General features: G+C 70.8%; 111 protein-coding genes, 1 tRNA gene and 1 pseudogene (1 of these 113 only partly in view). 60 read left to right on the forward strand and 53 right to left on the reverse strand.

What is annotated here, in order from left to right:
* From AB0I79_RS20235 to AB0I79_RS20270, 8 genes are all read left to right on the forward strand, one after another.
* Window positions 1–899, forward strand: the 3' portion of a protein-coding gene (locus AB0I79_RS20235) for a glycoside hydrolase family 16 protein (protein ID WP_357875023.1). Its footprint begins 1 nt before the window's first position; 899 of the gene's 900 nt are visible here — the last part of the coding sequence; its start codon straddles the left edge of the window (only 2 of its three bases are visible, at window positions 1–2); it ends in the stop codon at window positions 897–899.
* A 155-nt stretch (window positions 900–1,054) separates the two neighbouring features.
* Complete coding sequence (locus tag AB0I79_RS20240; protein ID WP_357875026.1) at window positions 1,055–1,519, forward strand: hypothetical protein; 465 nt, start codon at window positions 1,055–1,057, stop codon at window positions 1,517–1,519.
* Between the two features lie 4 nt (window positions 1,520–1,523).
* Window positions 1,524–2,699: a glycosyltransferase gene (locus tag AB0I79_RS20245; RefSeq protein WP_357875029.1), complete on the forward strand. Its 1,176-nt coding sequence runs from the start codon at window positions 1,524–1,526 to the stop codon at window positions 2,697–2,699.
* Window positions 2,696–3,949: a glycosyltransferase gene (locus AB0I79_RS20250; protein ID WP_357875032.1), complete on the forward strand. Its 1,254-nt coding sequence runs from the start codon at window positions 2,696–2,698 to the stop codon at window positions 3,947–3,949. The genes AB0I79_RS20245 and AB0I79_RS20250 overlap by 4 nt, the downstream gene beginning before the upstream one ends.
* The gene (locus AB0I79_RS20255) at window positions 3,939–4,982 is read left to right on the forward strand and encodes a glycosyltransferase (protein WP_357875035.1); all 1,044 of its coding nucleotides are present in this window, start codon (window positions 3,939–3,941) and stop codon (window positions 4,980–4,982) included. Before AB0I79_RS20250 ends, AB0I79_RS20255 begins: the two co-directional genes overlap by 11 nt.
* Window positions 4,979–7,255, forward strand: coding sequence for a hypothetical protein (locus tag AB0I79_RS20260; RefSeq protein WP_357875038.1), 2,277 nt, complete (start codon window positions 4,979–4,981; stop codon window positions 7,253–7,255). Before AB0I79_RS20255 ends, AB0I79_RS20260 begins: the two co-directional genes overlap by 4 nt.
* Window positions 7,252–8,145 carry a glycosyltransferase gene (locus AB0I79_RS20265; protein WP_357875041.1) on the forward strand — a complete coding sequence of 298 codons (894 nt, stop codon included), beginning with the start codon at window positions 7,252–7,254 and terminating at the stop codon, window positions 8,143–8,145. Before AB0I79_RS20260 ends, AB0I79_RS20265 begins: the two co-directional genes overlap by 4 nt.
* Window positions 8,142–10,481 carry a glycosyltransferase gene (locus tag AB0I79_RS20270; protein WP_357875044.1) on the forward strand — a complete coding sequence of 780 codons (2,340 nt, stop codon included), beginning with the start codon at window positions 8,142–8,144 and terminating at the stop codon, window positions 10,479–10,481. The genes AB0I79_RS20265 and AB0I79_RS20270 overlap by 4 nt, the downstream gene beginning before the upstream one ends.
* Here the strand turns inward: AB0I79_RS20270 and AB0I79_RS20275 are convergent.
* From AB0I79_RS20275 to AB0I79_RS20305, 7 genes are all read right to left on the reverse strand, one after another.
* Window positions 10,459–11,307 carry a glycoside hydrolase family 16 protein gene (locus AB0I79_RS20275; RefSeq protein ID WP_357875047.1) on the reverse strand — a complete coding sequence of 283 codons (849 nt, stop codon included), beginning with the start codon at window positions 11,305–11,307 and terminating at the stop codon, window positions 10,459–10,461. The genes AB0I79_RS20270 and AB0I79_RS20275 overlap by 23 nt on opposite strands.
* Before the next feature lie 357 nt (window positions 11,308–11,664).
* Window positions 11,665–12,873 carry a cytochrome P450 gene (locus AB0I79_RS20280; RefSeq protein ID WP_357875050.1) on the reverse strand — a complete coding sequence of 403 codons (1,209 nt, stop codon included), beginning with the start codon at window positions 12,871–12,873 and terminating at the stop codon, window positions 11,665–11,667.
* Between the two features lie 11 nt (window positions 12,874–12,884).
* Window positions 12,885–13,649, reverse strand: coding sequence for an ABC transporter permease (locus tag AB0I79_RS20285; protein WP_357875053.1), 765 nt, complete (start codon window positions 13,647–13,649; stop codon window positions 12,885–12,887).
* Between the two features lie 10 nt (window positions 13,650–13,659).
* Entirely contained in the window at window positions 13,660–14,424 is a 765-nt protein-coding gene (locus tag AB0I79_RS20290; protein WP_357875056.1) for an ATP-binding cassette domain-containing protein, read from the reverse strand.
* The gene (locus AB0I79_RS20295; RefSeq protein WP_357875059.1) at window positions 14,424–14,813 is read right to left on the reverse strand and encodes a DUF1048 domain-containing protein; all 390 of its coding nucleotides are present in this window, start codon (window positions 14,811–14,813) and stop codon (window positions 14,424–14,426) included. The genes AB0I79_RS20290 and AB0I79_RS20295 overlap by 1 nt, the downstream gene beginning before the upstream one ends.
* Window positions 14,814–14,815: 2 nt before the next feature.
* The gene (locus tag AB0I79_RS20300) at window positions 14,816–15,145 is read right to left on the reverse strand and encodes a PadR family transcriptional regulator (protein WP_357875062.1); all 330 of its coding nucleotides are present in this window, start codon (window positions 15,143–15,145) and stop codon (window positions 14,816–14,818) included.
* 316 nt (window positions 15,146–15,461) lie between these two features.
* On the reverse strand, window positions 15,462–15,773 hold the full coding sequence (locus tag AB0I79_RS20305; RefSeq protein ID WP_357875065.1) for a hypothetical protein: 312 nt from the start codon (window positions 15,771–15,773) through the stop codon (window positions 15,462–15,464).
* 294 nt (window positions 15,774–16,067) lie between these two features.
* Here AB0I79_RS20305 and AB0I79_RS20310 point away from each other — a divergent pair, with 294 nt between their 5' ends.
* The 3 genes from AB0I79_RS20310 to AB0I79_RS20320 all read left to right on the forward strand — a co-directional run bounded on the left by AB0I79_RS20310 (window position 16,068) and on the right by AB0I79_RS20320 (window position 17,585).
* Window positions 16,068–16,418 (forward strand): hypothetical protein, encoded by a 351-nt coding sequence (locus AB0I79_RS20310; protein WP_357875068.1) that lies wholly within the window; start codon window positions 16,068–16,070, stop codon window positions 16,416–16,418.
* A gap of 175 nt (window positions 16,419–16,593) precedes the next feature.
* Complete coding sequence (locus AB0I79_RS20315) at window positions 16,594–17,148, forward strand: hypothetical protein (protein ID WP_357875071.1); 555 nt, start codon at window positions 16,594–16,596, stop codon at window positions 17,146–17,148.
* Window positions 17,139–17,585, forward strand: a complete 447-nt coding sequence (locus tag AB0I79_RS20320) for a tail fiber domain-containing protein (RefSeq protein ID WP_357875074.1) — start codon at window positions 17,139–17,141, stop codon at window positions 17,583–17,585. Before AB0I79_RS20315 ends, AB0I79_RS20320 begins: the two co-directional genes overlap by 10 nt.
* Before the next feature lie 219 nt (window positions 17,586–17,804).
* Here the strand turns inward: AB0I79_RS20320 and AB0I79_RS20325 are convergent, their stop codons facing one another.
* Window positions 17,805–18,227: a VOC family protein gene (locus tag AB0I79_RS20325; RefSeq protein ID WP_357875077.1), complete on the reverse strand. Its 423-nt coding sequence runs from the start codon at window positions 18,225–18,227 to the stop codon at window positions 17,805–17,807.
* 234 nt (window positions 18,228–18,461) lie between these two features.
* Window positions 18,462–19,619, reverse strand: a complete 1,158-nt coding sequence (locus AB0I79_RS20330) for a hypothetical protein (protein WP_357875080.1) — start codon at window positions 19,617–19,619, stop codon at window positions 18,462–18,464.
* Between the two features lie 238 nt (window positions 19,620–19,857).
* On the opposite strand from AB0I79_RS20330, the gene AB0I79_RS20335 reads away from it, so the two are divergent.
* Window positions 19,858–20,826, forward strand: a complete 969-nt coding sequence (locus AB0I79_RS20335) for a GntR family transcriptional regulator (protein ID WP_357875083.1) — start codon at window positions 19,858–19,860, stop codon at window positions 20,824–20,826.
* Window positions 20,827–20,954: 128 nt separating this feature from the next.
* Here AB0I79_RS20335 and AB0I79_RS20340 read toward each other — a convergent pair.
* Window positions 20,955–21,028: transfer RNA gene (locus tag AB0I79_RS20340), tRNA-Pro, on the reverse strand.
* Between the two features lie 66 nt (window positions 21,029–21,094).
* On the reverse strand, window positions 21,095–21,958 hold the full coding sequence (locus AB0I79_RS20345; protein ID WP_357875325.1) for a metallophosphoesterase: 864 nt from the start codon (window positions 21,956–21,958) through the stop codon (window positions 21,095–21,097).
* 143 nt (window positions 21,959–22,101) lie between these two features.
* Between AB0I79_RS20345 and AB0I79_RS20350 the strand changes: the two genes are divergently transcribed.
* On the forward strand, window positions 22,102–22,557 hold the full coding sequence (locus AB0I79_RS20350) for a GatB/YqeY domain-containing protein (protein WP_357875086.1): 456 nt from the start codon (window positions 22,102–22,104) through the stop codon (window positions 22,555–22,557).
* A gap of 180 nt (window positions 22,558–22,737) precedes the next feature.
* On the opposite strand, the gene AB0I79_RS20355 is transcribed toward AB0I79_RS20350, so the two are convergent.
* Entirely contained in the window at window positions 22,738–25,002 is a 2,265-nt protein-coding gene (locus AB0I79_RS20355) for a transglycosylase domain-containing protein (protein WP_357875089.1), read from the reverse strand.
* A 243-nt stretch (window positions 25,003–25,245) separates the two neighbouring features.
* Here AB0I79_RS20355 and AB0I79_RS20360 point away from each other — a divergent pair, with 243 nt between their 5' ends.
* Window positions 25,246–25,542: a WhiB family transcriptional regulator gene (locus tag AB0I79_RS20360; RefSeq protein ID WP_020542548.1), complete on the forward strand. Its 297-nt coding sequence runs from the start codon at window positions 25,246–25,248 to the stop codon at window positions 25,540–25,542.
* Window positions 25,543–25,590: 48 nt separating this feature from the next.
* On the opposite strand, the gene AB0I79_RS20365 is transcribed toward AB0I79_RS20360, so the two are convergent.
* On the reverse strand, window positions 25,591–26,718 hold the full coding sequence (locus AB0I79_RS20365) for an ArsA family ATPase (RefSeq protein WP_357875092.1): 1,128 nt from the start codon (window positions 26,716–26,718) through the stop codon (window positions 25,591–25,593).
* Window positions 26,715–27,716, reverse strand: coding sequence for an ArsA-related P-loop ATPase (locus tag AB0I79_RS20370; protein WP_357875095.1), 1,002 nt, complete (start codon window positions 27,714–27,716; stop codon window positions 26,715–26,717). Before AB0I79_RS20370 ends, AB0I79_RS20365 begins: the two co-directional genes overlap by 4 nt.
* Window positions 27,717–27,793: 77 nt before the next feature.
* Between AB0I79_RS20370 and AB0I79_RS20375 the strand changes: the two genes are divergently transcribed.
* From AB0I79_RS20375 to AB0I79_RS20390, 4 genes are read left to right on the forward strand one after another with little or no spacing between them, the layout of a single operon-like run.
* On the forward strand, window positions 27,794–27,949 hold the full coding sequence (locus tag AB0I79_RS20375) for a DUF4177 domain-containing protein (protein ID WP_148438127.1): 156 nt from the start codon (window positions 27,794–27,796) through the stop codon (window positions 27,947–27,949).
* Window positions 27,946–28,407 (forward strand): RidA family protein, encoded by a 462-nt coding sequence (locus AB0I79_RS20380; RefSeq protein WP_357875098.1) that lies wholly within the window; start codon window positions 27,946–27,948, stop codon window positions 28,405–28,407. Before AB0I79_RS20375 ends, AB0I79_RS20380 begins: the two co-directional genes overlap by 4 nt.
* Window positions 28,408–28,464: 57 nt before the next feature.
* Window positions 28,465–29,247 carry an NUDIX hydrolase gene (locus AB0I79_RS20385; protein WP_357875327.1) on the forward strand — a complete coding sequence of 261 codons (783 nt, stop codon included), beginning with the start codon at window positions 28,465–28,467 and terminating at the stop codon, window positions 29,245–29,247.
* The gene (locus AB0I79_RS20390) at window positions 29,244–30,035 is read left to right on the forward strand and encodes an MBL fold metallo-hydrolase (RefSeq protein ID WP_357875101.1); all 792 of its coding nucleotides are present in this window, start codon (window positions 29,244–29,246) and stop codon (window positions 30,033–30,035) included. Before AB0I79_RS20385 ends, AB0I79_RS20390 begins: the two co-directional genes overlap by 4 nt.
* A 10-nt stretch (window positions 30,036–30,045) precedes the next feature.
* On the opposite strand, the gene AB0I79_RS20395 is transcribed toward AB0I79_RS20390, so the two are convergent.
* From AB0I79_RS20395 to AB0I79_RS20405, 3 genes are all read right to left on the reverse strand, one after another.
* Complete coding sequence (locus AB0I79_RS20395; protein WP_225275898.1) at window positions 30,046–30,681, reverse strand: Crp/Fnr family transcriptional regulator; 636 nt, start codon at window positions 30,679–30,681, stop codon at window positions 30,046–30,048.
* A gap of 190 nt (window positions 30,682–30,871) precedes the next feature.
* Complete coding sequence (locus AB0I79_RS20400; protein ID WP_357875104.1) at window positions 30,872–31,426, reverse strand: zeta toxin family protein; 555 nt, start codon at window positions 31,424–31,426, stop codon at window positions 30,872–30,874.
* Complete coding sequence (locus AB0I79_RS20405) at window positions 31,423–31,878, reverse strand: hypothetical protein (RefSeq protein WP_357875106.1); 456 nt, start codon at window positions 31,876–31,878, stop codon at window positions 31,423–31,425. Before AB0I79_RS20405 ends, AB0I79_RS20400 begins: the two co-directional genes overlap by 4 nt.
* Before the next feature lie 87 nt (window positions 31,879–31,965).
* On the opposite strand from AB0I79_RS20405, the gene nth reads away from it, so the two are divergent.
* Together nth and AB0I79_RS20415 are read left to right on the forward strand one after the other, a co-directional pair.
* Window positions 31,966–32,688: an endonuclease III gene (gene nth / locus AB0I79_RS20410; RefSeq protein WP_357875109.1), complete on the forward strand. Its 723-nt coding sequence runs from the start codon at window positions 31,966–31,968 to the stop codon at window positions 32,686–32,688.
* A gap of 40 nt (window positions 32,689–32,728) precedes the next feature.
* Complete coding sequence (locus tag AB0I79_RS20415; protein ID WP_357875112.1) at window positions 32,729–33,379, forward strand: CoA pyrophosphatase; 651 nt, start codon at window positions 32,729–32,731, stop codon at window positions 33,377–33,379.
* Here AB0I79_RS20415 and AB0I79_RS20420 read toward each other — a convergent pair.
* The gene (locus AB0I79_RS20420; protein WP_357875115.1) at window positions 33,376–33,888 is read right to left on the reverse strand and encodes a HEAT repeat domain-containing protein; all 513 of its coding nucleotides are present in this window, start codon (window positions 33,886–33,888) and stop codon (window positions 33,376–33,378) included. The genes AB0I79_RS20415 and AB0I79_RS20420 overlap by 4 nt on opposite strands.
* An 82-nt stretch (window positions 33,889–33,970) precedes the next feature.
* Between AB0I79_RS20420 and AB0I79_RS20425 the strand changes: the two genes are divergently transcribed.
* The 3 genes from AB0I79_RS20425 to AB0I79_RS20435 all read left to right on the forward strand — a co-directional run bounded on the left by AB0I79_RS20425 (window position 33,971) and on the right by AB0I79_RS20435 (window position 36,811).
* Window positions 33,971–35,161 carry a MarP family serine protease gene (locus AB0I79_RS20425; RefSeq protein ID WP_357875118.1) on the forward strand — a complete coding sequence of 397 codons (1,191 nt, stop codon included), beginning with the start codon at window positions 33,971–33,973 and terminating at the stop codon, window positions 35,159–35,161.
* A 74-nt stretch (window positions 35,162–35,235) separates the two neighbouring features.
* Complete coding sequence (locus AB0I79_RS20430; protein WP_357875121.1) at window positions 35,236–36,201, forward strand: aldo/keto reductase; 966 nt, start codon at window positions 35,236–35,238, stop codon at window positions 36,199–36,201.
* Window positions 36,202–36,205: 4 nt separating this feature from the next.
* Complete coding sequence (locus AB0I79_RS20435) at window positions 36,206–36,811, forward strand: TetR/AcrR family transcriptional regulator (protein WP_357875123.1); 606 nt, start codon at window positions 36,206–36,208, stop codon at window positions 36,809–36,811.
* Here AB0I79_RS20435 and AB0I79_RS20440 read toward each other — a convergent pair.
* The 5 genes from AB0I79_RS20440 to acs form a co-directional block, all read right to left on the reverse strand.
* The gene (locus tag AB0I79_RS20440; RefSeq protein ID WP_357875125.1) at window positions 36,808–37,251 is read right to left on the reverse strand and encodes a DUF309 domain-containing protein; all 444 of its coding nucleotides are present in this window, start codon (window positions 37,249–37,251) and stop codon (window positions 36,808–36,810) included. The genes AB0I79_RS20435 and AB0I79_RS20440 overlap by 4 nt on opposite strands.
* The gene (locus AB0I79_RS20445; RefSeq protein ID WP_357875127.1) at window positions 37,248–38,168 is read right to left on the reverse strand and encodes an alpha/beta hydrolase; all 921 of its coding nucleotides are present in this window, start codon (window positions 38,166–38,168) and stop codon (window positions 37,248–37,250) included. Before AB0I79_RS20445 ends, AB0I79_RS20440 begins: the two co-directional genes overlap by 4 nt.
* Window positions 38,158–38,598, reverse strand: a complete 441-nt coding sequence (locus tag AB0I79_RS20450; protein ID WP_357875129.1) for a phage holin family protein — start codon at window positions 38,596–38,598, stop codon at window positions 38,158–38,160. Before AB0I79_RS20450 ends, AB0I79_RS20445 begins: the two co-directional genes overlap by 11 nt.
* A 31-nt stretch (window positions 38,599–38,629) precedes the next feature.
* The gene (gene nhaA, locus AB0I79_RS20455; protein WP_357875131.1) at window positions 38,630–39,832 is read right to left on the reverse strand and encodes a Na+/H+ antiporter NhaA; all 1,203 of its coding nucleotides are present in this window, start codon (window positions 39,830–39,832) and stop codon (window positions 38,630–38,632) included.
* A gap of 149 nt (window positions 39,833–39,981) precedes the next feature.
* A complete protein-coding gene (acs, locus tag AB0I79_RS20460) occupies window positions 39,982–41,955 on the reverse strand; it encodes an acetate--CoA ligase (protein WP_357875133.1) in 1,974 nt (657 codons plus the stop codon).
* A 370-nt stretch (window positions 41,956–42,325) separates the two neighbouring features.
* Here acs and AB0I79_RS20465 point away from each other — a divergent pair, with 370 nt between their 5' ends.
* Window positions 42,326–43,111 carry an oxidoreductase gene (locus AB0I79_RS20465; RefSeq protein ID WP_357875135.1) on the forward strand — a complete coding sequence of 262 codons (786 nt, stop codon included), beginning with the start codon at window positions 42,326–42,328 and terminating at the stop codon, window positions 43,109–43,111.
* 827 nt (window positions 43,112–43,938) lie between these two features.
* On the opposite strand, the gene AB0I79_RS20470 is transcribed toward AB0I79_RS20465, so the two are convergent.
* Window positions 43,939–44,505 carry a hypothetical protein gene (locus tag AB0I79_RS20470; protein WP_357875137.1) on the reverse strand — a complete coding sequence of 189 codons (567 nt, stop codon included), beginning with the start codon at window positions 44,503–44,505 and terminating at the stop codon, window positions 43,939–43,941.
* 183 nt (window positions 44,506–44,688) lie between these two features.
* Between AB0I79_RS20470 and ssd the strand changes: the two genes are divergently transcribed.
* The 8 genes from ssd (at window position 44,689) to AB0I79_RS20510 (ending at window position 54,149) form a co-directional block, all read left to right on the forward strand.
* Complete coding sequence (ssd, locus tag AB0I79_RS20475) at window positions 44,689–45,732, forward strand: septum site-determining protein Ssd (protein ID WP_357875139.1); 1,044 nt, start codon at window positions 44,689–44,691, stop codon at window positions 45,730–45,732.
* Window positions 45,733–45,983: 251 nt separating this feature from the next.
* The gene (locus AB0I79_RS20480) at window positions 45,984–47,117 is read left to right on the forward strand and encodes a TadA family conjugal transfer-associated ATPase (protein ID WP_357875141.1); all 1,134 of its coding nucleotides are present in this window, start codon (window positions 45,984–45,986) and stop codon (window positions 47,115–47,117) included.
* Window positions 47,118–47,260: 143 nt separating this feature from the next.
* A complete protein-coding gene (locus tag AB0I79_RS20485) occupies window positions 47,261–47,983 on the forward strand; it encodes a type II secretion system F family protein (protein ID WP_357875143.1) in 723 nt (240 codons plus the stop codon).
* Between the two features lie 309 nt (window positions 47,984–48,292).
* Window positions 48,293–48,814: a type II secretion system F family protein gene (locus AB0I79_RS20490; protein ID WP_357875145.1), complete on the forward strand. Its 522-nt coding sequence runs from the start codon at window positions 48,293–48,295 to the stop codon at window positions 48,812–48,814.
* Window positions 48,815–49,546: 732 nt separating this feature from the next.
* Window positions 49,547–50,125, forward strand: coding sequence for a DUF4244 domain-containing protein (locus tag AB0I79_RS20495; protein WP_357875147.1), 579 nt, complete (start codon window positions 49,547–49,549; stop codon window positions 50,123–50,125).
* On the forward strand, window positions 50,122–50,502 hold the full coding sequence (locus tag AB0I79_RS20500) for a TadE family type IV pilus minor pilin (protein WP_357875149.1): 381 nt from the start codon (window positions 50,122–50,124) through the stop codon (window positions 50,500–50,502). Before AB0I79_RS20495 ends, AB0I79_RS20500 begins: the two co-directional genes overlap by 4 nt.
* Window positions 50,408–50,926 carry an Rv3654c family TadE-like protein gene (locus tag AB0I79_RS20505; RefSeq protein ID WP_357875151.1) on the forward strand — a complete coding sequence of 173 codons (519 nt, stop codon included), beginning with the start codon at window positions 50,408–50,410 and terminating at the stop codon, window positions 50,924–50,926. Before AB0I79_RS20500 ends, AB0I79_RS20505 begins: the two co-directional genes overlap by 95 nt.
* A gap of 814 nt (window positions 50,927–51,740) precedes the next feature.
* Window positions 51,741–54,149, forward strand: coding sequence for a hypothetical protein (locus AB0I79_RS20510; RefSeq protein ID WP_357875153.1), 2,409 nt, complete (start codon window positions 51,741–51,743; stop codon window positions 54,147–54,149).
* A gap of 522 nt (window positions 54,150–54,671) precedes the next feature.
* Here the strand turns inward: AB0I79_RS20510 and AB0I79_RS20515 are convergent.
* Window positions 54,672–57,236, reverse strand: coding sequence for a DEAD/DEAH box helicase (locus AB0I79_RS20515; RefSeq protein WP_357875155.1), 2,565 nt, complete (start codon window positions 57,234–57,236; stop codon window positions 54,672–54,674).
* A 409-nt stretch (window positions 57,237–57,645) separates the two neighbouring features.
* Between AB0I79_RS20515 and AB0I79_RS20520 the strand changes: the two genes are divergently transcribed.
* The 4 genes from AB0I79_RS20520 to AB0I79_RS20535 all read left to right on the forward strand — a co-directional run bounded on the left by AB0I79_RS20520 (window position 57,646) and on the right by AB0I79_RS20535 (window position 62,725).
* Window positions 57,646–57,996 carry an STAS domain-containing protein gene (locus tag AB0I79_RS20520; protein ID WP_043629845.1) on the forward strand — a complete coding sequence of 117 codons (351 nt, stop codon included), beginning with the start codon at window positions 57,646–57,648 and terminating at the stop codon, window positions 57,994–57,996.
* Between the two features lies 1 nt (window position 57,997).
* A complete protein-coding gene (locus tag AB0I79_RS20525) occupies window positions 57,998–58,417 on the forward strand; it encodes an ATP-binding protein (protein WP_103956794.1) in 420 nt (139 codons plus the stop codon).
* A gap of 1,188 nt (window positions 58,418–59,605) precedes the next feature.
* Window positions 59,606–61,936: a sodium-translocating pyrophosphatase gene (locus AB0I79_RS20530; protein ID WP_357875157.1), complete on the forward strand. Its 2,331-nt coding sequence runs from the start codon at window positions 59,606–59,608 to the stop codon at window positions 61,934–61,936.
* Between the two features lie 318 nt (window positions 61,937–62,254).
* Window positions 62,255–62,725, forward strand: a complete 471-nt coding sequence (locus tag AB0I79_RS20535) for a histidine phosphatase family protein (protein ID WP_357875159.1) — start codon at window positions 62,255–62,257, stop codon at window positions 62,723–62,725.
* A gap of 25 nt (window positions 62,726–62,750) precedes the next feature.
* Here the strand turns inward: AB0I79_RS20535 and serB are convergent, their stop codons facing one another.
* The 4 genes from serB to AB0I79_RS20555 all read right to left on the reverse strand — a co-directional run bounded on the left by serB (window position 62,751) and on the right by AB0I79_RS20555 (window position 66,362).
* A complete protein-coding gene (serB, locus tag AB0I79_RS20540; protein ID WP_357875161.1) occupies window positions 62,751–63,971 on the reverse strand; it encodes a phosphoserine phosphatase SerB in 1,221 nt (406 codons plus the stop codon).
* Window positions 63,972–64,050: 79 nt separating this feature from the next.
* A complete protein-coding gene (locus tag AB0I79_RS20545; RefSeq protein ID WP_357875163.1) occupies window positions 64,051–64,602 on the reverse strand; it encodes a hypothetical protein in 552 nt (183 codons plus the stop codon).
* Between the two features lie 99 nt (window positions 64,603–64,701).
* Window positions 64,702–65,709: an S-adenosylmethionine:tRNA ribosyltransferase-isomerase gene (locus AB0I79_RS20550; RefSeq protein WP_357875165.1), complete on the reverse strand. Its 1,008-nt coding sequence runs from the start codon at window positions 65,707–65,709 to the stop codon at window positions 64,702–64,704.
* On the reverse strand, window positions 65,706–66,362 hold the full coding sequence (locus AB0I79_RS20555) for an SDR family oxidoreductase (RefSeq protein WP_357875167.1): 657 nt from the start codon (window positions 66,360–66,362) through the stop codon (window positions 65,706–65,708). The genes AB0I79_RS20550 and AB0I79_RS20555 overlap by 4 nt, the downstream gene beginning before the upstream one ends.
* A 94-nt stretch (window positions 66,363–66,456) precedes the next feature.
* Between AB0I79_RS20555 and AB0I79_RS20560 the strand changes: the two genes are divergently transcribed.
* The 3 genes from AB0I79_RS20560 to AB0I79_RS20570 are packed head-to-tail and all read left to right on the forward strand — an operon-like array spanning window position 66,457 to window position 68,445.
* Window positions 66,457–67,572 (forward strand): GAF domain-containing sensor histidine kinase, encoded by a 1,116-nt coding sequence (locus tag AB0I79_RS20560; protein WP_357875169.1) that lies wholly within the window; start codon window positions 66,457–66,459, stop codon window positions 67,570–67,572.
* The gene (locus tag AB0I79_RS20565) at window positions 67,569–68,189 is read left to right on the forward strand and encodes a response regulator transcription factor (RefSeq protein WP_357875171.1); all 621 of its coding nucleotides are present in this window, start codon (window positions 67,569–67,571) and stop codon (window positions 68,187–68,189) included. Before AB0I79_RS20560 ends, AB0I79_RS20565 begins: the two co-directional genes overlap by 4 nt.
* Window positions 68,190–68,199: 10 nt before the next feature.
* Window positions 68,200–68,445 carry a hypothetical protein gene (locus AB0I79_RS20570; RefSeq protein WP_357875173.1) on the forward strand — a complete coding sequence of 82 codons (246 nt, stop codon included), beginning with the start codon at window positions 68,200–68,202 and terminating at the stop codon, window positions 68,443–68,445.
* Here AB0I79_RS20570 and AB0I79_RS20575 read toward each other — a convergent pair.
* Window positions 68,432–69,148 (reverse strand): hypothetical protein, encoded by a 717-nt coding sequence (locus AB0I79_RS20575; RefSeq protein ID WP_357875175.1) that lies wholly within the window; start codon window positions 69,146–69,148, stop codon window positions 68,432–68,434. The genes AB0I79_RS20570 and AB0I79_RS20575 overlap by 14 nt on opposite strands.
* Before the next feature lie 68 nt (window positions 69,149–69,216).
* Here AB0I79_RS20575 and AB0I79_RS20580 point away from each other — a divergent pair, with 68 nt between their 5' ends.
* The 4 genes from AB0I79_RS20580 to AB0I79_RS20595 all read left to right on the forward strand — a co-directional run bounded on the left by AB0I79_RS20580 (window position 69,217) and on the right by AB0I79_RS20595 (window position 72,101).
* Entirely contained in the window at window positions 69,217–70,005 is a 789-nt protein-coding gene (locus AB0I79_RS20580) for an ABC transporter ATP-binding protein (protein ID WP_357875177.1), read from the forward strand.
* A gap of 85 nt (window positions 70,006–70,090) precedes the next feature.
* A complete protein-coding gene (locus tag AB0I79_RS20585; RefSeq protein ID WP_357875179.1) occupies window positions 70,091–71,014 on the forward strand; it encodes an SPFH domain-containing protein in 924 nt (307 codons plus the stop codon).
* A 56-nt stretch (window positions 71,015–71,070) separates the two neighbouring features.
* The gene (locus AB0I79_RS20590; protein ID WP_357875181.1) at window positions 71,071–71,826 is read left to right on the forward strand and encodes a sulfite exporter TauE/SafE family protein; all 756 of its coding nucleotides are present in this window, start codon (window positions 71,071–71,073) and stop codon (window positions 71,824–71,826) included.
* Between the two features lie 23 nt (window positions 71,827–71,849).
* Complete coding sequence (locus tag AB0I79_RS20595) at window positions 71,850–72,101, forward strand: hypothetical protein (RefSeq protein WP_357875183.1); 252 nt, start codon at window positions 71,850–71,852, stop codon at window positions 72,099–72,101.
* Window positions 72,102–72,135: 34 nt separating this feature from the next.
* Here AB0I79_RS20595 and AB0I79_RS20600 read toward each other — a convergent pair whose 3' ends face one another.
* The 6 genes from AB0I79_RS20600 to AB0I79_RS20625 all read right to left on the reverse strand — a co-directional run bounded on the left by AB0I79_RS20600 (window position 72,136) and on the right by AB0I79_RS20625 (window position 77,701).
* Entirely contained in the window at window positions 72,136–72,960 is an 825-nt protein-coding gene (locus AB0I79_RS20600) for an NAD(P)H-binding protein (protein ID WP_357875185.1), read from the reverse strand.
* 28 nt (window positions 72,961–72,988) lie between these two features.
* On the reverse strand, window positions 72,989–73,810 hold the full coding sequence (locus tag AB0I79_RS20605) for a Rieske 2Fe-2S domain-containing protein (RefSeq protein ID WP_357875187.1): 822 nt from the start codon (window positions 73,808–73,810) through the stop codon (window positions 72,989–72,991).
* A 120-nt stretch (window positions 73,811–73,930) separates the two neighbouring features.
* Complete coding sequence (locus AB0I79_RS20610) at window positions 73,931–74,542, reverse strand: HD domain-containing protein (RefSeq protein WP_357875189.1); 612 nt, start codon at window positions 74,540–74,542, stop codon at window positions 73,931–73,933.
* Window position 74,543: 1 nt separating this feature from the next.
* A complete protein-coding gene (locus AB0I79_RS20615) occupies window positions 74,544–76,724 on the reverse strand; it encodes a molybdopterin-dependent oxidoreductase (RefSeq protein ID WP_357875191.1) in 2,181 nt (726 codons plus the stop codon).
* A gap of 121 nt (window positions 76,725–76,845) precedes the next feature.
* Window positions 76,846–77,484 carry a hypothetical protein gene (locus AB0I79_RS20620; protein ID WP_357875192.1) on the reverse strand — a complete coding sequence of 213 codons (639 nt, stop codon included), beginning with the start codon at window positions 77,482–77,484 and terminating at the stop codon, window positions 76,846–76,848.
* A gap of 1 nt (window position 77,485) precedes the next feature.
* Window positions 77,486–77,701, reverse strand: coding sequence for a hypothetical protein (locus tag AB0I79_RS20625; protein WP_357875194.1), 216 nt, complete (start codon window positions 77,699–77,701; stop codon window positions 77,486–77,488).
* A 650-nt stretch (window positions 77,702–78,351) separates the two neighbouring features.
* Between AB0I79_RS20625 and AB0I79_RS20630 the strand changes: the two genes are divergently transcribed.
* From AB0I79_RS20630 to AB0I79_RS20640, 3 genes are all read left to right on the forward strand, one after another.
* A complete protein-coding gene (locus tag AB0I79_RS20630) occupies window positions 78,352–79,215 on the forward strand; it encodes a helix-turn-helix transcriptional regulator (RefSeq protein WP_357875196.1) in 864 nt (287 codons plus the stop codon).
* 46 nt (window positions 79,216–79,261) lie between these two features.
* A complete protein-coding gene (locus AB0I79_RS20635) occupies window positions 79,262–79,486 on the forward strand; it encodes a DUF397 domain-containing protein (protein ID WP_357875198.1) in 225 nt (74 codons plus the stop codon).
* 308 nt (window positions 79,487–79,794) lie between these two features.
* A complete protein-coding gene (locus tag AB0I79_RS20640; protein WP_357875200.1) occupies window positions 79,795–80,160 on the forward strand; it encodes a hypothetical protein in 366 nt (121 codons plus the stop codon).
* A 57-nt stretch (window positions 80,161–80,217) separates the two neighbouring features.
* Here AB0I79_RS20640 and AB0I79_RS20645 read toward each other — a convergent pair whose 3' ends face one another.
* The 3 genes from AB0I79_RS20645 to AB0I79_RS20655 are packed head-to-tail and all read right to left on the reverse strand — an operon-like array spanning window position 80,218 to window position 83,531.
* Entirely contained in the window at window positions 80,218–81,657 is a 1,440-nt protein-coding gene (locus AB0I79_RS20645) for a catalase (protein WP_357875202.1), read from the reverse strand.
* A 19-nt stretch (window positions 81,658–81,676) separates the two neighbouring features.
* On the reverse strand, window positions 81,677–82,084 hold the full coding sequence (locus AB0I79_RS20650) for a Fur family transcriptional regulator (RefSeq protein ID WP_357875204.1): 408 nt from the start codon (window positions 82,082–82,084) through the stop codon (window positions 81,677–81,679).
* A gap of 55 nt (window positions 82,085–82,139) precedes the next feature.
* A complete protein-coding gene (locus tag AB0I79_RS20655) occupies window positions 82,140–83,531 on the reverse strand; it encodes an MFS transporter (RefSeq protein WP_357875206.1) in 1,392 nt (463 codons plus the stop codon).
* A 132-nt stretch (window positions 83,532–83,663) separates the two neighbouring features.
* On the opposite strand from AB0I79_RS20655, the gene AB0I79_RS20660 reads away from it, so the two are divergent.
* The 4 genes from AB0I79_RS20660 (at window position 83,664) to AB0I79_RS20675 (ending at window position 88,053) form a co-directional block, all read left to right on the forward strand.
* Window positions 83,664–84,500, forward strand: a complete 837-nt coding sequence (locus AB0I79_RS20660; RefSeq protein WP_357875208.1) for a helix-turn-helix transcriptional regulator — start codon at window positions 83,664–83,666, stop codon at window positions 84,498–84,500.
* Window positions 84,501–84,584: 84 nt separating this feature from the next.
* Window positions 84,585–85,640: a CapA family protein gene (locus AB0I79_RS20665; RefSeq protein ID WP_357875210.1), complete on the forward strand. Its 1,056-nt coding sequence runs from the start codon at window positions 84,585–84,587 to the stop codon at window positions 85,638–85,640.
* 42 nt (window positions 85,641–85,682) lie between these two features.
* Window positions 85,683–87,392, forward strand: a complete 1,710-nt coding sequence (locus tag AB0I79_RS20670; protein ID WP_357875212.1) for an SDR family oxidoreductase — start codon at window positions 85,683–85,685, stop codon at window positions 87,390–87,392.
* 19 nt (window positions 87,393–87,411) lie between these two features.
* Entirely contained in the window at window positions 87,412–88,053 is a 642-nt protein-coding gene (locus AB0I79_RS20675; RefSeq protein ID WP_357875329.1) for a TetR family transcriptional regulator, read from the forward strand.
* Here the strand turns inward: AB0I79_RS20675 and AB0I79_RS20680 are convergent.
* The 3 genes from AB0I79_RS20680 to AB0I79_RS20690 form a co-directional block, all read right to left on the reverse strand.
* Window positions 88,050–89,093 carry a hypothetical protein gene (locus AB0I79_RS20680; protein ID WP_357875214.1) on the reverse strand — a complete coding sequence of 348 codons (1,044 nt, stop codon included), beginning with the start codon at window positions 89,091–89,093 and terminating at the stop codon, window positions 88,050–88,052. The genes AB0I79_RS20675 and AB0I79_RS20680 overlap by 4 nt on opposite strands.
* 4 nt (window positions 89,094–89,097) lie before the next feature.
* On the reverse strand, window positions 89,098–89,601 hold the full coding sequence (locus AB0I79_RS20685) for a SigE family RNA polymerase sigma factor (RefSeq protein ID WP_357875216.1): 504 nt from the start codon (window positions 89,599–89,601) through the stop codon (window positions 89,098–89,100).
* 66 nt (window positions 89,602–89,667) lie between these two features.
* The gene (locus AB0I79_RS20690) at window positions 89,668–89,979 is read right to left on the reverse strand and encodes a hypothetical protein (protein ID WP_357875218.1); all 312 of its coding nucleotides are present in this window, start codon (window positions 89,977–89,979) and stop codon (window positions 89,668–89,670) included.
* Between the two features lie 172 nt (window positions 89,980–90,151).
* Here AB0I79_RS20690 and AB0I79_RS20695 point away from each other — a divergent pair, with 172 nt between their 5' ends.
* Window positions 90,152–90,682, forward strand: coding sequence for a tetratricopeptide repeat protein (locus AB0I79_RS20695; RefSeq protein WP_253753840.1), 531 nt, complete (start codon window positions 90,152–90,154; stop codon window positions 90,680–90,682).
* Window positions 90,683–90,889: 207 nt separating this feature from the next.
* Here AB0I79_RS20695 and AB0I79_RS20700 read toward each other — a convergent pair whose 3' ends face one another.
* The 6 genes and pseudogenes from AB0I79_RS20700 to dnaK all read right to left on the reverse strand — a co-directional run bounded on the left by AB0I79_RS20700 (window position 90,890) and on the right by dnaK (window position 98,392).
* On the reverse strand, window positions 90,890–91,597 hold the full coding sequence (locus tag AB0I79_RS20700) for a hypothetical protein (RefSeq protein ID WP_357875220.1): 708 nt from the start codon (window positions 91,595–91,597) through the stop codon (window positions 90,890–90,892).
* A gap of 184 nt (window positions 91,598–91,781) precedes the next feature.
* Entirely contained in the window at window positions 91,782–94,355 is a 2,574-nt protein-coding gene (gene clpB / locus AB0I79_RS20705; protein ID WP_357875222.1) for an ATP-dependent chaperone ClpB, read from the reverse strand.
* A gap of 75 nt (window positions 94,356–94,430) precedes the next feature.
* Window positions 94,431–94,712: pseudogene (locus AB0I79_RS20710) on the reverse strand (helix-turn-helix transcriptional regulator); the annotation flags it as partial.
* Window positions 94,713–94,716: 4 nt separating this feature from the next.
* Entirely contained in the window at window positions 94,717–95,898 is a 1,182-nt protein-coding gene (dnaJ, locus tag AB0I79_RS20715; RefSeq protein WP_357875224.1) for a molecular chaperone DnaJ, read from the reverse strand.
* A gap of 23 nt (window positions 95,899–95,921) precedes the next feature.
* Window positions 95,922–96,518: a nucleotide exchange factor GrpE gene (gene grpE / locus AB0I79_RS20720; protein ID WP_357875226.1), complete on the reverse strand. Its 597-nt coding sequence runs from the start codon at window positions 96,516–96,518 to the stop codon at window positions 95,922–95,924.
* The gene (gene dnaK, locus AB0I79_RS20725; RefSeq protein WP_357875228.1) at window positions 96,518–98,392 is read right to left on the reverse strand and encodes a molecular chaperone DnaK; all 1,875 of its coding nucleotides are present in this window, start codon (window positions 98,390–98,392) and stop codon (window positions 96,518–96,520) included. The genes grpE and dnaK overlap by 1 nt, the downstream gene beginning before the upstream one ends.
* Window positions 98,393–98,530: 138 nt before the next feature.
* Between dnaK and AB0I79_RS20730 the strand changes: the two genes are divergently transcribed.
* Both AB0I79_RS20730 and AB0I79_RS20735 read left to right on the forward strand, forming a co-directional pair.
* Complete coding sequence (locus AB0I79_RS20730; RefSeq protein ID WP_357875230.1) at window positions 98,531–99,094, forward strand: RNA polymerase sigma factor; 564 nt, start codon at window positions 98,531–98,533, stop codon at window positions 99,092–99,094.
* Complete coding sequence (locus tag AB0I79_RS20735) at window positions 99,087–100,226, forward strand: CU044_5270 family protein (protein ID WP_357875232.1); 1,140 nt, start codon at window positions 99,087–99,089, stop codon at window positions 100,224–100,226. Before AB0I79_RS20730 ends, AB0I79_RS20735 begins: the two co-directional genes overlap by 8 nt.
* 255 nt (window positions 100,227–100,481) lie before the next feature.
* Here the strand turns inward: AB0I79_RS20735 and AB0I79_RS20740 are convergent, their stop codons facing one another.
* Window positions 100,482–100,946: a hypothetical protein gene (locus AB0I79_RS20740; protein ID WP_357875233.1), complete on the reverse strand. Its 465-nt coding sequence runs from the start codon at window positions 100,944–100,946 to the stop codon at window positions 100,482–100,484.
* Between the two features lie 62 nt (window positions 100,947–101,008).
* Here AB0I79_RS20740 and AB0I79_RS20745 point away from each other — a divergent pair, with 62 nt between their 5' ends.
* From AB0I79_RS20745 to AB0I79_RS20765, 5 genes are all read left to right on the forward strand, one after another.
* On the forward strand, window positions 101,009–101,890 hold the full coding sequence (locus AB0I79_RS20745; RefSeq protein ID WP_357875235.1) for a proline dehydrogenase family protein: 882 nt from the start codon (window positions 101,009–101,011) through the stop codon (window positions 101,888–101,890).
* Window positions 101,891–101,990: 100 nt separating this feature from the next.
* Complete coding sequence (gene proC, locus AB0I79_RS20750) at window positions 101,991–102,785, forward strand: pyrroline-5-carboxylate reductase (RefSeq protein WP_225270901.1); 795 nt, start codon at window positions 101,991–101,993, stop codon at window positions 102,783–102,785.
* Between the two features lie 241 nt (window positions 102,786–103,026).
* Complete coding sequence (locus AB0I79_RS20755) at window positions 103,027–104,382, forward strand: HlyD family efflux transporter periplasmic adaptor subunit (protein WP_357875237.1); 1,356 nt, start codon at window positions 103,027–103,029, stop codon at window positions 104,380–104,382.
* The gene (locus AB0I79_RS20760) at window positions 104,379–105,143 is read left to right on the forward strand and encodes an ABC transporter ATP-binding protein (protein WP_357875239.1); all 765 of its coding nucleotides are present in this window, start codon (window positions 104,379–104,381) and stop codon (window positions 105,141–105,143) included. Before AB0I79_RS20755 ends, AB0I79_RS20760 begins: the two co-directional genes overlap by 4 nt.
* A 78-nt stretch (window positions 105,144–105,221) precedes the next feature.
* On the forward strand, window positions 105,222–106,406 hold the full coding sequence (locus AB0I79_RS20765) for an ABC transporter permease (RefSeq protein WP_357875241.1): 1,185 nt from the start codon (window positions 105,222–105,224) through the stop codon (window positions 106,404–106,406).
* Between the two features lie 47 nt (window positions 106,407–106,453).
* Here the strand turns inward: AB0I79_RS20765 and AB0I79_RS20770 are convergent, their stop codons facing one another.
* The 4 genes from AB0I79_RS20770 to AB0I79_RS20785 form a co-directional block, all read right to left on the reverse strand.
* Window positions 106,454–107,194 carry an ABC transporter permease subunit gene (locus AB0I79_RS20770; RefSeq protein WP_357875243.1) on the reverse strand — a complete coding sequence of 247 codons (741 nt, stop codon included), beginning with the start codon at window positions 107,192–107,194 and terminating at the stop codon, window positions 106,454–106,456.
* On the reverse strand, window positions 107,191–108,081 hold the full coding sequence (locus AB0I79_RS20775) for an ABC transporter ATP-binding protein (protein ID WP_357875245.1): 891 nt from the start codon (window positions 108,079–108,081) through the stop codon (window positions 107,191–107,193). The genes AB0I79_RS20770 and AB0I79_RS20775 overlap by 4 nt, the downstream gene beginning before the upstream one ends.
* An 80-nt stretch (window positions 108,082–108,161) precedes the next feature.
* A complete protein-coding gene (locus AB0I79_RS20780; RefSeq protein WP_357875247.1) occupies window positions 108,162–108,815 on the reverse strand; it encodes a response regulator transcription factor in 654 nt (217 codons plus the stop codon).
* Window positions 108,812–109,918, reverse strand: coding sequence for a histidine kinase (locus tag AB0I79_RS20785; RefSeq protein WP_357875249.1), 1,107 nt, complete (start codon window positions 109,916–109,918; stop codon window positions 108,812–108,814). Before AB0I79_RS20785 ends, AB0I79_RS20780 begins: the two co-directional genes overlap by 4 nt.
* A gap of 148 nt (window positions 109,919–110,066) precedes the next feature.
* Here AB0I79_RS20785 and AB0I79_RS20790 point away from each other — a divergent pair, with 148 nt between their 5' ends.
* Both AB0I79_RS20790 and AB0I79_RS20795 read left to right on the forward strand, forming a co-directional pair.
* Window positions 110,067–111,230 (forward strand): acetoin utilization protein AcuC, encoded by a 1,164-nt coding sequence (locus AB0I79_RS20790; protein ID WP_357875251.1) that lies wholly within the window; start codon window positions 110,067–110,069, stop codon window positions 111,228–111,230.
* A 45-nt stretch (window positions 111,231–111,275) separates the two neighbouring features.
* On the forward strand, window positions 111,276–112,058 hold the full coding sequence (locus tag AB0I79_RS20795) for a phosphatase (RefSeq protein WP_357875253.1): 783 nt from the start codon (window positions 111,276–111,278) through the stop codon (window positions 112,056–112,058).
* Window positions 112,059–112,198: the final 140 nt, after the last annotated feature.

Here is a 112,198-nt window from a genome sequence, read left to right on the forward strand (position 1 = left end):
TGACGGCGGCTGACGGCCCGGCCCGTTCCCGCACCTGGATCCTCGCCGCGGCGATCTGCGCCGCCGTGGTCGCGGCCAGCGCGGCAGGGGTGCGCACCATCGGCGAGACGCCCGCTGACGTGGCCGGGAACGGCAAGGCGACACCACCGCCCGCACAGTCGATCGAGCCTCCGCCGCTGGCGCTGCCCGAGGCCTCCTGGAAGCTGAGCTGGTCCGACGAGTTCAACGGGCGGGGCCGCCCCGCCAAGTGGACCGCCCTGTCCGGCACGAGCTGGTCGAACCGCAAGGCGCTGCACTACTACACCCCGGCCAACGCGGTGCAGGACGGCTCCGGCCACCTGGTCATCTCCGCCCAGCGGACGCGGGCCGCGGACGGCACGGCCTGCTGGTACGGCCCGTGCGACTACAGCTCCGCCCGGCTGGAGACCAGGGGCGCCTTCGACCAGGCGTACGGGCGGTTCAGCGCGCGGATCAAGCTGCCGCTCGGCAAGGGGCTGTGGCCGGCGTTCTGGCTCAAGCGCACCGGCGCGGGCAGCTCCGGCTCCGCGACGTACGGCGAGATCGACATCATGGAGAACCGCGGCCACGAGACCCATCTCGTCAGGGCCTACACCCACTCCAAGGGCCGCAAGGGCGGCGGCCAGATCAGGCTGCCGGAGCGCCTGGACGCAGGTTTCCACGTGTACGGCGTGGACTGGACGCCCCAGAGCATCACCTGGTGGGTGGACGGCAAGCCGTACGCCCAGTACCCGCGCTATCCCGGCTGGCCGTTCGACAAGCCCTTCTACCTGATCCTCAACCTGCAGGTCGGCGGCACCTGGGTGGGAAATCCGAGCACCGGGACCCGCTTCCCGGCGCGGATGGTCGTGGACTGGGTGCGGGTGTACCGCCAGCGCTGAGTCGTGGCCCTTTGTCGGGAAGTCTGCTGAAACATCCGCTTGGAGCGGTCCTAAATAACGTTTATGCCGCCGTAGCCATCAAATTGGGGCACCAGCCCCTTCCGGGACAATAGGATCAACCGTCCCATCAGCATCGTGGTGAAGTCACGCCGTAAATGACGCGATCATTTCCCCGTTCCCCTTCTGTTACGACAGCCGCCCTCCTCGGCGCGGTCGTCGTGGCCGCGCTCGGCGCGCAGACCGAGCAGGGACGCCACCTTCTGCTCACGGCCGGGCTGGCCGGCGCGCCGGTCGGGTACACCGAGCTGGCCTTCGCCGCGCCCAGGGCGCTGCCGGAACGCGTGCCCGCCACGTCGTACCTGGTCCCGCCCGCCTTCACCATCCGCAACGTCACCGGGCGGCAGCACGAGTACGCCTGGTCGGTCCACCTGACCGAGTCCGGCAGGACCCGTACCGTCGCCAGCGGCCGGGTGAGCCTGGCCGACGGCCAGCCGGTGACCATCACGCCGCCCACGAAGGCGCTGTGCGAGCCCGGCCCGATCACTCTCGGGGTCCAGCTGGAAGGCGGCGAGGCCATCGCGTTCCGCGCCGCCTGCTCCGCGAACATCGACGAGGGGTAGGCGCGTGCCCAGACGGCCCGTGGTGGCGCTGGTCACCGATGCCATCCACCCGTACAGCTTCGGCGGCAGGGAGATCCGTTACTACGAGCTGTACGCGCACCTCGCGGCGCAGGCCGACGTCCACGTGTTCACCATGCGCTGGTGGCCCGGCCCCCGGGTGCGCACCGAGGGCGGCGTCACGTTCCACGCGATCTCCCCGCTGCTGCCGATGTACCGCAACGGCGTCCGCTCGACCTGGCAGGCGCTGGTCTTCGCGGTGGCCTGCCTGCGGTTGCTGCGGCACCGGTTCGACGTGCTCAACGTCGACCAGATCCCGTTCCTGCACCTGTTACCGCTGCGCCTGGTCGCCACGCTGCGCCGCAAACCGCTGATCGCGACCTGGCACGAGGTGTGGGGCCCGGAGTACTGGCGCTACAGCATGCCCACCGGCTGGCGGCCGGCGTGGTGGATCGAGCGGCTGGCGATGCGGGCGCCCGACCGCATCATCGCCGTCTCCCCGGAGACGGCCCGGCGCCTGCGGGCCGAGCTCGGCGAGCGGACCTCGATCACGATCGCGCCCAACGGGGTCGATCTCGACGGGGTCGGCCAGGCCGTGCCGCACGAGCAGCGCACCGACCTGGTCGTGGTCAGCAGGCTGATGCGGCACAAGGGCCTGGACCTGCTGCTCGCCGCCATCGCCCGGCTGCGGGAGGGCGGACGCGCGGTCACCTGCCGGATCATCGGCGACGGCCCGGAACGCGACGCGCTGCGCGAGGAGGCGGAGCGGCTCGGCATCGCGCACGCCGTGGAGTTCCGGCACGACGTCAGCGAGCAGAAGGACGTGTACTCGCTGGTCAAGGCGGGCCGGGTGTTCGCCTTCCCGTCCACCAGGGAAGGCTTCGGCATCGCCGTGCTGGAGGCGATCGCCTGCGGCGTACCGGTGGTGACCACCTCCGCCAGGGACAACCTGGCCCAGCACCTGGTGCGGCGCAGCCGGCGGGGGATCGTCTGCGCCCCCACCCTGGACGCGTTCGCCGCGGCCCTGGCCACCGCCCTCGACGACCCCGCGGACGGCCCACTCGACGAGCCGGCGGGCGGCGCCCTGGCCGGGCCGTGGGTCGGCGCCCCGGTCGAGGCGTGGGTCGGCGAGTACGCCCTGGACACGATCGCCTCCCACGTGGTGAAGGCGATGCTGCCGTGAGGATCCTCTACGTCAGCCCCTACCCGCCGGCCCGCGACGGCATCGGCACCTACACGCACGTGCTCGCCCGCGCCGTACGCGAGCGCGGCCACGAGATCGCCGTGGTCGCCGCCCGCCCGGATCCCGCCGCGCCCGCTGAGGTCGTCGGCGCGCTGGGCGGCGGCGGGGCGGCGTCGCTGCGTGCGGCCGTGGCCCGGTTCCGGCCCGACGTGGTGCACGTGCAGTTCGCGGTGCCCGCGTTCGGCGCCCGTAGCCTGGCCGTGGCGCGCTGGCTGGCCGCCCCCGGGGTCCCTGCGGTGGCCACGCTGCACGAGGTCAGCCGCGACACGGCGCTGCTGCGCGGGCCGGGCAGGGCGCTCTACCGGCGCCTCGCCCGGGGCTGCGGCCGCCTCATCGTGCACACCCGGGCCGCCCGCGACACCCTCGGCGCCCTCGGGCTGGACGGCAAGGCCACGGTGATCCCGCACTTCTCCGCGCCGCCGCCGCCCGCGACCGGCACCGCCGCCGCCCTGCGGGCCCGCTTCGGGCTGGGGGACGCCCGCGTGCTGCTGGCCTTCGGCCACATCCACGTCAGCAAGGGGCTCGACGACCTGGTGCGGGCGATGGCGACGCTGCCGTCCGCGACGCTGGACGACGTGCGGGTCGTGGTCGCCGGCGCGGTACGGCGGCGGCACGGCCCGTTCCGGGTGTTCGAGGCCCGCGACCACCTGCACGAGGCGACGGTGCGCCGCCTGGCACGCCGGTACGGGCTGCGGGACCGGCTGGTGTTCACCGGGTACGTCCCGGACGGCGACATCGCGGCCTGGTTCGCCGCGGCGGAGGCCGTCGTGCTGCCCTACCGGGACGCCGAGCAGAGCGGGGTGGCCAACCTGGCCCGCGCCTTCGGCGTACCGGTGATCGCGACCACCGCGGGCGGGCTGGCCGAGCTGTTCGAGGGCTCCCCGTGGGCGGTCCCCCCTGGCGCCCCCGACCGGCTGGCCGCGGCGATCATCGACCTTCTCGCCACCGCTCCACACGCAGGCGACGCGAACCGCGCGCCGGGCGCCGACCCCGCCTCGGTCACGACCGGCACCCCGGACGCCGACCCGGCCGCGGCCACAGCCTGCGCGCCGGACGCTGACCCGGCTGCGGTCACGACCCGCACGCCGGACACCGGCCTGGCCACGGTCACGGCGCGGACGATCGCCGTGTACGAGGCCGTCCGCGGCCCCCTCGCCCGCACCCCCGGGAACCGTCCCGATGCCCCCTAGCCTGTCCGTCGTCATCTGCTCCTACAACGGCGCGGCCCGGCTCGGCCGGACCCTCGACGCGCTGCGGCCCCACCCGGACCTGGAGATCATCGTCGTGGACGACGCGTCCCAGGACGGCACCGGGGACGTCGCGCGCGACCACGGCGCCACGGTCATCCGCCACGAGACGAACCGCGGCGCGGCGGCGGCCCGCGACACCGGCCTGCGGGCCGCGAAGGGGCGGGTCGTGGCCTTCCTCGACGACGACTGCGAGCCGTCCCCCCGCTGGGCCGAGCTGCTGCTCGACGGCTACGCGGAAGAGGGCGTCGCCGGGGTGGGCGGCCCGATCGTCCCGGTGACCGGGGACGGTTTCCTGCCGCGCTTCCTCGAACGCAACAACCGGCACGAGCCGCTGGAGCTGGAGCTCACCGTCAGCGCCGCGCTGCCGTACCGGTTGTGGTTGTACCTGAGGCGGCAGTGGGGGACGGCCGGGCCGGCGCGCGGGCGGCGCGACGTCCACGCCTTCAGCGGCGGCAACATGTCGTTCGAGCGGGAGCGGCTGCTGGCCGCCGGCGGTTTCGACACCAGGTTCCGGTACGCGGCCGAGGAGGAGGACCTGTCCCGCAGGCTGCGGCGGGACGGGCCGGGACGGCTGGTCTTCGTCCCCGACGCGCCGGTCGGGCACCGGTACACGCCCACGGTGCGCGGGATGCTGCGCCGCAGCCTCGCGTACGGGCGGGGCGCCGCCATGCAGTACCTGAAGTGGCCGGGGGTGCGGCCGACGCTGTTCCCGTGGCCGGTGCTCGTCGCGGGCCTCGCCCTGGCGGCCTTCCGGTGGCCGGCGCTCGCGGTGGTGGCCGTGCTGCTGCCCCTGCCGCTCTACCCGGTGGGGCTGCGGAACGCGCTGGCGGGCAGGATCGAGGCGCTCGCCGACCCGTACCTCCGGCTCGCCCAGGAAGCGTGCGAGAATGTCGGCTTCCTGCACGGTCTGTGGGCCTTCCGCCGCATGTTCGCCGGGGACAGGGCCGGCCGGGGTGGAGGGCAGAGCACGTGACCGTCCGCGAGCAGGACAGGCGGATGGTGCTGTACGGCGCGGCCCTCGTCCTGATCGTCGGCCTGACCCAGGTGCGCCACCTCTGGGCGGCCCAGCTGCTGCTCGTGCCGCTCCTGCTGGTCGTGCCCGGTTGCCTGCTGCTGCGCGCGTTGCGGGTGCCGGGCCACCGGGTGGCGGCGTTCCCGCTGTACGTGCCGGCCGCGTCGCTGGTCGTGCTCATGGTGTCCGGCCTCGCGGTCACCCTGCTCGTGCCGCTGGCCGACGGCGCCGTCCTCGACGCGGTGTTCGGCCCCGGCGCGGACCCGGGGACGCCGCTGCGGGCCGGGCCGCTGCTCGCCGGGCTCATGCTGTTCTGCCTGGGTTTGTTCCTGGCCGGGGCGAAGGCGCCGCAGGAGACGGCGGTCCCGTGGCGGTCCCTGCCTTCCGCCGGGTGGCTGTCGCTGCCGTTGCTGCTGCCGCTGCTCGCCGCGGCGGGCGCGCTGCGGCTCAACCACGGGTACGGCCCCGAGGTGGCGATCGCGGCCGTCGCCGGCTGCGTGCTCGTGCTGGCCTTCGGGATCGTCAGGGCCGGGCGGCTCGGGGACGGCCGGCCCGCCGTGCTGCTGTACGCGGTCTCGCTGGCCATGATGTGGTCGTACGCGCTGCGCGGCGAGCTGGTCTACGGGTTCGACATCGCCTCCGAGTACGCCGTCGCCCAGGAGACGGCGACCTCGGGGATCTGGGTGACGGGGCCGCACCCCGACGCGTACGGGGCGATGCTCAGCATCACCGTCCTGCCCGCCCAGCTGCACGCCCTGACGGGGCTGCCGGTCCTGCTGGTGCTCAAGGTCGTCTACCCGGCGATCTTCGCGATGTTCCCCGTCGCGATCTTCCACCTCGCCAGGCGCTTCCTGCCGGGGCAGTGGGCGTTCGCCGCCGCCGCGTTCGTGACGGCGCAGGGCGCGCTGTCGCAGCAGTTCCCCGCGCTGGCCCGGCAGGAGATCGCCATGCTGCTGTTCGCGGCGCTGTGCGGGGCCCTGCTCGACGCCCGGCTGCGGCACCTGCCCAAGGCGGTGTTGCTGGGCCTGTTCGGGGCGGGCATCGTGGTCTCGCACTACACGACCGCGTACTTCACGGCCGTGATGCTCGGCGGGGCGCTGGTCCTGCAGGGCGTGCTGTGGGCCCTGCGGCGGCCGAGGATCGCGCCGCGCGCGGTCGCGGCGGCGCTGCTGCCGGGGCTGCTCGCCGGCGTGCTCTGGTACGTCCCGATCACCCGGTCGACGGCCAACATCGGCGAGTTCCGCACCGTGCTGAACTCCGAGGGCCTGCGGCTGCTGCCCGGCGCCGAGACCGCCGGCACGCTGCTGTCCGCCTACCTGCGGGGCACCGACGTGACCCGCATCCCGACGTACCTGTACGCCAAGCGGGTGGTGCCCAAGTACCGCCCGCCCAAGGCCGCCGTGACGCCCGCCGCCGACGCGGACGATCCCCGCTGGGCACTCGGGGACGCGGGCGTGCCCGTCCCCTCGAAGGTGGCACCCGAGGTGAGCGCGTCGCTCGACCTCGGCGTGCTGCTGATCCAGCAGCTGGCGAACCTGCTCGCCCTGATCGGCGCCATCGTCATGGCCGTGCGCCGCCACTCCTCGTGGCTGGTCCGCCGGATCGGCGTGCTGGCCGTTCCGATGCTGGGCGCCCTGGTGCTGCTGCGCGTCTCCGGCACCCTCGCCGCCTCCTACAACCAGAGCCGCGCCCATCTGCAGGCGCTGACGCTCCTCACCATCGCCATGTTCTGGCTGCTGCACCGCGTCTCGGCGGCCAAGCTCCCCCTCGTGCTCCGCCGCACGACGTACGGGCTGGCCGGAGCGGCGGTCGTGGCTACCTTCACGACCGGCAGCGGCCTGGACAACGTGCTGCTCGGCGGGGAGCGGGCGACCAACCTCTCGACGCGCGGTGAGGACTGCGAGCGGTACTGCATGTACGAGGCCGAGCTGGCGGGGGCGCGCTGGCTGGAGGAGGCGGCCCGCGGCTCTCCCGACCGCCTCTACGCCGACCGGTACGCGCAGCTGCGCCTGTTCGCCGAGCACGGCCCCGGGCGGCGGATCCAGACCGACATCACCCCCCTGACCCTGGACCGGCGGGCCTGGGTGTACGCGAGCTGGGCCAACACCGAGGTCGGCCGCGCCAGGTCGCTGTTCGACAACCAGCTCGCCCTGTACGCGTTCCCGACCGGCTTCATCGAGGCGCACTACGATCTCGTCTACACGAGCGGAGTCACGAAGGTCTTCCACCGATGATCTCTATCGTCATCATCAGCAAGGACGAGCCCGCGCTCGACGGCACCCTCGGCGGCGTCACCCGCGCGGCCGGGGCCGCCGGCCTGCCGTACGAGATCATCGTCGTGGACGCCTCGGAAGGCCGGCTCGACGCCGTCGCCGCCGCCCACCCGCACGTGCGGTGGACGGCCTTCACCCCGCCGCCCGGCGCCCGCGTCACCATCCCGCACCAGCGCAACGCCGGCGTGCGCGCCGCCGGCGGGGAGATCGTCGTGTTCACCGACGCGGGCTGCCTCCCCCGGGACGGCTGGCTGCGCGCCCTCGTCACGCCGCTGCTCGACGAGGGCGAGAGCGTCGTGTCGGGGCTGGTCACCGGCCCCGAGGGGCACGACAGCCTGTACGACGCCGACGCCCGCCGCCGGGCCACCGCCCGCTACCTCTCCGAGTGCGGCACCGGCAACCTGGCCGTCCGCCGGGAGGTCCTCGACGAGGTCGCCGGCTTCGACGAGACGTTCGGGTACGGCTCCGACGTCGACTTCAGCTGGCGGGTCCAGGACGCCGGGCACCGCATCCGCAGCGCCGGGGACGCGGTCGTCACCCACGACTGGGGAGACCGCCGCCGGCAGCTCCGCCGCTCCTACGTCTACGGCAAGGCCCGCGCCCGGCTCTACCTCAAGCACCGCGGCCGCCGGTCGGACCTGCTGCGCCGGGAGCCGATGGTCCTGGTCTACCCCCTCTTCCTGCTCGGCCTGCCGCTGACCCTGTGGTTCCCGTACTATCCGGCGCTGCTGCTGGTGCCGGCCTGGCGCAACCGGCACAACGGCCCGGTGCGGGTGCTGGCCGACCACCTGGTGTACGGCGCGGGCGTGCTCGCCGAACTCCTCGCCCCCCGCGGTTGCGCCCGCCGATGAAGGTGCTGGTCTTCCCCCGTGACAGCAACCCGTACCAGGAGCTGCTGCACGCCGGGTTACGCGAGAGCGGCGTCAGCGTCCGCTACCTGGGCGAGCTGACCCCCTCCCACACGCTCAACCTCCTGCTGCTGCCCGCCGAGCTGGCCGCCCGGCGGCTGGCCGGAGCCCGGATCGTGCACCTGCACTGGGTGTGGAAGTTCGCGCTGCCGGGCGGGGCCCGGACGCGGCGGGCGGCCCAGCTCTGGTTCGCCGCCGTCCTCGGCCTGGTGCGGCTGCTCGGCCTGCGGCTGGTGTGGACCGCGCACAACGTGCTGCCGCACCGGCCCGTCTTCGCCGACGACGCGGCCGCCCGGCGCACCCTGGTACGGCGCTGCGACCTCGTGATCGCCCACCACTCGACGGCGCTGGACCGGCTGGCGGCCCTGGGGGCGGCGCCGTCCAGGGCCGTGGTGATCCCGCACGGGCCCTTCCCGGCTCCGCCGATGCCGCCGCCGGGCCGGCCGGGCGGGCCCCGCACGTTCCTGTTCTTCGGGCGGATCGAGCCGTACAAGGGGGTCGAGGACCTGCTCGCCGCCTTCACGGCGCTGCCCGGCGGGCTGGACGTGCGCCTCGTCGTCGCCGGATCGTGCCCGGACCCGGCGCTCGCCGCCCGGCTGGAGGCGTCGGCCGCCGCCGACGACCGGGTGGAGCTGCGGCTCGGACGGGTGCGCGACGAGGACATCGCCGGGTTGTTCGCGGTGGGTGACGTCGTCGTGCTGCCGTTCCGCGAGATCACCACCAGCGGCAGCGCGCTGCTCGCGCTCGCCCACGGCCGGCCGCTGATCGTCCCGGAGCTGCCCGCCCTGGCGGGGCTGCCGCCCGCCGCCCTTGCCTGCTACCGCGGCGGCGTCGTCGGGCTCACCGCAGTTCTGCGGGAGGCGGCGGGCTGGGACGCGGCGGCGCTGGCGGGGATGTCGCGGGCGGCGCTGGAGCACGTGAACGGCACCGGCTGGCCCGAGATCGCCCACGCGACCCGCAACGGCTACGCCACCGTCCTGCCCCCCGATCTGGCAGGCGGCCGGATGGAGGAGCGTGTCCGCTCGTTCTTCCGTGACGTCCTGGTGCGTGGCACCTTCCTGCTGCTGGTGAACACGGTGCTGCTCGCGGCGGGCGGCTTCGCGTTCTTCACGCTGGCGGCGCGCAACTACCCGGTCGAGGCCGTCGGCTGGCTGACCGCCGTGACCGCGAGCGTCAACCTGCTCTCCACCGTCGCCTCCCTCGGCCTGCCCACCACGCTGCTGCGCCATCTCGTCAAGGCAGACGACCCGCGCCGCCTGGCGGCGATCGCCGTGACCGCGGTCGGCGCGATCGGCGGCGTGCTCGCCCTGCTGTCACTGCTGCTCCTGGCGCCGCTGCTGCCGGACGGCCCGGAGCTGATCCGGCAGCCCGGAACGATCGTGCTGGTCACGGCCCTGGTGATGGTCACCGCCGTGGGCGGGACGCTGGACGCGGGCTTGGTGGCGGTCCGGGGCACCGGGGCCCTGCTGGCCAAGAACACGGCCGGCACCGTGCTGAAGGTCGGCGCGCTGCTGCCGCTGGTACCGCTCGGGTTCACCGGCCTGGTCCTCGCCTACGGCGGCGGCACCCTGCTCGCCTGCCTGCTCGGCGGGGTGGCGCTGTGGCGGAGGCTGCGCCGCCCCACCGTGGACCGCGCCCGGCCGGTCGAGCTGCTGCGGCGGTACCTGCCGTTCTCGGCCGCCGGCTACGTGGCGACCGCGCTCGGCATGTTGCCGAGCACCGTGGTGCCGCTGGAGGTGCTGGCCATCCAGGGGCCGCAGGCGGCGGCGTACTTCGCGATCGCCTTCCAGGTGGCGGCGTTCCTCAACTTCATCCCGTCGACGAGCGCGCAGGTGCTGTTCGCCGAGGCGCAGCGGATCTCGCTGCGCCGGTACCTGCGCAAGGCCGTGGCGGGCATCTACGGCCTGCTCGTGCCGGCCGTCGCGGTGATCGTGGCCGGCGCGCCGCACATCCTGCGGGTGTTCGGGGAGGGCTACTCGGCGCAGGCGGCGCAGACGCTCCGGGTCCTGGCCCTGGCGGCGCTGGTCGGCGCGGGGAACTACCTGGTGGACACGATCCTGATCAGCCGGGACCGCACGGGCGCGTACGTCTTCATGAACGGCGCCAACGCGGCCCTGGTGCTGGGGCTGGTGGCGGCGCTGCTCCCGTACGGGCTGACGGCGGCGGCATTCGGCTGGACGCTCGCGCAGGGCCTGTCCCTGCTGCTGGGAGCCGGCGTGCTGATCGCCAGCTTCACCGCCGGACGGCGTGCCGGGGTCAGCGCGGCGGATCGCTCGTAGCGGCGTACACGCGGACGTGGTCCACGATCATCTGCTGCGGGAAGCGGGTCGTCGAGTCGGGCGGGCCCGGCCAGTCGCCGCCCACGGCAAGGTTGAGCAGCAGGTAGTACGGCACGTCGAAGTCCCAGCCGCCGGGCGGCGCGTCCGCCTTGTGCTCGGTGGCGTAGACCTGCCCGTCGACCAGGAAGGAGATGCGGTCGGGATACCAGTCGGCGGCGAAGACGTGGAAGTCGTCGGCGAACCTGCCTCCGCCGGGCAGCCGGTAGGTGTTCTGCTCGTCGTAGCCCTGCTCCCCGTGCAGGCTGCCGTGGACGGTGTCCGGTTCGCGCCCGAGATGCTCCATGATGTCGATCTCCCCGCGCCCGCTGCCCTGCGGGGAGCGCCGCGCCCAGAAGGCCGGCCACATGCCCTGACCCTCGGGTACCTTGATGCGGGCCTCGATGCGCCCGTAGCGCTGGACGAACTTGCCCGCCGTGAACAACCGCGCCGAGGTGGCCGCGCACACGCGGGGGCTGCAGTCGTGGCCGCCCGCGTCGTCGGACCTGGCGGTGATGACCAGCCGCCCCTGACCGTCCACGACCGCGTTGCGCGGCGTGTAGTACTCCAGCTCGTTGTTGTAGCCGAGATGGTCGTCCACCAGGTTCCACTTCGCCGGGTCCGGCGGGCCGGCGGGCCCGTCGAACTCGTCGGCCCAGACCAGCCGCCACCCCGCCGGCACCTGCTCCGGCGCCTGCGCCGCCGGCATCGGTGCGGGCTCGCGCGGGGTCACCGTGTAGAGCGTGGCCGCGACCGCGAGGGTGAACGTGAGGACCAGCGCCCCGGCCACCCACCAGCCCGTCCGATCGCGTCCGGAGGCAGCCCTGGCAGTGTGGGGTGAACGGCTCGCACCTCGGCGGGGATCCCGGTGCCATGCGCGGTCATCGGACACGGACCTCTACCCTCCCGACGGCATGATGTGCCATCGTACGGCCCTTCCCCGGCGAGCCCGAGTCCCACGGCCGTTTCGAGCCGGGGCCAGTCGATCTTTCACGCGCACCCGCGTCTGATCCCGCGCAGGACAGGCGACGTCAAGAACCCGCGCGGCGGCGTACGCGCTGCCGTCCCGTCACGCCGCGAACACCCGCCGACCGTGGCGGCGTCGTGGAGACGACATCCGCTCAGGCCCGTGGGCCTGAGCGGGGGGTTACGCGTCCCAGGTGACCGGGAGGCTCTTGACGCCGTAGATGTCGGCGAGCTCCGGGCGCAGGGCGACCTGTTCGGCGGGTACGGCCAGGCGCAGCGTGGGGAAGCGGTTGAGCAGTGCGGGGAAGGCGACGCGCATCTCGACGCGGGCGAGCTGCTGGCCCAGGCACTGGTGGATGCCGTGGCTGAAGGCCAGGTGGCCGCCGTCCTGCCGGTGGATGTCGAGGGTGTGGGGGTCGGTGAAGCGTTCGGGGTCGCGGTTGGCGGTGTTGAGGGCCAGGATGACCGTCGTGCCGGCGGTGATGGTGTGGCCGGCCAGCTCGACGTCCTCCAGCGCGACCCGGAAGAACTGCTTGGCGACGGTCAGGTAGCGCAGCAGTTCTTCGACGGCCTGGTCGGTGAGGGTGGGGTCGGCGCGCAGCGCGGCGAGCTGGTCGGGGTTCTGCAGCAGGGCGAAGGTGCCCAGCGCGAGCATGTTGGCGGTGGTGTCGAAGCCGGCCGACAGCAGGATCAGGGCCATGCCCTGCAGCTCCTCGTCGGTCAGGTCGCTGTCGGTCAGGTCGCTGAGCACGTCGTCGGTGGGGTTGGCGCGCTTGGCGGCGACCAGTTCGGCGAGGTATTGCTGGACCGCGATGTAGGCGGCGCCCAGTTCCTCGTCGCTGGCTTCGCCGCCGAGGAAGGTGTCGATGTTCTGCTGGAAGCGACCCCGGTCTTCGTAGGGGACGCCGAGCAGCTCGCAGATGACGATGGCGGGGATGGGCTTGGCGAACGCGGTCACCAGGTCGGCCGTCGGCCCGGCCTTCTCCATGGCGTCCAGGTGCTCGGCGGTGATCTGCTCGACCCGCTCGGTGAGCAGCCGCATCCGCCGGACGGTGAACTTGCCGACCAGCGGCTTGCGGTAGCGGCCGTGCTGTGGCTCGTCCATCAGCAGGAACTCGCCGGGCGGCGCCGGGGGGACCTCGATGTCGCCGTAGTTGATGATCGGGTGGTGTTTCATGAGCTCGCGGCGGGAGCTGAAGCGCGGGTCGGCCAGGATCTGCCGGGTCAGGTCGAAGCCGGTGACGATCCAGCCCTGGTGGCCGTCGGGGAAGGGGAAGCGGCTGATCGGGCCGTGCTCGCGAGCCTCGGTCAGCTCCTGGGGCGGGTCGAAGGGGCAGCCGGGCCGGCGCTCGGTCGGCATCGTCGCGAGGGTGTGGAGGGAGTCAGTCATGATCTTTCCTTCTAGGAGATCTTGCGGCGGTAGGTGTTCATGGCGAAGGCGTAGGCCGCGACGAGGATGCCGGCGCACCAGGCCAGGGCGATCCAGATGTCGTTGCCGACCGGCTGCTCGGCGAACAGGGCGCGGACGGCGTTGACGATGGAGGTCACCGGCTGGTTCTCGGCGAAGACGCGCAGCGGGCCGGGCATGGTGTCGGTGGGCACGAAGGCCGAGCTGAGGAAGGGCAGGAAGATGAGCGGGTAGGAGAACGCGCTCGCCCCTTCCATGGTCTTGGCCGACAGGCCGGGGATGACGGCGATCCAGGTCAGCGCCAGGGTGAACAGGACCAGGATGCCCGCCACCGACAGCCACGCCAGCACTCCCGCCCCCGAGCGGAAGCCCATGAGCAGGGCCACGAGCATCACCACCACGAGCGAGACCAGGTTGGCGACCAGCGAGGTCAGCACGTGTGCCCACAGCACCGACGACCGCGCGGTCGGCATGGACTGGAAGCGCTCGAAGATGCCGCCCTGCATGTCCATGAACAGCCGGTAGGCGGTGTAGGCGATGCCCGAGGCGACCGTGATGAGCAGGATGCCGGGCAGCATGTAGTTCACGTACGACGAACCCGACCCGGTGCTGATGGCGCCGCCGAACACGTAGACGAACATCAGCATCATGGCGATCGGCATGATCGCGGTCGTGATGATGGTGTCGGGGCTGCGGGTGATGTGGCGCAGGGACCGTCCCAGCAGGACGGTGGTGTCGCCGAGGAAATGCTTGCTCATGGGGGGTCCTTCAGGCTTTCGGGCCGACGAGGGAGAGGAAGACGTCCTCGAGGGTCGGCTGCTTCTCGATGTATTCGACCTTCGCGGGCGGGAGCAGCTGCTTGAGCTCGTCCAGGGTGCCGTTGACGAGGATGCGGCCCTCGTGCAGGATCGCGATCCGGTCGGCGAGCTGTTCGGCCTCGTCCAGGTACTGGGTGGTGAGCAGCACCGTGGTGCCGCCCGCGGCGAGGTCCTTGACGGCCTGCCAGACCTCGATGCGGGCCTGGGGGTCGAGGCCGGTGGTGGGCTCGTCGAGGAAGATGACCGGTGGGTTGCCGATCAGGCTCATCGCGATGTCGAGGCGGCGGCGCATGCCACCGGAGTACGTCGAGACCTTCCGCCCGCCCGCCTCCGTCAGCGAGAACCGGCGCAGCAGATCATCGGCGATCTTGCCCGGATCCTTCAGGTGCCGCAGGCGGGCGACCAGCACGAGGTTCTCCCGCCCGCTGAGGATCTCGTCCACGGCGGCGAACTGCCCGGTGAGGCTGATCGACTCGCGCACGTCCGCGGCCTGCGTGGCCACGTCGAAGCCGTTGACGCGGGCGGTGCCGGCGTCCGGCTTGAGCAGCGTGGACAGGATCTTCACGGCGGTGGTCTTGCCCGCTCCGTTGGAGCCGAGCAGGGCGAAGATGCTGCCGCGGGCCACCTCGAAGGTCACGCCGCGCAGCACGCGCAGCTCCTTGTAGGACTTCTCCAGGCCGTGCACCTGGATGGCGGGGGCTTGCTGGGTCGTCATCACGTGGTCCTGTCGTGTCCTGCGGCGCGGTCGATGGCGCTGGTGAAGCGCTCGCGCTCGCGTCTCCTGTATTGGCCGAGCGGGTAGTTGGCCATGAACGCCTCGACGAACTCCACGGGGTCGTCGCCGAACAGGTCGCGGATCGGCGTTCGGTCCGCCGCGCTCTGCTCGAACAGCTCGGCCAGGTCCTCCCACATCGTCATCGCGCCGGCGCCGTCGGCCGGCCCGAAGTGCATCAGGTAGCGCTCCAGCGCTTCGACCGCGATGCGGTAGTTCTCGGGCAGCCGCTTGACGCGCGCCTTGTACTGCCGCCAGCGCTTCTTCTCCTCCAGAGAGCCGGTGACGATCTCCAGGTAGTGCAGGTAGCGGCTCTTCGGCTCGTCGGCCACGTCTACTCGCCTCCTTCGCGAAGCTGTTCGAGTCGTTCGGCGAGGAAGCTCCAGGTCCTCCAGAACTCCTCCAGGTACTCCCGCCCCTGGGCGTTGAGGGAGTACACCTTGCGCGGCGGCCCCTTCTCCGAGGGGACCTTCCGCACGTCGACCAGGCCACGCTGCTCGATCCTGACCAGCAGGGCGTAGATGGTGCCCTCGGCGATGTCGGAGAAGCCCTGGTCACGCAGCCAGGCGGTGATCTCGTAGCCGTAGGCGGGCCGGCCGGCCAGGATCGCCAGGACGATGCCCTCCAGCGTTCCCTTGAGCATCTCCGTCACGAGCTTGCCCATGGAACACCCCCCTTCCAGCTACTCGGTATTGCTGACTACCGGTACAAAGTAACACCGACTACTGGTACCTAGCAACACCGAATAGTGAGGATGTGGCGGGAAGGGGCGCAGGCGTGTGCGCGGGCGACCATCGCTGACCTGTTCATGGCGCCCACCATCGCCGGGCGCGCTGACACCGGGCCGTTGTCACGCTGACACGGCACTACGGGATCACATCCGGCCCTCCGATTCGGACAGGGCCTCCTGCGGCGATCTCGCCCCGGCGCACCCGGCCGACGACCTCGCCCCGCGCGTGGCCGGCGGCGGGGCCGGGCTGTCAGGAGGAGGAGAGCCAGACCTGCTCATCGGCGGAAACGCAACGCGCGTCACCGGTGGAATCCTTGTCGCAACTCCAGGCGACGCCGTCGGCTTCGACGGTGAACGGCACCTTGCTGTCGAGCAGGTCGACTTCCGTGCTGTAGGCGTCGGAGACCTTCGCCGCCGTGGCGCAGGCCTCACCCTTCTCCCGGGTGGTCGCGATGGTCAGGTTCCGGGTGCTGGAGCCGTCCTCGCAGGAGATGAACCGCTGTGGCACGGGATCGGCGCCGGCCGGGGCGGCCGGGATCAGCCCGGTGATCGTCGCGGCCACCAGGGCCAGACCGGTTCGGAACATCACCATCACCCCCGAGGGTCGTGGTCTCCTCTGCCACCAGCATGGGCCGGACAACGGTCATCGCAGGGCAACGCCCCGACGAAGAACGACTCTGCCGTTCCGGCCGGGCACCCCGCCCCTACGCACTCCAGACGGCCGGTGAGGTTTGGATCGCCGTGCCGGGAGCGGGCTTTCCCAGGGCCGGGCACAGTCCTCGGCCCGCCATGACCCGCCGCGGGAGCGTGCTGGGCGACCCTGGAGGTGTCCGGACCACGCGGCAGGGGAGGACACATGGTTGCGATCATCAGGCAAGGCGTCGCGGTGCTGGTCGCGGCGGGAACGCTCACCGCCGGCCCGGCGGCTCAGGCGGAGCACGACTGCGGCCGCTCCCCGGACGGGGCGATCGTCGAGGCCGCCATGGACGGCGAACGAGCCGAAGCCTGCGAGACCGCCATGGACGTGGCGGTCGCCTACCAGAACAACTTCCCGTCGACCGGAGCCCTGGCGGACGACCCCGTGGACTTCACCGTGCAGGTGGACGGTGCTCCGTGGGAGTGCATGGTGGTGGAGACCGTGCGGGACGTCAAACCTCGCGGCCAATGCGTCCACCCCTCCGGTGACACCGTCAACCTCTACGGCTGACGCCGACCGTCCCCGGCACGACTCGGTGCAGCGACGGTTTGTCGGGACAGGATCGTCTATCTCGTGGTTCTGCCGACTTGCCCTCTCTGGCTAGTTTCACCTTCCATGCAAGGTGAAACTACATTAAGTAGTCAATCAACAACACAAAGTAATCATTCGAAGGGAGCGCTCGTTCGTGAGCCCTGACCCCCGCAACAGCAACCAAGCGATCACCACCATCTCCGTCCGCATCAAGACCGGCGAAGACGGCGCCAGCGAAGGAGCCTCGGGCGGCGTAGACCACTACAGGACCGACGTCTACCTCGGCATCACCGGACGAGAGTTCTTCCTCGCCCGCTCCGACATCGACGACTTCCAGGTCGGCTCCGGCGACATCTACGTCCTCGGCGACGGCGCCAACGTCATCCGTCCGCAGGAGAACGACCCGCGCAAGCCCCAGCGCCGGTTCGGCGACCTCTGGCACGAGCCCGTCTACCTGCGTTTCCGCCCCTCCGCCGAAACACCCCTCGACCTGTGGCACGTGGCGAGCGTCGAGGCGACGGTGACCGGCGCCGACGGCTCCACGCTCACCTACTCCGCGGACATCGGTGCGGACGGGATCTGGCTCGGCCGGCAGGCCGGACAGATCATCCACCTCTCGCTCGGCAGCGCGTCAACGCCGGACGCCTCGCAGGCCCGCCCGTCCGACCGCAACCTCAAGACCGCGATCACCCCCGTCACATGGCACTGAACTGGCCCCTGCGACTGCGCGCCCGCACGGCGCGCAGCGCCGCCGCCCCCACCCGCCCGCCCGCCGCTTGTGCCTCCCCGCACGGTGCGACGGCGCACGACGGCAGCGCGGTCAACGGCCACGACGTACTGGCCAAGGTCGCCGCCCTGCCCATCAGCACGTGGCGCTACCGCAGCGACCGCGACCAGGTGTGGCACCTGGGCCCGATGGCGCAGGACTGGTGGGCGACGTTCGGGCTGGGCGGCACCGACAAGGCGATCCACTGCGTCGACGCCAACGGCGTCGCGCTGGTCGCGATCCAAGCCCTGCACCGCGAGCTGGAGTCGTTGCGGGCAGAGCTGCGGCGACTTCGCGACGCGCCACCCGGCCGGCACGAACCACACCCGGCCGAGCAGGAACGCCGGCCGGCGGACGCCGGCGACGCCGAGCCGGGCTGACCGTCCTGCCCCCCCGGCAACCACGTCCCCACCCGCTCAAGGCCCGTCCGTCCAAGCGCCTGGCACCTCCGGCGTCCCTGGTGACAGCCCCGCAGGCGCCGGACCCACAGGCGGCGGCGCGACAGGCGCACGCGCGGCCCGGCGAATCGCCGGGCCGCTGCGGGTCGGCATCGTCAGGAATGCCGGCGCTCGCACCGGAGAAGGCGCCGGCGAAGTGCATCATCGGCCCAGCATCTCCAGGTAGTGCGGGTTGTACATGATGCCCAGCACGTTCCCGAACGGGTCGACCACTGAAGCCGTCACGAACTCCGCAGTCATCGCGGACTCCGACCCCCTCGAAGTGATCGGCTGGTATTCCTTGGCGCCCATCGACAGCAGCTTCTGGAATGTCGCTTCGATGTCGTCGACGTGCCAGTACATGACGACGCCGCCGGGCCCGGGCGCCGCGCCCGCCGGCGCGTACCGGCGGTCCTTCAGCCCCAGCTCGGCCTGGCTGTCGCCGACGCGGAACTCGACGTAGGCCGGCGGTCCCTCGATCGGGCGCACGAAGTACGGCTCGACCTCCAGCAGTTCGGCGTACCACCGCGTCGCCGCCTCCATGTCGTCTGCCCAGTAGGTGATCGTGGCGAATCCTCGCAACATTGCCGGTTCCTTCCTTCGATCGGCGACAATGACCATCCTCCCTACTGAAGTGCTCATCAACTGAGCACTTTTATGGGTGGGGTTGGGGACATGCGCGCCGCGGCGGCGGCTGGGCCGAAGGATGCCGGCGCGTGCCCGACCTGCGCTGTTGAGCACCTGCGTGCCTTGGGCTCGCACGATCGTTCACCGTGGATGTCGCGTGCGTGAGACCACACGCGGAGGATCGGAACGGGGTCAGCCCGCACAGGTCGGTGTTGAGCCAGAAGAACGGGCCGGGGTGCTCGCCGCGCTGCGGTGCGGGCCGGTTCCCGGGGAGCCGGCGGGTGCCGTCGTCACGCCGTGCGCGAGCTCCTTGCGGTGCGCCGCCTTCCTGCGGCGGACCAGCTCGCTTCGGCTCACCGCCTCGGCGCGGCGGGCCAGCTCGTTGCGGTGGGCCGCCGTGACGGCCAGGACCGCCGGCAGCGCGGTCATGACGGCCGTCGCCGCGAGCGCGGTCCAGGTGGCCGCGTCGGGGTGGATCAGCGACTGGCCGCGCAGCGCCTGCCAGGCGGTGATGGTGAACAGCGAGCTGTAGCCCAGGATGACGACCCCGGTGAGCTGGGCGCGTACGCGTTCGTGGCGTAGCAGGCCGATCCGGGACGCGAGGGCGGTGAGAACCAGCACCGCGATCACGAACACCTGGATGGAGTGCAGGCCGATGAAGTGTGGGACGCGCAGGTCGCCGCCTGTGGTGCTCCAGTTCGTGATCGGCATGCCGCCGCCGTCCGGTGCCCCGACCCCGTGTCCGCCCACCAGCGGGACCGGGCTGCCGTAGGCGTCCTCGACCGTGCGGGGCCCGGCCGACGAGGTCCACCCGGTGATGAAGGACGCCAGCGCCATGCCGAGGACGGCCAGCCCGATCCCGGCACGCAGGGCCCAGGTGAGTGCCGCATCACCGATGCGCTGGAACAGCAGCATGACGGCAACGATCAGGCTCGCCCCGAACAGCCCGAACACGCCGGTGGAGAAGATCTGCTGCCCGATCTGGTTGAACGTGTCGGTGCCGGCGTTGAAGTGGCTGAAGGTGCCGCGGGCGGCCTGCACCGCGATGAAACCGACGTCGATCAGCCCGGCGACGGCGAAGACCGTTCCGGCGATCCACATCGTGCGCCGCGCCCGGCGCAGTTTCGGTATCAGCCAGGCGAGCGTCGCGCCGTACATGACGAACGACACCCCGAACTTCAGCGGCTTGGCCCAGATCGACTCTTGAAGAAGCTCGCGACCGTCGGCGAAGAGAGCGACGCTCGCGACGACGACCAGCGCGGACATGGCCGCCACCATGATCGTGAGCGGCCGATGCCACGACCGTACCTCGGCATACGAGAGGGACAACCGGCTCCCCAACTGGTTCATGCGGTCTCCGCCGACCATGCCGAGGCCCCTGCGCAACGCCCTCGCCAAGCTGTTACCTTCGCTCGCCGCATGTGTGCGTACGACGTATCGGATGTCATGCGTACATCGTACGAGCGCGCCTCGCCCGATTCGTAGAGTTACTGCTTATCGGCGATATAAAGTGTACTAGTGTGCTGAATAATGAACTAGTACATTGAAGGCAAGCGCACGACAACCGTCAACGGATGGGAAGGCACTCATGACCTCGGCCACGCAACGTCCGGATCCGCCCTACCGGCGCATCGTCGCGGAGTTCCGCACCCGGATTCTGGCCGGCGACCTGCGGCCAGGCGACCGCGTGCCCTCCATCCGGCAGATCGCCCAGCGATGGGGTGTCGCGGTCGCGACCGCGACCAAGGTTGTGGCGGCCCTGCGTGAGGAGGGGCTGGTCGAGGCCAAGGTCGGCGCCGGTACGGTGGTCAGCGCACGCGCGAGCCGAAAACAGCGGCCGGCCGGTCCCGCTGTGCTGCCGACGGCGCGCCAGGCCGGCACCCCCAAGGGCTCGCTGAACCGCAAGCACGTCCTGCGCACCGCCATCGCGATCGCCGACGCCGAAGGGCTCGGCGCGGTGTCCATGCGGCGGCTCGCGGCCGAGCTCGGCGCTGGGCCGATGTCGCTGTATCGGCACGTGACGGGCAAGGACGAACTGGTGACGCAGATGGCCGACGAGGTCTTCGGCGAAGCGGAGCTGCCCGTCCCGGGGCCGGAAGGGTGGCGGGCCAAGCTCGAGCTGATCGCCCACCGGCAATGGGAGCTGTCCCGGCGACACCTCTGGCTGCCCAGGGCCGTCTCGTTCACCCGCCCCTTGCTGGCGCCCAACATGATGGCCCACACCGAGTGGACCCTGCGCGCACTCGACGACCTCGAGTTGCCCATGGAGACCCGGATCCGCGAGGCGCTCACGCTGCCCGCGCTGGTCCACACCGTGGCGCTGTCCATGGCAGAGGAGGCCGAAGCCGAGCAGGAGACCGGCGTGACGCACGACGGGTGGCGGCTACTCCAGCGCAAGCGGGCCGACGAACTCCTCAGCACTGGACAATTCCCGCTCCTGGCCATGCTCTCCGAGGAGACGGTGTCGGACCTGGACGGGATGTTCGACTACATCCTGGCACGCCATCTCGACGGGTTCGCCGTCATGTTGAGCAGGGGTGCGGATCGTCCGCGGTGATTGGTCGGCCTGGGGTTCGAGTCTCCTCCGACGCGGCGACGGACCCGCCATCGATCCGGCAGTCACTCAGGAGACAAGAAAGGCCGCTTCCGATCCTCGGAAGCGGCCTTCTACCTGCGGCGATACTGTCGGGGTGGCGGGATTTGAACCCACGACCTCTTCGTCCCGAACGAAGCGCGCTGCCAAGCTGCGCTACACCCCGGTGCACACACCCGTCGTGTGCGTGCTTGGAAAGTCTAGCGGACTTCCAAGGTGCTTGTGACCGCCTTTATCTCCGCGGCACCAGCGTCAGCAGAGTAGCCTCCGGGAAGCAGGCGAAGCGGACCGGTGCGTACGGGGAGGTGCCGAGCCCGGCGGAGACGTGCAGCCAGGCCGAGTCGTGGCGGCTGAGGCCCTTGACGCGGGCGCGGTCGATGCCGCAGTTGGTGACCAGGGCGCCGTAGAACGGGACGCAGAGCTGGCCGCCGTGGGTGTGGCCGGCCAGCAGGAGCTGGTAGCCGTCGGCGGCGAAGCGCGTCATGTTGCGGGGCTCGGGCGAGTGCATGACGCCCAGGCGGAGGTCGGCGTCCGCCGGGGCCGGGCCGGCCACCAGGTCGTAGCGGTCGCGGGAGATGTGGGAGTCGTGGATGCCCGCCACGGCCACGTCGAGGTCGCCGACCTTGATGCGGGCCGTGGTGTTGTTCATGTCGAGCCAGCCCTCGGACGCCATTCCGGCCCCCAGCTCTTCCCACGGCAGGGAGGGCACGTGCTGGCGGTGGTCGTTCCTGGAGGTGCGCCACAGGTAGCGGGCCGGGTTCTTCGGCACGGGGGCGTAGAGGTCGTTGGAGCCGTAGACGAACAGGCCGGGGCGCGACAGCAGGGGCTCCAGGGCGTGCAGGAGCGAGGGGACGGCCTCGGGGTGGGCGATCGAGTCGCCGGTGTTGACCACGAGGTCGGGCTCCAGGGCGCCGAGGGAGCGGACCCAGTTGATCAGCATCGTCCGGCGTGGCGTCAGGTGCAGGTCCGACAGGTGGAGGACGCGCACGGGACGCTGGCCGCGCTCGAGCACGGGCACGTCGAAGCGGCGCAGGCGGAACCAGTTGCGCTCCACCACGGAGGCGTAGCCCAGCCCGGCCAGGCCGAGACCGAGCATGGACAGGGGTATCGCGACGGCTTTCCTCACCTCTTCATGATGCCCGAGATCCGGCGCGACATCGGCCGGACTGGGCCGAGACGGGGACGGGAGACAGGCGGGACGGCGACGGGAGGGTCCGCGCAGGCGGCAAGATGGACCGCATGAGCGCATTGAAGGACAAGCTGAAGGCCGACTTGACGGCCTCGCTGAAGAGCAAGGACGAGGTACGTCTCAGGACGGTCCGCATGGCACTGGCCGCGATCAACGTCGAGGAGGTCGCGGGCAAGCAGGCCAGGGAGCTGTCCGACGACGAGGTCATCAAGGTCCTCACCAAGGAGGCCAAGAAGCGGCGCGAGGCGGCCGAGGCGTTCGCCAACGCGGGGCGCAAGGAGCAGTCCGAGGCGGAGCTGGCCGAGCAGGCGGTGCTGGAGGAGTACCTGCCCGCGCAGCTCTCCGACGAGGAGCTGGCCGAGCTGGTGGAGGCCGCCGTCGCCGAGACCGGCGCCGCCGGGCCGCAGGCCATGGGGCAGGTCATGAAGGCGGTCAACCCGAAGGTCGCGGGGCGGGCCGAGGGCGGCCGGGTGGCCGCCGCCGTCAAGGCCCGTCTGGCCAAGTAGGCCTTCGAGCGCTTTCTCTGCGCCCCTGAGCCTCCGCGTGCTTCTCCCGCGCCCTGAGAGACCGAGAGACCGAGAGACCCTGAGAAACTCTCAAGAGCTCTCAGGGGCCCTCAGAAGCCGTCAGGAGCCCCGGGAGACGAGGCCTCCTTCCACGGATGTGGGCGGAGGCCTCAGCGCCTCTCAGCGGCCCGGTGTGATGATCGGCCCGGCGTCGCCGCCGCCTCGGCCGCCACGGCCGCCGCCCGGCCCGTCACCGCCGCGCCCGTCCGGCGGCCCATCGTCGTTGCCCGGGCCGAAGATGTCGAACGGGTCGTCCGGCCCTTCCTCGCCCTTCTTGTCCTTCTTCGGCTTGGGCGCGCAGTTGTCGGTGCAGCCGCCGAACCGCGAGTTGTCGACCGGGTGGAAGTCGACCGGCTCGACCCCCTTGAGCGCCTGGATCATGGAGTCCTTCCAGATCCGCCCCGAGATCGACGCGCCGTACACGTACGGGTAGTAGCGCCCGCCGATGGTGATCCCGATCAGCTTGTGCGCCGAGGTGCCGCGCGGGTCGCCCAGGCTGACGGCGGAGGCCATGTTCGGCGTGTAACCGGCGAACCAGGCCGACATGTAGTTGTCGGTCGTGCCCGTCTTGCCGGCCGCGTCACGCCCGATGCCGCCGACCTCCGTCATCGTGCCCTTGGTGAACACCCCGGACAGGATGCCGCTGACCGCGTCGGCGACCTCCTCCTCCAGCACCTGGGAGCACTTCGGCTTGTACTGCTTGGCCTTGCCGAAGCGGTCCTTGATCTCGGTGATGGCCAGCGGCTTGCAGTACTGGCCGCGTGAGGCGAAGACGGCGTAGGAGCTGGCGATCGTGACGGGGTCGACCTCGTTGACCCCCAGCGTGAACGTCTCGACCTCCGACAGCTTCTGCCCGTCGGCCCGCTTGACGCCGAGCTTCTTGGCCATCTTGACCGTGTCGCAGAGCCCGACCTTCTCCTGCAGCTTGATGAAGAACGTGTTCACCGAGCCCCAGGTGCCGCTCTCCAGGGTCTTGAAGCCGCCGCCGCCCTCGCTGGAGTTGCGCACGGTGTGGCTGGGGTCGCCGACGTTCTGGTTCTTGCAGTTCTTGAACGAGCTGTAGCCGCTGGCCTGGTAACCCGCGGGGGAGGGGAAGCCGTCGTCGTACTTGAGGCCCTCCTCCAGCGCGGCGGCCAGCGTGTAGACCTTGGCGGTCGAGCCCTGCTGGAACCCGCGGCCGCCGCCGTGCGCCGCGTCGGCCACGATGTTGTAGCTCATCTCGTTCTTCTTCTTGCTGCCGCCGAACTTGCGCGAGGCGGCCATCGCCTTGATCTCGCCGGTGCCGGGCACCACCATGGCCTGCGAGGCCACGGGCTTGTCCTTGGTGCTGACGTACTTCTTGATCGCCTTCTCGGCGGCTTCCTGCATCTTGGGGTCGAGCGTGGTCTTGATCCGGAGGCCGCCGCGCTGGAGCAGCTTCCTGCGCTCGTCCTGGTTCTTGCCGAAGTCCTCGTTGTTGAGGATCTCGTACTGGACGTAGAGGCAGAAGTACGGATATTTGCTGGCCTCGCAGCCGCCGGGCACCTTGACGTCCTTGAAGCCCAGCTTCTTCTCCTTGGCGGCCGCGGCCTCCTCGGCGGTGATCTTCTTCAGCTCGGCCATCCGGTCGAGCACGATGTTGCGCCGCTCCAGCAGCCGCTGGCGGGACTCGGGGCCGACGTTGGGGTCGGTCCTGGCCGGGTTCTGCACGGCGCCGGCGAGCGTGGCGGCCTCGACGAGGTTGAGCTCGGAGGCCGGCTTGTCGAAGAAGCGCTTGGCCGCCGCCTGGACGCCGTGGGCGCCCGCGCCGAAGTAGGCGATGTTGAGATATTTCTCGAGAATCTCGTTCTTCGAGTACTTCTTCTCGATCGCCATGGCGTAGCGCAGCTCGGACAGCTTGCGCGAGACCGTCGGCGCGATGGCGGCCGCCTGCTCCTCCGGCGTCTCGGCCTTGTTGACCAGCACCTGCTTGACGTACTGCTGGGTGATCGACGAACCGCCCTGCATCACGCCGCCGCTGCTGACATTCTTCAGCAGCGCTCTGACCGTTCCCTCCACATCGATCGGCCCGTGCTGGTAGAAACGGAAGTCCTCGATCGCGATCAGCGCCGTCTGCATGATCGGGGCGACCTTGTCGAGGGTCACGGACTGCCGGTTCTCGAAGTAGAACTGGGCGATCTTCTTGCCGTCGGCATCGGTGATCTCGGTGCGTTCGGACAGAGGAGGTTCGTCGAGCTCTTCGGGCTTGAGGTTGAGTGCTTCCACCGCGCTCCTGGTGGACATGCCCGCCCCGCCGACCGCCGGCAAGGCCACGGCGGCCGCGAGCACCCCCGCGGCCGCGCCTGCGATGACGAGCCGCAGGACGTTGAGCACGGGGTTGGAGCGATCTTTGCGCTGGGCTTGCACGCTACCAAGAGTACGCGGAAAGACTGACCGAATCGGTAGCACGACACCATTTCGCCTTGACTGACGGGGGTGACTAGTCATTCCCGGTCAAGACGGCCGCGAGAAATTGGTCCTCTGGGGTCTGTCGGCCCGAACGGGTAGTTGCGTACGTTCTCCTCTGCGGCAACTGAATACGGAGGCTCGGCGCCCGCGCCCGTCGGCCCCAAATGACGACTGACCACCTAAGGGGAGTGGGGTCGAAAAATGTGGATCACGGATTGGACCTCCCGTGCCGCCTGTAAGGGTGCGGATCCGGATGCCCTGTTCGTGCAGGGCGCCGCGCAGAACAGGGCCAAGCTCATCTGCCGTGGCTGCCCGGTCCGTACTGAATGCCTCGCCGATGCGCTGGACAACCGCATCGAGTTCGGGGTGTGGGGCGGTATGACTGAACGGGAACGACGTGCGCTGCTTCGACGGCGGCCCGACGTGGACTCGTGGCGAGAGCTGCTCGAGTCGGCCAAGGAAGAGTACGAACGAACCAACGAGCTGATCGCGGGCTGATCCCAGCCCGGCGACCGCGTACGGCCGGCGCCGCCGCCGGCCGTACTTCTATGCGGTGGCCAGCAGGTTTCCGATCTCCCGCAACCCGGTGAGATCGTGGACGTCCTCGGACATGGCGCGGACCTGCACCACGGGCACCGTGGGGTGGGCCGAGACGAAATGCTCCTGCTCGCGGCTCTCGCGAGCGGCGAGCTGCATCCGCCCGGCGTGCAGCCGCAGCACGGCGGCGGTGAGCTCGTGCTCGCCCCTCGACTCCAAGTCCTCCGCGGCGGCGGCGCTGCGGGCGGCGGAGAGCCCCGAGGCGGGCACCTCGTGCACGCGATTGACGACGAGGCCGGCCAGGGGCATGCGCTCCTCGGCCAGGCGCTCGACGAAGTAGGACGCCTCGCGCATCGCGTCGCGCTCCGGCGCGGCCACCACCAGGAAGGCCGTGCCCGGCGCCTGCAGCAGCCGGTACGTCATCTCGGCCCGCTGCCTGAACCCGCCGAACACGGCGTCGAGCGCCGACACGAACGTCTGCAGATCCTTGATCACCTGGGCGCCCAGCAGCTTGGTCATCGCCCCTGCCATCAGCCCGAACCCGGCGTTGAGCAGCCGGAACGCGCTGCGACCTCCCGCCTTGGCGGGGGCCGTCAGCAGCTTGATGAACCGGCCGTCGAGGAAGCGCCCGAGCCGCTCCGGCGCGTCGAGGAAGTCGAGCGCCGAGCGCGAGGGCGGCGTGTCCACGATGATCAGGTCCCACTCGTCGGAGCGGCGGAGCTGGCCCAGCTTCTCCATGGCCATGTACTCCTGCGTGCCGGAGAAGCTGGACGACAGGGACTGGTAGAAGGGGTTCGAGAGGATCTGGCGGGCCCGTACGGGATCGGCGTGCGCCTCGATGATCTCGTCGAACGTGCGCTTCATGTCGAGCATCATCGCGTAGAGCTGGCCACCGCCCTCGGGCGAGCTGATCAGGCGCGGGGTGTTGTCCAGCTCGGTCAGGCCCATCGACTGGGCCAGCCGCCTGGCGGGGTCGACGGTCAGCACGACCGCGCACCTGCCGCGCTCGGCGGCCCGCAGGCCGAGCGCCGCCGCGGTCGTGGTCTTGCCCACGCCGCCGGCGCCGCAGCAGACGATGATCCTGGTGCCCTTGTCGTCGAGGATGGCGTCGATGTCGAGCCTGGCGGGCTTCTTCACGCTGCTCCCTGGGTGCGCATGCTCTCTGCCAGCTCGTACAGGCCGGCCAGGTCCACGCCGTCGGCCAGCAGCGGCAGCTCGTACCTCGTCAGCCCGGCCCCGGCCAGCGTCTCCCGCTCGGCGCGCTCCAGCTCGGTGCGGTGGGCGTGCTCCACGACCTCCTCGGCGAGCGCCCCGGCCAGCGCCGTGGCCTGCGAGCCGTCGGTCACGCCCGCCGCCTTGAGGCCCAGCGCCAGCTCCTCGGCGTCGAAGCGGCCCTTGACAGCCGTGTCAAGAGCGGCCTGTGGCAGCAGGGACTGGCGCACCATGTTGATGAACACGCCACCGGCGGGCAGGCCGGCCGCGCGCAATTCGGAAATGCCGTCGAGGGTCTCCTGCACCGGCATCTCCTCCAGCAGCGTGACGAAGTGCACAGCCGTCTCGGGGGACTTCACGACGCCGCTGACGAGCTCGGAGTGGTTCTTGATGGGGCCGACCCTGGCCAGGCCGGCCACCTCCTTGGTGACGTTCAGGAAGCGCGTGATGCGGCCGGTGGGCGGCGCGTCGAGCACGACGGCGTCGTAGATGCGGCGGCCGTTCTTCCCGCGCCGGCGCACGGCCTCGGTGGTCTTGCCGGTGACGAGCACGTCGCGGAAGCCGGGGGCCACGGTGGTGGCGAAGTCGACGATGCCCATCTTGGTCAGCGCCCTGCCCGCCCTGCGCATCCCGTAGAACATCTCCATGTACTCGAGCATGGCCTCCTCGGGATCGATGGCCAGCGCGTACACGTCGCCGCCGGACGGCGCGACCGCGATCCTGCGCTCCTCGTACGGCAGCGGTGGCAGGTCGAAGATCTGCGCGATGCCCTGCCTGCCCTCCACCTCCACCAGCAGCACCTTGCGGCCGCCCGAGGCCAGGGCGAGAGCGAGAGCGGCGGCGACGGTCGTCTTGCCGGTGCCGCCCTTGCCGGTGACGACATGCAGCCGTACGTCGGCCCAATCCGTGTCCGGAGAGTCCACGCCTCCACGCTACCGAACGGTCACTTGTCGTCTGCCTGCGACCATCCTTTGAGATTGCTCACACTACGCTGATCCCCATGAAGAAATGGGAGTACCTCACGGCACCCGTGCTGATCCACAACACCAAGATGATCCTCGACAACTTCGGCGCCGACGGCTGGGAGCTGGTCCAGATCGTCCAGGGCGCCACGCCCGAGCAGCTCGTCGCCTACTTCAAGAGGGAGAAGCAGTGACGACGCCCGAGCAGCGAGTCGAGGAGCTGGGGTTCACCCTGCCGCCGCCCGTCACGCCGGTGGGCTCGTACGTGCCCACCGCCCGCACCGGCGACCTGGTCTACACCTCGGGCCAGGTGCCGATGCTCGAGGGCAAGCTGCACCAGACCGGCAAGCTCGGCGTCGACCTGGGCGTCGACGAGGGCAAGGCGCAGGCCCGCATCTGCGTGCTCAACGCGCTCGCCGCGCTGAAGGCGGAGCTGGGCGAGCTGTCCAGGGTGCGGCGGATCGTCAAGGTCGTGGTCTTCGTCGCCAGCGCTCCCGACTTCACCGAGCAGCCGCAGGTGGCCAACGGCGCCAGCGACCTGCTCGCCGAGGTGTTCGGGGACCAGGGCAGGCACGCGCGCAGCGCCGTGGGCGTGACCGCCCTGCCGCTGGACGCGCCCGTCGAGGTGGAGCTGATCGCCGAAGTCGGCTGAAGCGGGCATATGTCACCATGACCGAGTGATGTTCTAGGAGGAGGTCATGTGACCGGATTGCCGCTTCCTGCCGAGCTCGCCGACCGGGCGCGGGACGTCCTGGCCGGCAGGGTCCAGCCGGTGCCGGCGCGGGACGCCGCCACGGTGGTGCTCCTGCGCCCGGGGCCGGAGGTCTACCTGCTGCGGCGCAAGGCGACGATGGCCTTCGCCGCAGGCGCGTACGTCTTCCCCGGCGGTTCCGTGGACGTGCGCGACACCGACCAGGCCGTCGCCTGGGCCGGGCCGTCCCCGGCGGAGTGGGGCGAGGTCTTCAAGGCCGACGAGCGGCTGGCGCGCGGGCTGGTGTGCGCGGCCGTGCGCGAGACGTTCGAGGAGTCCGGCGTGCTCCTGGCCGGCCCCGGGCCCGGCTCGGTGGTGGCCGACACGACAGGGGACGACTGGGAGTCCGACAGGCTGGCGCTCATCGACCGCAGCCTCGGCTTCGCCGACTTCCTCGCCAGGCGCGGCCTGGTGCTCCGCGCCGACCTGCTCAAGCCCTGGGCCCACTGGATCACGCCGGAGATCGAGCACAGGCGCTTCGACACCCGGTTCTTCGTCGCCGTGCTGCCCGAGGGGCAGCGCACGCGCGACGTGGGCGGGGAGGCCGACCGGGTGGTGTGGCGACGCCCCGGCGAGGCGCTGAACAGCGGGTTCTTCCTGATGCCGCCCACCCAGCACACGCTGACCGAGCTGAGCGCGTACGACAGCGTGGCCGACGTCCTGGCCGCGCCCCGGGAGATCGAGACGATCATGCCCAGGGCCGTGGAGATCGAGGGGGAGATGCGGTTGGTGACGCGATGAGCGGCCTGCACATCCCGATCGGCACGCCCGACGGTTCCCGTACGGAACACGCCGAGAACCTGCTCGCCCCCAACCCCTCGGCGATGACCCTAGACGGCACCAACACGTGGGTGATCGGAGCCGGCGAGGAGGTGGTGGTCGTCGATCCGGGCCCGGACGACCAGGCGCACCTGAGCCGCGTACGCGACCATCTCGGCGAGCGCCGCGTCACCGAGATCCTGCTCACCCACGGCCACTTCGACCACAGCGGCGGCGCGCGCGCCTTCGCCGGCATGGTCGACGCGCCCGTGCGCGCCCTGGACCCGCGCCACAGGCTGGGCGAGGAGGGGCTCGGCGACGGCGACGTGGTGACCGTGGGCGGCCTGGAGATCCACGTGTACGGCACGCCGGGCCACTCGTTCGACTCGCTGTGCTTCTGGCTGCCCGCCGACCGGGCGATGCTGACCGGCGACACCGTGCTCGGCAGGGGCACCACGATCATCGCCCGCGACGGCGGCCTGGCCGACTACCTGCGCAGCCTCGACCGGCTCAGGGCGGCGGCCGAGGGCCTGGAGGCGCGGGCCCTGCTGCCCGGTCACGGGCCGGTGCTGCCCGACCCGATCGGCGCGCTCGACGCCTACATCGCGCACCGGCGGCAGCGGCTCGACCAGATCAGGGCGGCGCGCGCGCAGGGCGCCCGCACGCCACGCCAGATCGTCAAGATCGTGTACGCCGACGTCGACCGCTCGCTCTGGCCGGCCGCCGAGATGTCGGTCGCGGCGCAGCTCGACTACCTGGACTCACCGTAGCGAGCCCGGATCACCTCGACCGGTTGTAGAGCCGGTCCATGTCGAGGATGACCACGGCCTTGGCCTCGATCCGCAGCCAGCCGCGCTGCGCGAAGTCGGCCAGCGCCTTGTTGACCGTCTCCCGCGAGGCGCCGACGAGCTGCGCCAGCTCCTCCTGGGTCAGGTCGTGGTGCACCCGCAGGCCGTCGTCGGTCTTGGTGCCGAACCGCTCGGCCAGATCGAGCAGCTGCTTGGCCACCCGTCCGGGCACGTCGGTGAAGACCAGGTCGGCCAGCACGTCGTTGGTACGGCGCAGCCGCTGCGCCAGCGCGCGCAGCAGGTGCAGCGCGACTTCGGGCCGGCCGGTCAGCCAGGGCCGCAGGTCGTCGTGCCCGAGACCGGCCAGCCGCACCTCGGTCAGCGCCGTCGCCGTGGCCGTGCGCGGCCGCGGGTCGAACAGCGACAGCTCGCCGAACATCTCGCTCGGCCCCAGCACGCTCAGCAGGTTCTCCCGCCCGTCCGGGGAGGTGCGGGAAAGCTTGATCTTGCCTTCCAGCACGACGTAGAGCCGGTCGCCCGTCTCGTTCTCGTGGAAGAGCGTCTGCCCCTTCGACAGCTGGACCTCGGTGATGCTCGTGCGCAGCGCCGCGGCGCTCTCGCGGTCCAGCGCGGCGAACAGGGGGGCCTTGCCCAGCACATCTTCGGTGTTCACTCTGCCTCCTCTGCTGCCATTGTGACTCACCCCACTCCGGGCAGCACACACAGGTTATGGGAATGCCGGAGTGTTCTGGGCTTGCCCGGGTGCGTGGAAGCCCGGGGGAAAGGTACCCGACGGCCGTTTCCGTACTGTGACCGGACTACCCGGAACCTTCCTCTTGCGCCCGCATCGAGTCGATGGCGGCGTCGGCCAGGTAGTCGTACTCCTCGGCGGACAGGTGGCCACGGGCGTAGGCGAGGTTGAGGTCGTCGACGGATCCCGGGACGTCGGGCGGCGGATCGTGCAGTTGTCTGGCCATCAGATCGTCTACCGGGAACGTGCCGGGTTCCTCCCAGTGGCGCGCGACGCTCATCTCCACCGGGATGTCCACGAAGACCGCGTCGACTTGGCGGTACCCGGCCGCGCGCAGGGCGTCGACGCGGCTCTCCACCGAGGACGGTGAGGCCATGGTGATGTCCCACAGGACGTCCTTGCCCTCTTCCAGCGCGCGCCCTGCGATCTGCTTGGCGACGTGCGAGGACTCCTCGTGGACCAGGCCGCTGGCCTCCATGGGCGACAGCCCGGAGACCTCGGCCAGCCGAGCCTGCTCGAAGCAGCCGGTCGGCGAGCAGCCGGACCTGGCCGGGATCTCCGGGAGCCGGGTCGTCCGCGAGCCCCAGAACGCTCCAACCAGTGGGCGTGCCCACGACGTCATCCGGCCTGCCGGGACAGCAGGTCGTCCACCGAGGCGACCGCCGCCGCCATGGACCGGCTGAGCAGGACGCGGAGCACGTCCACCGACTTCGGGCGCGCCGCGGGGTCGGGCAGGCGGCACTGCTGGACCGCGATGCGCAGTGCCGGCGTCAGCACGCGGAGGTCGCCGTCCTCGGCGCCGGTCGCCGCGAACACGACCAGGTCGGCCCAGGCCCGTATGTCCTCCGCCTCCGGCAGGTCGCCGGGAGCGGAGGAGGTCTGCCAGCCGATGAGCACCTGCCCCCGCGCGCCGAGCGCCACACTCTCCTTGCCTGGCCGGATCCCGGCGGTGCCGCGCGCGTGCAGCTTGGCCATGGCCGCCACGCAGCTCACGGCCAGCCGGTGCAGCGCCTGGCCGCGCAGCGGCCCTGCCTGCCTGACGAACTCCGCCAGCGTCGCACCCTGATCACCCATGTCACGACCCCCTTCCGAGGCGCCAGGTTGTACGCGGTCGGGCCCGTCCTGGGTTCAACAGTTCGCGGGAGCTTCTACTCTTGCGGCATGGCGACGAACGCGGCGGGGCGCAAGCCGGAGAGCCAGCTCGCACTGGTCCGGCGGGCGCGCAAGATGAACCGCATCCTCGCGGAGACCTACCCTGACGCCCACTGCGAGCTCGACTTCCGCAACCCGTTGGAGCTGCTGGTCGCGACCATCCTCTCCGCGCAGTGCACGGACAAGCGGGTCAACATGGTCACCCCCATCCTCTTCGCGAAATATCCGACGGTGGAGGACTATGCCGCCGCGGACCGGGAGGAGATGGAGGAGATCATCCGCTCCACCGGCTTCTTCCGCGCGAAGACCAACAGCATCATCGGCATGGCGCAGACGGTCTGCGAGCGGTACGGCGGTGAGGTGCCCGCCAAGCTGAAAGACCTGGTCACGCTGCCCGGCGTGGGCCGCAAGACGGCCAACGTGGTGCTGGGCAACGCCTTCGGCGTGCCGGGCCTGACCGTGGACACCCACTTCCAGCGCCTCGTACGCCGCTTCGGCTGGACCGAGGAGACCGACCCCGTCAAGATCGAGCACGTGGTGGCCGAGCTGCTGCCCAAGCGCGAGTGGACGATCTTCTCCCACCGGGTGATCTGGCACGGCCGCCGCATCTGCCACGCCCGCCGGCCCGCGTGCGGCGTGTGCCCGCTGGCGGCGCTGTGCCCCTCGTACGGCACCGGCCCCACCGGCCAGGCAGAGGCCCGGAAGCTCGTCAGATCCGGCCCTTTCTCCTGATGCGGGGAAGTCATCGGCGCCACGGCGTGTTGGAGGATGCGTGACCCAAGTGCCCGACTGGCTGGAGAGACTGGCGGCGCAAGCGCAGCGGACCCGAGTTCCCGTCCCCCTCCGGCCACCCGACGGGCGCGGGCGCAAGGCCGCGGTGCTGATGTTGTTCGGCGAGGGGCCGCACGGCCCTGACGTGCTGCTCATCCAGCGCAGCACGCGCGGGCGCAGGCACGCGGGCCAGCCGGCCTTCCCGGGCGGCGGCGTGGACCCCGAGGACGCCGGGCCGATCGAGGCCGCGTTGCGGGAGGCCGAGGAGGAGACCGGTGCCGACCCGCGCGGGGTGCACGTGATCTGCACGATGCCCGAGCTCTACCTCCCCTACAGCGACAACCGCGTCACCCCGGTGATCGCCTGGTGGCGCGAGCCGTCCGCGGTGCACGCGGCCTCGCCCGACGAGGTCGACTCGGTCGAGCGGGTGCCGATCGCCGAGCTGGTCGATCCGGGCAACCGGGTGATGCTGCGGCATCCGCGCGGCACGGCCGGGCCCGCGTTCCGGGTGCGCGGGATGCTGGTGTGGGGGTTCACGGCGATGGTGCTGGACACCGTGCTGCGCGAGGGCGGCCTCGAACGGCCGTGGGACCCCACGCGCATGGAGGACCTGCCGCCCGACGTGGTGCGGCTCGCCTCGCGTACCGGCTAGTGCGCCGATCGCAGCGCGACCCCGAGCGAGGCCCACCCGGCCACGTCGGCGTCGCTGTCGGCCGCCAGCGTGCGCAGCGTCTCCAGTCCCGCCCGGTCGGGCGGGTCCCCGAGTACGTGCTGCAGCGCGTACGCCGCCCCGTACCTCACCCTGGGATCGACGTGACCGGCCAGGTCGATCACGGACGGCAGCGACCGCGGATCGGCCAGATGGCCGAAGGCGATCAGCACCGAGTACAGCACCATGGCGTCGTCCTCGCTGGCGGCCAGGTAACGCAGCACCGGCAGCGTCCGGTCCACGAACGGCCGTAGCATCCCCATGATGTCCACGCCGAGCAACCGCTCGGCCACGGTGTCGGCGGCGCACAACCGCCTGGCCTCGATGAACGACTCCAGGTCACCTCGCTGGCGCAGCAACGAGATCACGTGCCAGCGCAGGGGCCCGTCAGGATCGGTGTCGCGCAGCGCAGCCTGGATGAGTTCGCGCACTGTTCCCTCGTCCGGCGGCATACCGCTCAAGATAGCCAGGTGAGTGACGCCGTCCTGATCGAAGACGTGCACACTTGACCGTATCGCTGGTTACCTTTGAAGCGTGCGCGGTGATCTGCTTGACCTCATCTTGATCGGCCTCGTGATCGCCTTCGGCATCTCGGGTTACCGGCAGGGTTTCATCATCGGGGCGATGAGCTTCGTGGGGTTCGTGGGCGGTGCCGTGCTGGGCGTTTTCATCGCGCCTCCCATCTCCAAGGCGGTCGTCGACGGTGACACGCCGCAGGCGCTGCTGGCCATCGTGATCGTGTTCCTGTCGGCCACCATCGGGCAGTTCGCCTCCTCGACGCTCGGCGCCGTGGTGCGCAGCCACGTCACGTGGGAGCCGGCCAAGATGGCCGACGCCATCGGCGGCACGTTCGCCAGCGCGCTGTCGGTGCTGGTCATCGCCTGGCTGATCGGCTCGCTGATCGTCTCCACGGCGTTCACCCCGCTCGTCGACCAGGTGAAGAACTCCGCGTTGCTCACCACGGTCGACGACGCGATCCCGCAGGCGGCGCGCAACTGGCAGCAGCCGTTCAAGAAGTTCATCGACCGCTCGGAGTTCCCGCCCGTCTTCGACGCGATCGGGGCGGGCACGCTGATCGACGTGCAGCCGCCCGACCAGAGCGTGCTGCAGGGCGCCAAGCTGGGCCGGGCCCGCCAGGCGATCGTGAAGGTCCAGGGCAACGCCGAGAGCTGCAACAAGCACATCGAGGGCACCGGCTTCGTCTACGCGCGCGGCCGGATCATGACCAACGCGCACGTGGTCGCCGGCGTCACCCGCGACCTCCAGGTGATCGACTACAACGGCGACCGCCACACGGCCACGGTCGTGCGCTACAACCCGCGCCGCGACATCGCGGTCCTCGCCGTGCCGGGGCTCGACCTGCCGCAACTCGCCTTCGACGGCGACGGGAGCCGCGGCGACAACGCGATCATCGCGGGCTTCCCGAAGGGCAAGGGCTTCACCGCCGAGCCGGCCAGGATCGGCGGCCAGCTCGAGGCCGAGGGCCCCGACATCTACCGCGAGAACACGGTCAGGCGGAAGGTGTACGCCATCCGCGGCCAGGTGCTGCCGGGCAACTCCGGCGGGCCGCTGCTCACGGTGGACGGCCAGGTCTACGGCGTGATCTTCGCCGCCGCGATCAACGAGGAGCAGACCGGTTACGTGCTGACGGCCGAGGAGGTCGCCCCGGACGCCTCGGCGGGCCGCAACGACACCACGCCGGCCAGCACGCTGGAGTGCGACTGATCCCCTGAGCCGAGAGGGCTCCTTCATCCGCGCGCCGCGATGTGATAGCTTCTCACAATGTGAAAAGGCATCACATGGTGAGGACGCTCGGAAAGACCGGCATCGAGATCACCCCCATCGGCCTGGGCTGCATGCAGTTCGCCGGCACCGCGAACATGGCGCGCTGGATGGTCAGGCCCATCGACCAGGAGACGGCCACCGCCGTCGTGCGGGCGGCGCTCGACGGCGGGGTCGACTGGTTCGACACGGCCGAGATGTACGGCAACGGCCACTCGGAGCAGCTGCTCGCCGCCGCGCTCAAGACGTGCGCGATCGCGCCGGGGGAGGTGACGGTGGCCACGAAGTGGGCGCCGCTGGGCCGTACGGCCGCCAGCATCACCCGCACGATCGGCGACCGCCTGCGCCACCTCGGCGGCTTCCCCGTGGACCTGCACCAGATCCACATGCCGACCGGCTCGCTGTCGAGCATCCCGGCCCAGCTCAAGGCCATGGCGGGGCTGCTGAAGGCCGGCCGGATCCGCTCGGTCGGGGTGAGCAACTTCTCCGCCCGCCAGCTCGAGCTCGCCCACCGCGTGCTCGCCGCCGAGGGCATCACGCTGGCCTCGAACCAGGTGCGGATCAACCTGGTGCACAGGAACGTCGAGCGCGACGGCGTGCTGGACACCGCCCGCCGGCTGGGCGTGACGCTGATCGCGTACTCGCCGCTGGAGGGCGGGCTGCTCACCGGCCGCTTCCACGACGATCCCGCGCTGGCCAGGTCCGCGCCGGTGATGCGCAGGCTCTTCGGCCGCCGCGAGCTGAGCGCCCAGGGGCTCGCCCGTACCAGGCCGCTGATCGACGAGATGCGCGCGATCGGCAAGGCGTACGGCGCCACGATCTCGCAGGTGGCCATCAACTGGGTCATCAACCGGTACGGCGACACGGTCGTGGCCATTCCCGGCGCCTCCAAGCCGCGTCAGGCGGCCGAGGCGGCGGCCGCCATGGACTTCCGGCTCACCGAGACCGAGATCGGCAGGCTGAACGCGCTGTCGCTAACCTGATGCGGTGCCCAGGACGACCAAACGAGACCGCTACCACCACGGCGACCTGCGTGCCGCGCTCATCGACACCGCGATGGAGCTGATCGCCGAGCAGGGGGTGCAGGGGTTCTCGCTGGCGGAGGCGAGCAGGCGGCTCGGCGTCGCGGTCAGCGCCCCCTACCGGCACTTCGCCGACCGCGACGAGCTGCTGGTCGAGGTGGGGGTGCGCACCGGGGAGCTGCTGGTCGCGGCCGTGACGGCCGAACGCGGCGGCGACTCGCCCGAGGAGCGGCTGGTGGCGGTCGTCCGCGGGTACGTGCGCTTCGCCGCCGGGCACCGGGCCCTGTTCGAGGCGCTGCTGGGGACGCTCACCCCGGCAGGGGAGCCGGAGCTGGACAGGGCCATGCGACCGGTGAAGGCGGCCTTCCACGACGCCGCGATGGCCCTGTCGGGGGGCGACCCGGCGGCGGCGGAGGCGCTGGGGATGGCCGTCATCGCGATCGCGCAGGGGCACGCGGGGCTGCTGCACCTGGGGACGTTCGGCGCGGGCGAGGGGGCCGTGGAGACGGCGGTCCAGCGGGCGGCGGCGGCCACCCGGGCGCTGATCGCCGGCCGCGCCGCGCTCGCCTAACGGGGCAGCTTGTCCAGGATCAGGGCGATGGCCTCGTCCGGCTCGGTGTCCTGCGTCAGCGCCGAGGCCGCCTTGCCGACGGGGTCGTACGCGCCGCCGTACGACTGCGCCTTGGCCGCGCCCCTGCTGAACAGCGTCACCGCCCCGCGCCCGTTGCCCCGCTGCAGGTGCGTCAGCCCGACGCAGATCTGCGCCAGCCCCTGCCACAGCTCCCGCTCCTCCTCGGGAGCGCACTTCCACCGCCCCTCGAACACCTCGTGCGCGTTGAACGGCAGCCCCTCCTCCAGGAAGCGCCGCCCGTCGGCCAGTGCCTGCTCGGAGGTGGGCGCGTAGTCGTCGGGCACCCTGGGCATCCCGGTGGACCCGTAAGGCAGCGGCCGGCCGTAGGCGTCGCGCGGCCGGGCGTTGCGGGGCCTGCCCCCGGGGTCGCGGTCTCTCATCGGTCGGGCTCCGGATCGGACAGCCAGCCGAGCAGCTCGGTGTCGAACACGTCGGGAATCTCCTCATGGGGGAAGTGGCCGGCTCCCTCGAACAGCCGCCACCGATAAGGCGCCGCCACGTAGCGGCTCGAACCCTGTGCCGTACGCGGCAGGACGCTCGGGTCGAGCGCCCCGTGCAGGTGCAGCGTGGGCGCCTCGACCTCGGTACGCATGGCGCGGGCGTACCGCCGCCCGTCGGGCCGGAGCTGTGAGCGGCCGAACCAGCGGTGGTACTCCAGCGCGCAGTGCGCCACGGTCGGGATCAGGAACGCCTCGCGGTACGTACGCGACTCCGCCGGCTCCGGCCACCCCGGGCGCGACCGCTCCTCCAGCAGCCGCCCCACCAGCGCCGCGTCGTGCCGGGTGAGCCGGCGCTCGGGCAGCAGCGGGAGCTGGAAGCCGAACGTCCTGCGGCTGGCCCTGAGCTGCCCGAAGGGGTCGGTCAGCAGCGCGTTGCGCAGCCGCAGCGGGTGGGGGGCGGACACGGCCACGAGCCGGTGCACGCACTTGGGGTCGAGCACGGCCATCGTCCAGGCCAGCAGCCCGCCCCAGTCGTGGCCCACCACGATCGCCCCGGTCTCGCCCAGCGCCCTGATCAGCCCGGTCGCGTCGGCGGCCAGCGTGGGCAGGTCGTAGCCGCGCGGCGGCTTGTCGCTGCCGCCGTAGCCGCGCAGGTCGGCCGCCACGGCCCGGTAGCCGGCCCCGGCCAGCGAGACGAGCTGGTGCCGCCAGGTCCACCAGAACTGCGGGAACCCGTGCAGCAGCAGGACCAGCGGCCCCTCGCCCGCCTCGACGACATGGAAGCGGGTGCCGCCCGCGTGCACCGCGCGGTGCGTCCAGGGCCCCTCGATGTGGACGGCCGACTCGTCAGGCGCCATCTCGGGTCACCGGCTCGCGATCCGGGTTGAGCGCGGGCAGTGCCTGCTCCTCGGGTGTGGCGATCTCCCTGAGATCCTTGATCGAGCGGGCCGTCCGCTTCATCCCGGCCAGCCCCTTGAGCCGGCGGACCCCGATGAACACCAGCAGACCCGCGGCCAGCAGGTAGACCACGGTGACGATGAGGAAGGCCAGCCAGTGGGGCATCACCTGGGCCAGCGCGTACGCGATGGCGAACGAGGCGAGGATCAGGCACAGGTGTGCCATGAAGGCGGCGGCGGCGAACAATCCGGCCGCCATGCCGACCCGCTTGGCGTCGAACCTGAACTCGGCCTTGGCCAGCTCGATCTCCGAGCGGATCAGGGACGAGATGTGACTGCTGGCCTGGGCGACCAGCGAGCCCAGGGATTCTTCCTCGGGAGTCTGCGGCATGAACGTCTCCTATCGAGGCCTGGTGGCCGTGTCAAACATCATCCAGCGCAATGCGACGCTTGCGTACCCGTATGTTGAGCAGCACCGCCGCCAGGATCGACGCGATGATGCTGGCCGCGAGGATCCCGGTGGTGACGGCCTCGGCGCGCTGCGGGTCGTCGCCGTACGCCAGGTCGCCGACCAGCAGTGACACCGTGAACCCGATCCCGGCCAGCAACGACACCGCCGCCATGTCCCGCCAATGGAGCTCCTCCGACAGTCTCGCCAGGCCGAGCCGCACTGACAGCCAGGCACCGCCGAACACGCCGAGGAACTTACCGAGCACGAGTCCCGCCATCACTCCCAGAACTACCCGATCGGACAAGATAGCGCCGAGGCTTGATCCATCGAGCTTCACCCCCGCCGACACGAACGCGAAGGCGGGCACGGCCAGACCCGCGGAAATCGGGCGGAAGTAGTGATCGGCCGCCTCGGCGGGGGAGCGTTGCTCGTGTTCCGCCGTGGTGACCCTGGTCATCAGGCCGAGGGCGACACCCGCGACGGTGGCGTGCACGCCGCTGGTCTCGACGGCGTACCAGGCGGCCACGGCGAGCGGGACGAGCACCCACGGGTTGGTGACGAGGCGGCGCTGGAGCAGCCCGTACGCGGCCACGAGGGCGGCGCCGAGCAGGAGCATGGGGACGTTCACGTGGTCGGTGTAGAAGACGGCGATGACCGTGATGGCGCCCAGGTCGTCCACGACGGCGCAGGTCAGCAGGAACGCGCGCAGTGCCGCGGGCATCGAGCTCGCGATGACGGCCAGCACGGCCAGGGCGAAGGCGATGTCGGTGGCGGTCGGGATCGCCCACCCCCTCGCGGCGTCCTGCGCCCCCCAGCTCACCAGCAGGAACACGACCGCGGGCAGCACCATGCCCGCCACGGAGGCGATGATGGGGAGGGCGGCCTTGCGCGGGTTCGCCAGCTCGCCGTGGATGAACTCCTCCTTCACCTCCAGCCCCGCCACGAAGAAGAAGATCGTCAGCAGGCCGTGCTGGACCCACTGGTACAGCTCCATGGGGCCGAGGTGGGCGTGGCGCAGCGCCTCGTAGCTGTCGATGGAGACGTTCGCCCAGATCAGGGCGATGACGGCGGCGGCCAGCATGATGACGCCGCCGATCGTCTCCATGCGCAGCGCCTCGGCGAGGGCTCGGGCATAGCGGGCACCGGCGGGAAAAGGCCACTTCTCGGTACGCAAGGAACTCCCTCGGTCGGGTCGGCATGCTGTCGCACGCGCTCGTCGCTCTGACTCGCCGACCAGACTTCCCGGCACACCTTGCGATACAGCGTACCCATATGAGACCGCATGCCCCGATTTGTCCGGGACATGCGGTCACAGGGGCGCTTCTAGTCCTCTGCCTTGGCGCTGGGGAGCTTCTCCGAGATCAGGTTCATCACCGTGCTGTCGGCCAGCGTGGTGACGTCGCCGATGCTGCGGTTCTCGGCCACGTCGCGCAGGAGGCGGCGCATGATCTTGCCCGAGCGGGTCTTGGGCAGCTCGGGCACCACCAGGATCTGGCGCGGCTTGGCGATCGGCCCGAGCGTCTTGGCCACGTGGTTGCGCAGCTCGGCCGCGATGTCCGCGCCCTCCTCCGCCGTGCCGCGCAGGATCACGAACGACACGATGGCCTGGCCGGTCACCGGGTCGGTCGCGCCCACGACGGCCGCCTCGGCCACCTTCGGGTGGCTGACCAGCGCGCTCTCCACCTCGGTGGTGGAGATGTTGTGGCCGGAGACCAGCATGACGTCGTCCACGCGGCCGAGCAGCCACAGGTCGCCGTCCTCGTCCTTCTTGGCGCCGTCGCCGGGGAAGTACATGCCCTCGAAGCGGCTCCAGTAGGTGTCGATGTAGCGCTGGTCGTCGCCCCAGATGGTGCGCAGCATGGACGGCCACGGCTCGCGTACGGCGAGGAAGCCGCCCCCGCCGTTCGGGACGCTGTTGCCCTGGTCGTCCACCACGTCGGCGACGATGCCGGGCAGCGGGCGCATGGCGGCGCCCGGCTTGGCCGCGGTCACGCCGGGCAGCGGGCTGATCATGATGGCGCCGGTCTCGGTCTGCCACCAGGTGTCCACGACGGGGCAGCGCGCGCCGCCGATGTGCTCGCGGTACCAGACGTACGCCTCGGGGTTGATCGGCTCGCCGACGGAGCCCAGGATGCGCAGGCTGGACATGTCGTACTTGGCGGGGATGTCGTCGCCCCACTTCATGAACGTCCGGATCGCCGTCGGGGCGGTGTAGAGGATCGTGATCTTGTACTTCTGCACGATCTCCCAGAACCGGCCGCGGTGCGGGGTGTCCGGGGTGCCCTCGTAGATGACGCTGGTGGCGCCGTTGGCGAGGGGGCCGTACACGATGTAGGAGTGGCCCGTCACCCAGCCGATGTCGGCCGTGCACCAGTAGATGTCGGTCTCGGGCTTGAGGTCGAAGACGGCGTGGTGGGTCCAGGCCGTCTGCGTCAGGTAGCCGCCGGTGGTGTGCAGGATGCCCTTGGGCTTACCGGTGGTGCCGCTGGTGTAGAGGATGTACAGCGGGTCCTCGGCGCCGTGCGGCTCGGCGGTGTGCTGGTCGCTCTGGCGCTCGACCACGTCGTGCCACCAGACGTCCTTGCCGTTCGTGGCGACGTCCTGGCCGGTACGGCGTACGACGAGGACGTGCTCGACCTGCGGGCACTCGGCGACGGCCTCGTCCACCGTCGGCTTGAGCGCCGACGGCTTGCCCCTGCGGTAGCCGCCGTCAGCGGTGATGACCAGCTTGGCGTCGGCGTCGTCGATCCGGCTCTTCAGCGCGCCGGCCGAGAACCCGCCGAACACCACCGAGTGGATCGCCCCGATGCGGGCGCAGGCCAGCATCGCGATCGGCAGCTCGGGGATCATCGGCATGTAGATGGCGACCCGGTCGCCCTTGCCCACGCCCAGCTCCTGCAGGGCGTTGGCGGCCTTGCTGACCTCGCGCTTCAGGTCGTCGTAGGTGAGGGTGCGGGTGTCGCCCTCGGGCTCACCCTCCCAGTGGTAGGCGACCTTGTCGCCGCGCCCCTCCTCGACGTGACGGTCGACGCAGTTGTAGGCGACGTTGAGCTCGCCGCCCACGAACCACTTGGCGAACGGCGCCTTCCACTCCAGCGTCGTGTCCCACCGCTTGGCCCAGGTCAGCCGCTCGGCCGCGCGCTCCCAGAAGGCCAGGCGGTCCGCGGCGGCCTCGTTGTATGCGGCTTCGGTCACGTTCGCGGCCGCCGCCAGGTCAGCCGGCGGTTCGAACCGGCGGTTCTCCTTCAGCAGGTTGGACAACGCCTGGGTCTCGTTACCAGCGGTCTCCGGGGCCACCTCGTGCTCCTTCTATGGCCAGATTGGTCAGGTTCGTGTCCCACTTCACCAGCTCATGACCGTCGTACACAAGAGGTCTAGACAGGTCTGTACCGAGTCCGTGGGAGCGGGTGAGGTTTATCCGTGCGCATTACAAACGCTATTGAAATGTTGTCATCCTGAAATCCGGAGAATATGCGAACCGGGGATGGAGGCGGGTTTATGGGCCCCCTGGCGGCGGATTTATCGACGTACCCGGGCGTGCCGGGCCTGCGCGCGCACGACGTGATGCTCACTTTCCGCCACCTGCCACCCACCAAGCGTCAGCTCGGTCGTCGTGGGGCTCGGGGCTCGTCGGGCGCCCGTGGGCGCGCGGGTAAGGTCGGTTCCTGTGAGTGACCCAGACCCGTTGGCCGTCATCGCCCAGCTCCCCGGCGTCCCCGAGGCGGTGGACGAGGCCCGGCAGGCCGTCGACAGGCTCTACCGGCACCGAGTCCTGCGCCGGGCCAGCCCCGCGGTGTCCACCGAGTCGTCCCTGCGCGGCGCGCGCGCGTCGGCCGCCATCGAGGGCGTGGACGTGCCGCTGGACGCCCTGCGCCGGGACGCGGTGCACGACCCGCTCGTCCAGGGCGCGCTGCGCGCGTCGGCGGAGCTGGGCAGGCTGGGCTCGACCTGGCGAAAGGCGCCCAGGCAGGTGCTGGCCCGGCTGCACGCCGTCGCCGCCGCCGGCCTCGCGCCGCAGGAGACGCTGGGCCGCCCCCGGACCTCCGGCGAGGCTCCCGACCCGCTCGCCCTGGGCCCGGCTCCGGGCGCCGCCGACACCGCGGCCCGCATGGAGGGGCTGTTCGAGCTGCTGGAACGGCCCACGAAGGCGCCCGCGATCGTGCTGGCCGCCGTGGTGCACGCGGAACTGGCGGTGCTGCGGCCGTTCGGCACGGCCGATGGGGTCGTGGCGCGGTCGGCCGGGCGGCTGACGCTCGTCGAGTACGGACTGGATCCGAAGTCGCTGGTGGCGGTGGAGGTGGGGCACCTGGAGCTGCCGTATGGGGAGGCGCTGCGGGCGTACCTGGAGGGGTCGCCGGAGGGCGTGGCCGCCTGGGTACAGCACTGTGCCTCTGCAGTAAGCCTGGGGGTGCGGGAGACGACCGCGATCTGTGAGGCCATGCAGCGGGGCTGACCTGAGCGGTGCCCGCAGAGCGCTCACCGGGGAAGTCAGGGTGCTCGCGGGAAACTGACATAGCTGACGGCGTCTCAGTCACGAGACGCCGTCCGCCGGTGCATCACACCGGGTTACCAAGCGTGCACCTCAATCCGTCGGAGCGGGACAAGCCCGTCACGACGCGCCTCCCGCGGCTGGTCGCGCGTGGGTACCCGGGTGGTGCACCCGGACAAGAGGTCCGTGACACCTTTCTACGACGGATCCGCCCTGATGGGAACCCCTCGGACCAAGACCTTTACTCGACCTTGGACCGGCGCTTCGGGCATGTGTGGCGGCCGGGCCCGCCGACTCGGTTACCAACCTGTGACGATCACTCTCTGTGATCAGCTTTATGTGATCGTTATCAGGTGGGGAAAAAACTTGGCGAAAATGCGAGATTGCTGCTCGACGAAACTCGCGTCGATCGGGCAGCATACGGGGGTATCGCCCGAAACTGGAGCGCCCTTGCACGGGATAGCTTTGCAAGTCCCTTGCCAGGCTCCGGTCTAGTGATGAAAGCTTTCTTCTGAAACGGGACCGGCTCTACCCCCCCGGAGCCGGACCGATCAGGCGACCCCCGCTCTCCCCCCCGGCGGGGGTCGCCCCTTTTCCGGCCATCCCGCCTCCCGTCTGGCCGACCCGGTCATAGGACGCAAGGCGTCCCGCTGCGCGCGCCGTCCCACGCCGCCCGCGTCACGCCGCCCGCGCCCTCCGCGTCCACGCGCTCGCGCCTCCATACCGTTCCGCGCCACGCGCCCGCGCCCCCGCGCTCTCCCCCGCGCGCCTGCGCCCCCGCGCTCGTCTTTTCACACGCGGGCGTTCCACCCGCGCCTGCTCCACGCGCGCCCGCTCTGCCCGCGCTTCCACGCTCCTCCGCGCTCGCGCCGCCAATCTCTCCGAACCCCGCCCGCGTCGTGGGCGTCTCCCCGCCGCGCGCTCACCCTCCGTACTCCGCCCGCGCAGCCGGCGATGCCCCCGCACCCGTGTCCCGCCCGCGCCTGGCCTGTGCCGCGCGCTTGCCCCGGCCGCACCACGCCCGCCCGCCCGTGCCCTGAGCCCGAGCCCCGCCCCGCCCCGCTCCTGCGTTCTTCACCCGCACCAGACCGCACCGGCACTGGCACCCGCACCGGCACCCGCACCCGCACCCGCACCCGCACCCGCACCCGCACCGGCACCCGCACCGGCACCGGCACCGGCACCCGCACCGGCACCGGCACCCGCACCGGCACCGGCACCCGCACCGGCACCGGCACCGGCACCGGCACCGGCACCGGCACCGGCACCGGCACCCGCACCGGCACCGGCACCCGCACCGGCACCGGCACCCGCACCGGCACCGGCACCCGCACCCGCACCGGCACCGGCACCGGCATCCGCACTGGCCTCAGCCCCACAGCCCTCAGCAAGACGCGTTATCCACAGCCCCAGCTGCCCGCGCCCACCCTTATCCCCAGAACCCCATTCGGCTCAACCTCTCGATCACCACTTCCAGCAAGCTCGACCTCCCACCCCCGCCTCGCGCAGGACACCACAACATCCCTCACAGGGAGGCCGACATGCCCCGCCCCTTGGTCATCACCGAGGACCCAGCCCTGCTCGACGACCTCGTCCGCATAGCAGCCGCCGCAGGTGCCCAGCTCGACGTGGCCCAGACCCCCACCCACGCCCGCCCCTTCTGGAACCTCGCCCCGCTCATCGCCATAGGCGCCGACCAAGCAGATCCCGTGGCAGCCACTTCACCCCCACCCCGAGACCAGGTCCTCCTCGTAACCCGCGACACCGAAGACCCCGACACCTGGCGAAAATGCGTAGCAGTAGGGGCCCAATCCGTCATGACCCTGCCCAACGACGAGCGCGACCTGGTGGACAGATTCGCCGACGCCATGGACCCCGACCCCCGCTCAGGCGCCGTGATCTGCCTGATAGGCGGCCGAGGCGGCGCCGGCGCGAGCGTGCTCGCCGCCTGCCTGGCCCTGCGAGCCTCGACCGACCACCTCCGCACCCTCCTCGTGGACGCCGACCCGCTGGGCGGAGGCATAGACGCCTTGCTGGGCCACGAGGAGGCAACAGGCGCCCGCTGGGCAGATCTGGTGGCCAGAGAAGGCAGGATCAACTCCGGCGCGTTGCAGGCCGCTCTCCCGGCGTTCGGAGACCTGGCAGTCCTCTCCTTCCACAGAGGCGAGGTCGACGCGATCCCGCCCCAGGCCATGCGCTCAGTCCTCGAAGCAGGCAGTCGCGGCTTCGACCTGGTGGTCGTCGACCTCCCCAGGCACCTCGACCCGTCAGCGATAGAAGCCCTGACCAGAGCTAGTTCCACCCTGCTGGTCGCCACCGCCGACGTGCGCGGCATCCTCTCCGCCGTCCAGGTCCTCGCCGAGCTGCGAGACCACACCGCCGACATCCGCGCGATCCTCCGCCCCGGCATCCTGGACGACGACACGGCCATGGCAGCCCTGGGCATCCCCTCCGCCGGCACCCTCCCCGACCAGCCCAGACTCACCGCCACCCTCAACCGGGGCGAGCTCCCCAGACTCGGCCCCCGCACCGTACTGGGCGCCCTGTGCACATCCCTCCTCCGAGACCTCCTCCCAGCTGCATGATCCCCAACCCCACCACCCCACTCCGGTCCCAGAACCCGCTCCCCAGATCCGGCGAGACGCCGCGAACCGGGTTGCCCCGGGACTCGCCGTCCCCCCGAACCCAGCCGAGCCCTCGGCGTGACCGGGAGGCGTACCACCAGCCTCACTTGGCCCGCCACTCGCGACCACGGAGAGAACCCCCACAGCCGCCGGACCTCGAACCGCCCGCCCCCTCCCCGAATCCGCCGGCCGCTCCGGTCTCACCAGAGCTCGTGGAGGCGGTGCGCGTCCGCCTGGCCAGAACAGGCGTCGAACCCACCGCCGCCCAAGTAGCTCTGGCCCTGAGAGCGGAGAAGTCCGTCTACGGCGACGCGGAAATCCTCGCCATAGCCCGGGCCCTCTGCGCCGACCTCATCGGCGCGGGCCCGCTGGAGCCCCTCCTGGCCCGCCCGGACGTAACAGACGTCCTGGTCAACGGCCCGCGCGAGGTCTGGATCGACGACGGCACCGGCCTACGCCGCACCCCGATCACCTTCACCGACGACGGATCCGTCCGCAGACTGGCCCAGCGCCTGGCAACCGCCGCAGGCCGGCGCCTCGACGACGCGTCCCCGTACGTGGACGCCCGCCTCCCCGGCGGAGTCCGACTCCACGCCGTACTCCCCCCGATAGCGTCCGGCGGCACCTGCATCTCCCTGCGCCTCCCACCCCGCCGCGCCTTCACCCTGCAGGACCTCGTCACGGCAGGCACGATCGCCCAACCAGCGATCCCGGTGCTGACCGCCATGGTCACCGCCAGACTCGCCTTCCTCGTCACAGGCGGCACAGGCACGGGCAAGACCACCCTCCTGTCAGCCCTCCTCTCCCTGGCGGACCCCGGCGACCGCCTTCTGCTGGTGGAGGACTCAGCCGAGCTCCGCCCCCTCCACCCTCATGTGGTCCGCCTGGAAACCCGCCCGGCCAACCTGGAGGGCGCCGGTGGAGTGGGTCTGCGCGACCTGGTACGGCAGGCGCTGAGAATGCGTCCGGACCGCCTGGTGGTCGGAGAGGTACGCGGAGCCGAAGTAGTCGACCTCCTGGCCGCCCTGAACACGGGTCATGAGGGCGGCTGCGGCACCTTGCACGCGAACACGGCGGCCGACGTCCCCCCACGCCTGGAGGCCCTCGGCTGCGCGGCGGGCTTGACCAGAGAGGCCGTCCACAGCCAACTGGCGGCGGCCCTCGACGCGGTCATCCATCTGACGCGAGGCCGCCCGGACGGCCGAAGACGCGTAGCCGAAATCTGCCTGCTCTCCAGAACGCCAACCGGCTTCGTCGAGTCGGTCCCCGCACTGACCTTCGACGCCCAAGGCCGCACCCACGCCGGCCCCGGCTACGAAGCCCTGGCCCAACGAGCCCGCCCATAGCAAACCCACCCCGAGCAGCTGCCGCAGGCAGGCCCAACCACAGGACCAATGAGCCACCGCAGCTCCAAGCCGTGCGCCAGACGAACCACCGCAAGCCCCACCAAACGCCTAGCGAGCCACGCAACCTGGGACGAAAGAGCACGATGACCAGCACCCTCATAGCGGCGTTGTCCACAGCCTGCGCCGTTTGGCTGTGGACAGGCCCCAACACAGCCACAACCCGCCTGAACAAGCTGCTGACCTCAGCCAGCCCCACCCCTCAGTGGAAATCCCTGCTCAAGCTCCTCACCCACCCCACAGCCACTCCCACCCCCGCCCGCCGCGCAGAGGCCTGGCGACGTGCGTCGATCGAGCTGTGCCAGTCCCTCGCGGCGGAGCTCTCCGCCGGCCGCACCCCAAGCGACGCCCTGACCAGAGCCATCACAGCAGTGGACCTCCCAGACCCGGCTCTCCTGCGCCCGGTCATCGCGGCCGCACGGGACGGCGGCGACGTCTCAGCGGCCCTGACCTCATCGGCCCCCCAAGAAGGAGGCGAGGGCCTACGCCGGCTGGCAGCCTGCTGGGAGGTCAGCACCACGGCAGGCGCGGGCCTGGCCTCCTTGGTGGACCGGGTGGCGCACACGCTACGAGCCGCCCAGGCCCATCGCCAAAACGTCGCAGCACAACTGGCGGGACCACGCACCACAGCCCGAATGCTCGCCGCACTCCCGGCCCTCGGCCTCCTCATGGCCGCAGCCCTGAACATGCACCCGCTGTCCTTCCTCTTCGGCACCCTCCCCGGCCTCATGTGCCTGATGGCCGGCATCACCCTGGACGTCTGCGGCCTGTGGTGGACCACCCGCATGGCCACCCGAGCCCAAGCCTGACCCGGATCGGACCCTCCGATGCTTCAGCTCCTCTCCGCCCTTTGCGCCGCGTTGTCGGCCTGGCTGTGGCTCTCACCACGAACACCCGCAGACCGCCTGACCCGCCTACGCCCAGGGATGACACCTCCCCGAGAGCCCAAAAACCGCCAGCCATCCCCCTTCCCGACCGGCCCCGTCCCCCTCCCGCCCTGGCCGTCCCAAGACCCTCATCACCCCAACCGCCCCAACCGTCTCACCCGCAGAACAACACTCATCGCCTCCGGCGCAGGACTCCTCTCCGCACTCCTGATCGGTGGCATCCCAGGAGCCATGACAGGAATCCTCGTCACCCCCGCAACAGCCCTGTTCCTCCACAAGAGAGAACTCCGGCAACCCCCTGTCGACCGCCGCCGCATAGCCGCCGACCTGCCCTTCGCCGCCGACCTGATGACCGCCTGCCTGCATGCGGGCAAACCCGTGAGCGCCGCCACCGAAATCGCCGCCAACGCGGTAGGCGGCCCCGTAGGCGAACGCCTGGCATGGGTGAGCACCCAACTACGCCTGGGCGCCGACCCCGACCCCACCTGGGCATCCCTCGCCAAAGACCCCGCCATGGGCCAACTGTCCCGAGCCATGAGCCGAGCAGCCCAGAGCGGCGCCCCCGTCGCCGAGGTGCTGACACGCTTGGCCGACGACGCCCGGGAGGCATCCAGAGCCGCATCGGTCGCCGCGGCGAGAAGCGTCGGCGTGAAGGCGGTCGCCCCCTTGGGCCTGTGCTTCCTCCCAGCCTTCGTCCTACTCGGCATCATCCCGGTAGTAGCGGGCCTGGCCTCAGCCATCGTCATCCCATGAACCACCCGCCGGCACGAACAACGGGCCCCGGAATCACCGCCACACCCACACCCGGATGAGCACGCAACCCACGCACCACCGTGCCCCAACACACCGCCGCACCGGGCTGTGCCTGATCGCGTCCGCGCCTTCGTATGGGCACGGTGTCCCCGTGCGCCCTGTATCCCGTGCGGGCTTCGTTTCGTAACGCACGCGCCGCGCCCCCGACGCACGCGCCATCCCGAAGTGTGCCGCTGTGCCCGAGCCGCGGTGCCAACGCATGCACCGTCTCGGAACCCACCGCCATGTTCAACACACACCGCGGCGGCCTATGCCTGTCTCAACACACCTACCGCGTTGCCCCCAGGTCCACCCGCCGTCGCGGTGCCCCGCGGTCGCGTCGCCTCCACCTGCTGCCGCGCCCCCACCTGCCGCGTCGCTCCCACCTGCCGCGTCGCGTCCGCCTGCGGCGTCGCGTCCGCCTGTCGCATCGCAACGCACCCGCCGTGCACCAACCACCACCCATGATCTGAACGCCCCACCGAAAGGCCGCCCGCCGCGCCCTCCATTGCGAGGAAGGTCCTCTCTGCGCCCGCGCGAGGTTCAGTCCACCCTTCGGTTTATCCACAAGGCAATGACCACGTCCCGACCTTTATCCACAGAACGCCATTCGGCCCGGATCTCCCCACCCCGCCCCCGCCACCCTTGAACTCCCGCCGGCCAACACCCCGGCTCCCAACTCCTGGAGGCAAGATGCATAGTCCCGCCACCACGCCAGACGACATCGCAGCCGCCACAGCGCATGCGGGCATCACCACACCACCCGCTCACCCCAGCACCCCAATCATCCGAAGCCCGACAGCCCCTGCAGCCATCACGCCCACGCCCCGTAAGAACCGTCAGCACCCCGAGCACCCGAAGCACCCGGAGCACCCGAAGCACCGCGAGCACCCCGTCAAGACCACCACCGCAGCCACCACCCGCCGCCACAGCATCGCGACCGATCGACGCACTCACGAGCCCTCCACAAGCGCCCCCGTCATCTCCCAAAAGGCCTCCAGCGCCCCGACCACCTCAAGCTCCGGCGAGTCACAGACTCCCTCCTCGGTCGGCAAGCAACTCCGCATCAGAAGTTCCCGGCCGCGGACGAACAAGTGGCTTCACTACGCGGCCACCCACCGAGAGCACGGCATGTCCACCGCTGAATACGCAGTCGGAACCATCGCGGCCTGTGCCTTCGCCGCGCTCCTCTTCAAGGTCGTGAGCAGCCCAGAAGTCCAGGCAATGCTGACCTCACTCATCGACCGGGCACTCAAGACCGGGCAGGAATGACGCCGCGCCGCGCGCGGACCTCCAAGAGCATCAAGCGGTCGGCATTGCGGGGCTCGGTAACGGCCGAGACCGCCGCGATGCTGCCCGCCCTCATGGTCGTCCTGGCTGCCGCCCTGTGGGCCATCCAAGCGGTCGGAGTCCAACTCGAATGCGTGGACGCCGCCCGGATGGCGGCCCGCGCCGCGGCCAGAGGGGAGCCATTGGATCAGGTTCGCGCCTTCGCCCAAGCAGCCACCCGCCCGAACGCCCAAGTAGCCATAACCCGCGGCTCTGAGCTCACCAATGTGCAGATCACAGTGGAAGTGCGTCCTTCCTGGGGCGAAGCCCTGCCCGCAGTCCGCGTATCAGCCACAGCCACCGCAGCCACCGAACAGTGACACCGCGCCCACCCCGTCACCAGTCGGCGGAACACCCATTTCACACGAACGGCAGGAGAAAACGATCAACTCCAAAGACCGCGGCTCCGCCACCCTGTGGGGTGTGGCGCTCATGGGCCTCTTGATGGCAACTGCCACGGCATTCGCGACGGTGGGTTCCGTACGCGTGGCCCACCACCGAGCCAGCGGCGCCGCCGACCTCAGCGCCCTCGCGGCAGCCAAACTTGCGCTGATCGACCCGGACGGCGCCTGTGGCCGGGCCTCCGAGCTGGCAGCACAGAACGGCGTCAAGCTCATGAAATGCCAGATAACCGACGACATCGCCGACGTCTGGACCGCCGTGACCATCTCGCTGCCGTTATTAGGCCCTCGCACCGTTCAAGGCAGGTCCCGCGCCGGCCCCACGGCATCGGCGCCCGAATGACGAATCCGATGTGCTCCTGCTGGCGGGCATGAGCATCCGCAGCGAACCGGACTCGCTCATGCGTACGGACGGTGCCCGGAGGCGCCGGACGCGCCCCGAGGTGTGCGGTCTGATCCCGAAGGTGACGCGAGCAGGCCCCCAGGTGCGCGGTCCCATCCCGGTGCGGGAGGAGCGCATCCCGGAGGCGCTTACCGATCCCGAGGTCGCGCGAGGATGCTCCCAGGGTGCGGGGGTCGATCCCCGCAGTGGCAGGAGTTGGCGTCAGGGGTTCGCGAACCGATCCACCTGAGGGTGAGCCCCATCCCGGAGGTGGCAGGGAGCGCACACCCATGGGCACGAGCCAGCCAGCCCCCGAGGTGGCCCTGGTGCATCTCGAGGTGGCCTGAGTGCATCTCGGGGTGGCCGAGCGCATCCCGGGATGGCGCGGCGGCGGTCCGCGGATGGGGTGCGGCCAGTGCATTGCAGGACACGCGGAGAGGGCGGTTGGAGGTGAGGGCGTTTATGGGGTGATTGAGGTCTGAGGGGCAATGTCGCAATCAAGTCACGACTTCTTGGACGTGGTGTCCAAGAGTCGGATGTCTCCCGTAAGGTTCCGCTTACCCTCGGTTCATGCCGTATGCGTCAAGGAGCCTGGGAGAGCAGGAGCGCAGTCGCTAAGGTGCGGGCCCGGGGACGGTCGGTGACCGTATCGGCCGGGCGCACTGCACTTCCGGTCGTCGCGTGAACGCCCAGAGGGTGCTCAGGCGGCGCGAGGCTCTCGATGGAGGGAAGCGTCGTGTCGGTAGTCGGCAGAGTTGTAGCCGCAGGGATGATCGTGGCCGGATCCATCGCGCTCGGCGGCACTGCCCAGGCGTCCGTGGTGACGGGACAGGCCGGATCCTCCGGGCAGATCACGTCGCCCTCCGACGGCGAGGTGATCTCGAGCTCGTCGGTGATGGTCTCCGCGCGTACCGGGCTCATGCAGCTGAGGATGGGGCTGTACGTCGACGGGCCTTCCACGCCCAGCCAGAAGGTCGCCGCAGGCGGCGCCAATCAGACGCTGTCCGGCACGTTCGACGCAGGCGACGCCCCCAACGGGACCTTCACCGTGACCCTCAAGGGGGAGATCACCGGGAACCGGTACGCGAGCAGCACGTTCAAGCTGCGTCGGCCGGCCGAAGCGCCAGGGGGTGTGAACGCGAGCAGGCAGGGCGCCGACAAGGTGCTCGTCACCTGGAGCAAGGGGTCAGAGCCCGACCTGCAGTCGTACGAGGTGGCCAACACGCAGTCCGGCGTCGTCGGACGGCTGTCCGCCGACAGCGCCTGCGCGGGTTCCTCGTGCAAGGCGGTGCTCGCCGTGCCGTCCAAGGCGGCGGGTCAGAAGGTGGGGTTCTCGGTCAAGGCGTTCAGGGGGGATGGCGACGGCGGTTCGATCGGGTCGGGCGAGTCGGCGGCCGCGTACGTCACCTTCCCCGCCCCACCCGCGGCCCAGCCCACGAAGAAGGCCACCGACAGCGTGCAGGTGCCGAAGAAGAACAGAGACGCCCAGGGCGTCGATGCGCTGCCGACGCTGCCCGCCAAGAAGCAGGCGGCGGTCCCCTCGCGCAAGCCGACCACACCCACTCGCAAGCCGACGACCACGAAGCTGCCCGACATCCCGGACGCCGACCCGAGCGGCAATCTTCCCATCCCCACCGCTGATCAGCAGGCCGAGAACGGCGGTCTGGTCCCGGCCGATACGAAGGACGGCACCGACGAGGATCCCGTGCAGAGCGACGGCGTGAAGGCCCAGTCGAGCGAGTCGCCGATCGGGAACATCGGTCAGTACGGCATCTACGTCGCGGGCGGAATCCTCCTGCTGCTGCTCGGCGCGCACGCGGGCGCCTGGGCAAGGCGGCGCGCGCTCGCCACGGGCGCAAGTGGCTCCACCCTCACACCCACACCCGACACCGATGCACCCGCTGGATCGGCGCAAGCACAAAACGCGCACCCTGGGTTACATGTCAGGCAGGCGGATGCCGGCACCCCGCATCCCACAGCTGCACCCCGTCGGCCCGCCGTCATCCTGGCCGTCGCCAAGACCCGGCTTCCCGAACAGCCCTCCCGGCCCCAGCAGGTCCCTGGAACGGAGGCCGAGCGCTCACCCGGCACCCGGAACCAGCGGCCGGTTGGGGAGGCGGGTTCGCCGAACGAGGGTCGAAGCCGGTGGCCGGGTGAGGGGGCGGAGCCGTCCCTCGATGGCCGGGGGCAACGGTCGGGTCTCAAGGCGGATGTGTCACTGGGAGATCGCGGACAGCAGTCAGGTGGTGAGGGACAGCCGCCGTCCTCCCCGGCCCTGAGGCCGCGGTCGGAGGCGGGGTTGGGCACTGTTGACGCTGAGCCGCTGTTGCCGGCTTCCGCCGTCGAGCCGCCGTCGAATCCTGCCACGTCCCCTGGTCCGCGTGCCTCAGCCTTCTCTGTGGAGCTTCCGCTGCGTGCTGTAACGGGCCCGCCGCGTGGCACGCCGCCGTACGGTGCTGCGCCTGGGCGGCGGGAAGTGTCCACCTTTGATCGGACGCGTGGGGAGGAGTCCACGCCGGGTCGGACGCGTGGGGAGGAGTCCACGCCGGGTCGGACGCGTGGGGAGGAGTCCACGCCGGGCCGGAGGCGTGAGGAAGGGTCCACGCCGGGTCGGACGCGTGAGGAGGGGTCAACGCCTGATCGGTCACGTGGGCAGAGGTCAACGCCTGATGGGACGCGTGGGCAGGTGTCCATGTCCGATCGGACGGGTGGGGAGACGTTCAGGCCTGATCGGACGGGTGGGGATACGTGCACGCCTGATCGGACGGGCGGGGAGGTGTTCCTGCGTGACCGGACGCGCCGGAATGTGCCCGGAGGTCCGCTGGCGCACGTGGCCGATGGCGACGATTCAGATGGCGTCCATGGACGGCAGGAGGAATATGGACGGCAGGCGGAATGGGGTGCGCAGCAGGGGCCGCTCCATATCGCCCTGCCGAGTTCGGCGGTCACGGATGTCCCCGAGCCTGCCGCTCCAACGGTCGCTCCTGCCGTACGGCTGGAGGAGCGTTGGGATGACTACCTGCCGCCGTCACCGAGATCGATGGAGGACAGCGGGTTCTGGGAGCGTCCACAGCCGGGGGCGGCCGATTTCTGGGCCGCTGATCAGGATGGCGATGATCGTGGCGACGCGAAGGGTGATGAGCGGACTCAGGCGGGTCGTCGGCACCGAGATGGTTGGAGTTAGGGAGGGCGTCAGCGCGTGTGCCGGTGCCCGGCCGTTCATGCTTGTCGGGCATTTAGCGCAAGCGTCGGAAGTCCGGAGAAGGTCGGAATTCGTAGAAGCCCGTGCAGGTGATGCGTGGCGGGGCGCGGGCTGAGTTTCGGGCGTAAGTGATCACTGAGTGCGCTGGCGTGTGCGAACGTGACCGCGTGGACGGGCGAGTTCATGTGGTGCTGTATTCGCAACTTGGCTGGACTTCGGTGAGCAAGTTGCCGCACGGAATGTGGGCGTGCCCTCCGGTTTGTGTGCTGGAACCAAGTGGGTTCATGTTGAGGTCGGCTGGGTTCGTATGGGGATGGCCTCGTTCGTATTGGGTGGCCTGTTCGTGCTGGATTGGCTTGTTTGTGTGGCGCGGTCGGCTTGTGGGCTGATCAGTCTGCGTGTCAGCCGGTGATGTGGCTGCTGCGGCCAGGGTTTCTGGGAGCTGTTCCGGTTCCTGCGGAGGAATGGCGACCGGTTCCTGCGGAGGTATGGCGATGAGCGGGATCATTGTGAGGCGAGCAGCGTGTTGAGGAGGCGGATGGCGCCTCGTTTGTCCAAGGGCTCGTTGCCGTTGCCGCATTTGGGGGATTGGATGCACGACGGGCAGCCGCGTTCGCATTCGCAGGACATGATCGCCTCGCGGGTGGCCGTCAGCCAGTCGGTGGCGCGGGCGTAGCCGCGTTCGGCGAAGCCGGCGCCGCCCTCGTGGCCGTCGTACACGAAGACGGTGAGCAGGCCCGTGTCGGCGTGCAACTCCGTGGATACGCCGCCGATGTCCCAGCGGTCGCAAGTGGCGAACAGCGGGAGCAGTCCGATCGAGGCGTGTTCGGCGGCGTGCGCGGCTCCGCCGAGGTCGATGCCGGCTTCGGCCAGAGGGGCCACCGCGGAGGCGGGGAGCGTCCACCAGACGGCGCGCGTGCGGAGGGTGCGGGGCGGCAGTTCCAAGGGCTCGTCGCCGAGCATTTCGCCTGATTGGAGGCGTCTCTTGAGGTATGAGACGACTTGGCGGGTCACCTCCACCTCGCCGAAGTGGAGGGTGCCGGAGCCGAGAGCCTGGGAGCGTTCGGTGGACAGGATGGATATGTCGGTGATGTCCCGGGCGAAGGTGGTGTAGTCCGGATTGGCGCTGGTGACCAGGGCCACCCCGGCGTCCAGGTCCAGGAGCTCCACGAGGAACGTCTCACCCTGGTGCAGGTAGATCGCGCCGGTGTGGACCGTGGTGTGGGCCGAAGGCTCGTCCACGCTGCCCAGGAGGCGGCCCGTGGACGACTCCACGACCTGGATGGGGCTGCCTCCGCCGCCTCGGATGTCGGCGAGGTCGGTGGCGCGCTCCCGCCTGGTCCAGAACCAGCCCGCCGGGCGCCTTCTGAGCAGGTTCTGGGCAACGAGGTCATCGAGCACCTTGGACGTGGTGGCGCCGAAGATGGGCAGGTCGTCCTCGGTGAGCGGGATCTCGGCTGCCGCGGCGCAGAGGTGAGGGCCCAGGACGTACGGGTTGCCGGGGTCGAGGACGATCGCCTCCACGGGCTGGCCGAACAGGGCCTCGGGGTGGTGCACGAGGTAGGTGTCCAGCGGGTCGTCCCTGGCGATCAGTACGGCGAGCGCGTCCTGGCCGTCGCGGCCCGCCCGGCCCGCCTGCTGCCAGAGGGAGGCGCGGGTGCCCGGCCAGCCCGCGATCAGCACGGCGTCCAGGCCGGAGACGTCGACGCCGAGCTCGAGGGCGTTCGTGGTGGCCAGGCCCATGATGGTGCCGGCGCGGAGGGCCTTTTCGAGGAGCCGGCGGTCTTCGGCGAGGTAGCCGGCCCGGTAGGCGGCGATCTTGTTGGGGAGGTCGGCGAGGTCAGGGTCGGGGGTGTCCGGTAGAGCCCAGGTGAGGGGGCCGTGGGTGGGGGCGGTTTGCGACGGTTCCGGTTCCGATGCCGGTTCGGGTGCCAGGACGTCAGACGGTGCCGGGACATCAGACGGTGTGGGGGCCTCAGACGGTCTGAGGGCGAGGTCGGAGGGAGCGGAGAGGTCGGAGGTGGCGGGGGCGTCCGACGGGCTGGAGGTGAGGAGGGAGGCGTCGGAGGGTGCGGGGGTGTCAGATGGGCTGGAGGTGAGGGCGGGGGCGTTCGAGGGGGCGGGGGCGTCCGATCGGCTGCAAGCGAGGGGGGAGGCCTCGGAGGGTGGAGGGGCGTCAGAGGGCGCGGTGGTGAGGGGGGAGGCGTCGGAGGGGGCGGGGGAGGTGCCTGTGGTGGCGCCGGGGGCCTGGGGTGAGGAGGCGGGGGTGGGCGTGGTGGAGGGCGGCGTCGGGTTGGTCGTGGTGGTGGGGATGGGGAAGGGGGGTGAGATGGAGAAGGCGACGTCGGCGAGTTTGGCACGGGCGGACAGGGCGACCGTTTCGGCGCCGCGGCGGGAGCGCACGAAGGCGAGCGTGCGTACGTCGGCCAGGACGAGGTCCGCCAGCAGGTCTGCAGCCTCCGCCGTGGCCGTCCGCCGTACAGGAGCCCCTCCTTCGCCCCGGAGCTCCGTCAGGGGCGGCTCCCACAGCGCGATGGTGGTTGAGCCCTTGGGTGAGGCGTCCACCGTCACCTCGTCCATCTCAAGCCCCGTCAGCCGCGTCGCGAACACGCCAGGCTCGCTGGCCGTCGCCGAGGCGAGCATGAACGTGGGCCGGGCGTTGTAGCGGGCGCAGGCGCGGCGCAGGCGGCGCAGGATCTGGGCGACGTGCGAGCCGAAGACGCCGCGGTAGCCGTGGCACTCGTCCACGACGACCAGGCGCAGACGCCGGAAGAACGTCGACCACTGCGCGTGCCGGGGCAGGATGCTCCGGTGCAGCATGTCGGGGTTCGTCAGGACGTAGTTGGCGTGCTGGCGCACCCAGGTGCGCTCCTCGAACGGCGTGTCGCCGTCGAAGCAGGCCGCGCGCAGCTTGGTGATGCGCAGCTCACGCAGCCCGCGGAGCTGGTCGGCGGCCAGGGCCTTGGTCGGTGTCAGGTACAGGACCGTGCCGCCGTCGAGACACGAGGCGACCGCCGGGGTGAGGTACGCCAGGGACTTCCCCGAGGCCGTGCCCGTGGAAATGATCACGTTTCGGCCACGGTGTGCCAGGTCGGCGGCTTCGTACTGGTGAGGCCAGAGTCCTGTCACCCCGCGGTTCGCCAAGCGCGTAACAAGTACTTCAGGCGTCCATTCAGGCCAACGGACTTGACCCGCCTGACGTGCTGGAACATGCTCCACATGGGTGACACGCTCATGACGTGCGGGAACGCCAAGCAGGTGGTGGAGGAGTGGACCTGCCTGTTGTGGGGAGGATCCGGTAGAAGTCACTGTTTCCAGTCTTGCATCGAGGGGCAAAGTCGCCGGGAATCGTGATTTCGTATAGACACAAGCCAGGCGCGTGGTTGAATGCCGCGCGTCAGGGTCGGACAGTCTGGGGCCACGCTCCAGATTGCCAGGCCCGCAAGAGTACTTTCGCAGGCTAGGCGCTGGAGGATCTGTGGATCTGAAGTTGGATCACCGCACCGAAGACCGACTCACCATCGTGGAGGTCGAGGGTGAGATCGATGTCTACACGGCGCCGAGATTGCGTGAGCTCCTCATCGACCTGGTCAACAAGGGCAACTTCCACCTTCTTGTCAACATGGAGAAGGTCGACTTCCTCGACTCCACGGGCCTCGGTGTCCTGGTCGGGGGGCTCAAGCGGGTACGTGCGCATGACGGCTCCCTCGAGCTCGTCTGCACGCAGGAGCGCATCCTCAAGATCTTCCGGATCACCGGTCTGACCAAGGTCTTCGGGATCTACGCTTCGGTCGACGAGGCCAAGGAAGCTCACGGCAAAGACAAGTAGCATGGCTACCGTCGAGCTGACGTTCAGCGCCCTCCCCGCGCATGTGCGGACCGCACGGCTGGTGGCGACGGCGATCGCTCGCCGCACCGGCGTGGAGGAGTCCCTGCTGGACGAGGTCAGGCTCGCCGTGGGTGAGGCGTGTTCCCGGGCAGTGGAGGCACATCGCGCTCACTGTCCGGGCGAGCCCATCCGCATCGAGCTGCGTGACGACTCGGGGCGCTTCGAGGTCACGGTCAGCGACCAGGCCCCCAGTGACGAGATCAAGCAGGAACAACCCCTCGATCTGGGCATGCTCTCCGACTCGTTCATGTCGAACTTCGGCATCGCGGTCATCGAGGGCTTGGCCGATGACGTACAGGTCTTTCCCAGTCCTAAGGGGACGAATATTCGCATGAGCTGGCCGGCGGCCGTCGGCGTCTGACCCTGACCTGACCCTGACCTGAGCCGGGCTGATCCCTCCCCGGGCCTTCTGGGGCTGGGTTCTGGCGGGCGTGTTCGGGTCCGGGGTCCGGCCTGTCCCTTGGTGCGCCTGTGGGCATGCCAGGCGTGTTCTGGGTAGGCGCCCATGCAGAAGTCCAGGCGTCCAGGGTCCTTGTGCCTGGGCGTCGGTCGTGTGGGGTTGTAGTCGTACGTGCTTCCCGGCGTGTCCGGCGCGGCGTCGGGAAGGCTGCGGCTGTGCCTCTCAGCGGATGTGGCGGTGGGAGAGGTCTGTCGTCGCGCGGGCGGTCGTGCGTGGGCAGGTCGCGCGGGGGTACGGTCACGCGGGGCGGGTCTCTGGAGACGCGGTCACGCGTGAGTGGGTCGCGCGGCAGTGCGTCGTGGGTGGGCAGGGCGGTTGTCCAGCCAGAGCGGGCGAGCGCGGGGCGAGCCGGGGCGCCGCAGCGTGGGCGCAGCGTGGGTGACCAACAGCGCCCGACCGAGCAGCGCAGGCCGAGCAGCGCAGGCCGAGCAGCGCACGGCTGAACGGCGCAGGGGTGGCCAATGGTGCACAGCGGGTGATCCACGGCGTACGGGCGTAGCGGGAAGCAGAAGCGCACAGGCGGGGGCAAGCACGCACGCATGGCCGAAAGCACGCATGGCCGAAAGCACGCATGCCCGAAGCACGCATGGGGTGCCCGAAGCACGCAGGTTCTACACGCGCGCGTCAGAAGCACGCACGGCCGCGCACGTCCGCCCGGAGTACGGGCCAGAACGCGCACAGAGCGCACTTGAGCGCAGAAGACACACGTCACCCGCCCAAGCCTCTCCTTCCCTTCCCGCACATCCACCCCCAAAACCCTCCCCAGCCTCCAAAGCATGCCACCTCCAATGCGAATTACGGTCCGCCCGTTTCCTGCTCTTGCTATGACCGTAACTCAGGGAAATTCCACTTGTCAGATCCCAAACCGGGTCCCAGGCAGGGGATTACTAGACACTCGCACAATTAGCGACCGCGAGAGCCTTCATATCCGCTGAGTGCCTGCGTAGACTCCCGGCACCGGCCAAGGTGATCCAGAGGAACGCGGATTCAACCGGAAGCGGCACCCACAACCCGGATGGTGCCGCAACACCCGCCGAGGAAAACTGCAGCACCGCCCGGGCAGGACGACCGGTCTTGCCGAGGAGAACGATGAGCAGGCACATGCTGGCAGCGGAGCCAGCGTCCAATCTGGCCCTGAGCGGAAACAATCTCACCATCGTGATCGTGGTCGCCGCGGTCGCACTCATCGCGCTGGCCGTAGCAGGCGGCCTGGTACGCGAGGTGCTGGCCGCCGGCCAGGGCACCGAACGAATGCAGAACATCGCGTGCGCCGTGCAAGAGGGCGCCGCCGCATACCTCGCGCGTCAGTTCCGCACGTTGGCGATCTTCGTCGTCGTGATTCCCTTCCTTTTGCTGTTGCTACCTGGAGAAACCGACGTACGCATCGGGCGCTCCCTCTTCTTCGTCGTCGGCGCGGTGTTCTCCGCGCTGACCGGATTCATGGGCATGTGGCTGGCCGTGCGCGGAAATGTCCGCGTCGCCGCCGCGGCCAGGGAAGCCGGGGAGAAGCGCGCCATGCGCATCGCGTTCCGCACCGGCGGTGTGGCCGGGATGTTCACCGTGGGCCTCGGCCTGTTCGGCGCGGCCGTGGTGGTGTTCGTCTACCAGGGCAACGCGCCCGGCGTGCTCGAAGGCTTCGGCTTCGGCGCGGCGCTGCTGGCGATGTTCATGCGAGTCGGCGGCGGCATCTTCACCAAGGCCGCCGACGTGGGCGCCGACCTCGTCGGCAAGGTCGAGCAGGGCATCCCCGAGGACGACCCGCGCAACCCCGCCACCATCGCCGACAACGTGGGCGACAACGTCGGCGACTGCGCCGGCATGGCGGCCGACCTGTTCGAGTCGTACGCGGTCATGCTCGTCGCGAGCCTCATCCTGGGCCGGGTGGCCTTCGGCCAGGAGGGGCTGGTCTTCCCCCTCATCGTCCCGATGATCGGCGTGATCACGGCGATCATCGGCATCTTCGTCACCAGGCTGCGCGACCGCGACCGCAGCGGCATGGCCGCGATCAACCGCAGCTTCTTCATCTCGGCCGCCATCTCGGCGGTGCTGGTGACGGCGGCGGCGTTCTGGTACCTGCCGAGCAGCTTCAGCGGCCTGACAGGCTCCTCCATCACCGGCTTCGACGCCGACCCGCGGCTGATCGCCATCGGCGCGGTCCTGATCGGCCTGGTGCTGGCCAGCGCCATCCAGCTGCTCACCGGGTACTTCACCGAGACCACCCGCCGCCCGGTCAGGGAGATCGGCGAGAGCTCGGCCACCGGCCCCGCCACCGTCATCCTGGCCGGCATCAGCGTCGGCCTGGAGTCGGCGGTCTACTCGGCGCTGCTCATCGGCGGCGCCGTCTACGGCGCGTTCCTGCTCGGCTTCGGGAACGTGACGGTCGCGCTGTTCGCGGTGGCCCTGGCGGGCACCGGCCTGCTGACCACGGTCGGCGTCATCGTCTCCATGGACACCTTCGGCCCAGTCTCCGACAACGCCCAGGGCATCGCGGAGATGTCCGGCGACGTCGAGGGTGAGGGCGCGCGCGTGCTGACCAGCCTCGACGCCGTGGGCAACACCACGAAGGCCATCACCAAGGGCATCGCCATCGCCACCGCCGTGCTGGCGGCCACGGCGCTGTTCGGCGCCTTCCGCACGGCGGTGGAGGGCGAGCTGGCCACGGCCACACAGGCGGTCAAGAGCGCCCTGGGCAGCTTCTCGACCTTCTCGCTCAGCATCGACCAGCCGAACGTCCTGGTCGGCCTGATCATCGGCGCATCGGTCGTGTTCCTGTTCTCCGGCCTGGCGATCATGGCGGTCGGACGGGCCGCGATGCGGGTGGTCTTCGAGGTACGCGACCAGTTCCGCAACAACCCCGGCATCATGGACGGCACCCAGAAGCCCGAGTACGGCCGGGTCGTGGACATCTGCACCCGCGACTCGCTCCGCGAGCTGGCCACGCCGGGCCTGCTGGCGGTCATGACGCCGATCGCGGTCGGGTTCGCGCTGGGGTACGCCCCGCTGGGCGCGTTCCTGGCCGGAGCCATCGCCTGCGGCACCCTGATGGCCGTCTTCCTGGCCAACTCGGGCGGCGCCTGGGACAACGCCAAGAAGCTCGTCGAGGACGGTCACCACGGCGGCAAGGGCTCCGAGGCGCACGCCGCCACGGTCATCGGCGACACGGTCGGCGACCCGTTCAAGGACACGGCCGGTCCGGCCATCAACCCGCTGATCAAGGTGATGAACCTGGTGGCGCTGCTGGTGGCGCCCGCCGTGGTGCTGTACGCGGGCAACCCGGCCGTGCGCATCGGCATCACGGTGGTGGCGGTGACCGTGGTGGTCGGCGCGATCATCGTGTCCAAGCGGCGCTCGGTGGCCAGCGAGCCGACCAGCAACAACAACAACGACAACGACCGCGATCCCGAGCCCGTCGCGTCGTAGCCGGCCGGACGGGCGCGCCCGCAAGGCGCACCCGATACGCAACGACCGAGCGCGCCCCGCAAGGCGCGCTCGGTCAGCAGCAGAAGGACGAGCGCGCCCGTTCCCCGGCGAAGGGGGCCGGGCGCGTCTCCACGTGAGTCCCCCGAAACCCCGAAGCCGGAACGGGACCTCGCGCACCCCAGTGGGAAACTGGGCGCGTGAACGATGACAACCGGCCCAGTGGCGGGAAGACCCTGGGCCTGATTCTCCTGGCGATGATCGGGATCCTCGCACTGATCATCGCGCTGTCCGTCTGGGCCTCGAGGACGGGATGACTCCGTGCGTACGTTGATCGTGCTCCGCCACGCGAAAGCCGCCCAGGTGCCGGGCCTGGCCGACCGAGAGCGACCCCTGACGGACCGGGGCGAGCGGGACGCCAAGCGGGTGGGCGACGAGCTCAGAGCGGCCGGCCTGGAGCCCGACGCGGTGCTCTGCTCCCCGGCGGTCAGGACCAGGCGCACCGCCGAGCTCGCTTTCCCCGAGGTGGAGATCAGCTACGAGCGCGACATCTACGAGGCATACCCCGAGGAGCTGCTGGAGCTGCTCCGCCGCACCGACCCCGACCTGAGCACCGTCGTGCTGTGCGGCCACAACCCGGGCGTGCACGAGCTCGCGCTGGGGCTGGCCGGCGGCGAGTACGTGTTCAGGCCGGGGGCGTTCGCGGTCATCGAGGTGGAGCCCCCCTGGGAGGACCTCTGGCCGGGCCAGGGGCGCCTCATCACCAGGTGGGACCCGAAGGAGGACGGCTGAGGGCCGTGCGTGAGCACGTCGACGCCTACAGTGCCGTGAGCACGCCGTCCTCGGCGTCCGCGGCCTCCACCTCGTCCCGCGAGATCCCCAGCAGGTAGAGGATCGAGTCGAGGTACGGCGTGTTGACCGCGGTGTCGGCCGCCTGCCGCACCACGGGCTTGGCGTTGAACGCGATCCCGAGCCCGGCGGCGGCGATCATGTCGAGGTCGTTGGCGCCGTCGCCGATGGCGACCGTCTGGGAGATCGGCAGCTTGGCCTCGCGCGCGAAGCGCTCCAGCGCCCGCGCCTTGCCCGGCCGGTCGACGATCTCGCCGACGACGCGCCCGGTCAGGCGGCCGTCGGCGACTTCGAGCACGTTCGCGGCGGAGTAGTCGATGCCGAGCTCCTCGACCAGCCCGTCGGTGATCTGGGTGAAGCCGCCGCTGACGATGGCGAAGCGGTAGTCGAGCCGCTTGAGCGTGCGCACCAGCGTACGCGCGCCGGGCGTGAGCACGACCTCCTTGCGCACCTGCTCGAACACCTCGGCAGGCAGCCCTTCGAGCAGGGCCACCCGGCGGCGCAGCGACTCGGCGAAGTCGAGCTCGCCGCGCATGGCCTCCTCGGTGACCCTGGCGACCTCCTCCAGGCAGCCGGCGTGCGCCGCGAGCAGCTCGATGACCTCGCCCTGGATGAGGGTGGAGTCGACGTCCATGACGATCAGGCGCTTGGCGCGGCGTGATAGGCCGGTGCGCTGCACGGCCACGTCCACCTCCTGCGCGGCGGCCTCGGCGGCCAGCTCGACGCGCAGCGCGTCGGGGTTTGCGCCGGAGACGGACAGCTCGATGCAGGTGACGGGCCACTGGGCGAGGCGTTCGATGCGGTCGATGTTCGCGCCGGCGGCGGCGATGCGGCCGGCGATGCCCGCGATGGCGGCGGGCTGGAGGGTGGCGCCGAGCACGCTGACCGACAGACGCCCGCGGCGGCGCTGCTCCTTGGCCTGCGATCCGGTGGAGAGCTCCACCTCCATGCCGAGGTCCTCGGCCACGCGTTCGACGGCGGTCCACATGGCGCCGAGGGTGGTGCCCGTGCCGGTCGAGGGGCCGCCCGCGTACGCGACGAGCACGCCGAGCGTGAGCCGGCCTCGGATGACGACCTGCTCGATGTCGGCGACCGTTACCGGAAAGTGCGACAGAACGGAGAAAAGACGTGAAGTGACGCCCGGGCGGTCAGGGCCGGTCAGTGTGATCAGGAGGGTGCGCTGGTCCACATCCAGCCACGGTACTGCGCCCGGTCCGATGCTCGCGAAGCAGGGCGAGCATTCGGGCCCGGGCGCAGGGGGTGAGCGCCTAGCGGACGACCTTGGTCTTCACCGTCTTGGCGAAGGCGAACTCGGGGACGCCGAGCCGGTCCAGCTCCTCCTTGGACATGTTCTCCATGCCCTGGTCGACGTTGTAGGTGACCACGCCGAGCGTCGCCGTCTGGGTGCCCTTGGCCTTCTTCGTGGTCTTCGCGACGAAGCGCATGCTGACGGCCTCGTCCTTCTCAACGACCCTGGGCACGAAGCAGTAGAAGGCGCGCCCGTCGAGGAAGCACTCGGTGCCCTTTTCCGCCCAGTAGTTGATCCGACGCAGGTCGACACCCTTGGGGAACTCGCCGCCGATGAACCAGGAGTCCGCGTAGTGCGGGCCCTTGTTGACGGCGTTAATCGTGTAGGTGATCTTTCCGCCGGCCTTGACCGTCTTGGACGCCTTCACCTTGACGTCGAAGGCGGAGAACGGCTCAACGGCTGCGGTGGCGGTGGCCGCGACAGCCGTGGTGGCCGAGGCGGGAACGGCCGGGAGGAGCAGGGCGCCTGCCGCGATTGCCAGCGCAGCGCCCTTGATCAGGGGGTTTCGCATTCACGTCTCCGTTACGAAGGGACACGGGGACGTCACACAACCAGGCCCCCGTAAATGTCGGCTTTTCCTATCACAAACGCAAAATCTTCGTAAAGTGTATTACTTCAGAATCAGGTGTGTGTCCCCGAACTCGTGCCACAGATATCCCTTTCGCAACGCTTCGTGGTACGCCCGGCCCAGCGCCGCCTCCCCCGCGATCGCCGTCAGCATGAGCAGGTGGCTGGAGCGCGGCTCGTGCAGGCCCGTGATCAACCCCGTGACGGCCCGCACCCCGATCTCAGGCGTGACGATGTGCCCGGTCCAGCCCTCCGACGCGGTGACCCGCCCGCCGGCGCCCGCGGCCGTCTCCAGCGCCCGCACGACCGTGGTGCCCGCCGCGATCACGCGCCCGCCGTTCTCCCTGGTCAGGTTCACCAGCCGCGCGGTGGTGGCCGGCACCTCGTACCGCTCGGCGTAGGGCGGCTCGTCCTTCTCCGCCGAGGCCACCCCCGTGTGCAGCGTGATCGGCGCGATCCCGATCCCCCGCGCCACCAGCGCCGTCACCAGCTCGACGGTGAACGGCCGCGCCGCGCTCGGCATCTCCGCGCTGCCCGGCACGGTCGCGAACACGGTCTGGTACGCCTCGATCGGCCAGTCCCGCTCCACGTACGAGTAGCGGATCGGCACCCCGTGCACCCGCAGGTACGCCTCCACGTCCCGATCGAGCACCGCCCGCCACAGCCGCGGCGTCTCCCGCCCGACCAGCCGCAACGTGGCCCGCCCCGGCATCGGCAGCCACTCGCCGGGCTCGCCCCCGCCGTACGGCTCCGACCCCTTGCCGGTACGGCGGCGCAGCTCCACCAGCCACGTGCCGTCCGGCCTGGCGGTCGAGAAGTGCACGGCCAGGCGGTCCAGCCGGACGGCCGCGGGCAGGGTCGCCGAGTTGTTCACCACGATCAGGTCGCCGGGGTCCAGCAGGCGGGGCAGGTCGCTGAAGTGGTGATGGGACGGCTCCGCCTCCCCCCGCGAGACCATCAGCCGGACCGCGTCCCTGGACATGCCCCTCGCCTCGGGCGGTTCGGTGGCCGACAGGCCGGGCGGCAGCGAGAAGTCCAGCGCGGCGGTCATTGCAGGCTCACCTTCCCGCTCGCCGGGCGGGAGGCGACCAGGTCGTGCAGCGCCGCCGCCACCTTGGCGGGGTCCGCGGCGGACGCGGCCTCCTCGGCGCCCACGGCGTCGGCGAGCATGCGGGTGTTCATCTCGCCCGGGTCGGCCCACCAGACGCGCAGCTCGGGCTCCTCGGCGGACAGCACGTTGGAGAGCTGCTCGAGCGCGGCCTTGGTGGCGCCGTAGCCGCCCCAGCGCTCGTACGCGCCGGTCGCGGCGTCGGAGGTGATGTTCACGATCGCGCCGCGGGACGCGCGCAGCGCAGGCAGCGTGGCCTGGACGAGGGCGAGCGGAGCCGTCACGTTCGTCTCCAGCAGCGCCCTGAACGCCTCCAGCGGGTAGATGGCCAGCGGCGGCAGTGGCGTCACGCCCAGGTCGCTGGCGTTGTTGACCAGCAGGTCCAGCTCGGGCGCCGCCTCGGCCAGCCGCCGGACGTGCGCGGGATCCGTCACGTCGCCCGGGATCGCGGTCGCGCCGAGCTCGTCGGCGGCCCGCTCCAGGTCGTCTGACCCGCGGGCGGTGAGCACGAGGTTCCAGCCCGCGCCGGCCAGCACTCTGGCCAGGGCGAGACCCAGTCCGCGGGAGGCGCCGGTGATAATCGCGGTGTTCGTCATACAACCGACGGTAGGAACGCGGCGCGCGCCGGGCATCGGGCGCAGGACCGGTGCGGGCCTCGGCACATCGTCCTAGGACCATAGAGTGGGCGCCGTGACCTCAGACCGGGACGAGATCCTGCAGGCGGTGAGCTCCGCGGTGCTCGCGGTCACCCGCCACCTGTCGGTGCGCGAGGTGCTGCAGGTCATCGTACGCTCCGCGCAACGGTTGCTCGACGCCCGCTACGCCGCGCTCGGCGTGCCCGACGAGGACGGGTCGTTCGCCGAGTTCGTCGCCGAGGGCCTGACCGACAAGCAGTGGGACGCGATCGGGCCGCTGCCCAGGCAGCACGGCATGCTCGGCGCGATGCTCCGCGACGGCACCCCCGTCAGGCTGCCCGACCTGCGCAAGGACCCGAGGTTCGAGTGGTGGCCGAAGGCGCACCCGGTGATGAAGGACTTCCTCGGGGTGCCGATCCGCGACGGCGAGCAGGTGCTCGGCATCATCTTCCTGGCGAACAAGCGCGCGGGCGGCGGCTTCACCCAGGAGGACCAGGAACTGCTCACGCTGTTCGCCGCGCACGCCGCGATCGCGCTGATCAACGCCAGGCTGTACGAGCGCGGGCGCGAGCTGGCGATGCTGGAGGAGCGCAACCGGGTGGCCAGGGAGCTGCACGACGCGGTCACCCAGAAGCTGTTCTCGCTGCGCCTGTCCGCGCAGGCCGCGGGCGCCATGCTGGACAAGGCCCCCGGCAAGGCCGCCGCCGAGCTCGAACGCGTCCAGCGGCTGGCCGGCGAGGCCCTGTCCGAGCTGCGCGCGGTGATCGTCGAGCTGCGCCCCGCCGAGCTCGACCGGCACGGGCTGCCCGAGACGCTGCGCAAGCACGTGCGCCTGCTCGACCGGCTGCATCCGGCCGTGGTCACGTTCGAGTGCGCCGAGTTGCCGCCGCTCGACTCGGCGGTCGAGGTGGCGGTGCTGCGGGTGGCGCAGGAGGCGCTGCACAACGCGCTGCGGCACTCGGGGGCCGAGACGGTGTCGGTGCGGCTGGCGTACGCCGGCGGCAGGCTGGAGCTGGTCGTGCGCGACGACGGGAGCGGGTTCGAGCAGGCGGACTCGCGCGGGCTGGGCCTGGTGTCGATGCGCGACAGGGCCGAGGCCGTCGGAGGCGAGATGTCGGTGGAGTCGGCGCCCGGCGCCGGGACCACCGTACGCGTGGAGGTGAGCGTGTGATCCGGGTGCTGATCGCCGATGATCATCCGGTGGTGCGGCAGGGGCTGCGGACCTTCCTCGACCTGCAGGACGACATCACGGTCGTCGGCGAGGCGGGCGACGGGGCGCAGGCCGTCGAGCTGGTCGGGGAGCTGTCGCCCGACGTGCTGCTGCTCGACCTGAAGATGCCGGTGATGGACGGGCTCGGCGCGCTGGAGCGGCTGTCGGGCGGTGCGACCAGGATCGTGGTGCTGACCTCGGTGAGCGACCCGTCCGACGTGGGCCCCGCGATGCGGGCGGGGGCCGCCGGGTTCCTCTACAAGGACGTCGATCCGACCGCGCTCGTCCAGGCCGTACGCGCCGTGCACGGCGGGCAGGTGCTGCTGGCCCCGGAGGCGGCGGAGGCGATGCTGGCCACCGCGGCGGACGCGGCCGTCCCCGCGCCGGTGCCGCTGACGGAGCGCGAGCGCGAGGTGCTCGCGCTGATCGCGGCGGGCCGCTCCAACAGGGAGATCGCGCGGAGCCTGGCCGTGGCGGAGAAGACGGTCAAGACGCACGTCTCCAACGTGCTGATGAAGCTGGGCGTGCAGGACCGCACCCAGGCCGCGCTGTACGCGGTACGGCACGGTCTGGGCTGAAGGCGCCTACGTGTCCTTCTTCTTGTTCGACTCCTCGTGGCTGGCGAGACGGTCGTGGCATCGGGCGGCAAAGACGAAAAATCCGGCCTGGGACCCGGAAGCCCGCAAGCCGCTCGGCAAACCGGTCAAGGCCCACAGGAGCGGCGTGTACGCCGTCGGCATCGTCCCCCTGTACGAGGGCGTGGCCGTCGTCTCGGGCGGCAAGGACAAGCTGGTCAGGCTCTGGAAGTCCGAGGACGACGCTATGGGTTCCTGACGGGCTCGAAGATCGCGTGGTGCGCCGCCACGAGCGCGCGGCGTACCGCACGGTCGAGCTCGCGCAGCGCGGCCCCGCGCACGGCGACCTGCCCCGAGGTGAGCCCCCGCTCGTCGGCCACGCGCAGCACCACCGCCAGCCGCGTGGCCAGGGCGGAGACCCGGTGGGCCCGCCCCGGGTAGCCGGGCGCGAGCTCCCCGCCGCGCCCCGGCCCCTCCGGACGGTCCTGCGCGGGCCCGTCCACCGACGTCAGGGCCTCGATGGCGGCGCGCATCGCGTCGGACAGCTCCCGCTCGGCCTCGGCCAGCGACGGCAGGTCGTGGCGGACGGGCCCGGCGTCGTGCACCTCCAGCCGTACCCCGCGGTAGGAGGACCCGCGGCGGTCGGGGTGGGGCACGAAGCCGAGGTTGCGGTCGCTGAGCACGGCGACGGCCGCCTGCCCCGCGTCCACGGCGGCCGAGTTGAACGACGGCGGCCCGGACAGCCCGAGCGGGTCTCCGGGCGCGGGCAGGGCCAGCCGCAGCTCCCGCAGGCCTTCGGCGCGCAGGTTTGCGAGGTATTTACGCAGGGGCACGTCGCCCGCGACGGCGGGCCCGCCGACGGCTTCCACGTGGTCAGCCGCCTCGTCGAGCCCCACGTGGCCGGACAGCCACGCGTTGCCCCAGGCGACCAGGGATGGACAGACAGGCGATTCAGGGCGCACCGATCCACGATAAGCGCTCGCCCTGCAATAGGTTTGTCCCGAGGGTGACTCCTAAGGAGGTATCGGGGATGGGTGGTCAGGTGCTGCGGCTCCAGGACGTCGCCGTCAGGCGCGACGGAGCGGCCCTGCTGCGCGGCATCGACTGGACGGTCAACGGGGACGAGCGGTGGGCCGTCATCGGTCCCAACGGCGCGGGCAAGACGACGTTGCTGCAGGTCGCGGGCACGTTGTTGTACCCGAGCGAGGGTGTCGTCGAGGTGCTGGGGGAGCGGCTGGGGCAGGCGGACGTGTTCGACCTGCGACCCAGGATCGGGCTGGCGAGCGCCGCGCTGGCCGAGCGTATCCCGCCGGAGGAGAAGGTCATCGACCTCGTCCTGACCGCCTCGTACGGGATCATGGGCCGCTGGACGGAGGAGTACGACTCCAACGACGTCACCAGGGCCGTCGAGCTGATCGACATGATGGGCGCCGCCCATCTCATCAGGCGGCGCTTCGGCACCCTGTCGGAGGGCGAGCGCAAGCGCGTGCAGATCGCCCGCGCGCTGATGCCCGATCCCGAGATGCTCCTGCTCGACGAGCCGGCGGCGGGGCTCGACCTGGGCGGCAGGGAGGATCTGGTGCGCCGCCTGTCGGTGCTGGCGGGCGACTACCGCTCGCCGACGCTGGTGCTGGTGACGCACCACGTGGAGGAGGTGCCGGCCGGCTTCACGCACGCGCTGCTGCTGCGGCACGGCTCGGTGGTGGCCCAGGGGCCGCTGGAGCACGTCATGACCGCGGAGAACCTCTCGCAGACGTTCGGGGTGCCGCTGTCGCTGGACCGGAGCGCCGAGGGCCGCTGGTACGCGCGCGCTCACTAGATCACCTTTTATGGTGATAAAGACGCCGATCCTCAAAACCAAATAGGATCTACGTAGTCGGTTCCCTCGACTCCGGAGCGTCGCCATGTCCGTCGAGCAGCTCATCGTCGCCCTGGTCGTGGTCGCGGCGGTGGGCTTCGGGGTGGCCCGCACGATCCGCATCATCCCGCAGGCCACGGCCGCCATCGTCGAGCGCCTGGGGCGCTACCACCGCACGCTCACGCCCGGGCTGAACCTGGTGGTGCCCTTCATCGACCGCATCAAGGACATGATCGACCTGCGGGAGCAGGTGGTGTCGTTCCCGCCGCAGCCCGTGATCACCTCCGACAACCTCGTGGTCTCCATCGACACCGTCATCTACTTCCAGGTCACCAACCCGAAGGCGGCCACGTACGAGATCGCGAACTTCCTGATCGGCGTCGAGCAGCTCACGGTCACCACGCTGCGCAACGTGGTCGGCGGCATGGACCTCGAACGCACGCTGACCTCCCGCGAGGACATCAACACCGCGCTGCGCGGCGTGCTGGACGAGGCCACCGGCAAGTGGGGCATCCGGGTCAACCGGGTCGAGCTCAAGGCCATCGACCCGCCCGCCTCCATCCAGGACTCGATGGAGAAGCAGATGCGCGCCGACCGCGACAAGCGCGCCGCCGTGCTGACCGCCGAAGGGCAGCGCCAGGCGGCGATCCTGGCCGCCGAGGGCGAGAAGCAGGCGTCGGTGCTGCGGGCGCGCGGCGAGGCGGAGGCCGCCGTGCTGCGCGCGCAGGCGGAGGCCGAGGCCCAGGCCATGCGGGCCAAGGGGCAGGCGGACGCGATCGGCATGGTCTTCAGGGCCATCCACGAGGGCAAGCCGGACCAGCACCTGCTCGCCTACCAGTACCTCCAGACCCTGCCCGAGATCGCCAAGGGCGACGCCAATAAGATTTGGATCGTCCCCTCTGAAATGGGCAAAGTCTTGGAGAACCTGGGCGGCCTGTTCACACCCCCCAAGGGACAGGACAGCCGGTAGGAAACCCGCCGCCGCGGCCTCGACCGGGCATCACGCGGCGGCATCGGGAGGGTTTCGTGACGGGCTGGGAGCTGGCGGCGGTGTGCGCTGCCGGTGTGGTCGCAGGGGCCATCAACGCGGTGGTCGGTTCGGGGTCGCTGATCACGTTCCCCACGCTGGTGGCGCTGGGAGTGGACCCCGTCACCGCGAACGTCTCCAACACCGTCGGCCTCGTGCCGGGCTCCTTCAGCGCCGCCTACGGGTACCGCACCGAGCTCCAGGGCCAGCGCGACCGGCTGCTGCGGCTGGGCGCGGCGTCGGCGCTCGGGGCGCTGATCGGCGGGATCCTGCTGCTGTTCCTCGATCCGGACGTGTTCGAGATCGTCGTCGTGGTCCTGATCGCGCTGGCCTGCGTGCTCGTCATGACGCAGCCCAGGCTCAACGCGTGGGTGGCCGCGCGGCGCGAGCAGGCGCACCCGCACGGCGGCACGGCCCTGTGGCTGGGCGTGCTGGGCGCGGGCGTCTACGGCGGGTACTTCGGGGCCGCCCAGGGGGTGCTGCTGATCGGGCTGCTCGGCATCTTCCTCGACGACGGCCTGCAGCGGGTGAACGCCGCCAAGAACGTGCTGGCCCTGATCGTCAACGCGGTGGCGGCGGCCTTCTTCATCGTGGCCGCGGACGTGGACTGGCAGGCCGCCGCGGGGGTGGCGCTGGGCGCGATCGTGGGCGGCTTCCTGGGCGCCCGGCTGGGGCGGCGCATCCCCGCCCCGGTGCTGCGCGCGGTCATCGTGTGCGTGGGCATCGGGGCGATTGTCGTACTGGTGTACGGATAATCGGCCGTGGGTAGGAACCCGGTATGAAAGGTGACCGGGTGGAGATCGTCATCGACGCCGGAGAGTCGTCGCCGCGCACCTACGAGATCAGGGCCACCCGCGCCGGCCGCCGGGTCGAGGTGGCCACCAGGCGAGGGCTCGTGGAGGTGAGCGAGGTCACCCGCAGCGGCACCCCGGTGCGTACGGCCCGCTTCATGTCCAGCCGCATCCTCGCCCTCGTCGAGCACCCCGCCGACGAGGCCACGGCTGACGGGGCCACGGCCGGCGGGGCCTGAATCCCACTCGCCCGAATCGCGCTCGGGGGCCAGGTCAGCGGAAGTCCGCGGCGTGGTCCTCGGCCCACTGGCGGAAGCTCAGCGCGGGCCGGCCGAGCAGTCGCTGCACGGTGTCGGTGGCCCGCTCGGGGGTGGTGACGAAGCTCGCCCACGCCTGCAGCGCGCTCCGCACGAACGCCTCGTCCCCCCAGGCCGCCAGGAGCCGCTCGCGGGCCTCCTCCGGCGGCTGCTCCTCCCAGCGCACCTCACGCCCGACCACCTCGCCGATCACCCGCACCTGCTCGGCCTGCGTCAGCTCGTCGGGCCCGGTGATGGCGTACGAGGCCCCGTTGTGCCCCGCGGAGGTGAGCACGTGCACGGCCACCGCCGCGATGTCCTTCTCGTGGATCAGCGCCCGGGACGCCTCCCCGTACGGCCAGCGCACCACCCCCTGCCTCACCTGGTCCGCCCACCCCAGCGTGTTCGCCGCGAAGCCGCCGGGCTGCAGGAACGTCCAGCCGAGCCCCGACCGCCGGATGAGCCCCTCGATCTCCCCGTAGTGCCCGGCGGAGCCGTCGCCGCCCGGCACGAACGCCGACAGGTACACCACCCGCCGCGCGTGCCCGGCGATCGCCGAGACCACCTCCGCCGCGTTGCCCGTGGAGAGGCCGGGCCAGAGCAGGAACACGCTCTCCACGTCCTTCAACGCGGGTTCGAGCGTCTCGGGGACGGTCAGGTCGCCCTGAACGGCCTCCACGCCCGCCTGCACCCGCTCCGGGCGCCTGGCGAACGCCCGCACGTCGATGCCCGCCGCGGCGAGCTGCGCCACCACATGCCTGCCAACATTCCCGGTCGCGCCGGTCACAAGAATCTTTCCCATGCCACGACCGTAGGACCTCAACCAAACTTCAGGTCAACCCCGGCCGCACCTGGATGGTGCCGTCACGCCTGATCCGCGTCTCGAACACGGGCGCCGGCGCGGTCGCGGGCCCGTGCTTGACCGACCCGTCGGCCAGCCGGAACGTGCTGCTGTGCCACGGGCACACCACGCACGCCTCCCCGTCCTCCATGACGAGCCTGCCCTGGTGCAGCGGCCCCGCCAGGTGCGGGCACCGGTCGGCCAGCACGGTCACGCCGTCACCCTGGCGCAGCACGAAGAGCTGGATGTACCCCAGCCGCCTGGCCACCGGACGGCCTTCGGGCAGGTCCTTGAGCGGGCACAGGTCGTGCCAGCCCAGCGGCACCAGGTGGGTCACCTGCGGCGCGTGGTTGGCCCCGGCGGCCTGCCGGTAGGCCAGGTGCCCGCCGAGGTAGGCGCCGAGCCCGCCCACGGCCAGCCCGGCGAAGGAGAGCATCCGGCCGGGCCGTTCGTGCCCGCGCACGCGGGTTATCAGCGAGGCGGTCATGAGGCCGAGCGCGGTCATGTTCGCCGCCATGTGCACGAAGCCCACCCGCTGCTGCTCGCGGTGGAGCGAGGACCAGTCGGTCAGCCCCGCCGCCGCCGTGGGCAGGGCGTTGACCAGGCCCGTGGCGAGCAGCAGCCGCGAGGCCCGCGGATCGGCGCGTGCCAGGTCCAGCACGGCCGTGGAGAGCCAGCAGCCCAGGCTGACCGTGGCCAGCGGTGGATGCACCGGCTCTCCGATGGGGACGCCGTGCAGCAAGTCGCGCAGGCGGCCCTGGGGCAGCCGCTGCCGCACGAACTTGGCCAGCCCCCTGATCGGCTTGTCCATGGCCTTCGACTTCTCGAGCCGATCGGCGATGGCGACCGGCCCGGCGAAACCCCGAAACTGCCGACGTCTCGCTCGTACTGTCTCTTTCACGACAAGTCCCCTACCCCGGGCATGTGGGGATCACTCGGACAGGTGTCCGCGGGCCACGGAGAGTTCGACCAGCTCCAAGGCGTACGCGCCGAGCGAGGGCGAGCCCTCCTCGATGATCCGCACCTTCTCCCTCACCTCCGCGGCCGTCACCTTGAACAGCGGCCACGTGCCGCCCTCGGTGTGGTGGTTGGCCAGGATCGGGGCGAAGCGGTCGAGTGCCTTGGCGAACCTCGCCTCCGGAGTCTTCCTGGCCTCGAACTCGTCCCACAGCTCCCGCAGCCACACCCCCTGCTCGTCCGGCAGCAGGCCGAAGATCCGGTCGGCGGCGGCCCGCTCGGCCTCGGCCTGGGCCTCGACCGCCACCGTGTCGTAGATGAACGTGTCACCGGCGTCGATCTCCACCAGGTCGTGCACCAACAGCAGGGCCACCACCCGTTGCAGGTCCGTTCCGGGCGGGGCATGCTCGCCGAGGACCATCGCCAGCGTGCCCACGTACCAGGAGTGCTCGGCGGAGTTCTCCCGCCGCGAGCCGTCGATGAGATGGTTGCGGCGGATGATCCGCTTCAACTTGTCGATCTCGATGGCGAAGGCGATCTGGGCGTTCAGGCGGTCCTCTTCTGGCGCGATAGTCACGCGCGACACCCTAATGTGCGATGATCACCCCGGTTGGTGAAATCGTGACCGGAACTCCGTTGAACACTGCGTTACCACTCGGAACGTCTATGGTCGTCTCGTCGGTGAGCGTGTTGACGTTGACACCGGCGTGCGCGGCCGCCACGTTCTGGGCGCTGCCCGCGTGCCCCCATCCGTGAGGCAGGCTGACGACGCCCGGCATGATCGTGTCGGTCGGCTCGACGGGCACGGTGACCTGGCCCTTCGCCGAGCGCACCACGGCCTCGCCGTCCAGGCCCAGCCTGGCCGCGTCCGAGGGGTGGATCTGCAGCGTGCACCTGTTGCTGCCGCCGACCAGCGGGCCCACGTTGTGCATCCAGCTGTTGTTGGAGCGCAGGTGCCGCCGCCCGATGAGGACGATCTCCGGGGGCTCCTCCTCCAGCTTGCCGCGCAGCCGCTCCACGTCCTCCATGAGCTGCGGCGGCGCCAGCTCGACCAGCCCGGAGGCCGTCTTGAGCACCTCGCCCAGCCTGGGCTCCAGTGCGCCCAGGTCGAGGCCGTGCGGGTTGTCGAGCAGCTTGCGCAGCGACAGGTCGCCCTTGCCGGACCACTCGCCGTACGGGCCGAGCCTGAGCATGAGGTCGAGCCGCCGTTCGCTGCCCGTCTCGCCCTCCAACAGGTCGCGCAGCTCCGCCACGTCCCGCCCCTCGATCCCCGAACCGGGCGTCTGCGCGGCCTTGCGCAACGTCTCGTCGATGACGAACGCGTCGAGGTCGCCCTCCAGCCCCGAGGCGATCATGGCCAGCCTGGCGAGGATCTGCGCCTCCGACGGCCGCTCGTCCAGCGGCAGCAGCGGCGGCGAGTAGCGCGCGTAGTTGCGCACGGCGAACCCGAGCAGCGCGAAGTCGTAGTGCCCCGACTGCAGGACCCGCGGCGGCGGCAGGATGACGTTCGCGTGCTTGGTGGTCTCGTTCAGGTACGGGTCCACGCTCACCATGAAGTCGAGCCCCTGGAAGGCCGTGTCCAGCCGGTCGCCGTGCGGCGCCGACAGCACGGGGTTGCCCGCGATCGTCAGCAGGAACCTGACCTGTCCCTCGCCCGGCGTCTCGATCTCGTCGGCCAGCGTGGCCACGGGCAGCTCGCCGTTCGCCTCGGGCAGGCCCCTGACGCGGCTCTTCCACCGCCCCACCGCGTACGGCCTGCGGCGCCCGGCGAACTCGGTCGCGGGCTTGGGGAACATGGCGCCACCGGGCCTGTCGAGGTTGCCGGTGAGCACGTTCAGCACGTCCACCAGCCACTGGGCCAGCGTGCCGAACTCGGCCGTGCACGTGCCGATCCTGGCGTAGACGGCGGCCGTCGGCGCCGCGGCCAGCTCCCTGGCCAGCCGCGTGATCGTCTCGGCGGGCACCCCGGTGCGCCGGGCCACGGACTCGGGCGGGAAGTGCTTGGCCGCCTCGCGCACCTCGTCCAGCCCGTTGACCTCGTGCCGCGGCCTGGCCAGGTCCTCGGCGAACAGCGTGTGGACGAGGCCGAACAGCAGGTACGCGTCCGTGCCGGGGCGGATGAAGACGTGCTCGTCGCCCAGCGCGGCGGTGCGCGTGCGCCGCGGATCGACCACGACGAGCCGCCCGCCGCGCCCGCGCAGGGCCTTGAGCCTGCCGGGGAAGTCGGGCGCGGTGCACAATGAGCCGTTGGACTCCAGCGGGTTGGCGCCCAGCATCAGCAGGTAGTCGGTCCTGTCCAGGTCGGGCACCGGGATGGCCAGCGGATGGCCGAACATGAGCCCGCTGGCCACGTGCTTGGGCATCTGGTCGGCGGTGCTGGCGGAGAAGACGTTGCGGGTGCCGAGCGCCTTGATCAGCGGCGCGGCGTACAGGGCGCCCGCCATGGTGTGGGCGTTGGGGTTGCCCAGGTAGACGGCGATGGAGCGGCGGTCCGCGAGGCGGTCGAGCCCGGCCTTCACGGCGGCGAACGCCTCGTCCCAGCCGGCCTCCCGCCAGAGCTCGCCCTCCCTGATCAGCGGTTTGCGCAGCCGGTCGGGGTCCTCGTCGAGCCGGCCGAGGCTGGCGCCCTTCGGGCAGATGAACCCCTTGCTGAACGGGTCGTCCCTGTCACCTCGGACACCGGTCACGTGCCCGCCGTCGTCGAGGGTGAGAGTCAGGCCGCAGACGGCCTCGCACAGGGGACAGGTCCGGTGGACGGTCGACGTCATCACGACTCCTGAGTTCGTCAGATGAACTCATCTTCGCGCGGACCGGGCACATGGGGAAGCCCCGGAGCCCCCGCGGTCTCCGGGGCTTGCACCCCTAGGGACGGCCCCGTTCCCTAGGTCCTCACGCCGCCTGCGGCAGTGTCGCCAGATCAGGCGGCTCCTCGAGCTCGGATCTCAGCGGGATCCACGATCTGCGGCCGTACAGGCGGTCCAGCCCGGGAGAGGCGGCTCCCGGCGCCTCGTCCCGCCTGACGGTCTCCACGATGAGGAGCTGGGCGCGCGTGCGGTGCCGGTAGACGTTCACGCTGCGGGCCCAGCAGGCCGCCGCGATCTCCTCGCTGTACGCCTCGAACGCCTCGGCGCTGACGCCGGCCCGTACCAGGATCAGCGCCTTCTCGCCCGTGGTCGTCGGCGTGATCCAGAGCACCAGCGGGATGCGGCCTGCCCTGGTGTGCATGGTGGTCTCCAGGCAGGTGCGCTGCAGGCGGTGCCTGGAGACCACGCACCAGAAGTGGGCCACGATCCAGTTGCGGCCGAACCTGGTGGCGGCGGGCACCGAGACGGCACCGGCCAGCAGGACGAAGGGCGCCCACCGGCCCTCGTGCGCGGCGTTCAGCAGGGCCGCGACGAGCAATGCCAGCCCGCCGAGCAGCAGCAGCTCGGTGCGCGCCCGCCAGAGCCTGGCGGGCGGCGAGCCGCCGCGCGCGGCGGGGAGGTCCTCGCCGGCCGGGTACATCTGCTTGCGCGGGTTCCTCGGCATGTCAGGACACCTCCTCGATCACCTTGCTGGGCTGGCGGAGCTGGTCGAAACGTGGGTCGCGGTACCTGCGGGAGCCGAACCCCGTCCTGGAGACGGTCCAGCCCACCCGGAAGGCGAACTCGTCGGGCTCCACGCAGATTTCGTAGTCGGCGGACGCGATGAGATCCTGGATCCAGGCCTTGATTCGGCTGACCGCCTTGGTACCTTGTGAGTACATAGAAGACCCCTTTCGCGGCATTTAGAGGTGGCTTCTTGCCGGTCCGACGGCTGGTGACCGAGTTTCGCCGCAGGGTGGCAGCCCATATGCGGTGACTCGGTGATCAGCCTCGGCCCGGCTTTTTTCGTGCTCGAATGAGCGAAGTCGCGCTGTGTCTTTCAGGCGATGGAGGAATCCTTCCGGCAAGTGGCCTCCCTGTGGCGGATGTTCGTTGCGGGGACGGCGACGTTGCCGGAGATGCGGCCCTCGTACGGGCGCGCGACGTTGGACGGAAAGCCTCGTGCGCTGGGCCGTGTCATCATGTCCGGCCTCCTCTGCGACTCGAGAACCCTCCTGGCTCTGATCGTCCCCTGCGACCGTCGATGCTGCAAGACTTCCAGCAAGGGAAGATTTACTTTTCTTCGCTACTTGCGATGCAACTTGCACGACAAGCGTCACGCGCCCGGTAGAAGGCGGAATATCTACCCCGTCTTCGGCCTGTTCGTGGAGCTTGTCCTTGCTCCTACGCTCTACCCATGAAAGCCTTCTGGCAAGGCTGTGCGGCACAACACATGCAACTTGCAGTGTAAGATTGGGCGAACGGCCCAAAAAGCCGGGCCCCAAACGGTCCCATCCGGCTACACCTTCATTCCTGAGAAGGAGCGTGGACGGTGCCATCGCAGCAGGGCAGTCCAACAGTACGGCGGCTCCGGCTGGGGCAGGAGCTACGCCTCCTGCGTGAGCGGCGGAAGCTCACCGGGGCCAAGGCCGCCGGCGAGCTCGGCTGGTCGGCGAGCAAGGTGAGCCGCATCGAGGCCGCCAAGACCATGCCATCGGCCGAGGACATCAAGTCCATGGCGAAGTTGTACCGCGTCGATGGTGACAAACTTGACGAGCTCGTCGGCCTGTTGCGTGATGCGGAGCAGCGCGGGTGGTGGGAAGATTACGAGGACACCCTCCCCGAGGAGTACACAAGATTCCTCGGCCTGGAGGCGGAGGCCATCCACCAGCGCAACTGGGAACCCCAGGCTGTGCCGGGTCTCCTGCAGACCGAGGACTACGCCCGGGAGGTCATCCTCGCCACGCGGGGCATCGCGCGCATCACGCACAGCGGTGTCCGTAGCAGGGTCGAGGCCCGTCTCGACCGGCAGCAACGCGTCCTGCACAGAGCCGATCCCTGCCGAATGAGCGTAATTCTGGACGAAGCGGCACTTATGCGCCGCTTCGGGGAGCCCTCGGTCATGCGTGAGCAGATGGAACATCTGTTGGAGGTGTCCCTACTGTCACACGTCAGCGTTCAGGTCCTACCATTGGACTCGCTTCACCCGGTCAACACCGGTGCGTTCATTCATCTCAAGTTCGCGGAATTCGACGATGTGGTGTACCTGGAGCAGCTCTACTCCGCCCACTTCGTGGAGGACCTCGAGCGAGTGGCTGGTTACGAGACGGCCTTCGACCACATGCGGTCGGAGGCTCTGGACGAGGACGAGTCACGGGTACTCATCCAGCGCAAGGCCATGCTCTGGCGGCGTTGACGACGCCGTCACCTCAATACACAGGCAACGGAGCCTAGGGAAGAAAATGCACAACGACATCACGAAGGCGGCCTGGCGTAAGGCCAGCTACTGCAACGGCGCAACGGCATGCGTCGAGGTTGCACCTCTGGCGGATGGCAACGTCGCGCTGCGTGACAGCAAGCAGCAGGACGGGCCGGTCCTGGTATTCACGCCGTCGGAGTGGGCTGCCTTTGTGGCGGGCGTCCAAGATCATCAGTTCGACCTGGCCACCCTCGCCGCCAGCTCATGAAAAACGGCTCTGGGGGTTGCTGCAACAACTCCCAGAGCCGTTTCAACAGAGGCTGTGAATGCGCCCTGTCACAATGACCCGACCTTTCGGTGGGCATAGATCATTTACATTGTGGCATCGCCCGTCCAGATCACGCAACTACGCGCTCTCCCGCACGGACGCGGCGCGAGCTTGCCCTGGCACACCCCGCGCGTTCCTGGCCTGCGCCTCGTAGCCGTCAGTTCCAGGAGAGACACGCCATGCCGTTATTCGAGCCGAAAAGGCCCCCTCGGCGATACCGGCTCAGTGATCGCAAGAGGCTGAGCCAAGTGCTCCCCAAGGTCGGGCGGGTGCTCGACGCCACCTCCCACCAGTCGTTCCGCGTGGAGATGATCGTGGCCGACACCGGCTACGAGCTGCGCGTGCGCGTGCTGCTCGACGTCCGGCAGCCGGCCATCGAAGTCGTCGAATCCGGCAGGGTGCCGCAGGACCTGGTGGAGGAGGTGATCGGCGAGATCCGGCCCCACTGCCAGGGAAGGAAGCCGAACGGCGGCGGACCCGGAGGGCCGCGACGAGCCTGGGGCTGGTTCCGGGCCAAGGTCTGGCCGCAGACCCTGGCGCAGGTGCTGGGCGGCACCGTGGTCCTGGCGCTCTCGGTGATGGCGGCCGTCGCCGGCCTGACCGACCTCATCTGACCGCAGCGCGCGCGGCGTGCCCCGTTCGCACCGGGCACGCCGGGCGCGCTCTGCGGGCTAGGCCAGGCCCAGGCCCTGGGCGACGCCGTGGCCGAGGTCCTTGTGCACGTTGTTCCAGTACTGCACGACCCGCTGCTTCATCTCGGGGGTGACCTCGGGGGCGGAGGCGTGGCCGACGATGTTGCTCACCAGGTGGGCGCGGTCGGTGTCGGAGAGGACGTTCTCCCACAGGGCGCGGGGCTGGCCGTGGTCGTCGTCCTCGGCGTGCTTGGCGTAGGCGGAGCGGATGATCTCGCCGGTGACGTGGTAGTGCTCGCCCGCGTACAGGGACGGGTCGGCGGCGGGGCCGCCTGCGGTGTTCGGGGCGTAGACCGGGTCCTGGGGGTTGCGGTAGGCCATCGGGCCGTCGAAGTTGTACGAACGCACCGGCACGCGGGGCTGGTTGATCGGCAGCTGCAGGTAGTTGGGGCCGATGCGGTAGCGGTGCGCGTCGGGGTAGGAGAACAGGCGGCCCTGGAGCATCTTGTCGGGGGAGGCGGCGATGCCGGGCACCAGGTTGGCCGGTTCGAAGCCGGACTGCTCGACCTCGGCGAAGTAGTTGGCGGGGTTGCGGTCGAGGGTGAACTTCCCGATGGTGATCTCGGGGTAGTCGCTGTGCGGCCAGACCTTGGTCAGGTCGAAGGGGTTGAAGCGGTAGCCGGCGGCGTCCTCGAACGGCATGATCTGCACGTTGACGGTCCAGGACGGGTGGTCGCCGCGCTTGATCGCCTCGAACAGGTCGCGGGTGTGGTAGTCGGGGTCGGTGGCCGTCAGGGCCTGGGCCTCGGCCGCGGTGAAGTTGCGGATGCCCTGGTCGGTCTTGAAGTGGTACTTGACCCAGAACTTCTCGCCGGCGGCGTTGTACCACAGGAAGGTGTGGGAGCCGAAGCCGTGCATGTGCCGCCAGGAGGCGGGGGTGCCGCGGTCGGTCATCAGGAAGGTGACCTGGTGGGCCGATTCGGGGTGCAGGGTCCAGAAGTCCCACTGCATGTTGTGGTCGTGCAGGTGGTTGTCGGCGCGGCGCTTCTGGCTGTGGATGAAGTCGGAGAACTTCTGCGGGTCGCGGATGAAGAAGATCGGCGTGTTGTTGCCGACGATGTCGTAGTTGCCGTCCTCGGTGTAGAACTTCAGGGCGAAGCCGCGGGGGTCGCGGGCGGTGTCGGCGCTGCCGTTCTCGCCGGCGACGGTGGAGAAGCGCAGGAACAGCGGGGTCCGGGTGCCCTTCTGGAAGAGCTTGGCCTTGGTGAACTGGCTGACGTCCTCGGTGATGTGCAGGAATCCGTGGGCGCCGCCGCCCTTGGCGTGCACCACCCGCTCGGGGACGCGCTCCCTGTTGAAGTGGGCCATCTTCTGGATCAGGTAGTGGTCCTGGAGCAGCAGGGGGCCGTTCGGGCCGACGGAGAGCGAGTGGTCGTCGCTCGGTGCGGGGATGCCCGCGTCGTCGGTCGTGAAAGTCATGGCGCGTTCCTCCGGATGATCATTCTTGGCAGCTCGGGCAGACGCCCCAGAACGTGACGTCGGCTTCGTCCACGACGAACCCAGCCGTGTCGACGGGGTCGAGGCAGGGTGGCCGCCCCACCGCGCAGTCGACGTCGGTCACGGTGCCGCACGCCCGGCACACGAGGTGGTGGTGGTTGTCGCCCACCCTGGCCTCGTAGCGCGCCGGGCTGCCCATGGGCTCGATCTTGCGGACGAGACCGGCCCCGTGCAGCGCGTGCAGCGAGTCGTAGACAGCCTGGAGGGAGACCTGCCCGACGCGATCACGCACGCCCCGATGCACGTCGTCCACGTCGAGGTGGTCGCCGGCACGAACGGTCTGCATGATCGCCAGCCGGGCGGCGGTCACCCGCAGCCCGGCCTGACGGATCAGGTCGTCGTCCCCCATGCCGGACAACCTATGCGCTAAACCTGAATGATTCAAGTAAAGGAATTATCCAAGTCTAGGCGGCGGCCGGAACGCGGCGCCGGACGAGGAACAGCGAGCTCAGCCCGGCGAGCACGGCCAGGGCCGCCATGGCGAGGGCCGTGGCCAGCGAGGCGGAGGCCGAGGCGGCGGCGTCCTGGTCGAGGGAGATGAACAGCGTGCCCACGGTGGAGACGCCGATGACCTGGCCGAGCTGCATCACGGTGAGCAGCGCGCCGCTGGCGTCCGCCGCGTACGCGTCGTCCACCTGCTCGGTGGCCATGTTCGTCACCGCGACCTGCACGCCGAGGCCGGCGCCGATGAGGGCGCTCATGAGCGCGTACCCGAGACCGCCGCCGGAGGCCAGGCCGAGCCCGACGTAGGCGGGGGCGGCCACCACGTAGCCGACCGGCACCAGCGGGCGCTGCAGCCGTACGGGCAGGCGCGGCCAGGCGAGCCCGACCAGGCCGAAGGCGAGGGCACAGGGCACCAGCATCATGCCGGAGGCCAGCGGCGACAGGTGCAGGTCACCCTGCAGGTGCAGGGCGGAGGTGAACAGGAACGCGCCCCACGTGGCCGGCCCCAGCAGCAGGATCGCCAGCCCGGGACGCATGCCGGGCGCGCGCAGCACTCGCGCGTCCACCAGCGGCCGCCCGCCCCGCGCGGTCACCCACCGCTCGATGCGCACGAACGCGGCGAACGTCACCGCGCTCAACCCCATCGAGACCCAGCCCCACACCGGCCAGCCGAGGTCGCGGCCGAGCACCAGCGGCACCACGAACAGCAGCACGGCGGCCGACAGGGTCGCCAGGCCGAACGGGTCGAGCCCGGTACGGCCGCCGCCCTCGTCGGCCGGCAGCACCCGGAGCCCCGCCACCAGCAGCAGCGCCCCGATCGGGACCAGCGTCAGGAACACGACCCGCCAGCCCAGGCCGAGCCCCAGCAGGATCCCGCCGAGCGCCTGGCCCACCACGATGCCACCGCTGATCACCAGCGACCACAGGCCGATCGCCCGGCCCCTGGCGGCGCCGTGATAGTTGCGCTGGATCAACGTCAGCACCTGCGGCATCATCATCGCGGCCCCGGCGCCCTGCAGCAGCCGCGAGGCCACCAGCCAGCCCGTCGAGGGAGCCAGGCCCGCGGCGAGCGTGGTGATGGTGAAGACCGCCAGCCCGCCCAGGAACGCCTTGCGGTAGCCGAACAGGTCACCGAGCCTGGCCCCGGTGATCAGCAAGACAGCGTAGACGATGGTGTACCCGGCGACGATCATCTGCAGCCCGGCCCCCGAGGCATGCAGGTCGCTCTCGATGGTGGGGGTGGCGACGTTCACGATGTTGACGTTCAGGATCGCCAGGAACTGCCCCACGAGGATGATCGCCAGGAGCAGGCCGCTGGCCTTGGGAACGGCTTCCTGTGTCTGGGTGTTCACAGGAGGGGAGAAAGCGGCAGATCTCGACATGATGTTCAGTTTGCCGCCATCCTGGTACCAGTAACGAGAGCCTATTTATACTGGTACTGATGCTAACTGGATAAGCTCCCCTTGTGCCCCCATAGTGGAGAAATGACCGTGGTAGAGGCAAGACGTACCGACCTGTCGGCGTTCCTGCGCTCGCGGCGGGAGCGGATCACGCCGGAGATGGTCGATCTCGCCCCCGGCCCGCGCAGGCGGACGCCCGGGCTGCGCCGCGAGGAGGTCGCCCAGCTCGCCGGGGTGGGGGTCACCTGGTACACGTGGCTGGAGCAGGGGCGGCCGATCAACGCCAGCCCGCAGGTGCTCGACGCGATCTCCCGCACGCTCAGGCTCGACAGCGCCGAGCGCCACCACCTCTACCGGCTGGCCGGGCAGGCGGCCGATCCGATCCCCGTGAACTCCGGCCAGGTGACGCCCGAGATGCAGGGGATACTCGACCGGCTCGGCGACATGCCGGCCTGCGTGTCCAACAGCCGGTGCGACGTGCTGGCCTGGAACGACGCGTACGCCGCCCTGTTCCCCGAGCTGGTCGGGGCGCCGGAGGGGGAGCGCAACTCGCTCTGGCAGGCCTGCGTGTACCCCGCGCCCATGACGCGGCTGCTCGACCGCGACCACGAGCTGGCCCGGGCGGTGGCCGTCTTCAGGGGCGCCTACAGCCGGCATGCCGACTCCCCGTGCTGGCAGGACTTCGTCCGCCGGCTCAGCGCGGAGAGCGCCGAGTTCGCCCGGTTGTGGGCGCGGCAGGACGTGGCCGATCCGGGGCCCAGGGTGAAGGGCTACAAGCACCGGGAGCACGGCAGGCTGCGCTTCAGCACGACCAGCCTGACGGCGATGCCGGAGATCCGGCTGATCGTCTACACCCCGATGGATGACAAGACTCGACTGGCTATGTCCAGGTTGATGAGCATTAGGGAGCCTGCGCGGTAATCCGCCCCACATGGCATGCTCGATCCCTGTAAGACAGGTTTCGAGCGGAAGTGGCGGCAGATGAGACTCCCCCATGCCCTCCCGGTGATCGCTGTCGTCGGATTACTGGCCGCGTGCTCGGCGGCGCCCGAACGCCAGCTCCAGAGCAAGGAGGTGGCCGCCACCCCGGAGCAGGCGGAGGAGAGGACGGCCAAGCCGACCCCCGAGCGCGAGCCGTTCACCATCGCCTTCGGCGGGGACGTGCATTTCGAGGGCATCCTGCGGCCACGGCTCAACAATCCGCGCACGGCGCTCGGGCCGATCGCGAGCGTGCTGCGCAAGGCCGACTTGGCGATGGTGAACCTGGAGACGGCCATCACCACGGGAGGGACGCCGGCGCCCGGCAAGCAGTACACGTTCAGGGCGCCGTCGAGCGCGCTGACCGCGCTGAAGGCCGCCGGGGTGGACGTCGCCTCCATGGCCAACAACCACGGCATGGACTACATGGAGACCGGGCTGGCCGACTCGCTGGCGGCGGTCAAGCGCAGCAGGTTCCCCGTGGTGGGGATCGGGGCGGACGCGGCGCAGGCGTACCGGCCCTTCCGCAAGACCGTGAACGGCAACCGGGTGGCGATCATCGGGGCCACGCAGGTGCTGGACGCGGAGTTCATCCAGTCGTGGACGGCCACGGCGGACCAGGGCGGGCTGGCCTCGGCGAAGAACGAGCCGGCCCTGTTGCGCGCGGTACGCCAGGCCCGCAAGAACTCCGACACCGTGATCGTCCACCTGCACTGGGGCACCGAGATGCAGAAGTGCCCCAACGCGGCGCAGCTCTCGCTGGCTCCCAAGCTGGTCAAGGCCGGCGCCGACGTGGTGGTCGGCGGGCACGCGCACATCCTGCTCGGCTCCGGCTACCTCGGCGACGCCTACGTCAACTACGGCATGGGCAACTTCGTCTTCTACAACTCCAACCCCGCCACCACCGGCAGGACGGGCGTGCTGACGCTCACCATCAACGGTCGCAAGATCTTGAAGGATTCGTGGACTCCGGCCACGATCCAGGGGGGTATCCCGATCCCGATGACGGGGCCGGCCCGCACCGGTGCCGTGGCCGACTGGAAGGCGCTGCGTTCCTGCACGGGCCTGGCCGCCCGGCCCTGATCGATCTATTCTACTGGACAATTCGTCCAATAGGAGGTCGCGATGCGGATGGTCGAGTCCGGTGACGTGCGGCTGGCGGTGTTCGAGGAGGGCGATCCCGGCAGGCCCGCCGTGCTGCTCCTGCACGGCTACCCCGACACGCATCGTGTCTGGGACGAGGTGGCCGGGCTGCTGCGCGACCGCTTCCACGTGGTGCGTTACGACGTGCGCGGCGCCGGGGCGTCGACCGGGCCGGCGGACCGGCGCGAGTACGGGTTCGACCGGCTGATCGGCGACCTGGAGGCCGTGCTCGACGCCGTGGGACGGGCCCAGGTGCACCTCGTGGGGCACGACTGGGGCTCGCTCCAGGGCTGGGAGGCGCTGGGCCGGCCGGGCGTCAGGGACCGGCTGGCCTCGTTCACCAGCCTGGGCGGGCCAGGGCTGCGGCAGGCGGCGGACTTCACCCGGCACGGGCGGCGGCGCGACGTGGCGGTGCAGCGGGCCAGGTCCTGGTACATCGGGGCGTTCCGGCTCCCGGTGCTGCCCGAGCTGGCGTGGCGGTCCGTGCTGCCGTGGCTGGTCACGCGCGCCCTGCGCGGCGACGGCATCGCGCCGCGGGCGGGTCATCCGGCGGCGACCCTGGTCAGGGACGGGATCAACGGGCTCGCGCTCTACCGGTGCAACATGCCGGGCTCCGGGCTCGATCCGCGCGTGCCCGGCGTGCCGGTGCAGATCGTCGAGGCCACGCGCGACGCGTACGTCACCCCGGCGCTGCTGGCCGCGGTGGGGCGGTGGGCGCCCAGGCTGTGGCACCGGAGGATCGTGGCCGGGCACTGGGCGCACCGGAGCAGGCCCGAGGCCGTGGCCGGGATGATCGCGGAGTTCGTGGAGCACGTCGAAGGCGGGCCCGCGAGCGGGGAGTTGCGGCGCGCGCGGGCGGCCGGGGCGTTCGGCGGGCGGCTGGTGGTGGTCACCGGCGCGGGGTCCGGGATCGGGCGGGCGACGGCGCGGGCGTTCGCGGCGCACGGGGCGGAAGTGGTCTGTGCGGATATCGATATCGACGCCGCGAAGCGGGTGGCGGACGGTATTGCGAGAGACCTTCGGATTACGGCTTACGGCGTGCAGGTCGATGTGGCGAATGCCGCTGCGATGGAGGATTTTGCGCGAAATATCATCACTGAATATGGCGTGCCGGATATTGTGGTGAACAATGCGGGGATCGCCGTCGCGGGGGCGTTCCTCGACCATACTCTCGACGACTGGCGCAGGACCATCGACGTCAATCTGTGGGGCGTCGTCCACGGCTGCCGGCTCTTCGGCGCCGCCATGGCCGAGCGGGGCCAGGGCGGGCACATCGTCAACGTCGCCTCCCTGGCCGCGTTCGCGCCCTCCCAGGTGCTGCCGGCGTACTCGACCTCCAAGGCGGCCGTGAAGATGCTCAGCGACTGCCTCAGGGCCGAACTGGCGGGTCACGGCATCGGGGTCAGCACCATCTGCCCCGGATTCGTCTCCACCGGCATCGCGAGCCACGCCACGTACACGAAGGAGAGCCTGCGCGCGCAGGCCGTACGGGGGCTGGCGCGGCGCGGATACCCGCCGGAACGCGTGGCCGCGCACATTCTGCGGGCCGTGCACAGAAACCAGGCGATCGTCCCCGTGAACGCCGAGGGGAAAATCGGCTATGCGCTGTCCCGGATTTCGCCGCGAGCGATGCGCGGGCTGGCCCGGTTGAGCAAATTGGCGGGTAACGATCGCCCATACAGGAGAAGATGAATCCGTGTCTTCGCCGCAAATGGACGACGAGTGCGTCCACCCCAACGCCCTCAGGCGGCAGCCAGCACAGCGCCGCAGCGCCCGGCGCGTCGAGCGCATGCTCGACGCGTGTGCCGAGCTTCTCGACGAGACCGGTTACGAGGCCCTGTCCACCACCCGCATAGCCGAGCGGGCGGGCGTGGCCATCGGATCCGTCTACCAGTTCTTCCCCGACAAACGGGCCATCACCCAGGAGCTCACCCGGCGCAACGTCGAGGAGTTCGTCCGCAGAGTCGATCGCAGGTTCCTCGAGGAGGACTATCGCGGCTGGTGGGAGGCCGTCGACGCGATCATCGACATCTACGTGGACATGCACAGGACGGTCTCCGGCTTCAAGAGCCTGCACTTCGGCGACGTCGTCGACCTCAACCTGCTCGACTCCGACTCCGACAACAACACGGTGATCGCGGGACGGCTGCGCGGCCTGTTCCTGAAGGAGTTCGGGCTGGCCGACAGCCCCGAGCTCGACCTGGCCGTGCTCGTGGCCGTCGAGGCGGGCGACGCCGTGCTGAAGCTGGCCTTCCGCCGAGATCCCGAGGGCCGGCCCGAGATGATCGACGCGGCCAAGCAGCTGATCAGGGGGTTCCTGACCCGCCAGCTCAGATCCTGGTCGCCGCGCTAGCGCGGGGAGTCGTAGACGGCGACGGTCAGGGTGCCGGGGCGGCGCTCGTACTCGGGGATCGGGGACGAAACCCTGACCTTGATGGTCGCCGTGCCGCCGGGGCCAGGTAGGTTCTTGCGGCCCAGGACGGTGTAGCCCTGGCTGTGGGTGGTGGGCGGGGCCGCGCAATCGCCGCGCAGTTCCTTCTCCAGCCGGCCGTTGACGAAGATCTCCTCGCTCAGCCGGCGCGCGATCCCGTCGCCGCAGTAGACCATCAGGACCGGCGCCCGTCCGGTGGCGGGGACGGTGAGGGTCACCTCGCGGGTCGCCGGCCAGGTGACGCTCCGCGTGGCGACCAGCCGGTACTCGTCCCCCGACGGGCCGCCGAACGCCTTCGGCGGCGCGACGGGGGGTGCGGGGGTCTTCATGGTGCTGGGAGGAGTCCATTCGTAGACGCCGAACCGCCACGCCTTCGGCTGCTCCCACGACTTCGGCATGGTGATGGAGAACGTGGCCTGCCGCGTGCCCGCGGGCAGCGGGATCACGTCCACGGGCCGGTTCGAGGTGCACGCCGCGCTCAAGCTGGGCACCGGCGTCAGGGCGGCCCACCGCTCGACCGGCTTCTCGACGGTCACGTGCGGCACCGCGCTGGGCGCTCTCGACGGGCAGCTCGCCATGATGGCCAGCGGCTTCCCGCTCACCTTCACCTCGAACGTCACCTCGGACTTCTTCGGCGCGTCCAGCGTCGCCGTGGCGATCCGGTGATAAACCGTGCCGTCCGGCTCCTCGAAACTCGCCGGGAGCAGGTGGGGCGAGACGGCGGTGATCGGGGGGCCGGCTTCGCGGAGCTGGGCCACCTGGGCGGGTGACCATGGCGCGACGAGCATGCCCGCCACCACGACCGACGCGGCGGCGGCCCCGGCGACCGCGACCGCGACCAGACGGCGGCGCCTGGCCGCCCGCGTACGGGTGCGCAGGCGCCCCCACGGGACCGGCCGCTCCAGGGCGGGGCGGCTGCGCTCCTCCAGCAGGTCATGCAGGTCCTGACGGCTGACGGGCACGTCCCTACCCCTCTCTCGCGTACGCGGTCGTGACCGACTCGTCGATCCGCAGCTTGGCCAGCGCCTTGCTGGTCTGGCTCTTGACCGTGCCGACGCTGCAGCCCAGCGTCGCGGCGACCTGGGCCTCGGTCATGTCCTCGAAGAAGCGCAGCACGATCACGGCCCGCTGGCGGGCGGGCAGCCGGCCCAGGGCCTGCCAGACCAGCTCTCGCTCGTCCGCCTGCCCCATGCGGTCGGCGATCTCGGGATGGTCGGGCGGCGCCCCGGTGGTCAGCTCCACCTGCCGCCAGCGCCGCCGCCACCACGACACGTGCACGTTGACAATGATCTTGCGGACGTACGCCTCGTGCTCGTCCCTGATCCGCCCCCAGGCCAGCCACGCCTTCATCAGCGCCGTCTGCACCAGGTCCTCGGCCACCGCCCAGTCCCTGGTGAGCAGGTAGGCCGTGCGGAGCAACCGATGCCACGCCGCCGCGACGAACGCGTCGTACTCCGATCGATCCGCCATGCGAGCCTCTCTCCACCGTCGGTCACCCGTACGACGCCGGTGACCGGCGGGAAAGTTGCCCGCGGGTTACTGCTCGGCCGGCGGCTCGGCCAGCCAGGCCGGCACGTCGCGGAGCCAGCGCTTGCCGTGGTCCCCGAGCGCGGTGGCGGGCACCTGGTGCAGGCGCGGCGTGACCGGCGTGCGCAGGCACGGGGCAGGGAGCGAGACCGCGCGCGTGTCCCTGGCCTCGCGCACGCTGAGGCGGGCCTCCAGCGCCCGCAGGTTGCGTTCGGCGGTCTCGACGGCCTCCAAACGGGCCGACAGATAGCCGGCGACGCCGGGCACGACGGCCGACAGCACGACAGCACAGGCCAGCGTGAAGGTCATCTGCTTGGACATACCCATCACAGTCCCTCCGCTCGCGTGGCGGCAAAGTGACTGGTATATGCCCTGTGACCTGCGCGAACACGCATATGGTGAGCAGGCTTGGGCGAGACGTTACCGAATTTGCACGTGACCGGCGATGCGGATTGACCGGGCAAAGGCCCGGGTGGCTCGGTAGTCTCGCGGTGTGGCGCATGTGACCCGTGAGCACCTTGATCGTCTGCTTGAGCAGGCGCTGTTGGCCGACGACCACGACTCCCTGGCCAGCCGGCTGTACGACGTCGCTCTCGACTACTCGTCCGGCGACGTTTCCAGGGCTTCGATCCTGGTTCTCGCCGCCGAGGAGTGGCGAGCGGCGGGGCAGCCGGCACGCGCGATGGAGTGTTTCCAGCGCGCGGTCGAGGACGGTGGCGAGGCGGGTTTCGACCCGCGTGCCGGCATCGCCGACACGCTCTTCGAGCTCGACAGGCCCGACGAGGCGAGGGAGGTCATCGAGACGATACGCGCGGAGGGAAACGTCTCCACGGCGACGGCTCACACGATCGCCGAGACGCTGGTCGCCTATGGCGATCTCCAGGGGGGCCTCGACTGGGCCACCCAGGCCGCCCTGCGGTGTGACGAGAACGATCCGGAGCAGGTGGCGCTGCTGCGCACCCGCTACCGCATCAGGGTCGATCTCGGGCTTCCCGAGGACGAGCTGGACGAGCTCGTCTCCTGAGGCGGCCGCGCGGCTGCTGGGCCCGCCCGCTGGGGCAGGGCTCGTACAGCCATGCCCGCGTACGCTCCGGCGGATGAGGCGGGGCTGCGCCGGGTCGTGCTCGCCGGAGGGGCCGCGATCCCCGCACGGTCCGTTCGGAGGGACCGCGACCCCTCGGCCAGGGGAAGCCGGGCGTGGCAGGCACGGTCCACGCCCGGACAGGGTGGCTCAGTTCAGCCCGAGATCGCCCACGGCATCGGTGAGCCCGGACGCCCCGGACCCGCCGCCCGGCAGGATCGAGATGCCTTGGAGGCCGTCCACCGCCTTCGGCAGCACCTGGCCGATGAGCTCGGAGCTGACCTCGCTGACCGGCTTCTGCAGGGCCAGCGGCGAGTCGAGCCCGGTGCCGACGACGCGGTTGTGGTAGGGGCCCTGGCCCATGGTCATCTCGTGCGGCAGCCTGCTGTCCAGCGGCGCCCCCGGCACCTCGGGCAGCACCGGGAGCGGCGGGAGCGGCGGCAGGTTCGCCCTGGTCGCCAGATCCGCCACCCCGGCCGGGCCCGGCACCATGGGGAACAGCGCGGGAGAGGCCGAGAACAGCGAGGACAGGCCCCAGGTGGCCCCCGCGCCGCTCACGTCCGCGATGCGCAGCACCTCCTTGCCCGTCGCCACGCCGGTGTAGCCGATGTGCCTGGCCATCTCGCCGGCCGCCATGGCCACCTTGTTGCTCTCGCTGGTGATCATGCGGCTGCCCGCGGTGCCGCTCTGCTCGATGTGCAGCGCGGCTGGGCCGTCGCACGTCGAGACGACCGAGCTGGGCGACAGCACCGCGGTCTCGGCGCAGTTGCCGGCCGTGGCGGCGCCGGCGAACAGCCAGCTGACGCCGGCGGTCAGAGCGGCCACCGCGATCATGCTCCGGAACTTCTGGAATGACACCGCACGTCCCCCTGAGTCGATGTCGGTGATCTGACGAACGCTGAACGTAGTCACCCGCCGGGCCGGGGGAGCACCGCTTGTCCGAAGAGTGGGGCGAACCTTACCGAGCGGGTGGCCCGATGACCGTGCCATGACACGCCGGAGCCCGGGGATCGCCAGGATCCCCGGGCCCCGGAACCGGGCTCTAGGCCGCTCGCTGGACGAGCAGCTCGTCGTCGCCCAGCTCCACCATGACCTTGTCGCCGTCGGCGACCTCGCCGGACAGCACCGCCTTGGCCAGCTTGTCGCCGATGGCGGACTGGACCAGGCGGCGCAGCGGGCGGGCGCCGTACAGCGGGTCGTAGCCCGTCAGCGCCAGCCACTCGCGGGCCGCCGGCGTGACCTCCAGCGTCAGCCTGCGGTCGGCCAGGCGCCTGGCCAGGCGCTCGACCTGGAGGTCGACGATCTGCGCCAGCTCCTCCGAGCCGAGCGCGTCGAAGAGGATCACGTCGTCGAGCCGGTTGAGGAACTCCGGCTTGAACGAGCTGCGCACCGCCCCCATCACCGCCTCGCGCTTCGCGCCGTTCTCCAGCGCCGGATCGACGAGGAACTGCGAGCCGATGTTGGAGGTCAGGATCAGGATCGTGTTGCGGAAGTCGACCGTGCGGCCCTGGCCGTCGGTCAGCCGCCCGTCGTCGAGCACCTGCAGCAGGATGTCGAACACCTCGGGATGGGCCTTCTCGACCTCGTCGAGCAGCACCACGGTGTACGGGCGCCGCCTGACGGCCTCGGTGAGCTGGCCGCCCTCCTCGTAGCCGACGTAACCGGGAGGCGCGCCGACCAGCCTGGCCACGCTGTGCTTCTCGGAGTACTCGCTCATGTCGATGCGGGTCATCGCCCGCTCGTCGTCGAACAGGAACTCCGCCAGCGCCTTGGCCAGCTCGGTCTTGCCCACGCCGGTGGGGCCGAGGAACAGGAACGAGCCCGTCGGCCTGTCGGGGTCGGCGATGCCGGCCCGGCTGCGGCGTACGGCGTCGGAGACGGCCTGTACGGCCTGCTGCTGGCCGATGAGGCGCCTGCCCAGCTCCTCCTCCATGCGCAGCAGCTTGGCCGTCTCGGCCTCCAGCAGGCGCCCGGCGGGGATGCCGGTCCACGACGAGATCACCTCGGCGATGTCGTCGGCGCCGACCTCCTCCTTGACCATGGCGTTCTCGGGCGGCGCGGCCTCGGAGGCGGCCTTCAGCGCCTGCTCCAGCCGGGGCACCTCGGCGTACATCAGCCGGGAGGCCGCCTCGAAGTCGCCGTCGCGCTGGGCCCGCTCGGCCGAGCCGCGCGCCTCGTCGAGCTGCTTCTTCAGCTCACCGACCTTGTTGAGGCCCGCCTTCTCGTGCTCCCAGCGGCCGACGAGGGCGTTGAGCTCCTCCTGGCGGTCGGCCAGCTCCTGGCGGAGCCGTTCGAGCCGCTGGACGGAGGCCTCGTCGGTCTCCTTCGACAGGGCCAGCTCCTCCATCTTCATCCGATCCACGTTGCGCTGGAGCTGGTCGATCTCCACGGGACGGGAGTCGATCTCCATGCGCAGCCGCGACGCGGCCTCGTCGACCAGGTCGATGGCCTTGTCGGGGAGGAAGCGGCTGGTGATGTAGCGGTCGGACAGCGCGGCGGCGGCCACCAGCGCGCCGTCGGCGATCTGCACCTGGTGGTGGGCCTCGTAGCGGCCCTTGAGCCCGCGCAGGATCGCGATCGTGTCCTCGACCGTGGGCTCGCCCACGTAGACCTGCTGGAAGCGGCGCTCCAGCGCCGGGTCCTTCTCGATGCGCTCGCGGTACTCGTCGAGCGTGGTCGCGCCGATCATGCGCAGCTCGCCGCGGGCCAGCATGGGCTTGAGCATGTTGCCGGCGTCCATCGCGCCCTCGGCGGCCCCCGCGCCGACGACGGTGTGCAGCTCGTCGATGAACGTCACGATCTGCCCGTTGCTCTCCTTGATCTCGGAGAGCACGGCCTTGAGCCGCTCCTCGAACTCGCCGCGGTACTTCGCGCCGGCCACCATCGCGCCCAGGTCGAGCGAGATGAGCCGCTTGTTGCGCAGCGACTCCGGCACGTCGCCGGCCACGATGCGCTGGGCCAGGCCCTCGACGACCGCCGTCTTGCCGACGCCGGGCTCGCCGATGAGCACCGGGTTGTTCTTGGTGCGGCGGCTGAGCACCTGGACCACGCGGCGGATCTCCGTGTCGCGGCCGATCACCGGGTCGAGCTTGCCGCCGCGGGCCCGCTCGGTCAGGTCGACGCCGTACTTCTCCAGCGCCTGGTAGGTGTCCTCAGGGGTCTCGCTGGTGACGCGGGCGTTGCCGCGTACCTTCTCGAACGCGTCGAGCAGCGCCTGCGGCGTCGCGCCCTGCGACTTGAGCAGCTCGGCCGACTGGCCCCCGTCGGCGGCCAGGCCGACCAGGAGGTGCTCGGTCGAGACGTAGAGGTCCTCCAGGCGGTTGGCGTGCTGGGCGGCGGTGTTCAGCACCGTCAGGAGCTGGCGGGAGCTGGACGGCGCCCCCACCGTCGAGCCCTGCGCCTTCGGCAGCGCCGCGAGCTGCTCCTCCGTGCGGGCCCGCACCGTGCGCCAGTCGGCGCCGACGGCCTCGAGCAGCGGCACGGCGGTGCCGCCCGTCTGGGAGAGCAGCGTGGTCAGCAGGTGGGCCGGGGAGATCTCCGGGTTGCCCTCCGCGGCGGCACGCCGCATGGCACCCGAGAGCGCTTCCTGGCTCTTCTGGGTGAGCTTGTAGTCCATGTCCTTCTAGGCCCCCGGTGGCAGCTCGTAGCGGATCAAGGCTCTGACCATGCGCATCTCGGCACGCAGGCGGTGAACCTCCTCGCGCAGCCGCAGGGCTTCGTTCTCGAGCTCGAGAATCCGCTTGATCCCCGCGAGGTTGATGCCCTCTTCCTGGGAGAGCCGCTGCACCTCGCGGAGCTGGATGATGTCTCTCGTGGAGTAGAGGCGGCCGCGCCCCGCCGTACGCCCAGGACTGACCAGGCCGAGCCGGTCGTACTGCCGCAGCGTCTGCGGGTGGAGCCCGGAGAGCTGCGCGGCCACCGAGATCACATAGACAGGGGTGTCGTCTGACAGGTCGAAGTAGTTGGCGTCCATCGGCTTACTCGCTTCTGGCTCGCTGAATGAGCTCTGCGCGCGGGTCGTCACTCGCGTGCGCGGTGTTGAACTCGTTGAGCAGCTCACGCGACTTGTCGTCGAGCGTCTTCGGCACGACCACCTCGACGCTGGCGAGCAGGTCGCCCTTGGTGCCGTCCTTCCTGGTGACACCCCTGCCGCGGACGCGGAACGTGCGCCCGTTGGGGGTGCCCGCGGGAATGCGCAGCGTGACCGGCAAGCCCTTGAGGATCGGCACCTTGATCTCGGCACCCAGCGCGGCCTCCGTGAACGTCACGGGGACCGTGATCGTCAGGTTGTCGCCCGCCCGGCCGAACACGGCGTGCGGCTTGACGTTCGTCTGGATGTAGAGGTCGCCCGCCGGGCCGCCGTTCTCGCCCGGCGCCCCCTTGCCCTTGAGCTTGACCCGCTGGCCGTCGGCCACCCCCGCGGGAATGCGCGCCTGGATGGTGCGGGTGCTCTTGGCGCGGCCGCTGCCCTCGCACACGGGGCAGGGGTCGTCCACGAGCAGCCCGCGGCCCTTGCAGTCGCGGCAGGGCTCGGAGAAGGCGAAGTTGCCGAGGTTGCGGCTGGCCGCGCCGGTGCCCTCGCAGGTGGGGCAGACCCTGGGGGTCGTGCCCGCCTTGGCGCCGGTGCCGCTGCACGCGGTGCAGGCGGCGGAGCTGGTCAGCCTGAGTGACACGGTGGTGCCCTCGACGGCTTCGGTGAACGTCAGCGTCACCTCGGACTCGACGTCCTGGCCACGCCGGGGGCGGGTCGTGCCGGTGGTGCGGCCGGTGCCGCCCCCGCGGTTGAACAGCCCGCCGAACAGGTCGCCGAGCCGCTCGCCCGCGCTCCCGCCGTGACCGGTCTGCTGGGCGGTGCCGCCGAACAGGTCACCGAAGTCGAACGGGAAACCGCCACCGCCTGGACGCTGACCGCCCACCCCGGACCCGAACAGCGTGCGCGCCTCGTCGTACTCCTTGCGGCGCTTGCTGTCGGACAGGACGTCGTACGCCTCGGAGACCTCCTTGAACTTGGTCTCCTTGGTCGCGTCACCCTGGTTGGTGTCGGGGTGGTACTGCCTGGCCAGCTTCCGGTAGGCCTTCTTGATCTCGTCGGCGGTGGCGGTCTTGGGCACACCAAGGACGGCGTAGTAGTCCTTTTCCAGGTAGTCCTTGGTGCTCATCTACGGCCCTTCGTCCTAATGCCTTAGTTTTCGTCGTCATCGGACGCGGCAGGGGCGTCCTCGGGCTCGGCGACGGCCACCCGCGCCGGGCGCAGCACCCTGTCACCCATCCGGTATCCAGGCTGCAACACTTCGACGGCCGTTGGCTCGCTCACGTCCGGCGAATAGCTGTGCATCAGCGCCTCGTGGACGGTCGGGTCGAACGGCTCGCCCTTCTGCCCGAAGGCGCTGAGGCCCAGCTTGGTGAGCGCCGACTCCAGCGACTCCGCCACCTTCGCGAAGCCGCCGGTTAGCTCACCGTGGTCGCGGGCCCTGCCGATGTCGTCGAGCACGGGCAGGAGGTCCGTCAGCGCTCCGGCGACCGCTTGCTCACGCACCGCGGCGCGGTCGCGCTCGACCCGCCTGCGGTAGTTGACGTACTCGGCCTGGAGGCGCTGCAGGTCCGCGGTCCGCTCGGCGAGCTGGGCCTCCAGCTCGCCGTTGCCGGCCGGGGCGGGCGCCTGCTCGGCGCCCTCCTGGACGTCGGCGGGGACGGACTCCCTGACCTGACCCGTCTCCGGGTCGATCTTGCGGTTGTCGCGGATCACCGGCTCCTCGTGCCCGTTGTCACGCGGCGGCATCACTGGTCCTTCTTCGGCTGGTCGTCGTCGACGATCTCGGCCTCGACCACGTCGTCATCGGCCTTCTGCTGGTCCTGACCGGCCGTGGCGTCCTGCGGGGCGCCCTCGCCGCCGGCCTGCTGGCCCTGGCTCGCGGCGTAGATCGCCGAGCCCATCTTCTGACTGACCGTGGCGAGCTTCTCCGCCGAGGTGCGGATGAGGTCGGTGTCGGTGCCCTCCAGAGCCTTCTTCAGCTCGGCCAGGGCGTCGTTGACCTCGGTCTTGATCTCGCCGGGGACCTTGTCGTCGTTCTCGCGGAGGAACTTCTCCGTCTGGTAGGCCAGACCGTCCGCGTTGTTGCGGACCTCGGCCTCCTCGCGGCGCTTCTTGTCCTCCTCGGCGTACGACTCGGCCTCGCGCATCATGCGCTCGATGTCGTCCTTCGGCAGCGCCGAGCCGCCGGTGATCGTCATCGTCTGCTCCTTGCCCGTGCCCAGGTCCTTGGCGGAGACGTTGACGATGCCGTTGGCGTCGATGTCGAAGGTGACCTCGATCTGCGGGATGCCGCGCGGCGCCGGCGCGATGCCGGTCAGCTCGAAGGTCGCCAGCTTCTTGTTGTAGGAGGCGATCTCGCGCTCGCCCTGGTAGACCTGGATCTGCACCGACGGCTGGTTGTCCTCGGCCGTGGTGAAGACCTCGGAGCGCTTGGTCGGGATCGTCGTGTTGCGCTCGATGATCTTGGTGAAGATGCCGCCCTTGGTCTCGATGCCCAGCGACAGCGGGGTCACGTCGAGCAGCAGGACGTCCTTGACCTCGCCCTTGAGCACGCCGGCCTGGAGCGCGGCGCCGATGGCCACGACCTCGTCGGGGTTGACGCCCTTGTTGGGCTCCTTGCCGCCGGTCAGCTCCTTGACGAGCTCGGAGACGGCGGGCATGCGGGTCGAGCCGCCGACGAGCACGACGTGCGCGATGTCGGAGACCTTGATGCCGGCGTCCTTGATGACCTGGTGGAACGGGCCCTTGGTGCGCTCGAGCAGGTCGGCCGTCAGGCGCTGGAACTCCGAGCGCGTCAGCTTCTCGTCGAGGTGCAGAGGGCCCTCGGAGGAAGCCGTGATGTAGGGGAGGTTGATGTTGGTCTCGGACTGGCTGGACAGCTCGATCTTGGCCTTCTCGGCCGCCTCGCGCAGGCGCTGGAGCGCCATCTTGTCCTTGGCCAGGTCGACGCCGTGCGCGTTCTGGAAGCGCTTGACGAGCTCGTCGACGACGCGCTGGTCCCAGTCGTCGCCGCCGAGGTGGTTGTCACCGGAGGTCGCCTTGACCTCGACGAAGCCGTGGCCGTCCTCCTGGCCGACGTCGAGCAGCGACACGTCGAAGGTGCCACCGCCGAGGTCGAAGACGAGGATCGTCTGGTCCTGCTCCTTGTCGAGCCCGTAGGCGAGGGCCGCCGCGGTCGGCTCGTTGATGATGCGGAGCACGTTGAGGCCCGCGATCGTGCCGGCTTCCTTGGTGGCCTGGCGCTGGGCGTCGTTGAAGTAGGCCGGGACGGTGATCACCGCGTCGGTGATCTTCTCACCCAGGTAGGCCTCGGCGTCCTGCTTGAGCTTCTGCAGGACGAAGGCGCTGATCTGCTGGGGCGAGAACTTCTTCCCGTCGATCTCCTGGGACCAGTTGGTGCCCATCTCGCGCTTGACCGAGCGGATCGTGCGGTCCACGTTGGTGACGGCCTGCCGCTTGGCGACCTCGCCGACGAGGACCTCGCCGTTCTTCGCGAAGGCGACCACGGACGGCGTGGTCCGCGAGCCCTGCGCGTTGGCGATGACGGTGGGCTCACCGCCCTCGAGGATCGAGACGACGGAGTTGGTCGTCCCAAGGTCGATACCTACCGCACGTGCCATGAGTACGTCCTTGTGATCAAAGTTGAGTCGGTTGGACTCAACCTATGGATGCGTGTCGTCTTTGTCAAACGACTTGAGCCTACCCGACTCAACCTCGATGAGCGTGAAAGCATTCCCGCCGAGAGGGCAAGAACGGGCGTGACAGTGCACAACACGCGTAACGGGCCTGAGCGGTTAGGGGTTCCTCCTGATCTGCCTCCCGATCTGTTCGACACGCACTTCGCCGAGATCCACCGCTACATCGCGCGGCGGCTGTCGGAGGACGTGGCGGACGACCTCGCGGCCGACGTGTTCCTCATCGCGGTCAGCGGGGGCTACGACGCCTCGGTGGGCGCCGTGCGGCCGTGGCTGTACGGGATCGCCACCAACCTGGTGGCGCGGCACCGCCGTACCGAGATCAGGCGGTGGAAGGCGATCAGCCGGTCGGCCGAGCGCGACGGCGGCAGCCACGAGGACGAGGTGGTCGACAGGGTCGCCGCGGCCCGCTTCACCGGCCCGCTGGCGGGGGCGCTGGCCGGGCTGAAGCAGCGCGACCGCGACGTGGTGCTGCTGGTCGCGCTGGTCGGGCTGAGCCACGCCGAGGTGGCCGCCGCCCTCGACATCCCCTACGGAACGGTCGCGTCCCGGCTGAACCGGGCGCGCAAGCACCTGCGCAAGGCGCTGGGCGGCGTCAACCCGCTGAAGGAGGGCTCCGATGGATGAGCTGGACCTGCTGAACCGGGCGCTGCCTGACGCGCGCCCGCCGTCCCCGGCGGTCGTGGCGCGCGCCCGCGCCCGCGTGGCCGCCGGGGCGGAACCCGCGCGCAAGGTGCGGCGCCCGTGGGGGCGGTCGTGGGCGTTGTGGGCGGCGCCCGCCACGGCGGGGATCGTGGGGGTGGTCTTCGCACTGGTGGCGAACCTCGCGCCGGCGCCGGTGGCCGTCCGTCCGGCCGATCCCCGCCAGGCCTTGCTGGACCTGGCCGACCGGGTGGAACGGCTGCCCGCGGAGGAGGGCGCGTACTGGCGGCAGACCGTCACCACCGGACACCGCATGCGCGCGGGGACGTACACGGTGCAGGTGACGTCGGAGGCGGACTACTGGCATCCGCGCGACGGCGGGGACCCGGCGCTGGCGCGGTGGACGATGCCCGCCGCCCGGCCCGGCTCGCCGGCCGACGAGCGGGCCTGGCGGGCGGCCGGATCGCCCGGCCGCGTCACGCCGGACTGCCCCAGTGGCTCCGCCACGCTGGAGTGCAAGGCGGTGCCGGTGGCCGGCAAGGCGCGGCCCGGCTGCGTCTACACCTGGGGCGTCAGGCGCGAGAACGTCCTGCCCGAGGAGCCTGAGGACGGCGTCACCCTGGCCGACCTGGACGCGCTGCCCACCGGGCCGGACAAGCTGGACGCCTACCTGCGCGACCAGCACCGGGCTCTCGAGCGGCGGGGCACGTCCCAGCCGGTCGAGACGTACGTGCTCTCGACGGCGATGAGGCTCCTGAGCCAGCCGCTGCGCCCCGGCCAGCGGGCCGCGGTGCTGCGCCTGCTGGCCGCCCATCCGTACACCGTGGTGGGCGGCACCGTGATGGACCCGCTCGGCAGGAAGGGCCTGTCGCTGACCTTCACGAACCGGGAAGGGCTGAAGGTCAACTGGTACGCGCAGGGCCGCTCCACCCTCGTGCCGACGATCACCCGTTACGTCATCGACCCCGGCACGGGCGTCGCGCTGGGCACCGTCGACACCGCGAACGCGGGGGCGCCGGGGCTGCCCAAGGGGGCGGTCATCGTCTACGGCGCCGTCGAGGGCGGCTGGACCGACGAGCGGCCCGACCGTCCAGGGAACTGCTCGGTGCGCCGGTGAAAAGGCGGACCCCCGGAACGGTGGGCGCGTCGCCGGGGGTCCGCTTTCGGGGGATGGCTCGGAGGGGAGTGCTCGTGTCGGGCGCCGGCGCGACGAGGCCGGGCAGCGGAAATCAGGCAGCGTAAGAGCCGTCTCACGGGTTCCCCCATGGGAGCGTGACCTCGTCCCCGGCGCCCCCACGCCATGGTGCTCTGATCGATGTATCGCAAGTAATCGATCATTTGTCACTGGGGTTGTCCATAAGTGGACAACCCGCTACTTGGCGCCGTCCACGATCTTGCGCTTGCCCAGGGACCCCTTGAGCTTGACGGTCGTCGTCTTCTCGACCGCGATCATGATGCACGACATGTTCTTCGCCTTGGGCGACGTGCCCTCGTACAGGGTGATCGTGACCTTCTTGGCGGTCTCCTTCACCTTGACCCGGTCGAGCACCGTGCACGGCTCCACCCCCGACCACCAGGTGAGCTGCACCTTCTTGCCCTTCGAGACCGCCTTGGCCTTGGTCCAGCGGATCTTGTGGACGTTGATGGCGTTGCCGGTCGGCTTGACCGGCTGGGGGTCCTTCGCCGCAGGGGTGGTGGTCACCGGGTTCGAGACCACCGGGTTCGACACGGCCGGAGGCTTCTGCGCGGCCGAGGTGGAGGCCCGCTCGGCCGGCGGGGCCGCCGAGCCGCAGCCCGTGGCGAGCGCCAGACATCCGGCCAGGAGAGTCGCTGTCATTGTCCGCATACCCTTACGACGGATCACAGCGCCCGCCGGTTCAGGTGACTAGTGTGGGTCGCGTGCTCCGACAGGCCATGCTCGCCCTTTCGAAGAGCCGGCGCGCCGAGCGGCTCGTCACCACCTCCCCGCTGACCGCGGACGTGGTCAGGCGATACGTCGCCGACGACATCGGGGCCGTGGTCGGCGCGCTGACCCGCGACGGGCTGCTGGTCAGCGCCGACCACCTCGGCGAGGAGGTGAACGACCCGGCCCAGGCCGAGGCGGCCGTCGCCACCTACGTCGCGCTGCTCGACCTGCTGCCCGCGGGCTCCGACGTGTCGGTCAAGCTCACCGCGCTGGGGCTGCGGCAGTCGCGGCGGCTCGCGCTCGCCAACGCCGCCACCATCTGCGCGGCCGCGACGGGCAAGGGCGTCACGGTCACGCTCGACGCCGAGGAGCACGACACGATCCCCGGGCTGCACGCCGTGCACGCCGCGCTGCGCAGGGACCATCCCGACGTGGGGGTGGTCGTGCAGGCGTACCTGCCGGACTCGCTCGACCGCTGCGAGAAGCTGGGCGGGGCGCGGGTGCGGCTGTGCAAGGGGGCGTACACGGCGCCCGGCGCGTACGCCAGGCCCGCCGACATCGACCGCTCCTTCGTGCGGTGCCTGAAGGTGCTGATGGCCGGCACCGGCTACCCGATGGTCGCCACCCACGACCCGCGGCTGCTGCGGATCGCCTCCGCGCTGGCGGTGCTCGACGGGCGTGACCTGAGCGGGTTCGAGTACCAGATGTTGTACGGGGTGCGGCCCGACGAGCAGGTGCGCCTGGCCGGGCTGGGGGCGCGGGTGCGCGTGTACGTTCCCTACGGCTCCGACTGGTACGCCTACCTCATGCGCAGGCTGGCCGAACGCCCGCGCAACCTGGCCTTCTTCCTCCGCTCGCTGCTGTCGCGCGGCTGACCGGCCCCGGCCCCCGCTCTCCCGGCCGCCGTGGCCGACGGCAGCCGATAAGCTCCAGGTCAGCGTCTACTTCCTCCGATACTTCCGCCGAGGGGCCGAAATGATCGCGATTCTGGGCACGGGCAAGATGGGCGAGGCTCTGCTGTCCGGGCTGCTGCGCGCCGGGTTCAAGCCGGGCGACATCATGGCGACCACGCGCAGGGCCGAGCGCGCGGAGGCGCTGCGCGAGACGTACGGCGTGCGCACCGTGTCCAACGCCGAGGCTGCCAAGGCCGCCGACACGCTCATCCTGGCCGTCAAGCCGCAGGACATGGGGACGCTGCTGGCCGAGATCGCCCCCCACGTGCCCGCCGAGCGGCTGGTGATCTCCGCGGCGGCCGGCATCACCACGTCGTTCGTCGAGCAGCGGCTGGGGGTGGAGGTGCCGGTGGTGCGCGTGATGTCGAACACGCCGATCCGGTTCGACGAGGCGATGAGCGTCATCTCGGCGGGGGCGTACGCGGGGGAGGAGCACCTGAAGCTGGCCGAGGGGCTGCTGAAGCCGGTCGGCAAGGTGCTGCGGATCCCCGAGTCGCAGCAGGACGCCGCGACGGCGCTGTCCGGGAGCGGGCCCGCCTACTTCTTCTACCTGGTCGAGGCCATGGTGGACGCGGGAATCCTGCTCGGCATGCCGCGGGCCGCCGCGCTCGACATGGTCACCCAGTCGATCGTGGGGGCTGCGGTGATGCTGCGCGACTCGGGGGAGCATCCGGTGATCCTGCGCGAGGCCGTCACCTCCCCGGGCGGGACGACGATCGCCGCCATCGCGGAGCTGGAGCGCCACAGCGTGCGCGCCGCCTTCCTGGCCGCCATCGAGGCCGCCCGCGACCGGGGGCGTCAGCTCGCGTCGGGGTGATGCCGCCCGCCTCATGCCCGAAACCCACCCATCCGTTACGGCAAGCCGGCGTCACCGCCCCCCGCCGCACGTGGCTGAGGGCCTCCAGGAGAACGCCCGCTGAACCCGCACGTGGCCGGCCGCCGTTACGTGCGTCTTCTTGACCGTCTGGGTGGTTTCCCGAGGCCGGGCCGCGATCCGCCACGCGGACGCCCGAGCGGGCGCTTGTGCGGGCAGGTGGCGGGGATCCACGATGGGTCGGGTGACGATTCGTTACGGGGCCGCCCCGTTGCTCGTCCTGTTAGCGCTGACCGGCTGCACCGCTGAGGAACCGGCGACCGTCCAGGTCGCCGACGTTCGGCGGGCGCCGGTCACCGAGGTCGTCGAGGCGCCCGCCACCATCGGGGCGCGGGCCTCCGCGACGCTGCGCTCGCCCGCCCAGGGCACGATCGCCAGGCTCCACGTCCGCGACGGCGACCGCGTCCGCAAGGGGCAGATCGTGGCCAGGATCCGCTCGCCCCAGGCCGAGGACCAGCTCCGCCAGGCCCGGCAGGCGTCCGAGATGGCCACTCCGGCCCGCTTCAGCGCCCCGAGCGTGCGCCTGCCGTCGTTCGACACCCGCGCCTTCGACCGCAAGGTGGCGCGGCACTTCGCCAGAGCCCGCCAGGAGGCCGCGAAGGTCGAGGACAAGCGGGCCCGCAAGCAGCTCATGAACGCCATCGACCTGGCCAGGACCCAGCACCGGGCCCAGACCAGGGCGCTGGCCTCGATCACCGCCCAGCTCAACCGCTCCATCAGCGGCCTCATGACCGGCGTCACCAGCGGGCTGTCCAGCTCCATGGCCTCGCTGCAGGCCGCCTCCAGGTCCCAGGCCAGGGCCGCGGTCAAGGTGGCCGAGCGGACGGTGCGGTCGCTGACCGTCAAGGCGCCGTTCGCCGGGGTCGTCACGCTCGGCCGGGTCTCGGGCGGTGGCGGCATGCCCGGCGGCGTCGAGAGCCTGCTCGGCCGGCTCCCCGGCGGGAGCGGGCAGCAGCTGCCCTCGGTGCCCTCCGGCGGGTCCGCTCAGGGGACACCGGTGGCGGCCGGGGTGCCGGTCTCGGCGGGCGACCCGATCGTCACCGTGACCGACGTGTCCGAGCTCACCCTGGACGCCGACGTGGACGAGACGGACGTGCTGCTCGTGCGCGAGGGCGTCGAGGCGGAGGTCGAGCTGGACGCGGTGCCCGGCGCCACGTACGCGGCCGCGGTGACCGGCATCGGCGTCGCCCCCATGGAGGGCACCACCGGCGGCGTCAGCTACCCCGTACGACTCAGGATCGGCACCGGCGCGTTCGACGACGGCTCCGAGGCGCCGACGCCCAAGCCCGGCATGAGCGCGGTGGCGCGGCTGACCGTGCGCGAATCGCCGTCGGCCGTCGCCGCGCCCGCCTCGGCCATCGTCTCCAGCGGGCGCGAGAGCGTGGTCTGGGTGGTCGGGAACGGCGTGGCCCAGCGGCGCGTGGTCAAGCTCGGCGCCCAGGGGGACGCGGTGGTGGAGGTGCTGAGCGGGCTGTCCGTGGGCGAGCGGATCGTGGTCAGGGGAGCGGACTCCGTACGGGCAGGGCAGACCCTCCCATGACCGGCGGGCCTGGGAAGGATGATCCGGCCGGCGGGGCCCGGAGGGGAGAGGCGGCCGGCGGGCCCGCGATCGAGGCGGTCGAGCTGACCCGCCGCTACCAGCTCGACGGCGTGGCCGTGGAGGCGTTGCGGGGCGTCTCGCTGCGGATCGGCCAGGGCGAGTTCGCGGCGGTCGTCGGCCCGTCGGGGTCCGGCAAGTCCACGCTCATGCACCTGCTCGGCTGCCTCGACCGCCCGTCCTCGGGCGTGCTGCGCGTGGGCGGGGTGGACATCTCGCGGCTGTCCGACGGGGAGCTGGCCGAGCTGCGGAACAGGACGATCGGGTTCGTCTTCCAGTCCTTCCACCTGCTGGCCAGGACGACGGCGCTGGACAACGTGGCGCTGCCGCTGGTCTACCGGGGGCTGGGCAGGGCCGAGCGGCGGGCCAGGGCCCGTGCGGCGCTGGAGTCGGTGGGGCTCGGGCACCGCCTGCAGCACCGGCCCTCGCAGATGTCCGGCGGCGAGCAGCAGCGCGTGGCCATCGCCAGGGCGCTGGTGGGCGAGCCCGAGGTGCTGCTGGCCGACGAGCCCACCGGGAACCTCGACACCGCCAGCGGGGCCGAGGTGATGGCCATCCTCGACCGGCTCAACGCCGAAGGCGGCATGGCGGTGGTGCTGGTCACGCACGAGGCAGAGGTGGCCGCCCACGCCAGACGGCAGATCCACGTGCGGGACGGCCTGATCGAGCGGGACGACGGCCCAGGAGGGGCGACGGCCTCATGAGGGGCGGTTCGTGGGGGGTGGCGGTTCGTGAGGGGTGGCGGTTCGTGAGGGGTGGCGGGTCATGAGGGGTGCCGGGTCGTGAGGAACGGTGAGGCGCTGGCCATGGCGATGGAGGCGCTGCGCGTGAACCGGCTGCGCAGCGTGCTCACCATGCTGGGCGTGATCATCGGCGTGCTGGCCGTGGTGATCCTCGTGGCCATCGGCACCGGCGCGAAGGACGAGATCGAGAAGCAGATCTCCGGCCTCGGCACGAACATCATCCTCGTCGTCCCTGGCCGCATCAGCCTCGGCGCCGCGCCCACGCAGAGCAAGCTCGGCCTGGCCGACGTGGCCTACGTGCGGCGGGTGGTGGGCGACCCGTCGAAGGTGACGGTGTCGCTGCAGTCGGGCGAGACCGTGCGCGTGGGCAGGACCGAGGCGTTCGTCACGGTGATCGGCACCGATCAGAACCTGGTCAACATCTTCGAGCGGCCCGTGGACAAGGGCCGCCCGCTGAGCGAGACCGACGTGGACACCCGGCGCAGGGTGGCGGTGCTCGGCTCGGAGGTGGCCGACCGGCTGTTCGGCGAGCTGGACCCGATCGGGCGGCAGGTGACGGTGGCGGGGGCGAGGTTCCGGGTGGTCGGGGTGTACGCCACGGTGGGGCAGACGTTCGGGCTCTCCCGCGACCAGGAGATCCACATCCCGGTGACGACCGCGCAGCGGCTGCTGGGGATCGAGCGGATCAACGGGATGGCGGTGGGCGCGTCCGGGCCGGACGAGATCGATCCGCTGTCGGACCGGGTGACGGCGGCGCTGCGGGACAGGTATCCGGGCGAGCAGTTCTCGGCGGTCACGCAGACCGCGCTGCTCGGCACGGTCGGCAGCGTGCTGGGCATGCTCACCGGCGTGCTGGCGGCCATCGCGGGCATCTCGCTGCTGGTCGGCGGCGTCGGCGTGTCGAACATCATGCTGGTCAGCGTGCGCGAGCGGACCAGGGAGATCGGGCTGCGCAAGGCGCTGGGCGCCAGGCAGCGTGACATCCTGGCGCAGTTCCTGATCGAGGCGGTGCTGCTGACGACGATCGGCGGGCTCATCGGGATCCTGCTCGGGGTGGGCGGCTCGCTGGCCATCGCGGCGCTCACCGAGGTGCCGGCGTCGATCACGTGGTGGTCGATCGCGCTGGCGTTCGGGGTGTCGGCGGCGGTCGGGGTGTTCTTCGGCGTGGCGCCGGCGCGAAGGGCGGGCCGGTTGGACCCGGTGATCGCCCTTCGCGCCGAGTGAGCTCCCAGCCGTCGCGGCCGGGCCCGTGATCGCCGCCCGTGTCGAGCTCAGGCGTCGCGCCGCTGCATGAGGACCGCCCCCGCGATCGTGGCGACGGCGATCCACGCCAGGTAGACGCCGAACCCGCCCCACGGTGTCAGCGACTCGCTGCTCTGTCCGGCGACGAGCAACTGGCCGGCGTTGGTGGTGAAGTACTCGGCCACGGTCCTGCCCCACTGCCCGGGAAGCTGGTTGGCCACCTGGGGCAGCACCAGCATGAGCCCGATGGCCGCCACGATCGCCCCGGGCGTGTGCCGGACGAGCGTCCCGAGCCCCAGCCCGAAGATCCCGCAGGCGGTCAGGTAGAGCGAGGACCCGATCAGCGCACGGACGACCTCGCCTGTCGCGAGCTCCGGCGGCTGGGTGAAGGCCAGCCCGACGCCGAGCGCGGCGGCGGAGGCGAGCGCGGAGACGACCAGCGAGGTCGCCCCGAACACCACGAGCTTGCCGGTCAGCAGCTTCATCCGCTTGGGCACGCTCATCAGCGAGGTGCGGATGCCGCCGGTGCGGTACTCGCTGGAGATCACCAGCACGCCCAGCGTGGCGATGGCGAGCTGGGCGAACATGATCCCGAGCAGGCTCGCGGCGACGGCCTGACCGGCGGGGATCGGCCCCTCGGCGTCGTTCTTGATGGAGGCGCTGAGCAGCGCCGACAGGCCCACCATCAGCCCGAAGGCGGCCGCCAGCGTCCACACCGTCGAGCGCACCGAGCGGATCTTCGTCCATTCGGACCTGAGGATGTCGATCATGCCGAGAACTCCAGACTGTCCTTGGTCAGCTCCATGTAGGCCGCCTCCAGCGAGGGCTGCACGAACGTCAGCTCCTCCAGCGGGATGCCGGCCCTGGCCGTCAGGGTGCCGATCTCCAGCGTGCTCATCGCGGTCACCCGCAGGTGGTCGTGGTGCAGCTCACCGACCTTGACCAGCTCGGCCACCTCGGCCAGCCGGGGCGAGCGGACCCTTACGTAACCCTGGGAGCTGCGGCCGATGAACTCCTGCACGCTCGTGTCGGCGATCAGCCGGCCCCTGCCGATGACGATCAGGTGGTCGGCGGTCTGCGCCATCTCGCTCATCAGATGGCTGGAGACGAACACCGCCCGCCCCTGGGCCGCCAGCTCGCGCATGAACGTGCGGATCCACAGGATGCCGTCGGGGTCGAGCCCGTTGACGGGCTCGTCGAACAGCAGGATCTCGGGGTCGCCGAGCAGCGCCGCGGCGATGCCGAGCCGCTGCGACATGCCCAGCGAGAAGCCGCCGACCCGCCGCTTGGCCACCTCGCGCAGCCCGACGGTCTCCAGCACCTCCTCCACGCGGGAGGCCGGCAGGCCGTTGCTCTGCGCGATGGCGAGCAGGTGGTTGCGGGCGCTGCGCCCGCCGTGCACGGCCTTGGCGTCGAGCAGCGCGCCCACCTTGCGCAGGGGATGCCGCAGCTCGGCGTAGGGGCGCCCGGCCACGAGCACGGACCCGCCGGACGGGCGGTCGAGGCCGAGGATCATGCGCATGGTGGTCGACTTGCCGGCGCCGTTGGGCCCGAGGAAGCCGGTCACCTGACCCGGCTCGACGTCGAACGACAGGTCCGCGACGGCCATGGTTGAGCCGTAGCGCTTGCTCAGGTTCGTTGCTCGAATCGCGGTCATGGTGCAAGCGTGCCGTCGCGCCCGCCGGTTTTCTTCCTGCCAGGGAACCGTTCGCCGGGCGGCGGGCTAGGACCGTGGTCCTACTCTCCAGGGTGGACCAGCGCCGCCTCGTAGGCGATGATCACGGCCTGCGCGCGGTCCCTGACGCCGAGCTTCGCGAACAGGCTCGTCACGTGGTTCTTCACGGTCGAGGGGGAGACGGCCAGGCCGGCGGCGATCTCCGCGTTCGACCGGCCGCGGGCGATCAGTACGAGGATCTCCCGCTCGCGGTCCGTGAGCCCCGACAGCTCGGCGGGTGCCGTGCGCGGGGGCGAGGTGCGGACGAACGTGCCGATGAGCCGGGTCAGCAGGCGCGGCGCGACGGCCGACTCGCCCCGGTGCACGACGCGCACGCCCTCGATCAGCTCCTCGGGGGAGACGTCCTTGGGCAGGAACCCGTCGGCGCCCGCCCGCAGCGCCGCCACCACGTTCTCGTCCAGGTCGAACGTGCTCAGCGCGAGCACCCGCACGCCGGGCAGCTCCGTGGTGATCAGCTCGGTGGCGCGTACCCCGCCCATGCCGGGCATGTGCAGGTCCATCAGCACCACGTCGGGGCGCAGCCGCCTGCTCAGCTCCACGGCCTGCTCGCCGTCCGCCGCCTCGCCGACCACGCTCAGGTCGGGCTGCGCGTTCAGCATGAGCTTGAAGCCCGTACGCACGAGCGCGTAATCGTCGGCCAGCAGGACACTGATCATGCCTTCTCCAGGGGTAAGCGGGCGTGCACGCGGAAGCCGCCTTCGGGCCTGGGGCCGGTGGACAGCTGGCCGCCGCACAGGGCGACCCGCTCGGCCATGCCGCCGAGCCCGAAGCCCGGCGTGCCGTCGTCCTTCGGCAGGCCGTCGTCGAGCACCTCGACCTCCACGGCCGAGGCCCCGTAGGCCAGGCGCACGCTGGCCCTGGCGCCGGCCGCGTGCTTGCGGGTGTTGGTCAGCGCCTCCTGCACGATCCGGTAGACGGCGTGGTCCACGGCGGCGGGCAGCTCGACGGGCTCTCCCGTCACGGCCAGGTGGGCCGGCAGCCCCGCGGACCTGGCCTCCTTGATCAGCGCGGGCAGGCGGTCGGCGCCCACCCCGGTGGCGGCGTCCGGCCCCTCGTTGCCGTCGGCCCGCAGCACGTCGAGCAGGCGGCGCATCTCCGACATCGCCTGGCGGGCGGTCTGCTCGGCGCTCTCCAGGGCTTCCCTGGTGACCGCCTGCTCGGGCGGCAGCGTGGCACGCGCGCCGCCGACCAGCGCGTTGATCACGGTGATGTGGTGCGCGACCACGTCGTGCAGCTCCCTGGCGATGCGCCGCCGCTCGGCGCGCACCGCCGCGTCGGCGGCCTCGCGCCTGCCGCGCTCGTTGAGCTCGGTCCTGAGCCGGACGAGCTGGCCGAGGCCCGCGGGGATGGCGACCATGAACAGGGCCGTCGCCCAGGCGGCCTGGACCGGGGTGCCCAGCTCCATCACGACGGTGTAGAACAGCCAGGTCACCGCCGAGACGATGGCGGTGGTGCGGCCGGTGGTGAAGCGGCTCATGCTGTAGAGGGCGACGGTCGTGGCGACGTTGGGGGAGTCGACGAGACCTGTCAGGATGCTCACCGCGTCCACGGCAGCCACCAGGGCCACGGTCGTGATCGGCCGGTTGCGGCGCATGAGCAGGGGCAGCACGGTCAGCAGGTAGTGCACGTTGCCGAGGGCGAGCCGGGTGTCGCCCAGGACCAGCACGGCGACGGCGCCCAGGATCGACGGGATGGTGAGCACGATCACCAGCGTCCGGTCGGAGACCTTGGGACGCTGGAAGAATCGCACGATCTTCATGAGGGTCCGCACCGCGCGCACGATCAAACCCTAGTTCAGGACATGTCGGCGTTGCTGGGACGTTCTACCGCGCCGAGCCCGGGCTACAACCGGGCGTCTGCCCTGCGGTAACGTCGGCGCAAGGCGAGGGACACGCGGAGGGGTTGGCATGAGCCGGTCGGCACGGGTGATCTGGGACGACGCTCTCACCTCCTACAACTTCGGCCCGAGCCATCCACTTGCCCCCGTGCGGGTGGAGCTCACCATGGCGCTCGCCCGCGAGCTCGGCGTGCTCGACAAGGTCGAGATGGCCGGCTGCGGCCCCGCGAGCGACGACGAGCTGGCCATGGTGCACGACCGCGCCTACATCGAGGCCGTCAAGCGCGTGTCCGCCACCGGCAGGCCCGATCTGAGCGTGGGGCTCGGCACGAGCGACAATCCGGCGTTCGCGGGCGTGCACGAGGCGTCCGCGCTGATCGCCGGGGCCTCGCTGGCCGCCGCCCGCTCGGTGTGGGAGGGCACGGCCGAGCACGCGGTCAACGTCGCGGGCGGGCTGCACCACGCGATGCCCGCCGCGGCGAGCGGGTTCTGCGTCTACAACGATCCGGCGCTGGCCATCGCGTGGCTGCTGCGGCAGGGCGCGAGCCGCGTCGCGTACGTGGACGTGGACGTGCACCACGGCGACGGCGTGCAGGCGGTGTTCTACGACGACCCCAGGGTGCTGACGATCAGCCTGCACGAGAGCCCGCGCACGCTGTTCCCCGGCACGGGCTTCCCCGAGGAGACCGGGACCGCGGGCACGGCCGTCAACGTCGCGCTCCCGGCCGGCACGGGCGACTCCGGCTGGTTGCGGGCCTTCCACGCGGTGGTGCCGCCGCTGCTGCACGAGTTCCGGCCCGAGATCCTGGTGACCCAGCACGGCTGCGACAGCCACGCGCTCGACCCCCTGGCCAACCTCATGCTCAGCGTCGACGGCCAGCGGGCCGCGTACGCGGCGCTGCACCGCCTGGCCCACGAGACGGCAGGCGGCCGGTGGATCGCCACCGGCGGGGGCGGCTACGAGCTGGTGCAGGTGGTGCCGCGGGCCTGGACTCACCTCATCGCCGAGTTGTCGGGGCATCCGGTCGATCCCGCCACGCCGACGGGTCAGGGCTGGCGGCAGTTCGTACGGGAGCGTACGGGCGAGACACCGCCGCTGACCATGACGGACGGCCGAAACCCGGAATTTCGCGACTTGTCCGGTGGTTATGATCCAGCGGACCCCATTGACCGTGCGGTCATGGCGACCCGAAACGCGGTGTTCCCCCTGCACGGCCTCGATCCGATGCCCTGACCGAGGCGCACGGCCTCGCTCCGTAGCCCTGACGAGGAAGAACCAGTGCTGAGCCGCGACGAACTCAGAGATCATCTTGTATACAGCCGCATAGCCGGCGATGTCGCGACCCCCCGCGAGAACAACCTGGACCACTACAGCTCGCTGGCCAACGGCGACCCCTACTACGCGCTGGGCCTGACCTTCGACCAGCCGTGGTCGTACCGCGACATCCTCGCCCTGATGGCCAAGTCCGCGGGCGTGGTCTCCGACCCCGACCACCGCTGGGGCCAGGACACCATCGACCCCGACCTGACGATCGACGCGATCGACGCCATGGCCGAGCGCATCGCCTCGGTGCTGTCGCGGCCGGAGCCGCGCATCCTGTTCGCCACCGGGCACCCCACCGGCATCCTGGCCATCCACCTGACTCTGGCCGCCTTCTGCGCGGCGAAGGGCGCGCGGCTGCTGTCGCCGGCCGAGGGCTGGACGTACGCGGGGTCGGGTTTCGGTCGTCCCAGAAGGATCCGTTATCTCCAGGACATCGCCATGCTCGACGACCGCGGCGCGCTGGTGCACACCCACGACGCGGCCCCGATGCGGCACATGCTGCACGAGCTGGACGGCGACCACCCCGACCTCGTGATCGCCGACCACGGCTGGGCCGGAGCGGCAGGGGAGGCGGGTGTGCCCACAGTGGCGTTCGCCGACTGCAACGACCCGGGGCTCTTCGTCGGTGAGGCGGAAGGCAAGCTTGACGTGGTCGTGCCACTCGACGACAACGTGCTACCCCGCTACTACGCTCCGTTGACCGAGAGGTTGGTCACAGGAGTCTCACGCGCCCTTTGAGTCTAATTCGGTCATCCGCATACCGTCTTTTCGCGCCTGCATTCCAAGAGGCTCGCTGTCCCTTTGCCAACTTTTGACGGGGCTCCGGCGACTCTTATGTGTGGCAACTTGGACAGTTCCAACGTCCAAAAGTGGTGCTC

Source organism: Nonomuraea sp. NPDC050202, assembly GCF_040656115.1.
GTDB lineage: Bacteria > Actinomycetota > Actinomycetes > Streptosporangiales > Streptosporangiaceae > Nonomuraea.

Coding starts and splice junctions, on each gene's coding strand:
- AB0I79_RS20580 (WP_357875177.1), top strand. CDS start 69,217: ATGGGTGGTCAGGTGCTGCGGCTCCAGGACGTCGCCGTCAGGCGCGAC.
- ssd (WP_357875139.1), top strand. CDS start 44,689: ATGCCCCGCCCCTTGGTCATCACCGAGGACCCAGCCCTGCTCGACGAC.
- AB0I79_RS20240 (WP_357875026.1), top strand. CDS start 1,055: ATGACGCGATCATTTCCCCGTTCCCCTTCTGTTACGACAGCCGCCCTC.
- AB0I79_RS20505 (WP_357875151.1), top strand. CDS start 50,408: ATGTGCAGATCACAGTGGAAGTGCGTCCTTCCTGGGGCGAAGCCCTGC.
- AB0I79_RS20530 (WP_357875157.1), top strand. CDS start 59,606: ATGAGCAGGCACATGCTGGCAGCGGAGCCAGCGTCCAATCTGGCCCTG.
- AB0I79_RS20650 (WP_357875204.1), bottom strand. CDS start 82,084: ATGGGGGACGACGACCTGATCCGTCAGGCCGGGCTGCGGGTGACCGCC.
- nth (WP_357875109.1), top strand. CDS start 31,966: ATGGCGACGAACGCGGCGGGGCGCAAGCCGGAGAGCCAGCTCGCACTG.
- AB0I79_RS20550 (WP_357875165.1), bottom strand. CDS start 65,709: ATGACCGCCGCGCTGGACTTCTCGCTGCCGCCCGGCCTGTCGGCCACC.
- AB0I79_RS20525 (WP_103956794.1), top strand. CDS start 57,998: ATGGCTACCGTCGAGCTGACGTTCAGCGCCCTCCCCGCGCATGTGCGG.
- AB0I79_RS20270 (WP_357875044.1), top strand. CDS start 8,142: ATGAAGGTGCTGGTCTTCCCCCGTGACAGCAACCCGTACCAGGAGCTG.
- dnaJ (WP_357875224.1), bottom strand. CDS start 95,898: ATGAGCACCAAGGACTACCTGGAAAAGGACTACTACGCCGTCCTTGGT.
- AB0I79_RS20265 (WP_357875041.1), top strand. CDS start 7,252: ATGATCTCTATCGTCATCATCAGCAAGGACGAGCCCGCGCTCGACGGC.
- AB0I79_RS20785 (WP_357875249.1), bottom strand. CDS start 109,918: ATGAAGATCGTGCGATTCTTCCAGCGTCCCAAGGTCTCCGACCGGACG.
- AB0I79_RS20670 (WP_357875212.1), top strand. CDS start 85,683: ATGCGGATGGTCGAGTCCGGTGACGTGCGGCTGGCGGTGTTCGAGGAG.
- AB0I79_RS20500 (WP_357875149.1), top strand. CDS start 50,122: ATGACGCCGCGCCGCGCGCGGACCTCCAAGAGCATCAAGCGGTCGGCA.
- AB0I79_RS20470 (WP_357875137.1), bottom strand. CDS start 44,505: ATGCCGGTGCCGGTGCCGGTGCGGGTGCGGGTGCCGGTGCCGGTGCGG.
- AB0I79_RS20445 (WP_357875127.1), bottom strand. CDS start 38,168: ATGGCGCCTGACGAGTCGGCCGTCCACATCGAGGGGCCCTGGACGCAC.
- AB0I79_RS20300 (WP_357875062.1), bottom strand. CDS start 15,145: ATGGGCAAGCTCGTGACGGAGATGCTCAAGGGAACGCTGGAGGGCATC.
- clpB (WP_357875222.1), bottom strand. CDS start 94,355: ATGGACTACAAGCTCACCCAGAAGAGCCAGGAAGCGCTCTCGGGTGCC.
- AB0I79_RS20450 (WP_357875129.1), bottom strand. CDS start 38,598: ATGCCGCAGACTCCCGAGGAAGAATCCCTGGGCTCGCTGGTCGCCCAG.
- AB0I79_RS20330 (WP_357875080.1), bottom strand. CDS start 19,619: ATGAACCAGTTGGGGAGCCGGTTGTCCCTCTCGTATGCCGAGGTACGG.
- AB0I79_RS20420 (WP_357875115.1), bottom strand. CDS start 33,888: ATGCCGCCGGACGAGGGAACAGTGCGCGAACTCATCCAGGCTGCGCTG.
- AB0I79_RS20660 (WP_357875208.1), top strand. CDS start 83,664: ATGACCGTGGTAGAGGCAAGACGTACCGACCTGTCGGCGTTCCTGCGC.
- AB0I79_RS20615 (WP_357875191.1), bottom strand. CDS start 76,724: ATGACGTCGACCGTCCACCGGACCTGTCCCCTGTGCGAGGCCGTCTGC.
- AB0I79_RS20285 (WP_357875053.1), bottom strand. CDS start 13,649: ATGAGCAAGCATTTCCTCGGCGACACCACCGTCCTGCTGGGACGGTCC.
- AB0I79_RS20325 (WP_357875077.1), bottom strand. CDS start 18,227: ATGTTGCGAGGATTCGCCACGATCACCTACTGGGCAGACGACATGGAG.
- AB0I79_RS20770 (WP_357875243.1), bottom strand. CDS start 107,194: ATGATCGACATCCTCAGGTCCGAATGGACGAAGATCCGCTCGGTGCGC.
- AB0I79_RS20495 (WP_357875147.1), top strand. CDS start 49,547: ATGCATAGTCCCGCCACCACGCCAGACGACATCGCAGCCGCCACAGCG.
- AB0I79_RS20690 (WP_357875218.1), bottom strand. CDS start 89,979: ATGTCCAAGCAGATGACCTTCACGCTGGCCTGTGCTGTCGTGCTGTCG.
- AB0I79_RS20360 (WP_020542548.1), top strand. CDS start 25,246: ATGTGGATCACGGATTGGACCTCCCGTGCCGCCTGTAAGGGTGCGGAT.
- AB0I79_RS20320 (WP_357875074.1), top strand. CDS start 17,139: ATGGCACTGAACTGGCCCCTGCGACTGCGCGCCCGCACGGCGCGCAGC.
- grpE (WP_357875226.1), bottom strand. CDS start 96,518: ATGCCGCCGCGTGACAACGGGCACGAGGAGCCGGTGATCCGCGACAAC.
- AB0I79_RS20255 (WP_357875035.1), top strand. CDS start 3,939: ATGCCCCCTAGCCTGTCCGTCGTCATCTGCTCCTACAACGGCGCGGCC.
- AB0I79_RS20675 (WP_357875329.1), top strand. CDS start 87,412: ATGGACGACGAGTGCGTCCACCCCAACGCCCTCAGGCGGCAGCCAGCA.
- AB0I79_RS20605 (WP_357875187.1), bottom strand. CDS start 73,810: ATGGACAAGCCGATCAGGGGGCTGGCCAAGTTCGTGCGGCAGCGGCTG.
- AB0I79_RS20585 (WP_357875179.1), top strand. CDS start 70,091: ATGTCCGTCGAGCAGCTCATCGTCGCCCTGGTCGTGGTCGCGGCGGTG.
- AB0I79_RS20335 (WP_357875083.1), top strand. CDS start 19,858: ATGACCTCGGCCACGCAACGTCCGGATCCGCCCTACCGGCGCATCGTC.
- AB0I79_RS20350 (WP_357875086.1), top strand. CDS start 22,102: ATGAGCGCATTGAAGGACAAGCTGAAGGCCGACTTGACGGCCTCGCTG.
- AB0I79_RS20625 (WP_357875194.1), bottom strand. CDS start 77,701: ATGTACTCACAAGGTACCAAGGCGGTCAGCCGAATCAAGGCCTGGATC.
- AB0I79_RS20620 (WP_357875192.1), bottom strand. CDS start 77,484: ATGCCGAGGAACCCGCGCAAGCAGATGTACCCGGCCGGCGAGGACCTC.
- AB0I79_RS20390 (WP_357875101.1), top strand. CDS start 29,244: ATGAGCGGCCTGCACATCCCGATCGGCACGCCCGACGGTTCCCGTACG.
- AB0I79_RS20405 (WP_357875106.1), bottom strand. CDS start 31,878: ATGGGTGATCAGGGTGCGACGCTGGCGGAGTTCGTCAGGCAGGCAGGG.
- dnaK (WP_357875228.1), bottom strand. CDS start 98,392: ATGGCACGTGCGGTAGGTATCGACCTTGGGACGACCAACTCCGTCGTC.
- AB0I79_RS20555 (WP_357875167.1), bottom strand. CDS start 66,362: ATGACGAACACCGCGATTATCACCGGCGCCTCCCGCGGACTGGGTCTC.
- AB0I79_RS20400 (WP_357875104.1), bottom strand. CDS start 31,426: ATGACGTCGTGGGCACGCCCACTGGTTGGAGCGTTCTGGGGCTCGCGG.
- AB0I79_RS20310 (WP_357875068.1), top strand. CDS start 16,068: ATGGTTGCGATCATCAGGCAAGGCGTCGCGGTGCTGGTCGCGGCGGGA.
- AB0I79_RS20645 (WP_357875202.1), bottom strand. CDS start 81,657: ATGACTTTCACGACCGACGACGCGGGCATCCCCGCACCGAGCGACGAC.
- AB0I79_RS20490 (WP_357875145.1), top strand. CDS start 48,293: ATGACAGGAATCCTCGTCACCCCCGCAACAGCCCTGTTCCTCCACAAG.
- AB0I79_RS20595 (WP_357875183.1), top strand. CDS start 71,850: ATGAAAGGTGACCGGGTGGAGATCGTCATCGACGCCGGAGAGTCGTCG.
- AB0I79_RS20290 (WP_357875056.1), bottom strand. CDS start 14,424: ATGACGACCCAGCAAGCCCCCGCCATCCAGGTGCACGGCCTGGAGAAG.
- AB0I79_RS20375 (WP_148438127.1), top strand. CDS start 27,794: ATGAAGAAATGGGAGTACCTCACGGCACCCGTGCTGATCCACAACACC.
- AB0I79_RS20440 (WP_357875125.1), bottom strand. CDS start 37,251: ATGAGAGACCGCGACCCCGGGGGCAGGCCCCGCAACGCCCGGCCGCGC.
- AB0I79_RS20780 (WP_357875247.1), bottom strand. CDS start 108,815: ATGATCAGTGTCCTGCTGGCCGACGATTACGCGCTCGTGCGTACGGGC.
- AB0I79_RS20775 (WP_357875245.1), bottom strand. CDS start 108,081: ATGACCGCGATTCGAGCAACGAACCTGAGCAAGCGCTACGGCTCAACC.
- AB0I79_RS20735 (WP_357875232.1), top strand. CDS start 99,087: ATGGATGAGCTGGACCTGCTGAACCGGGCGCTGCCTGACGCGCGCCCG.
- AB0I79_RS20635 (WP_357875198.1), top strand. CDS start 79,262: ATGCACAACGACATCACGAAGGCGGCCTGGCGTAAGGCCAGCTACTGC.
- AB0I79_RS20600 (WP_357875185.1), bottom strand. CDS start 72,960: ATGGGAAAGATTCTTGTGACCGGCGCGACCGGGAATGTTGGCAGGCAT.
- AB0I79_RS20430 (WP_357875121.1), top strand. CDS start 35,236: ATGGTGAGGACGCTCGGAAAGACCGGCATCGAGATCACCCCCATCGGC.
- AB0I79_RS20685 (WP_357875216.1), bottom strand. CDS start 89,601: ATGGCGGATCGATCGGAGTACGACGCGTTCGTCGCGGCGGCGTGGCAT.
- AB0I79_RS20790 (WP_357875251.1), top strand. CDS start 110,067: ATGAGCCGGTCGGCACGGGTGATCTGGGACGACGCTCTCACCTCCTAC.
- AB0I79_RS20485 (WP_357875143.1), top strand. CDS start 47,261: ATGACCAGCACCCTCATAGCGGCGTTGTCCACAGCCTGCGCCGTTTGG.
- AB0I79_RS20545 (WP_357875163.1), bottom strand. CDS start 64,602: ATGCGAAACCCCCTGATCAAGGGCGCTGCGCTGGCAATCGCGGCAGGC.
- AB0I79_RS20740 (WP_357875233.1), bottom strand. CDS start 100,946: ATGACAGCGACTCTCCTGGCCGGATGTCTGGCGCTCGCCACGGGCTGC.
- AB0I79_RS20345 (WP_357875325.1), bottom strand. CDS start 21,958: ATGCTCGGTCTCGGCCTGGCCGGGCTGGGCTACGCCTCCGTGGTGGAG.
- AB0I79_RS20280 (WP_357875050.1), bottom strand. CDS start 12,873: ATGACTGACTCCCTCCACACCCTCGCGACGATGCCGACCGAGCGCCGG.
- AB0I79_RS20760 (WP_357875239.1), top strand. CDS start 104,379: ATGACCGGCGGGCCTGGGAAGGATGATCCGGCCGGCGGGGCCCGGAGG.
- proC (WP_225270901.1), top strand. CDS start 101,991: ATGATCGCGATTCTGGGCACGGGCAAGATGGGCGAGGCTCTGCTGTCC.